General features: G+C 41.0%; 109 protein-coding genes, 1 tRNA gene, 1 other RNA gene and 2 pseudogenes (2 of these 113 only partly in view). 19 read left to right on the top strand and 94 right to left on the bottom strand.

What is annotated here, in order from left to right; genetic code table 11:
* Nucleotides 1-1,245, top strand: the 3' portion of a protein-coding gene (locus ABFG93_RS15195; RefSeq protein WP_347548866.1) for a hemolysin family protein. It extends 45 nt beyond the left edge of the window; the window shows 1,245 of its 1,290 coding nt (coding positions 46-1,290); the start codon falls outside the window, past its left edge; it ends in the stop codon at nt 1,243-1,245.
* Nucleotides 1,246-1,459: 214 nt separating this feature from the next.
* On the opposite strand, the pseudogene ABFG93_RS15190 reads toward ABFG93_RS15195, so the two are convergent.
* Nucleotides 1,460-1,762, bottom strand: a pseudogene (locus ABFG93_RS15190) (TSUP family transporter); the annotation flags it as partial.
* Between the two features lie 928 nt (nt 1,763-2,690).
* Between ABFG93_RS15190 and ABFG93_RS15185 the strand changes: the two are divergent.
* The gene (locus ABFG93_RS15185; protein WP_347548865.1) at nt 2,691-3,065 is read left to right on the top strand and encodes a winged helix-turn-helix transcriptional regulator; all 375 of its coding nucleotides are present in this window, start codon (nt 2,691-2,693) and stop codon (nt 3,063-3,065) included.
* Nucleotides 3,066-3,132: 67 nt separating this feature from the next.
* Here the strand turns inward: ABFG93_RS15185 and ABFG93_RS15180 are convergent, their stop codons facing one another.
* The gene (locus ABFG93_RS15180; RefSeq protein WP_347548864.1) at nt 3,133-4,110 is read right to left on the bottom strand and encodes an acyltransferase family protein; all 978 of its coding nucleotides are present in this window, start codon (nt 4,108-4,110) and stop codon (nt 3,133-3,135) included.
* Between the two features lie 340 nt (nt 4,111-4,450).
* Between ABFG93_RS15180 and ABFG93_RS15175 the strand changes: the two genes are divergently transcribed.
* On the top strand, nt 4,451-5,893 hold the full coding sequence (locus ABFG93_RS15175) for a carbon starvation CstA family protein (protein WP_347548863.1): 1,443 nt from the start codon (nt 4,451-4,453) through the stop codon (nt 5,891-5,893).
* Nucleotides 5,894-5,940: 47 nt separating this feature from the next.
* Here the strand turns inward: ABFG93_RS15175 and ABFG93_RS15170 are convergent, their stop codons facing one another.
* The 5 genes from ABFG93_RS15170 to hpaB all read right to left on the bottom strand — a co-directional run bounded on the left by ABFG93_RS15170 (nt 5,941) and on the right by hpaB (nt 11,573).
* Entirely contained in the window at nt 5,941-6,534 is a 594-nt protein-coding gene (locus ABFG93_RS15170) for a nitroreductase family protein (RefSeq protein ID WP_347548862.1), read from the bottom strand.
* 140 nt (nt 6,535-6,674) lie between these two features.
* Nucleotides 6,675-7,667, bottom strand: coding sequence for a Gfo/Idh/MocA family protein (locus ABFG93_RS15165; protein ID WP_347548861.1), 993 nt, complete (start codon nt 7,665-7,667; stop codon nt 6,675-6,677).
* Nucleotides 7,668-7,685: 18 nt separating this feature from the next.
* The gene (locus tag ABFG93_RS15160; protein ID WP_347548860.1) at nt 7,686-8,339 is read right to left on the bottom strand and encodes a GTP pyrophosphokinase; all 654 of its coding nucleotides are present in this window, start codon (nt 8,337-8,339) and stop codon (nt 7,686-7,688) included.
* Nucleotides 8,340-8,692: 353 nt separating this feature from the next.
* A complete protein-coding gene (locus tag ABFG93_RS15155) occupies nt 8,693-10,018 on the bottom strand; it encodes a short-chain fatty acid transporter (RefSeq protein ID WP_347548859.1) in 1,326 nt (441 codons plus the stop codon).
* Between the two features lie 118 nt (nt 10,019-10,136).
* A complete protein-coding gene (gene hpaB / locus ABFG93_RS15150) occupies nt 10,137-11,573 on the bottom strand; it encodes a 4-hydroxyphenylacetate 3-monooxygenase, oxygenase component (RefSeq protein WP_347548858.1) in 1,437 nt (478 codons plus the stop codon).
* 170 nt (nt 11,574-11,743) lie between these two features.
* On the opposite strand from hpaB, the gene ABFG93_RS15145 reads away from it, so the two are divergent.
* On the top strand, nt 11,744-12,490 hold the full coding sequence (locus tag ABFG93_RS15145; RefSeq protein ID WP_347548857.1) for a SurA N-terminal domain-containing protein: 747 nt from the start codon (nt 11,744-11,746) through the stop codon (nt 12,488-12,490).
* A 21-nt stretch (nt 12,491-12,511) separates the two neighbouring features.
* Here ABFG93_RS15145 and ABFG93_RS15140 read toward each other — a convergent pair whose 3' ends face one another.
* From ABFG93_RS15140 to ABFG93_RS15130, 3 genes and pseudogenes are all read right to left on the bottom strand, one after another.
* A complete protein-coding gene (locus ABFG93_RS15140) occupies nt 12,512-12,925 on the bottom strand; it encodes an acyl-CoA thioesterase (protein WP_347548856.1) in 414 nt (137 codons plus the stop codon).
* A gap of 168 nt (nt 12,926-13,093) precedes the next feature.
* Nucleotides 13,094-13,375, bottom strand: a complete 282-nt coding sequence (locus ABFG93_RS15135; RefSeq protein ID WP_347548855.1) for a catalase-related domain-containing protein — start codon at nt 13,373-13,375, stop codon at nt 13,094-13,096.
* A 13-nt stretch (nt 13,376-13,388) separates the two neighbouring features.
* Nucleotides 13,389-13,769 (bottom strand): annotated as a pseudogene (locus ABFG93_RS15130) (catalase); the annotation flags it as partial.
* Nucleotides 13,770-13,870: 101 nt separating this feature from the next.
* On the opposite strand from ABFG93_RS15130, the gene ABFG93_RS15125 reads away from it, so the two are divergent.
* Nucleotides 13,871-14,290, top strand: coding sequence for a VOC family protein (locus ABFG93_RS15125; RefSeq protein WP_347548854.1), 420 nt, complete (start codon nt 13,871-13,873; stop codon nt 14,288-14,290).
* A 217-nt stretch (nt 14,291-14,507) separates the two neighbouring features.
* Here ABFG93_RS15125 and ilvD read toward each other — a convergent pair whose 3' ends face one another.
* Nucleotides 14,508-16,202, bottom strand: coding sequence for a dihydroxy-acid dehydratase (ilvD, locus tag ABFG93_RS15120; RefSeq protein ID WP_347548853.1), 1,695 nt, complete (start codon nt 16,200-16,202; stop codon nt 14,508-14,510).
* 233 nt (nt 16,203-16,435) lie between these two features.
* On the opposite strand from ilvD, the gene ABFG93_RS15115 reads away from it, so the two are divergent.
* The gene (locus ABFG93_RS15115) at nt 16,436-17,239 is read left to right on the top strand and encodes a helix-turn-helix domain-containing protein (RefSeq protein WP_347548852.1); all 804 of its coding nucleotides are present in this window, start codon (nt 16,436-16,438) and stop codon (nt 17,237-17,239) included.
* Complete coding sequence (locus ABFG93_RS15110; protein WP_347548851.1) at nt 17,236-17,673, top strand: SRPBCC family protein; 438 nt, start codon at nt 17,236-17,238, stop codon at nt 17,671-17,673. The genes ABFG93_RS15115 and ABFG93_RS15110 overlap by 4 nt, the downstream gene beginning before the upstream one ends.
* Nucleotides 17,674-17,814: 141 nt before the next feature.
* On the opposite strand, the gene ABFG93_RS15105 is transcribed toward ABFG93_RS15110, so the two are convergent.
* Entirely contained in the window at nt 17,815-17,973 is a 159-nt protein-coding gene (locus ABFG93_RS15105) for a DUF1540 domain-containing protein (protein WP_347548850.1), read from the bottom strand.
* Nucleotides 17,974-18,135: 162 nt separating this feature from the next.
* On the opposite strand from ABFG93_RS15105, the gene ABFG93_RS15100 reads away from it, so the two are divergent.
* Both ABFG93_RS15100 and ABFG93_RS15095 read left to right on the top strand, forming a co-directional pair.
* Complete coding sequence (locus ABFG93_RS15100; protein ID WP_347548849.1) at nt 18,136-19,335, top strand: MFS transporter; 1,200 nt, start codon at nt 18,136-18,138, stop codon at nt 19,333-19,335.
* An 89-nt stretch (nt 19,336-19,424) separates the two neighbouring features.
* Nucleotides 19,425-19,961 carry a DUF6944 family repetitive protein gene (locus ABFG93_RS15095; RefSeq protein ID WP_347548848.1) on the top strand — a complete coding sequence of 179 codons (537 nt, stop codon included), beginning with the start codon at nt 19,425-19,427 and terminating at the stop codon, nt 19,959-19,961.
* Nucleotides 19,962-19,999: 38 nt separating this feature from the next.
* On the opposite strand, the gene ABFG93_RS15090 is transcribed toward ABFG93_RS15095, so the two are convergent.
* Nucleotides 20,000-20,551, bottom strand: coding sequence for a DJ-1/PfpI family protein (locus ABFG93_RS15090; protein WP_347548847.1), 552 nt, complete (start codon nt 20,549-20,551; stop codon nt 20,000-20,002).
* 182 nt (nt 20,552-20,733) lie between these two features.
* Between ABFG93_RS15090 and ABFG93_RS15085 the strand changes: the two genes are divergently transcribed.
* Both ABFG93_RS15085 and ABFG93_RS15080 read left to right on the top strand, forming a co-directional pair.
* Nucleotides 20,734-21,615 carry a LysR substrate-binding domain-containing protein gene (locus ABFG93_RS15085; RefSeq protein ID WP_347548846.1) on the top strand — a complete coding sequence of 294 codons (882 nt, stop codon included), beginning with the start codon at nt 20,734-20,736 and terminating at the stop codon, nt 21,613-21,615.
* Between the two features lie 127 nt (nt 21,616-21,742).
* Nucleotides 21,743-21,988: a monooxygenase family protein gene (locus ABFG93_RS15080; RefSeq protein ID WP_347548845.1), complete on the top strand. Its 246-nt coding sequence runs from the start codon at nt 21,743-21,745 to the stop codon at nt 21,986-21,988.
* A 148-nt stretch (nt 21,989-22,136) separates the two neighbouring features.
* Here the strand turns inward: ABFG93_RS15080 and ssrA are convergent.
* The 13 genes from ssrA to rpoN form a co-directional block, all read right to left on the bottom strand.
* Nucleotides 22,137-22,495: a transfer-messenger RNA gene (gene ssrA / locus ABFG93_RS15075) on the bottom strand.
* Nucleotides 22,496-22,595: 100 nt separating this feature from the next.
* On the bottom strand, nt 22,596-23,063 hold the full coding sequence (smpB, locus tag ABFG93_RS15070) for an SsrA-binding protein SmpB (protein ID WP_347548844.1): 468 nt from the start codon (nt 23,061-23,063) through the stop codon (nt 22,596-22,598).
* 94 nt (nt 23,064-23,157) lie between these two features.
* Entirely contained in the window at nt 23,158-25,485 is a 2,328-nt protein-coding gene (rnr, locus tag ABFG93_RS15065; protein WP_347548843.1) for a ribonuclease R, read from the bottom strand.
* 33 nt (nt 25,486-25,518) lie between these two features.
* A complete protein-coding gene (locus ABFG93_RS15060) occupies nt 25,519-26,265 on the bottom strand; it encodes an alpha/beta hydrolase (protein ID WP_347548842.1) in 747 nt (248 codons plus the stop codon).
* Nucleotides 26,266-26,547: 282 nt separating this feature from the next.
* Nucleotides 26,548-26,778 carry a preprotein translocase subunit SecG gene (gene secG, locus ABFG93_RS15055; RefSeq protein WP_098445013.1) on the bottom strand — a complete coding sequence of 77 codons (231 nt, stop codon included), beginning with the start codon at nt 26,776-26,778 and terminating at the stop codon, nt 26,548-26,550.
* A 160-nt stretch (nt 26,779-26,938) separates the two neighbouring features.
* The gene (gene eno / locus ABFG93_RS15050) at nt 26,939-28,228 is read right to left on the bottom strand and encodes a phosphopyruvate hydratase (RefSeq protein ID WP_347548841.1); all 1,290 of its coding nucleotides are present in this window, start codon (nt 28,226-28,228) and stop codon (nt 26,939-26,941) included.
* 26 nt (nt 28,229-28,254) lie between these two features.
* Complete coding sequence (gene gpmI / locus ABFG93_RS15045) at nt 28,255-29,787, bottom strand: 2,3-bisphosphoglycerate-independent phosphoglycerate mutase (protein ID WP_347548840.1); 1,533 nt, start codon at nt 29,785-29,787, stop codon at nt 28,255-28,257.
* Entirely contained in the window at nt 29,780-30,541 is a 762-nt protein-coding gene (gene tpiA, locus ABFG93_RS15040; protein ID WP_347548839.1) for a triose-phosphate isomerase, read from the bottom strand. The genes gpmI and tpiA overlap by 8 nt, the downstream gene beginning before the upstream one ends.
* 39 nt (nt 30,542-30,580) lie before the next feature.
* Nucleotides 30,581-31,765 (bottom strand): phosphoglycerate kinase, encoded by a 1,185-nt coding sequence (locus ABFG93_RS15035; RefSeq protein WP_347548838.1) that lies wholly within the window; start codon nt 31,763-31,765, stop codon nt 30,581-30,583.
* Between the two features lie 131 nt (nt 31,766-31,896).
* Nucleotides 31,897-32,907 carry a type I glyceraldehyde-3-phosphate dehydrogenase gene (gene gap / locus ABFG93_RS15030; protein ID WP_347548837.1) on the bottom strand — a complete coding sequence of 337 codons (1,011 nt, stop codon included), beginning with the start codon at nt 32,905-32,907 and terminating at the stop codon, nt 31,897-31,899.
* A 47-nt stretch (nt 32,908-32,954) separates the two neighbouring features.
* Nucleotides 32,955-33,986 carry a sugar-binding transcriptional regulator gene (locus ABFG93_RS15025; RefSeq protein ID WP_347552860.1) on the bottom strand — a complete coding sequence of 344 codons (1,032 nt, stop codon included), beginning with the start codon at nt 33,984-33,986 and terminating at the stop codon, nt 32,955-32,957.
* 150 nt (nt 33,987-34,136) lie between these two features.
* Nucleotides 34,137-34,373 (bottom strand): glutaredoxin family protein, encoded by a 237-nt coding sequence (locus ABFG93_RS15020; protein WP_347548836.1) that lies wholly within the window; start codon nt 34,371-34,373, stop codon nt 34,137-34,139.
* A gap of 85 nt (nt 34,374-34,458) precedes the next feature.
* A complete protein-coding gene (gene rpoN, locus ABFG93_RS15015; protein ID WP_347548835.1) occupies nt 34,459-35,751 on the bottom strand; it encodes an RNA polymerase factor sigma-54 in 1,293 nt (430 codons plus the stop codon).
* Between the two features lie 189 nt (nt 35,752-35,940).
* On the opposite strand from rpoN, the gene ABFG93_RS15010 reads away from it, so the two are divergent.
* Nucleotides 35,941-36,222: a hypothetical protein gene (locus ABFG93_RS15010; RefSeq protein WP_347548834.1), complete on the top strand. Its 282-nt coding sequence runs from the start codon at nt 35,941-35,943 to the stop codon at nt 36,220-36,222.
* Between the two features lie 146 nt (nt 36,223-36,368).
* Here the strand turns inward: ABFG93_RS15010 and ABFG93_RS15005 are convergent.
* Nucleotides 36,369-36,447, bottom strand: a tRNA-Arg gene (locus ABFG93_RS15005).
* 198 nt (nt 36,448-36,645) lie between these two features.
* Here ABFG93_RS15005 and ABFG93_RS15000 point away from each other — a divergent pair.
* Nucleotides 36,646-37,032 (top strand): hypothetical protein, encoded by a 387-nt coding sequence (locus ABFG93_RS15000; protein WP_347548833.1) that lies wholly within the window; start codon nt 36,646-36,648, stop codon nt 37,030-37,032.
* Between the two features lie 164 nt (nt 37,033-37,196).
* Nucleotides 37,197-37,781: an ATP-dependent Clp endopeptidase proteolytic subunit ClpP gene (clpP, locus tag ABFG93_RS14995; RefSeq protein WP_347548832.1), complete on the top strand. Its 585-nt coding sequence runs from the start codon at nt 37,197-37,199 to the stop codon at nt 37,779-37,781.
* 41 nt (nt 37,782-37,822) lie between these two features.
* On the opposite strand, the gene ABFG93_RS14990 is transcribed toward clpP, so the two are convergent.
* The 16 genes from ABFG93_RS14990 to ABFG93_RS14915 all read right to left on the bottom strand — a co-directional run bounded on the left by ABFG93_RS14990 (nt 37,823) and on the right by ABFG93_RS14915 (nt 51,599).
* On the bottom strand, nt 37,823-38,077 hold the full coding sequence (locus ABFG93_RS14990) for an HPr family phosphocarrier protein (protein ID WP_347548831.1): 255 nt from the start codon (nt 38,075-38,077) through the stop codon (nt 37,823-37,825).
* A 331-nt stretch (nt 38,078-38,408) separates the two neighbouring features.
* A complete protein-coding gene (gene whiA, locus ABFG93_RS14985; protein ID WP_347548830.1) occupies nt 38,409-39,350 on the bottom strand; it encodes a DNA-binding protein WhiA in 942 nt (313 codons plus the stop codon).
* Between the two features lie 46 nt (nt 39,351-39,396).
* Complete coding sequence (locus ABFG93_RS14980; RefSeq protein WP_347548829.1) at nt 39,397-40,362, bottom strand: gluconeogenesis factor YvcK family protein; 966 nt, start codon at nt 40,360-40,362, stop codon at nt 39,397-39,399.
* 4 nt (nt 40,363-40,366) lie between these two features.
* Complete coding sequence (gene rapZ / locus ABFG93_RS14975; RefSeq protein WP_347548828.1) at nt 40,367-41,254, bottom strand: RNase adapter RapZ; 888 nt, start codon at nt 41,252-41,254, stop codon at nt 40,367-40,369.
* Nucleotides 41,255-41,297: 43 nt separating this feature from the next.
* The gene (locus ABFG93_RS14970; RefSeq protein WP_347548827.1) at nt 41,298-41,762 is read right to left on the bottom strand and encodes an 8-oxo-dGTP diphosphatase; all 465 of its coding nucleotides are present in this window, start codon (nt 41,760-41,762) and stop codon (nt 41,298-41,300) included.
* Between the two features lie 395 nt (nt 41,763-42,157).
* Nucleotides 42,158-43,108, bottom strand: coding sequence for a thioredoxin-disulfide reductase (trxB, locus tag ABFG93_RS14965; RefSeq protein WP_347548826.1), 951 nt, complete (start codon nt 43,106-43,108; stop codon nt 42,158-42,160).
* Between the two features lie 109 nt (nt 43,109-43,217).
* Nucleotides 43,218-44,816: a tetratricopeptide repeat protein gene (locus tag ABFG93_RS14960; RefSeq protein WP_347548825.1), complete on the bottom strand. Its 1,599-nt coding sequence runs from the start codon at nt 44,814-44,816 to the stop codon at nt 43,218-43,220.
* 164 nt (nt 44,817-44,980) lie between these two features.
* Nucleotides 44,981-45,124: a hypothetical protein gene (locus tag ABFG93_RS14955; RefSeq protein WP_347548824.1), complete on the bottom strand. Its 144-nt coding sequence runs from the start codon at nt 45,122-45,124 to the stop codon at nt 44,981-44,983.
* A gap of 57 nt (nt 45,125-45,181) precedes the next feature.
* Nucleotides 45,182-45,814: a bifunctional phosphoribosyl-AMP cyclohydrolase/phosphoribosyl-ATP diphosphatase HisIE gene (gene hisIE, locus ABFG93_RS14950; protein ID WP_347548823.1), complete on the bottom strand. Its 633-nt coding sequence runs from the start codon at nt 45,812-45,814 to the stop codon at nt 45,182-45,184.
* Entirely contained in the window at nt 45,811-46,569 is a 759-nt protein-coding gene (gene hisF, locus ABFG93_RS14945) for an imidazole glycerol phosphate synthase subunit HisF (RefSeq protein WP_347548822.1), read from the bottom strand. The genes hisIE and hisF overlap by 4 nt, the downstream gene beginning before the upstream one ends.
* A 2-nt stretch (nt 46,570-46,571) precedes the next feature.
* Entirely contained in the window at nt 46,572-47,291 is a 720-nt protein-coding gene (gene hisA, locus ABFG93_RS14940) for a 1-(5-phosphoribosyl)-5-[(5-phosphoribosylamino)methylideneamino]imidazole-4-carboxamide isomerase (RefSeq protein WP_347548821.1), read from the bottom strand.
* Nucleotide 47,292: 1 nt separating this feature from the next.
* On the bottom strand, nt 47,293-47,925 hold the full coding sequence (hisH, locus tag ABFG93_RS14935) for an imidazole glycerol phosphate synthase subunit HisH (RefSeq protein ID WP_347548819.1): 633 nt from the start codon (nt 47,923-47,925) through the stop codon (nt 47,293-47,295).
* Complete coding sequence (hisB, locus tag ABFG93_RS14930) at nt 47,926-48,519, bottom strand: imidazoleglycerol-phosphate dehydratase HisB (protein ID WP_347548818.1); 594 nt, start codon at nt 48,517-48,519, stop codon at nt 47,926-47,928. It lies immediately after the preceding gene.
* Nucleotides 48,516-49,790: a histidinol dehydrogenase gene (gene hisD / locus ABFG93_RS14925; RefSeq protein WP_347548817.1), complete on the bottom strand. Its 1,275-nt coding sequence runs from the start codon at nt 49,788-49,790 to the stop codon at nt 48,516-48,518. Before hisD ends, hisB begins: the two co-directional genes overlap by 4 nt.
* On the bottom strand, nt 49,777-50,418 hold the full coding sequence (gene hisG, locus ABFG93_RS14920) for an ATP phosphoribosyltransferase (RefSeq protein WP_347548816.1): 642 nt from the start codon (nt 50,416-50,418) through the stop codon (nt 49,777-49,779). Before hisG ends, hisD begins: the two co-directional genes overlap by 14 nt.
* Nucleotides 50,418-51,599: an ATP phosphoribosyltransferase regulatory subunit gene (locus ABFG93_RS14915; protein ID WP_347548815.1), complete on the bottom strand. Its 1,182-nt coding sequence runs from the start codon at nt 51,597-51,599 to the stop codon at nt 50,418-50,420. The genes hisG and ABFG93_RS14915 overlap by 1 nt, the downstream gene beginning before the upstream one ends.
* 278 nt (nt 51,600-51,877) lie before the next feature.
* Between ABFG93_RS14915 and cax the strand changes: the two genes are divergently transcribed.
* Entirely contained in the window at nt 51,878-52,948 is a 1,071-nt protein-coding gene (gene cax / locus ABFG93_RS14910; RefSeq protein ID WP_347548814.1) for a calcium/proton exchanger, read from the top strand.
* Nucleotides 52,949-53,124: 176 nt separating this feature from the next.
* Nucleotides 53,125-53,880: a type I methionyl aminopeptidase gene (gene map / locus ABFG93_RS14905; protein ID WP_347548813.1), complete on the top strand. Its 756-nt coding sequence runs from the start codon at nt 53,125-53,127 to the stop codon at nt 53,878-53,880.
* A gap of 33 nt (nt 53,881-53,913) precedes the next feature.
* On the opposite strand, the gene ABFG93_RS14900 is transcribed toward map, so the two are convergent.
* The 32 genes from ABFG93_RS14900 to ABFG93_RS14745 all read right to left on the bottom strand — a co-directional run bounded on the left by ABFG93_RS14900 (nt 53,914) and on the right by ABFG93_RS14745 (nt 88,042).
* Nucleotides 53,914-54,420 (bottom strand): acyltransferase, encoded by a 507-nt coding sequence (locus tag ABFG93_RS14900; RefSeq protein WP_347548812.1) that lies wholly within the window; start codon nt 54,418-54,420, stop codon nt 53,914-53,916.
* Nucleotides 54,417-55,070, bottom strand: a complete 654-nt coding sequence (gene ppaX / locus ABFG93_RS14895) for a pyrophosphatase PpaX (RefSeq protein ID WP_347548811.1) — start codon at nt 55,068-55,070, stop codon at nt 54,417-54,419. Before ppaX ends, ABFG93_RS14900 begins: the two co-directional genes overlap by 4 nt.
* Complete coding sequence (locus tag ABFG93_RS14890) at nt 55,060-56,007, bottom strand: nucleoside recognition domain-containing protein (protein WP_347548810.1); 948 nt, start codon at nt 56,005-56,007, stop codon at nt 55,060-55,062. The genes ppaX and ABFG93_RS14890 overlap by 11 nt, the downstream gene beginning before the upstream one ends.
* Before the next feature lie 14 nt (nt 56,008-56,021).
* Nucleotides 56,022-56,834, bottom strand: a complete 813-nt coding sequence (lgt, locus tag ABFG93_RS14885; protein WP_347548809.1) for a prolipoprotein diacylglyceryl transferase — start codon at nt 56,832-56,834, stop codon at nt 56,022-56,024.
* Nucleotides 56,835-56,870: 36 nt separating this feature from the next.
* Nucleotides 56,871-57,809, bottom strand: a complete 939-nt coding sequence (hprK, locus tag ABFG93_RS14880) for an HPr(Ser) kinase/phosphatase (protein WP_347548808.1) — start codon at nt 57,807-57,809, stop codon at nt 56,871-56,873.
* Between the two features lie 146 nt (nt 57,810-57,955).
* A complete protein-coding gene (locus tag ABFG93_RS14875; protein ID WP_347552859.1) occupies nt 57,956-59,629 on the bottom strand; it encodes a glycerol-3-phosphate dehydrogenase/oxidase in 1,674 nt (557 codons plus the stop codon).
* A gap of 273 nt (nt 59,630-59,902) precedes the next feature.
* A complete protein-coding gene (gene glpK, locus ABFG93_RS14870; protein ID WP_347548807.1) occupies nt 59,903-61,399 on the bottom strand; it encodes a glycerol kinase GlpK in 1,497 nt (498 codons plus the stop codon).
* Between the two features lie 31 nt (nt 61,400-61,430).
* On the bottom strand, nt 61,431-62,258 hold the full coding sequence (locus tag ABFG93_RS14865) for an MIP/aquaporin family protein (RefSeq protein ID WP_347548806.1): 828 nt from the start codon (nt 62,256-62,258) through the stop codon (nt 61,431-61,433).
* 192 nt (nt 62,259-62,450) lie between these two features.
* The gene (locus tag ABFG93_RS14860; RefSeq protein ID WP_347548805.1) at nt 62,451-63,017 is read right to left on the bottom strand and encodes a glycerol-3-phosphate responsive antiterminator; all 567 of its coding nucleotides are present in this window, start codon (nt 63,015-63,017) and stop codon (nt 62,451-62,453) included.
* Nucleotides 63,018-63,095: 78 nt separating this feature from the next.
* Nucleotides 63,096-63,458 carry a phage holin family protein gene (locus tag ABFG93_RS14855; RefSeq protein ID WP_347548804.1) on the bottom strand — a complete coding sequence of 121 codons (363 nt, stop codon included), beginning with the start codon at nt 63,456-63,458 and terminating at the stop codon, nt 63,096-63,098.
* Nucleotides 63,459-63,506: 48 nt separating this feature from the next.
* Nucleotides 63,507-64,559 carry a DUF4097 family beta strand repeat-containing protein gene (locus tag ABFG93_RS14850; RefSeq protein WP_347548803.1) on the bottom strand — a complete coding sequence of 351 codons (1,053 nt, stop codon included), beginning with the start codon at nt 64,557-64,559 and terminating at the stop codon, nt 63,507-63,509.
* 51 nt (nt 64,560-64,610) lie between these two features.
* Nucleotides 64,611-64,904: a DUF4870 domain-containing protein gene (locus tag ABFG93_RS14845; protein ID WP_347548802.1), complete on the bottom strand. Its 294-nt coding sequence runs from the start codon at nt 64,902-64,904 to the stop codon at nt 64,611-64,613.
* A 172-nt stretch (nt 64,905-65,076) separates the two neighbouring features.
* Nucleotides 65,077-67,944, bottom strand: coding sequence for an excinuclease ABC subunit UvrA (gene uvrA, locus ABFG93_RS14840; RefSeq protein WP_347548801.1), 2,868 nt, complete (start codon nt 67,942-67,944; stop codon nt 65,077-65,079).
* 7 nt (nt 67,945-67,951) lie between these two features.
* The gene (uvrB, locus tag ABFG93_RS14835) at nt 67,952-69,928 is read right to left on the bottom strand and encodes an excinuclease ABC subunit UvrB (RefSeq protein ID WP_347552858.1); all 1,977 of its coding nucleotides are present in this window, start codon (nt 69,926-69,928) and stop codon (nt 67,952-67,954) included.
* A 311-nt stretch (nt 69,929-70,239) separates the two neighbouring features.
* Nucleotides 70,240-70,470 (bottom strand): DUF2198 family protein, encoded by a 231-nt coding sequence (locus ABFG93_RS14830; protein ID WP_347548800.1) that lies wholly within the window; start codon nt 70,468-70,470, stop codon nt 70,240-70,242.
* Nucleotides 70,471-70,560: 90 nt separating this feature from the next.
* Nucleotides 70,561-71,133 carry an acyl-CoA thioesterase gene (locus tag ABFG93_RS14825; RefSeq protein WP_347548799.1) on the bottom strand — a complete coding sequence of 191 codons (573 nt, stop codon included), beginning with the start codon at nt 71,131-71,133 and terminating at the stop codon, nt 70,561-70,563.
* Nucleotides 71,134-71,346: 213 nt separating this feature from the next.
* On the bottom strand, nt 71,347-71,688 hold the full coding sequence (locus ABFG93_RS14820) for a hypothetical protein (RefSeq protein WP_347548798.1): 342 nt from the start codon (nt 71,686-71,688) through the stop codon (nt 71,347-71,349).
* 274 nt (nt 71,689-71,962) lie between these two features.
* A complete protein-coding gene (locus ABFG93_RS14815; RefSeq protein WP_347548797.1) occupies nt 71,963-73,156 on the bottom strand; it encodes a PDZ domain-containing protein in 1,194 nt (397 codons plus the stop codon).
* A gap of 134 nt (nt 73,157-73,290) precedes the next feature.
* Nucleotides 73,291-74,730 carry a S41 family peptidase gene (locus ABFG93_RS14810; protein WP_347552857.1) on the bottom strand — a complete coding sequence of 480 codons (1,440 nt, stop codon included), beginning with the start codon at nt 74,728-74,730 and terminating at the stop codon, nt 73,291-73,293.
* 147 nt (nt 74,731-74,877) lie between these two features.
* Entirely contained in the window at nt 74,878-76,212 is a 1,335-nt protein-coding gene (locus ABFG93_RS14805) for a murein hydrolase activator EnvC family protein (RefSeq protein WP_347548796.1), read from the bottom strand.
* 52 nt (nt 76,213-76,264) lie between these two features.
* Nucleotides 76,265-77,158: a permease-like cell division protein FtsX gene (gene ftsX, locus ABFG93_RS14800; RefSeq protein ID WP_347548795.1), complete on the bottom strand. Its 894-nt coding sequence runs from the start codon at nt 77,156-77,158 to the stop codon at nt 76,265-76,267.
* Nucleotides 77,148-77,834 (bottom strand): cell division ATP-binding protein FtsE, encoded by a 687-nt coding sequence (gene ftsE / locus ABFG93_RS14795; protein WP_347548794.1) that lies wholly within the window; start codon nt 77,832-77,834, stop codon nt 77,148-77,150. Before ftsE ends, ftsX begins: the two co-directional genes overlap by 11 nt.
* Before the next feature lie 348 nt (nt 77,835-78,182).
* Nucleotides 78,183-78,548 carry a c-type cytochrome gene (locus tag ABFG93_RS14790; protein ID WP_347548793.1) on the bottom strand — a complete coding sequence of 122 codons (366 nt, stop codon included), beginning with the start codon at nt 78,546-78,548 and terminating at the stop codon, nt 78,183-78,185.
* Nucleotides 78,549-78,594: 46 nt separating this feature from the next.
* Entirely contained in the window at nt 78,595-79,467 is an 873-nt protein-coding gene (locus tag ABFG93_RS14785; protein WP_347548792.1) for a YitT family protein, read from the bottom strand.
* Between the two features lie 276 nt (nt 79,468-79,743).
* A protein-coding gene (gene prfB / locus ABFG93_RS14780; protein WP_347548791.1) for a peptide chain release factor 2 occupies nt 79,744-80,857 on the bottom strand; the annotation gives its coding sequence in 2 pieces (ribosomal slippage) (nt 79,744-80,784 and nt 80,786-80,857; 1,113 coding nt in all).
* A 69-nt stretch (nt 80,858-80,926) separates the two neighbouring features.
* Nucleotides 80,927-83,440, bottom strand: a complete 2,514-nt coding sequence (secA, locus tag ABFG93_RS14775; RefSeq protein ID WP_347548789.1) for a preprotein translocase subunit SecA — start codon at nt 83,438-83,440, stop codon at nt 80,927-80,929.
* A gap of 351 nt (nt 83,441-83,791) precedes the next feature.
* Nucleotides 83,792-84,352 carry a ribosome hibernation-promoting factor, HPF/YfiA family gene (hpf, locus tag ABFG93_RS14770; protein ID WP_347552856.1) on the bottom strand — a complete coding sequence of 187 codons (561 nt, stop codon included), beginning with the start codon at nt 84,350-84,352 and terminating at the stop codon, nt 83,792-83,794.
* Nucleotides 84,353-84,622: 270 nt separating this feature from the next.
* Nucleotides 84,623-84,823: a cold shock domain-containing protein gene (locus tag ABFG93_RS14765; RefSeq protein ID WP_194218747.1), complete on the bottom strand. Its 201-nt coding sequence runs from the start codon at nt 84,821-84,823 to the stop codon at nt 84,623-84,625.
* A 141-nt stretch (nt 84,824-84,964) separates the two neighbouring features.
* Nucleotides 84,965-85,120, bottom strand: a complete 156-nt coding sequence (locus tag ABFG93_RS14760) for a ComF family protein (protein WP_347548788.1) — start codon at nt 85,118-85,120, stop codon at nt 84,965-84,967.
* A gap of 42 nt (nt 85,121-85,162) precedes the next feature.
* Nucleotides 85,163-85,558 carry a ComF family protein gene (locus ABFG93_RS14755; RefSeq protein WP_347552855.1) on the bottom strand — a complete coding sequence of 132 codons (396 nt, stop codon included), beginning with the start codon at nt 85,556-85,558 and terminating at the stop codon, nt 85,163-85,165.
* Between the two features lie 110 nt (nt 85,559-85,668).
* Nucleotides 85,669-87,168 carry a DEAD/DEAH box helicase gene (locus tag ABFG93_RS14750; protein WP_347548787.1) on the bottom strand — a complete coding sequence of 500 codons (1,500 nt, stop codon included), beginning with the start codon at nt 87,166-87,168 and terminating at the stop codon, nt 85,669-85,671.
* A gap of 25 nt (nt 87,169-87,193) precedes the next feature.
* Nucleotides 87,194-88,042, bottom strand: coding sequence for a DegV family protein (locus ABFG93_RS14745; RefSeq protein WP_347548786.1), 849 nt, complete (start codon nt 88,040-88,042; stop codon nt 87,194-87,196).
* 300 nt (nt 88,043-88,342) lie between these two features.
* Here ABFG93_RS14745 and ABFG93_RS14740 point away from each other — a divergent pair, with 300 nt between their 5' ends.
* Complete coding sequence (locus ABFG93_RS14740; RefSeq protein WP_347548785.1) at nt 88,343-89,272, top strand: peptidoglycan-binding protein; 930 nt, start codon at nt 88,343-88,345, stop codon at nt 89,270-89,272.
* Nucleotides 89,273-89,351: 79 nt separating this feature from the next.
* Here the strand turns inward: ABFG93_RS14740 and ABFG93_RS14735 are convergent, their stop codons facing one another.
* The gene (locus tag ABFG93_RS14735) at nt 89,352-90,056 is read right to left on the bottom strand and encodes a response regulator transcription factor (RefSeq protein WP_347548784.1); all 705 of its coding nucleotides are present in this window, start codon (nt 90,054-90,056) and stop codon (nt 89,352-89,354) included.
* Between the two features lie 3 nt (nt 90,057-90,059).
* Nucleotides 90,060-91,211 carry a sensor histidine kinase gene (locus ABFG93_RS14730; protein ID WP_347548783.1) on the bottom strand — a complete coding sequence of 384 codons (1,152 nt, stop codon included), beginning with the start codon at nt 91,209-91,211 and terminating at the stop codon, nt 90,060-90,062.
* Between the two features lie 265 nt (nt 91,212-91,476).
* Between ABFG93_RS14730 and ABFG93_RS14725 the strand changes: the two genes are divergently transcribed.
* Complete coding sequence (locus ABFG93_RS14725; protein WP_347548782.1) at nt 91,477-92,109, top strand: YigZ family protein; 633 nt, start codon at nt 91,477-91,479, stop codon at nt 92,107-92,109.
* A 201-nt stretch (nt 92,110-92,310) separates the two neighbouring features.
* Entirely contained in the window at nt 92,311-93,396 is a 1,086-nt protein-coding gene (locus tag ABFG93_RS14720) for a glycosyltransferase family 4 protein (protein ID WP_347548781.1), read from the top strand.
* Between the two features lie 82 nt (nt 93,397-93,478).
* Here ABFG93_RS14720 and ABFG93_RS14715 read toward each other — a convergent pair whose 3' ends face one another.
* From ABFG93_RS14715 to ABFG93_RS14635, 17 genes are all read right to left on the bottom strand, one after another.
* Nucleotides 93,479-94,453 (bottom strand): LCP family protein, encoded by a 975-nt coding sequence (locus tag ABFG93_RS14715; protein ID WP_347548780.1) that lies wholly within the window; start codon nt 94,451-94,453, stop codon nt 93,479-93,481.
* Between the two features lie 34 nt (nt 94,454-94,487).
* Nucleotides 94,488-95,606 carry a glycosyltransferase family 4 protein gene (locus ABFG93_RS14710; protein WP_347548779.1) on the bottom strand — a complete coding sequence of 373 codons (1,119 nt, stop codon included), beginning with the start codon at nt 95,604-95,606 and terminating at the stop codon, nt 94,488-94,490.
* Nucleotides 95,606-96,829, bottom strand: a complete 1,224-nt coding sequence (locus ABFG93_RS14705; RefSeq protein WP_347548778.1) for a glycosyltransferase family 4 protein — start codon at nt 96,827-96,829, stop codon at nt 95,606-95,608. Before ABFG93_RS14705 ends, ABFG93_RS14710 begins: the two co-directional genes overlap by 1 nt.
* 192 nt (nt 96,830-97,021) lie before the next feature.
* A complete protein-coding gene (locus tag ABFG93_RS14700; protein ID WP_347548777.1) occupies nt 97,022-98,068 on the bottom strand; it encodes a glycosyltransferase family 4 protein in 1,047 nt (348 codons plus the stop codon).
* On the bottom strand, nt 98,065-99,765 hold the full coding sequence (locus ABFG93_RS14695; protein WP_347548776.1) for a class I SAM-dependent methyltransferase: 1,701 nt from the start codon (nt 99,763-99,765) through the stop codon (nt 98,065-98,067). Before ABFG93_RS14695 ends, ABFG93_RS14700 begins: the two co-directional genes overlap by 4 nt.
* Before the next feature lie 201 nt (nt 99,766-99,966).
* Nucleotides 99,967-100,671 (bottom strand): glycosyltransferase, encoded by a 705-nt coding sequence (locus ABFG93_RS14690; protein ID WP_347548775.1) that lies wholly within the window; start codon nt 100,669-100,671, stop codon nt 99,967-99,969.
* 19 nt (nt 100,672-100,690) lie between these two features.
* Nucleotides 100,691-102,814, bottom strand: coding sequence for a glycosyltransferase (locus ABFG93_RS14685; protein ID WP_347548774.1), 2,124 nt, complete (start codon nt 102,812-102,814; stop codon nt 100,691-100,693).
* Between the two features lie 22 nt (nt 102,815-102,836).
* Nucleotides 102,837-104,207, bottom strand: coding sequence for a nucleotide sugar dehydrogenase (locus tag ABFG93_RS14680; protein ID WP_347548773.1), 1,371 nt, complete (start codon nt 104,205-104,207; stop codon nt 102,837-102,839).
* 12 nt (nt 104,208-104,219) lie between these two features.
* Complete coding sequence (locus ABFG93_RS14675) at nt 104,220-105,503, bottom strand: nucleotide sugar dehydrogenase (RefSeq protein WP_347548772.1); 1,284 nt, start codon at nt 105,501-105,503, stop codon at nt 104,220-104,222.
* A 98-nt stretch (nt 105,504-105,601) separates the two neighbouring features.
* A complete protein-coding gene (locus ABFG93_RS14670) occupies nt 105,602-106,810 on the bottom strand; it encodes a glycosyltransferase (RefSeq protein WP_347548771.1) in 1,209 nt (402 codons plus the stop codon).
* Nucleotides 106,807-107,532: an ABC transporter ATP-binding protein gene (locus ABFG93_RS14665; RefSeq protein WP_347548770.1), complete on the bottom strand. Its 726-nt coding sequence runs from the start codon at nt 107,530-107,532 to the stop codon at nt 106,807-106,809. Before ABFG93_RS14665 ends, ABFG93_RS14670 begins: the two co-directional genes overlap by 4 nt.
* Nucleotides 107,533-108,312, bottom strand: coding sequence for an ABC transporter permease (locus ABFG93_RS14660; RefSeq protein ID WP_347548769.1), 780 nt, complete (start codon nt 108,310-108,312; stop codon nt 107,533-107,535).
* Nucleotides 108,313-108,641: 329 nt separating this feature from the next.
* Nucleotides 108,642-109,277 carry a hypothetical protein gene (locus ABFG93_RS14655; RefSeq protein ID WP_347548768.1) on the bottom strand — a complete coding sequence of 212 codons (636 nt, stop codon included), beginning with the start codon at nt 109,275-109,277 and terminating at the stop codon, nt 108,642-108,644.
* Between the two features lie 33 nt (nt 109,278-109,310).
* Nucleotides 109,311-111,392, bottom strand: a complete 2,082-nt coding sequence (locus ABFG93_RS14650) for a cell wall-binding repeat-containing protein (protein ID WP_347548767.1) — start codon at nt 111,390-111,392, stop codon at nt 109,311-109,313.
* A 192-nt stretch (nt 111,393-111,584) separates the two neighbouring features.
* Nucleotides 111,585-112,730 carry a non-hydrolyzing UDP-N-acetylglucosamine 2-epimerase gene (gene wecB / locus ABFG93_RS14645; RefSeq protein ID WP_347548765.1) on the bottom strand — a complete coding sequence of 382 codons (1,146 nt, stop codon included), beginning with the start codon at nt 112,728-112,730 and terminating at the stop codon, nt 111,585-111,587.
* Between the two features lie 104 nt (nt 112,731-112,834).
* Nucleotides 112,835-113,620, bottom strand: a complete 786-nt coding sequence (locus ABFG93_RS14640; RefSeq protein WP_347548764.1) for an SGNH/GDSL hydrolase family protein — start codon at nt 113,618-113,620, stop codon at nt 112,835-112,837.
* Between the two features lie 118 nt (nt 113,621-113,738).
* Nucleotides 113,739-115,343 carry the 3' end of a cell wall-binding repeat-containing protein gene (locus ABFG93_RS14635; protein WP_347548763.1) on the bottom strand. It continues 2,541 nt past the right edge of the window, so only the last 1,605 of its 4,146 coding nucleotides appear in the window; its start codon lies beyond the right edge, outside the window; it ends in the stop codon at nt 113,739-113,741.

Below are 115,343 nucleotides of genomic sequence, written 5' to 3'. Positions count from 1 at the left end.
ACTGCGTTTTTTGTCGCTTCAGAATTTGCTATTGTAAAAATTCGAAGAACAAGGATCGACGCTCTTGCACGAGAGGGAAATAAAAAAGCAAAATCCGTCCAGAAAGTGCTGGGAAACCTGGATGGGTATCTTTCTGCCTGTCAGCTGGGAATTACCATTACAGCTCTTGCTCTCGGTTGGCTCGGTGAAGAAACAGTCGAGCACCTTCTCCATCCACTGTTTGAACTGATTAACCTTCCTGAGACAATCGCCTCGACTGTAACCATTGCGTTAGCTTTTGCGATTATTACCTTTCTGCATGTGGTACTTGGTGAGCTCGCGCCCAAAACGTTTGCCATTCAAAAGGCAGAAAGCGTCAGTTTATTATTAGCAGGACCTCTGATCTGGTTCTACCGCATAATGTACCCTTTTATATGGGCGTTAAATGGTTCTGCTCGCGGTGTTGTTAGGCTGTTCGGTCTTAAATCTGCGAATGAACATGAACAGGCTCACTCAGAGGAAGAACTTCGTCTTATTTTATCCGAAAGTTATAAAAGTGGAGAAATTAATAAATCCGAAATGGAATTTGTTAATAATATTTTTGAATTCGATGACCGAATGGCCCGTGAAATCATGATCCCTAGAACTGAAATGACCTGCTTATTTCTGAATAACACTACTGAAGAAAACCTTGAAATTATGAAAACTGGGAAATACACACGCTATCCAGTTGCTGATGGAGACAAGGATAAAATCGTCGGCGTCGTTAACATTAAAGAGATTCTAACTCAATATAGATGGGGTGAAGAGCTCATTCTGAAAGAGTACATCCATCCGATTAACCATGTTATCGAAACGGAGGCCATTAAAACACTGCTCGCAAAAATGCAAAAGAGTCATAATCATATCGCAATTGTCGTTGATGAATACGGAGGTACGGCAGGATTGGTTACTGTTGAGGATATTCTTGAAGAAATTGTTGGTGAAATACAGGATGAGTTTGACATCGATGAAAAGCTCCCAATAAGTAAGGACGGCAATGGGAATACCATTGTTGATGGCAAAGCGCTCATCAGTGATATCAATGACCTTCTAGGAACGTCAATTGACCGTACCGATGTTGATACAATAGGCGGCTGGATCCTAACGAATGATATCGAGCCCAAGCAGGGAACAACATTTTCAGTTGATGGATACGAATTTACAGTACGTGATGTTGATGGACACCAGATTAAAGAGCTTGAAATTAAACAAGCGACTGACTAAAGATAAAGTGAAACTTCCATCAGAGGGGTTTTGCTTCATCCCCCTCTGATGGTTAGTTGAACCAATCGGACCTTTAGGGGCAGTTGACCCCCACCTAAACCTCTCGATTGATTTACATCCCCTGAGGTGGGGGTTTTACTGCCCCTTAAGGCTGGGTTAAAATAAAGGCTATCTTCCTAAACCGCATAACGGTTTTAGGAAGATAGCCTTTTGTTTAAGACAGAAGGTCAATCCATATTTTAATGGACGTACCAAGGATAAGGGCTGCAAGTACCCATTGAAGTACTTTTGTGTTTATTTTCTTACCAGCATTTGCACCAAGAGGTGATGCAATTAAGCTCGCTACAATCATAATAGCTGCTGGAATGAACAGCACCTAGCCCGTCGCTACTTTACCGACTGTTGAGCCGATTGAGGAAATGAACGTGATTGCAAGAGAAGATGCAATCGTCATACGCGTTGGAATTTTCAACACGACAAGCATGATTGGTACAAGAAGAAACGCACCAGAAACACCCGCCGGCAAAAGTTGCTACGGCTTCGTTTTCTTGTACAGCCTGCGCAGGTTCACTTCCGTAGGAGCGCTTAAAGAGGACATCATATATTTTAGGTACAGCGAAAATCAGGATCACTGTCATTCCGATTAAAAGAATCCCTCTCGATGCTTTCATTACTTATTCCTCCTTCTTTAGTGGAAGCGTAAACCAGAACTCACTTCCTTTTCATACTTCACTTTTGACGCCAATTTCACCGCCATGCAGCTCAATGAGTTGCATGGATATAGCGAGGCCGAGCCCCAATCCTCCGTACATACTGTTTCAGGACTTTCCAACACGATAGAAACGATCAAAGATGCGATCTAGCTCTTCTAATGGAATTCCACTGCCCTCATCACTTATAAGGAAAAGTGCGACCGTATCCACCTTTTTAATGTTTAAGCCATCTAGGGCTATGAATTTGATGGAGATGGAGATGGAAACACATACAGGTTGTCGCTTTGTTCTACGTAATATATTCGAACTCTCAAAACTAACTCTCTTGGCTAAACGGTTTTGTCATATAATCATTTGCGCCTACCGTAAGTCACCTCTAATAGGAGCCAGTTCAGCAAAACTAAAATCAACTTGAAGAAGGTTTACACCAGAAGAAAAGCGACTATACAAGCCACCAGTAAGCGCCAACAACTATACTGACGAGCGTGGCCTTTCTTTTCTCCCCCTTTTCCTTCTCTTATAAGATATCTTCATCTTACGAAAGGTTAGTGTTTCCTGAACAAAGAATTACGATTTGATTAACTATGATAAGTGCAACGTATATTAAACAAAACGTATCATTTTGATCGGCTAAAACCAAAATATCCAGGCGTGTCACCATTATTCTGGTTAAAATAGTTAAGTGGTGTTAGGATAAATGTAGAAAAGTTCATTTATAAAGGAGTATTCGCGATGAAAAAATACAATATCCCTGTTGAAGCGGCCCTCGAAGTGATTGGAGGAAAGTGGAAAGTCGTTATACTCTGTCACTTAATAGATGGTACCAAACGAACCGGTGGATTAAAGAAATTAATGCCTGGTATTACGCAAAAAATGCTAACCCAGCAATTACGTGAATTAGAAGACGACGGTGTAATTCTTCGTAAAGTATATAATCAGATTCCCCCCAAAGTTGAATATTCTCTCACAGAATATGGCTGGTCATTGAAAGGAATCCTTGATTCTCTTTGCTCATGGGGCGAGCAGCATATTGAGAAGTCGTATCCGTGTAAAGAAGACGTTCTTCTTCAACCTGAAGAGCGGGAACAAGACTCAATAAAAGCGTAACACCTAACAATACAGTGAATTGAAGATGAAAAAGCGGTACGCCGATTTCAGAGGCGTACCGCTTTTTCTATCTTCTTGCAGAAGTTAATTTATCAGGCGAAGGAAGCCATCGATCGAAAGCAAGTAATTTCGAGAAGAATGGCATGCTCAATAGCGTTGAAATAAATAATGTAAACACCACGATAAATGGGATACCCCATATCGAAGTAATGACTTCAGAAGATTGCTGTTCAAGGAACCATTTGATAATAAATCCATGGAACAAATAGATCGCAAATGTTCGTGATCCAAGCGGTGTAAATACAATAGGTCCCTCTGGAATCATGGAAAAGAACAGAAACATCACAGCTACGGTTCCTACATAATAAACAACTCTGATTAGCAGATCGGAGCTCGACTCATAGACATATGTGCCATATAAGATATCTGCAAGTCCTTCAATTTTGTACATATAGAATACCAGGAAAAAACCAGCGAGTACGACAGGCGCCACCCACTTCATAAATGGAAATCGAATAGGCTGCTTCTTACGGCCCATCACCATTCCTAGAACGAAAAATGGGAGAAAAACAAATAGACGATCAAGAGACAAGAATCTTTCAACTTCAAAGTAACCAACCATTAAACCTGCTCCAACACTTAACGGAAGCAATAGGCTTGTCTTCATTTTTAGCAAAAATGGTGAAATTAATTTGTAGGCTGCAATACACAGAAGAAACCACATTGCCCACCTTGGCGTAAAGATTTCAATCGCAAATGACTTTTGATACAGATTTGTGTAATAGATTGAATAAACAACTTGAAAGATCATATAGGGCAAAAGAAACGTAGTGAAAATTTTCCAAAAGTATTTTGTACCTGATGCCTTTCTAGTGAAGTATCCTGCCAGAAAAATAAATGCAGGCATATGGAAAATAAAGATAACGTGATAGAGACTATAAAGGAAACGTGATTCTTCAATAAAAGGAGTAAGCAAATGCCCTCCCACTACAAGCAATATTAGTATAGCTTTACTGTTATCGAAATAGGCAATCCGGTTTGACACTTGAACAACCTCCTAAAGCGGAATAAGAGACGATTGTCAAAATATCGTCTTCATCTATATACCCGCTATTTTGTAATTTCATCCTATTCCTTTGTAAGTTATTCGTATAATGCCCCCTTCATTCTGTCACCTAAACAAAAAGAGAGAATATTCCTATCATTTCTGGTTTTAAAACACGTCAAATTCACTAGACAAATGTAGTAAATCTTGACCATTTTTATAAGAAAACGCTTAAGTTAATAGAAAAATATATTTTTTCTGAATAATCTATTGTTTTTTTATAAAGAGGTCAGTAGAATGAATGTTATATTTTCAAACATAGAAAAAGGAGGCGGGAGACATGATCACATTTGTCGGAGCTATTGCGTTATTAATTTTCGGGTATTACGTATATTCAAAGGTGGTTGAACGAATTTTCGGCATCGACGATGATCGTGAGACGCCTGCATATACAAAAGAAGATGGTATGGACTATATGCCAATGAGCTGGTGGAAAGGTAGCTTGATCCAGCTTTTAAACATCGCTGGTTTGGGGCCTATTTTCGGAGCGGTTCTTGGCGCTTTATACGGACCTGTTGCTTTCATCTGGATCGTAATCGGGTCTATATTTGCAGGAGCAGTACATGATTATTTCTCTGGAATGATGTCCCTTAGGCACAATGGTGAACAATATCCGTCTCTTGTTGGCAGGTATCTCGGCCGAGGCGCCAAAGGCACTATCAACTTGATCTCAATTGTATTAATGATTCTTGTAGCTGCAGCATTTACTGCTGGGCCTGCACAACTTATGGCCCAGGTGACACCACTTAGTTTTACGATGAGTTTGCTATTGATTTTCGCTTATTTTGTACTGGCAGCTGTTCTTCCAGTTAACAAAATCATCGGCAGAATTTATCCAATATTCGGCATTATCCTCATCGTTATGGCTGTATCCATTGCGATCGGCTTATTCTTTATAGATAACCCGATTCCGAACTTAACACTGTCCAATCTTCATCCAGATAATTTGCCACTTTGGCCGTTATTAATGATTACTGTGTCATGTGGCGCAATTTCCGGGTTCCATTCCACACAGAGCCCAATCATTGCTAGAACGATGAAAAAAGAGAGTGATGGCAAAAAAGTTTTCTATGGCGCTATGATCGCTGAAGGCGTCATCGCACTAATTTGGGCAGCAGCAGGAATGACCTTTTTCGGAAGCACTGGTGGTCTTCAGGCGGCTCTAGCAGCAGGCGGCCCATCAGGAGTAGTTAATGAAATCAGCTCTTCCCTGCTTGGTACCTTTGGGGGCGTACTTGCCATTGTTGGGGTTATCATTCTTCCAATTACAACTGGTGACACGTCACTTCGGTCTTCTAGAATGATGCTTGCTGATTTATTTACAAAAAAGGAAAAACAGGGCAAAGTAAATGGAACCAGTAAAACACTTTTACTAACAGCTGTGGTAGCTACACCAACTTTCTTATTAACGCAAATTGATTACACGTTCTTATGGCGCTACGTTGGGTTTACGAACCAGCTTGTTGCAACGGTTATGCTATGGACTGGCGCTATGTATCTTGTAAAGAAGCAGAAGTTTCACTGGATTTGCAGTTTACCGGCTCTGTTTATGACAATGACCGTTTCCACATATCTTTTCCTTGCACCCGAAGGCTTTCACCTTCCTTATGATGTGTCCATGCTCATCGGTGGAGTAATCACACTTCTGACAGCCGCTTGGTTTGGCTTTCAATTATGGAAAGAACACAAAAAGAATTCACTACCTTTGGAGCAAGTCGCTTAATCAAACTAAAAGCAGCTATCCTCTTCCTCAAGAGAATAGCTGCTTTTTTATTCATGTGTATTATAAATCGTGAGTTTATGCTTAACCGATGTCCGTTCCTTCGGCTCAGGTATAACCGCTGGTTTACCTAAATGGAGCATTCCCAGGATGACATCATCTTTATTAAGACCTAGGTCTACCTTGAATTGAGGATCAAAAATAAACTCATTCGTTTTCCATACCGTTCCAAGCCCCATTGACCAGGCAAGTAGCTGCACATTTTGCATGAACGCACAGGTAGCTGCAAAATCCTCATGCCATGCTTTTTGCGTTGGTCCTGGCTTCATATAAATTAGAAGGTGAATAGGAATGTCCGTTACGAATTGCTGAAACTTCTTTCTCTTCTTAAGAATAATGTCGTTGGAAGATTCGTTCTTTAACCCGATACGAGACAGACTATCTCCCACTCTTTCTACAAGAGTATCGCGACCTTCTCCTTTAAAAAGGATGATTTCCCAAGGTTCTCTAATCTTATGATTTGGTGCCCATTTCGCATCTTCTAAAATGCTCACCACGACGTGTAAGGGAATATCATCAGGTAAGAATTTACGGATTGTTCTTCTTGATAATATCGTATCCTCAATTGTCTTATTTGTAATCATATGTTCGCTCCTTCTATCTACTTAACAAACCATGAGATCATCCTCGCAAATTCTCATAATAGATGGTTATCAATTGACGAACGTACTCTACCTTTATATTAATGATAATGATTCTCATTTTCAAATAAAAAAGAAGCCTTCTAGAGACTCCCTTCAATCTGGTAATAGGATGCGACGAGCATATCCATCACTCGGCTTGTACGAAGCGCTGATTCTCCCGTACTTGGAGATTCCCCTGCCCCGTTTAACTCGTTGACAATTGATTGAATCAATGGCTGTTGAACATGCTCCGGATATGTCATGCTAATATCCTGCTCACCTTCCACATTTTTAAGAATCATTGGTCGTTCCTGCAAAGTTGAAAATAGTAAGGATCCCTTATCTCCAACTATTTCATTCAAGTCTTCATTCTTATAAGAATTAAAGCACCATTGACCTGTCCCATGAACACCTGACTCAAATACATAAGAGCCAGACACAATGTCCTCTGCCTTATAAAGCCCTTCCTGATTACTAGCAAACCCGTTCACATGCTCAATTGGACCTAACAGGAAATCCAAGTAATCAAGGGTATGGCTTGCCAGATCAAAAAAGTGACCGCCCCCGGCGATTTCAGGTTGAACACGCCATGGTAAGTCGCCATTTTTCTCCTGGTCTGAGGCCTGCTTATGATGAACAGTGTTGACAAACCGCACGTTACCAATAGCTCCACTATCAATTAATTCCTTTATTTTAAGAAAAGCCGGCATCGCTCGACGATAGAAGGCGACGAATAACGGCACACCGTGATTACTACAGCCTTCAATCATTTCTCTGCACTCAATACTATTCAAAGCCATCGGTTTCTCAACATAAACTGGCTTTCCCGCTTTTGCAGCACGCAACGTATACTCTTTGTGGCTCGAAGGAGGTGTTGCGATATAAATCGCATCAACTGCATTATCTTCGATCAGGTCTTTAGCACTTGTATACCATTTTGAAACTCCGTGCCTCCTTGCATAGTCTTCTGCAAGTTCACCGTTTCGTCGCATAACAGCGACTAATTCTGAGTTGTCGGCTTTTTGAAAACCAGGACCACTCTTTTTTTCTGTTACATTACCGCACCCAATGATGCCCCAGCGAATCTTTCGCATTTCTCCACCCCAGTTCAATTAAAGTAAATTTGAAGGCTCCTTCTCAAGTTCCTTAAACTCATTCACCTCGTCCTTAATGCGAATCATTTTCGCATCGAGATAATGGACGATATCAGCAGCTTCCTTTAGTTCATTGCTTAACTTCTCGGGAATCTCACCTTCAAATTTATAGTAGATTTTGTGCTCTAAACTTGCCCAGAAATCCATTGCGATCGTTCGAATCTGAATTTCAACTCTCATATATTCAGGGCCCTTTGATAGAAACACAGGAATTTCAACGATTAGATGAAGACTTTTGTAGCCGTTCGGTTTTGGATTCTCAACATAATCCTTTACATCAATTAACCGAATATCATCCTGGCTTTTTATCATCTCATATATTTTATAAATATCTGTTGTAAAAGAGCAGGTGACCCTAACTCCAGCAATATCATTGATATGATCCTTCACATTCTCCGTCGTGACTTCAAGACCTTTTCTCTGCAGTTTATCCATAATACTTTCAGGTGATTTAATGCGTGACTTGACATGTTCGATCGGATTATGGTGATGAACAAATTGAAACTCATCATTTAATATCGTTAATTTTGTATTGATTTCATCTAATGCAAATTTATAAATAAACAGGAAATTTTTCCACTCTTCGATTCTTGCATGAAAATCGTTCGTCATGTCAGTATCATCCTTTCAACACATACAGTATCATACTTTTATAAACGAATTATGAATAAACTTTGACGAACTACTAAACAAATTGAATGATTGGCAATTGAAGGAATTGCGTAAAATAATATACAATAGGAGGTAAATACTGGCTAAAGTTAAGACTCGCTCTTTCATTCACTAAGGTTAGTGTTCAGCGCAATTGGAATGGGAAAGTTTGCTTTGGATTAATACAGAGATCGAAACACTGGTTATACGATTACCTTCGCCGCTTTATGTATTTTCTTCATTACCTTTACAGCTTACAGTCTAATTAGAAACCGTAAAATTGATAATAATTAAAACTGCACTTTTTTATTTCATCAGGAAATGAAAACAAGTCCTAATGAAATGAACACTCCACTTACGAGAAGAACGATAAAACAATACCCCATGATATCTTTAGCCTTCAATCCCGCGATTGCTAGTGCAGGAAGCGCCCAGAAAGGTTGTATCATGTTTGTCCATGCATCGCCCCAGGCGACTGCCATGGCTGTTTTTGGCACCGAAACCCCAAGCTCTTTCGCTGCATCAAGCATGATCGGCGCCTGAACAGCCCACTGTCCTCCTCCTGACGGAACAAAGAAGTTCACAATACCAGCACTAAGAAATGCAAAGAATGGAAAAGTAAACTCATTAGAAATTGATACAAATCCCTCTGAAAGCTGTGCAGCAAGACCTGATGCGACCATCATTCCCATGATCCCTGCGTAGAATGGGAACTGAATGATAATACCGCTAGCGCCTTTTACTGCATCTGTCACAGATTCAAGAAATCGTCTCGGCGTACCATGAAATAGGATGCCAAGAAACAGAAAACCAAAATTAACTATATTTAGGTTAAGCTCAAATCCACTATTTACAAAATAGTAAGTGAGATATGAAAGACCAACTAACCCAATTAAACCTGATACAACTTTACTGTTCTCCAAACGTTCAGCCGGCGTCATTTCCGCATCAAGGGCTGTTGCATGAAGGCTTCTCTCTTCTAATAATGAAGGATCGACTTGCACACGCTCATCCTCCGATGGTGACATAAAATAATTAACGATTGGTAGAAAAACAAATAATGAGGCAACGATCACTAAATTAAAAGCTGAAAAAATCGTTTCATTTGTTGAAATTAATCCAATCGCTTCTTCAGTAAAATGTCCTGGCGTCGCAATCGTTAGTGGGATTGATCCCGCTAGCCCTCCATGCCAGACGAGGAAGCCGCTATATGCACTCGCAATAAGCAAACGGTAATCTACCTTTTCTACTTTTCTCGCAAGCTCTTTTGCATAGAGGGCACCGATCACAAGACCAAACCCCCAATTGATCCAACTGGCCATAAGCGAAACAATTGTCACATATACGATCGCCTGTCCAGGCGTTTTCGCAAATGCTGCTAGAGAACCAAGTCCCTTTTTAAATAATGGGCTGCTTGCCAGTACATAACCAGTTACAAGAACAAGTACCATTTGCATCGAAAAAGCGAGCAAACTCCAAAATCCTTCTCCAAAATACTGCACCATTTGAACTGGCGAACTTCCTGTAAAAACCAACCCAAATCCAAAAACAACAAACGTTAGTAAAATAACGAATAAAAATGGGTCTGGCAAGTAGCGTTGCATGATTCGATTTGATACGGCAATTGATGCTTTTAACATTCCTACAACTCCTTTTATATGATCCCATTTCACTCCTTTCGGTAAACTATTTATATTTCCTTCCGCTTAAAGAAAACGCTTCCAAAAATAAGCATAAAGCCGCACGTAGGCGACTTCTTTAATCTGCTTTTCTATTAAGAAAATCCTTAACAAGATTGACATACGGCTGTGTTAAATAACTATTATAATGAACCGTTGCAAGTCGAACTGGATCACCGAAGAAGAAACGCTCGAATTGAGTTTGCCGTGAACCAAATGCACTCATTCCCAGGTCCCATGCCAGTCGGAACAACCTTACTCTTTCCTTCGCATCAATGTTCGCACCTTGAAGGTACTTCGATAGATCGTCCTTTATATCTGAATTGAAATCTTTCTCAGATGGAATGGAGATCAGTCCACTTGCACCAAGAAACTGAATGATCTCGATTAATCTCGGATAAACACCGGGAAAATATTGAATGGCTGCTCGTAGTGGTCCACTATTCGGCACATACGTTCCATAGCGATTTGGCTTGCTCGTTACTTCTGAAGACAGTAAGAGAGCTTTCATTATTTCAAGAGTGGTAATAATTTCGCTCATCTTCATTTTCACATGTTCATATTCCTGGATTTGAATGGCGTCGGAAAGCGTCTCGCAGAGTCCAAGAATATACTCTAGCTTCACAACCTGCCGTGCAACAGATTGAAACTGCAAAAAGGTATACATACCAGTTTCAGCTTCAAGGCTTACTACAGGCTGCAAGCTTTTATAAATAAAAACAAACTCCCATGGCACTAGCACCCGATCAAAAACAACTATCGAATCTATCTCTTCAAATTGCGATGCTAGCGGATGATCAAATACAGAATTACCATAGCTAAAAGATTCTCTACAAAGAAATTTCAATCCGGATGTATTCGAGGGAATCATAAACCCAAATACATACGAATCATCAGAATGACCAGCAGGAAGCACAAGCAACTCGTCAGTTAATCCCCCCTGGGTCGCGAGAAGGCGTGCCCCCTGAATAACAATTCCTTCTTCTTTTTCCTCAACCACTCTAGCTGCAGAATCATTAGAATCTTCAAAGTAGCTTTCACTTGATCGATTTACTTGAGGATTAATAAACGTATGTGTTATTGATAGATCCTGATCCCGCGCCTTTTCATATAACCTTCTAATGTTATCTCCAAATTCTTTACGCGCTTGAGAAAAATGGGGTGCAGCAGATCCTAAAGCCATTAGTAATGTATTCATATAATCGGGCGATCGTCCCATTAAGCCAGCATTCATTCTCGCCCATTCTTGAGTGGCTTTACGTCTATTCGTTAAATCCTCAATGGACTGAGGCTGGTGGTATGAAAAACCGTATTCCCCCACGCCATCTGTTAAAGAATAGCGAAAAAGTTTATGATTAGCTGGGTCACACTGATAATCATAAAGTGAAGCCTTGTTTTTCAAAATCCCTTTAAAAGGAGCCAGGCTCGACAATTTCTCTACACATTTTTCGCCATCGATCCACACTTCATTTTGGAGAGCATCAATTCGATCTATATACTCCTTACCATCAATCACGCAGTCCCCCCTTTCCAACTACTTTTTATTACAATATGCAATGAAAAAGTAGAAGGTAGTGCTTCTGTCCTCATTGCACCTGAATTGTAATAAGAATGTGGTTTTTCTCCCATACTTATTGAAGGGGGTTTTCAACTCAGGTGTTTTGTGGAAGAATAGGAGACAGCCTTTTGAAAGGAGCATGTGAATTGCATAAATTAACTTACTTACTCATAACAGGTTTATTGCTAGTTGTACTGGCTGCCTGTGGAGGAAACGAAGAAAGCAGCAATGACAAGACAAAAGAAGATACAAAGACAGAGGAAAAATCCGGGGAACAAAAACAGCCGGAAGTTGATAAAGTTGATGCAGATAAAGTCGTAGCTACAGTAAACGACAAAGAAATTAAAGGGGAAGATTTCAATGCCCTTTATAGCCAGAGCCAGATGCAATACGTTCAAACGGGACAGGAAGTTCCTAAAGAACAGCTTAAGCAATTAAAAACGCAGGTAGCTGAAAGCATGGTTGGCCAGGAACTGATCCTTCAAGACGCAAAGGATAAAGGATACGAAGCTTCTGACGAACAAGTTAAGAAAGAACTAGCAAGCTTGAAAGAAGGCTATGAAAGCGAAGAAAAGTTCGAAGCAGCGCTTAAAAAAAGCGACATGAGCGAAGAAGATCTTAAAAAAGAAATTGCAAAAAACATTCAATACACAACGTATATTGATAAAGAAATTAAAGTTGATGAAGTAACCGAAGAAGAAATGAAGAAATATTATGAGCAGGCAAAAGAGCAAGGTAAATCAAAAGAAATGCCAGCTTACGAAGATGTTAAGCCTCAGATCAAAAAAGGTCTAGAAGGTGAACAGAAGCAGAAGAAAACGCAAGAATTAATTGAAAAACTTAAAAAAGATGCAGATGTAAAAATTAATATTTAATGAACAAAAACCGTCAGAGAATTATTCACTGGCGGTTTTATTACTCATGTATAAATGTTTCTCTAACTCCTCCCGAATCTCATCTGGAATAACTTCACTCTGCTGAAGAACAAAATCGTAGTTCACATAGGTAGCACGCCCCTTTGCACATACCGTGTTACTTTGAGAAATCTCCTCATACACTTCAAAACTCTTATTTCCAATTCGATTGATCCATGTCTGCACATTAACAGATGTGCCATAAAATAATTGGGAAGTAAATTCCACATCCATTTTCAAGAGAACACAGCGCCAATTTTGAAATGCTAAGTCCGGCGTAAACATTCGAAAGATATCATCTCTTCCTGATTCAAACCAGACCGGGATCACCGTGTTATTTATATGTCCTGCTCCATCTGTTTCTGAAACACGCGGCTCAATTACTTTTTTAAACATAACATCACTCCTCTTCTTGAAAGTATTCGATTAAATGCTGCCCGCTCCCTCTCAAATGTTAGAAATATTTCTAATTGTAGTAAGTTATTCTTGTAATGGAGAAGAGCATAATTAATAGCACTAAAAAAGCTTCCAGATCGTTAAGACCTGAAAGCTTCTGATATTTTATTACTGATATTGTTCTTTGTTAATAAACTGTTTAAATTCAACGTTCGCTATCTTAGCGAGCGTATTACCTAACTCTTCGTCAGCTTGATAGAAGTTTGCGATCGCTCTTCCAGCAATGCTCTTATCCTCGATGCTATCAAAATCGTTAATAATGTTCTTCACAAGCGTATCCTTCGTATGCTGATCCCAGCTGCGATAAATACGTCCAGCCTGATCAGCAGGAGCACCGTTAGCACTATTCGGCTCATAATTCACATGACCTTTATGCTTATCATTATTCATGCTACCTTATTACTGGATCAGGCTTAAGGAAATGAATCACGTCCGGGAATTTAATGGCATCACGAATAAAGAAGATTGGCAAGGTATTTCCTACGAAATCATAGTTATCTTCTTCTGTATAGAACTTTACAGAAAATCCACGAGGGTCACGTGCTGTTTCCGGTGAGTGCTTACCATGAATAACAGTTGAGAAACGAGTGAAAACTTCTGTTTCCTTCCATTCTTCTTGTAGAAATGCTGCTTTTGTATATTTTTTCATGCTATTTTTCGTGACGAATACACCATGAGCACCTGCTCCTCGTGCATGTACAACGCGCTCAGGAATACGTTCTCTATCAAAATGAGCAATCTTTTCAAGTAACTGGTAATCTTCTAAAAGAGTTGGGACTGACCTAACTCTTTTTTCGAACTAATGTTCTTGTTTGTTATTCGAGTTACTTGTATACTATAATCTGTATGAGAAAGCATCTTACTTACCTTAAGGAGAGTGAAGAAATGAAGCACCAGGCGATTCCTTATTTCACGTTTGAAGGTACAGCAAGAGAAGCACTGAATTACTATAAAGATATATTTGAGGGTGAAATCACTAATGTTCAAACATTCGGTGATGCGAATTACGAAACCCCTCCAGAGCTTGATGATCACATCATGCATGCACGCTTCGAGAAAGGTGATCTCTACTTTATGGTTTCTGACGTATTCTTGAATCAAACAGTAACGGTAGGGAACAATATCTCACTAGCACTTGAACTTGATAGTGAAGAAGAAATTCAAACTTTGTATTCTCGTTTAAAAGAAAAAGGAACGGTGTATATGGAGCTTCAGGATACATTCTGGGGAGCAACATTCGCGAAAGTAAAAGATGCATACGGTGTGATCTGGGACTTAAACTACGAAAAAGAACAGGTAAAGTAAGTTAGAAGGTCGTCACGTTGGTGACAGGCTTTTTTGTTGAATTCTTGGGGGTGTGGTTTCGTGTGAAGCGGGGATCACGATTTTAGCCAATCAATTCATTAATTACTCCTTTTCTACTTATCTCTTACTCTTTCTCTCCCCACCACTCAATTCCCTTATTGAAAAAAGCATCCAAACCAAAAAAACCAGCTTCCCCTAAAGGAAGCTGGTTTAACCTTTATTCTAAATCGAGATCCGTTACAGCACCTTTCGCTGATGAAGAAACAAGTCGAGCGTACTTGCCAAGAATACCTGTCTTATATCTTAGCTCTGGTCTTACCCATTCTGCACGGCGTCTCTTGAGTTCCTCATCAGAAACATCGAAATTGATCTGCTGCGTCTCACTATCAATCGTGATTGTGTCGCCTTCTTTTAATAATCCAATTGGACCACCTACGAAAGCTTCTGGTGAAACGTGACCGATGACAAATCCGTGTGAGCCACCAGAGAAGCGGCCGTCAGTCATCAAGGCAACTTTACCCCCAAGTCCCTTACCGACAATCATAGCGGTAATGGAGAGCATCTCAGGCATGCCTGGCCCACCTTTTGGACCAACGTTACGGATAACAAGGACATCGCCCTCTTTAATAATGTTTGCTTCAATTGCTTCCGTTGCTTCTGCTTCACTATCATAAACACGTGCTGGTCCTTCAAAACGACTAATCTTTTGTCCAGACATTTTCGCAACTGAACCTTCTGGCGCAAGATTCCCACGAAGTACGACAAGTGGACCGCTCGCTTTAATTGGATCGTTCAAGGAACGGATCACTTCCTGGCCTTCCTTTAGAGATGGCGCTTCTTTTAGGTTTTCAGCAAGCGTCTTACCTGTAACCGTCAAGCAATCACCATGAAGCAAGCCATGCTCATGAAGTAACTTCATGACAGCAGGTACGCCGCCGATTGCATAAAGATCCTGCATCACGTATTTACCACTCGGCTTCATGTCAGCAATATGTGGAACTCGTTCGCGTACGCGTTCAAAGTCATCAAGAGATAAATCAACACCCGCGGAATGCGCCATTGCAGTTAGATGCAAGAAAGCATTTGTTGAACCACCAAGAGCCATCACAACCGTTATCGCATTCTCAAATGCCTCTTTCGTCATAATATCGCGCGGATAAATGTCTTTTTCAAGAAGTTCGACTACTAATTCACCAGCCTGGCGACATTCTTTTTCTTTATAATCATTAACAGCTGGGGTCGACGATGAACCCGGGATACTCATGCCCAGCGCTTCTACTGCAGATGCCATCGTGTTTGCCGTATACATACCACCACATGCGCCAGCACCCGGACAGGCATGGCATTCCACTTTATGAAGCTCTTCGTCATTGATGGTCCCTGCTTGATATTGACCTACAGCTTCAAAGGAGGAAACAATATCGATATCATTACCATTCAATTTTCCTGGCTGAATCGTTCCTCCGTATACATAAACAGAAGGAATGTTCATTCGGCCAATTGCGATTAAACAGCCCGGTGTCGTTTTATCACAACCACCAATAGCTACAACTCCATCAAGGCGCTCTGCATTCGTAACCGTTTCAATAGAATCCGCTATGATTTCGCGACTTGGGAGGGAATAGAACATCCCTTCATGCCCCATCGCAATTCCATCTGATACGGTAATTGTATTGAAAATCATAGGCGCTCCACCGTTATCTGCAGCTCCACCTTTCGCCTCGCGTGCAAGGCGATCAATATGTACATTACAAGGGGTAACCTCACTCCATGTACTCGCTATGCCGATCATTGGTTTCTTAAAATCTTCATCCGTAAATCCAACTGCTCTTAGCATCGAGCGGTTAGGGACACGGTTCACCCCTTCACTAATGACTTTACTTCTGATTCGTAAGTCTTTCTTGCCTTCCATCCTGATCACCCTTCCAAATCACTTGTATAATTAGACAATTATCTCAATTCAAAATTTATATTCTTTGATGATACTAGTTTTCATGCTTTAACGCAAATAATTATCAGAAATTTTACAGAACAATTTTTTTTGACTCATATATATACCATTCATTTCCAGGAGAAATGCATTGTTTACATGCACAATCACATGTTAAAAGGTTACGATATGGTCACGTATATGAGGTGATGAGATTGAACAAAGAAGACGACTTAACCCTAACCTTTAAAGCATTACCACACCCGATTAGGAGAAGAATTCTGGATTTGCTGAAAAGCGGACCTAGAACGACTACTGATCTAAATGATCAGTTTGAAGATGTAACTCGCTATGCGGTGATGAAGCATCTATCTCTCCTTGAAGAGGCGAATTTAGTTCTTGTGAGACGGGAAGGCAGGATGCGCCTAAATCACTTAAATGCTATCGCGCTCCAGCAAATTGTTGAACGCTGGGTAAGTACATACCAATCCAGCATTGCTTCATCATTATTATCATTAAAATCTAACCTTGAAAGGGGTACTCACGATATGGAAAACCAACAGAATTATAAGCACGATTCATTTCAAATTGAGCAGGAGCTTCGCATTCAAGCTCCAATCTCCGATGTCTTTTCATCGCTAACAGAAGGAATTAATTCCTGGTGGGCTTATCGTTTATGCGGGGAGAATTCGACTCTTTCGATTGAACCAGAGGTTGGAGGACGTTTTCTTGAAAAAGGGGAAAATAACCTCGGTGCACTCTGGGGCACTATAACGTATATAAATGCTCCCTATGAAATTCGACTGAATGGTGGCATGACAGGTGCTGTAAACAGTGCCTATAGCTATCAATTACGAGAAGAAAAGGGTGAAACCATTCTTTCCCTTTCTCACCATGCGTCTGGGTTGCTTGATCCTAATTGGCATTCAGCACATGATGAAGGCTGGAAGGAACTGCTCGGAACATTCCTTAAAAATTATGTAGAAAAAGGCAAAACATATACTGAGATGCAGAAATGATTCAAGTCAGGGTTAGCATTTCGATCGAACGACCTCCTGAAGAAGTCTTTAGGTATCTGTCTAATTTCGAAAACAACCCCAAATGGCAGAGCGGTATGATTGATGCAACATTCACTTCGCGTGGCGATCTTCGAGAAGGTTCGACTTATGATCAAGTTGCTACATTTCTAGGAAAAGAAATTAGAACAACGTTTGTAGTAACTCTCTATAAGCCCTATGATAGAATTCAGATAAAAAGTGTAAAAAGCACCTTCCCTATTACTGTTACGAGAGAAGTCGACCTTACTGATAATGGATCACTGGTTACTGCTATCGTCGAAGGAGAGCCCGGGGGATTGTTTAACATTTTAAAGCCGCTTCTCCAAAAAATGGTGCAGCGGTCAGTAACGAAGGATTATGAAAACTTGAAACAAATACTAGAACAGAAATCCTAAAAAGCCGGTCCAACAGACCGGCTTTTTTGTAAGGATTAGAATAAAGTAAAACTTCCATCAGAGGAAGCAGGGACAATTGCCCCTATCTCCACGTCTAACCTACTTTTTGAGGTGTGGTTTTACTGCTGCTTAAAGATGGGATTAAAGGGTCCCAGGCTCAAACGTTTTGCAATCCGTTTCTTCACTATTGCTCGCTTTATTTCCTTTGTGACTCACAACAAATATCTCGTCTGCGCCACATTTTTTTCCTTTGCGGTTATACACACAGTTAGCAACCTCACACATGACATCCATCGCCATTCCCCTCACCTCCTTATATATAGCTTGAACATAACAGAAGTGCACCATACCGGTTTTATTTAGCTGAATTTCCTTCTTTCTTCATAAAACGAAAAGATTCTCTTCTGATACATAAGTTAGTGATATGATTGTAAGAAAACAGGTGAAAATTGAGGTATTGTAATGTGGCAAAATAAAAATGTGTGGATTTTATTAATCGGTGAGTTCGTTGCTGGTCTTGGATTATGGCTCGGAATTATTGGAAATCTCGAATTTATGCAAGTAAAGGTTCCTTCGGATTTCTTGAAAGCAGTCATCTTAGCGATTGGTCTACTCGCAGGCGTTGCGATCGGTCCTTTAGCAGGAAGGGTAACTGACCAGATGAAGAAGAAAAAAGTTATGCTGATCTCTGGTCTTGCCCGCTCCATTAGTGTAATCTTTATGCTTATTGCAATTCAGACGGGCTCGGTGCTCTGGATGATTGTTTTCCTAATTATGATTCAAACAGCAGCATCCTTCTATTTTCCAGCCCTACAGGCAGCAATCCCTCTTGTAGTAAAAGAAAAAGAATTACTGCAAATGAATGGGATCCACATGAACGTAGCAACAATGTCGCGAGTGCTCGGAACAGCTATTGCTGGTATTTTCCTTGTGATTATGAGCTTATCCATGCTTTACCTCATATCATTAGCTGCTTATCTTTTTCTATTTATTTTAACCCTCTTTATTACGATTGATGAGGAAGATTCAGTGAGAAAGCGCTCAAAAACGGATAGTGGATTTAAGAACTTGTTTCCGATCATCAAGCAGCTTCCTATCGTAACGATGACGCTTATTCTGACAATGGTGCCCCTCTTATTTATAGGCGGATTTAATTTACTCGTTATCAGTATTAGCGAGCTGCAAGACAATTCGTTGATTAAAAGCTGGATTTATACAGCGGAAGGTATTGCCTTTATGCTTGGTGCGCTTTCTGTAAAGCGCCTTTCACTTAAACACTCACCATATACCATTTTATTCTTCTTTTCCATGATTATCGGCTTTTCACAGCTTCTCATTTATTTCGCAGAAAGCCCGGTGATAGCGGTAACCGCATTTGCCTTATTCGGCTTTTCAGTTGGCTGCTTCTTCCCAACCGCAGCAACCATTTTTCAAACACGTGTGCCGAAGGAGTTTCATGGGAGATTCTTTTCATTTCGGAATATGTTAGACCGGATCATTTTCCAGGTTGTGCTTCTCTTAACAGGATTGATGCTTGATCTCATTGGCCTACAATTGATGTCTTTAGTTTTTGGAATGATTTCAATCACAATTACGGCAGCATTCTTCATAAAATATCGTCAGAGTCCATCATCGGAAAATTTCAAGATGAAAGTAAGCTAAAGTATCTTCCCTTAAAAGGAGATGCAGAATTTTAACATTCTGTGTCTCTTTTGTATAGAATAGTGAAGGACGACTTTAGGAGTAACGCTATGGACAATGAAGAAAAGGCGATATTTGGTTCATGGATACAGGCAATTGGAACTGTGTTAGCCGCTATCGGCAGCACCCCTATTAAAGAGCTTAGTTCTGATCTTCTTGATAGTCTTAACTTAATTGGAAATGTGATGCAGGGCACGGGGAATGCCCTTATTTCCGATACGATTGATCCCCCATCCCTGGATAAATTAGGAAATCAAATCCAGGCGATTGGAAACTCAACTGAAGTAGCTGGCATTCTCATCGATTTTGACGAAAAAGTGAAGCAAATACTGGAGATTGATGGAAACTGGTTACAGGCACTTGGAGGAAGTGTCGCCCTCGCAGATGCCCTCGGTGGGGAACGATCCATTGAAGCACTATACAGTATTTACGGAAACCTTCTTCAAACAATTGGTAACTCACTCCAGGCCATATCCGGTATAAAGGAACTATTCAATCAAGATGGCCAGAGTCTTAACGTAGTTGGGAGCTGGATACAAGCTGTTGGTTCTGTCATTTCTGCCATTGGCCAAACAAAATACCCTTAGAAAAGCCCCCCGAAATGCACCGGGGGGGCTCCTTTAGATTATCTCAATAGCCCTATAAATTCTTTCATAAATCCAGGCAAGTCAGGCCAGGCCTGTCCTGACACAAGGTTACCGCTTGTATGAAGCTTCTCATCAATGTATGTAGCACCACAGGCCGTTACATCGGGCTTACAAGCAGGATATGCTGTATATTCCCGATCCTTCATAATCTCAGGAATTACATTTAAGACCTGAGCTGCATGGCAGATGGCACCAACAGGTTTATTTTCCTCAAAGAAATGCTTCAAGATACCAGGAACATTCTCATCCATACGAATGTATTCAGGGGCTCTTCCACCAGGAATAATAAGTCCATCGAACTGAGATGGATCAACATCAGCAAATGACGTATGAGACTCAATCCCATAGGCGGGCTTTTCCACGAACGTTTCCATTTCATCAGTAAAATCATGGCAAACCGTTTGAAGTTTTTTTACTTTCGGTGAGGCAATCGTAACTTCAAATCCTTCTTCTAAACAGCGGTAGTATGGATAATAGATCTCAAGTGCCTCAACAGCGTCACCAGATAAAATCAATACATTTTTACTCAAGAGGAGCACCTCCATTAGAATATTTATTGCATTATTTCAATACCCGCTTTTTCAGATATCTAACAGATTAATTAAAAAATAAGTCTCGCATGTCCACCACTGTTGAATTTACTTACGATTTACGACTACAATGAACCATAATAGACCTTTCACATTAAAGAGGAATAGACAGGAGCTTTCAAATGGACATTAAACAACTTGCCTACTTTGTTGAAGTTGCGAAACAAAAAAGCTTTACTAAAGCCTCCCAATCGCTCTACATCTCACAGCCTACATTGAGTAAAATGGTAAAAAGTCTAGAATCGGAGCTGGAGGTGGAATTACTCGATCGTTCGGCAAGGTCGAGTGAACTCACAGATGCTGGAAAAATCGTATTTCTACAGGGAGAAAAAATATTGAACATGGTTGACGACCTGTCTTCTCATTTGTACGACATGATGAACCTTAAAAAAGGACATATCAAGGTAGGTCTTCCTCCACTTATTGGAGCGCTCTATTTTCCAACGATTATTAAGGGATTTCAGGAAAGTTATCCTGAAATCACGATCGAACTGGTGGAGCACGGAGCCAATATCGCCCAGCAAAAAATACTAGAAGGCGAACTGGACTTTGCTGTAGGACTACTACCCGTGAATGAAACCAAATTTGAGACACTTCCCTTTACTTCAGAGGAATTGATGCTGTTCGTTCATACCTCACACCCCCTAGCCGAACAAAGCTTTGTCACTATACGCGATTTACGAAATGAAAGGATCATTCTTTTCAGTGAGGACTTCATGCTCCACGATCAAATGATTGAACAATGCCGAAATGCAGGGTTTGAACCACAAATTTCTTATGAGAGTTCACAATGGGACTTCATTAGTGATATGGTAAGTCACAATCTCGGCGTCACCTTTTTCCCGAAGTCCATTTTACGAAAAATTAATCAGGAGCACATTACACCCATTCCAATTAAAGAACCATCCATCCCATGGGACCTGGGTATTATCCTCCGAAAAGAAAAATATATTTCTTATGCGTCACGTGCTTTTATTAATTACATATCATCTAAAACAATTTAGAATTGAGCAACAACTTAAGTCCTCCAATCGCCGACTATTAGGCGGTTTTTTATTCAAAAAAACTTCTCTTTATATCTGTCATTGTGTATACTATTCAGGCCGATATACGGTGGATGAAGGGCAGGAAGTGGTGGTATTTCTGATTGGTATGCGTGTTAATCAGTGGTGGGCAATCCATAAATGGTTTCCTGTGTTTCTAGCCATGCCTGCCATGATTCGTGAGCTTAGTATGAACAGGGATTTAGGGTGTCTATCGATGGAGAACTTCTTTAGCCTACGAACGACACTACCCGTCCAATACTGGCGTTCACCGGACGACTTGCACGCTTATGCTCATGGCCCAGCTCACTTAACCGCCAACTTCTCACGCTAACTCCTTTAAAAAACGACTTCACAGCACTAGTTCTGAGAAAGCTTAATAACGAAAAACAGCCAGGGCGTATGAACATCCACTTACGCTCTAGCTGTCTTTTATCTAAACATGATTATTTCTCCAAATAAAAAACCACCAAATATATATTTGGTGGAGACGGTGGGAGTCGAACCCACGTCCAGAAGTATCGGCACTTAAGCTTCTACGAGTGTAGTCGATATATTAGTATTTCACTACAATTCTGCCTAACGACAGGCGTCTTTGCAGCTAGTCTGGTTAATCTCTTCCAACTTTCCTCAGACGGTGGATTGTTGGCGTATCCCACTTAAGTTGAGTCCCTTACCCTACCACATGGGCGATGGAGGGAGGAACCGCAAAACAGCTTACGCTGCTAGTGCGAAGTTGTTGTTTTCTTTGCCAGTTATAGGCATGGCGTTTTTAACGAAGCTCGCCAACTCGACTCGCGACTTAAGCTCGACCTACCCCTGTCGAATCCGTAACGTCCCCATATTAGAAATGAGAACCGAAAACGGGTAAGCAGTTAAGCTTAGTTGTGTTGTTTCGGTAATTTAATTATAACATATAAAGACTTCCAATCAAATGGAAACTATATCCGCTGACGCTCTTTCAACGCTTTATCAACTTCACGCTTCATCGTCTTATCTTTCAAATCCTGACGCTTGTCGTACTTCTTCTTACCTTTTGCAAGACCAAGAAGAACTTTCGCGTAGCCATTCTTAATATAGACTTTAAGAGGAATAATCGTATACCCCTGTTCCTTTGTAAGGCCAATCAGCTTGTCAATCTCTTTGCGCTTCATCAATAGTTTACGAGTACGGGTTGGATCGTGATTAAAACGGTTCCCCTGCTCATATTCATTGATGTGCATATTCAAAAGAAAAATCTCGCCTTTACGAATAATGGCGTGAGAGTCTTTCAGGTTTACGCGTCTTGCCCTGATGGATTTGATCTCTGTTCCCTGTAGAACCAATCCAGCTTCATAGGTTTCAATAACTGAATAATCATGTCTGGCTTTTTTATTTTGTGCAATTAGTCCACCATCACCTTTTGGCATGACCGTCCCCCCTCTCAAACGTCGAACTCCAGTATATCAATTTGGTCAGAATAAGTCAAGATGACTTACTCCGACCATCATGATTGGATTCATTCTATTTAACGTTGTTATTTTTACGCTTTTTCTTTTTGTTTTTCGGCTTCTTTTTCGATCCCTGACCATCTTTCGGTGGGGAGAATTTGCGTTTCTTAGCACCAGCATCCGTGGTCTTCTTCGAATTGCCGCGCTTTTTACGTTTTCCGCCTTCAATGACTTTAGGACTCTCTCTTCTTCGACGTTCTTTCGGTGGCTTCATGCCAACAATTTCGAAGTCGATCGCACGCTCATCAATGTTTACATTCAGCACGCGAATGGCAATTTCATCACCAATCCGATACACATTACCAGTTCGTTCACCAATCATCGCATAAGAACCTTCATCGTAATGGTAATAGTCGTCTGTTAAGTAACTCACGTGAACGAGGCCTTCAATCGTATTTGGAAGTTCAACGAACAAACCAAAGTTCGTTACGCCACTAATGACACCTTCGAACTCTTCCCCAATTTTATCTTGCATAAACTGCGCTTTTTTCAAATCGTCTGTTTCACGTTCAGCATCCACTGCACGACGCTCCATCGCTGATGCATGCTGAGCAATTTCACCAAGCGACTCGTTCCATTTTGAGATCGTACTGTTATCAAGCTTTTTCTCAAACAGGTAGGTACGAATCAAACGATGCACGATCAAATCTGGATAACGGCGAATTGGTGATGTGAAATGTGTATAGAAATCAGTTGATAATCCGAAGTGACCAAGACTTTCAGGGAAATATTTAGCCTGCTGCATGGAACGGAGCATCACTTTACTGATAACCGCTTCTTCTGGTTCACCCTTCACTTCTTCTAAAAGCTTCTGCAGGGCACGCGGGTGAACCGTGTTTGCATTCCCTCTCATTACGTAACCAAAGTTCGTAATAAACTCAAAGAACGTGTTCAGCTTGTCGGCATCAGGGTCTTCATGGATACGGTACATGAACGGCACATCCATGAAGTGGAAGTGCTGTGCGACGGTTTCGTTCGCTACGAGCATGAATTCTTCAATCAGACGTTCCGCAACAGAACGTTCACGCTGAACAATTTCCTGAGGTGTTCCTTCTTCGTCGACAAGTACTTTCGCTTCAGCAAAGTCAAAGTCAATTGCTCCGCGCTCAAAGCGGCCTTTTCTTAAGATTTCTGCAAGCTCGCCCATCCCATCAAAGAAAGGCACGAGGGATTTGTAACGCTCAAGCACTTCATCATCTTCACGCTCGAGAATTTTACGAACGTCTGTATAAGTCATTCGCTCATTCGTTCGAATCACACTAGGGAAAATTTCATGATTCACAACTTCACCTTGAGGAGAAATTTCCATTTCGCATGAAATCGTTAGACGATCTACCTGAGGATTTAAACTACATATTCCATTTGATAGACGGTGAGGGATCATCGGAATTACGCGGTCAACAAGATACACACTTGTACCACGCTCAAGCGCTTCCTGATCAATTGGAGAGTTCTCCGTTACATAGTAGGTCACGTCCGCAATGTGAACACCTAGCTTGTAATTACCGTTTGGTTGCTTAACAACGTTAACAGCATCATCAAGGTCTTTCGCATCTGCACCATCAATTGTAACAATAGTTTCTTCACGCAAGTCACGTCTTCCTTTGATTTCCTTCTCATCGATTTGATCAGGGGTATCATTTGCCTGCTGCATCGTTGCATCAGGGAACTCACCTGGGAGTTCATGTTTATAAATGATAGAGAGGATATCAACGCCTGGATCATTTTTATGACCGAGGATCTCTGTAATTCGTCCTTCAGCACTCATGCGGCCTTCGGGATATTTAGTGATTTCCACAACAACTTTGTGACCGTCAACCGCACCGTTTGTCAAACCTTTGGGGATAAAGATATCATGCGGGATTCGTTTATCGTCGGCAATCACGAAACCAAAATGTTTGCTATCAGAATACGTACCGACCGTGCGTTTTACGCCACGCTCAATAATACGGATGACTGTTCCCTCAGGACGCGTCCCCGACGATTTTTGATGTAAACGGGCAATAACACGGTCCCCATTCATCGCTCCTTCTAAATCTCCCTGATTAATGTATACATCTTTTTCACCGGTATTATCATCAGCAATGAGAAAGGCAAATCCTTTTGCATGTACCTGAAGCTTCCCGCGAACCAAGTTCATTTTTTCTGGAATACCATAGCGGTTGCTGCGTGTTCTGACGATTAATCCTTCATCTTCCATTCCATTAAGTGTTTGTACAAATTCCTTAAATTCGCTGGAATCTTTAAGACCAAATACTTCTTCAAGTTCTTGTACGGTAAGAGGCTTGTATGCCTCGTCCTTCATGAAGCTCAATATCTTTTGATAATGTTCTTCTGCCATTGTCTTCCACCTTCTTTCTTTAAAAATACCTTGTTATTCTGACCAATCCAAACCATTTAGAAAAGATAGAACATCTTTATGTAACTCGTCCTTCTCTTTACCAAGCGTAATAACATGTGTCGAGTTCTCATACCATTTAAGGCTTCTCTCATCTGCTTCAATATTGTCATGAATAACGTTAGCGCTTTCTGTGTTAATCATTTCATCGTGCCTTGCCTGGACCACAAATGTTGGTGTGTAAATCATGTCAATGTTATCGCGCACATCGTAAATAAGATCTCGAAGTGCACCGAGTGTGTTCATTGGCGTTTCTTTAAAAGCTTCCATTTCTTCTTCAATTTGCTTAGGATCTTTTCGTTCAAACTTCTTATACTCTCTCGCATAAGAAAGAACACCTTGATACATTGTTTCTTCATCTTTCATATCCATCGGAGCGCACATGGGCACGATTCCCTTTACAGGAACAGTATAACCGAGCTTTAAAGAAAATACGCCTCCAAGAGACAACCCGACAACAGCAATCTCATCATACCCCATGTTTTTGAGCTTTTCATATCCCTCAGTTACGTTCTTCCACCAGTCTTCAGGGCCAGTATGTACTAATTCCTCCGGCGGGACACCATGTCCCTCATACTGAGGAGCATGACATGTATAACCTTCTTCCTGCAAATAACGTCCCATCATCCGGACGTCTGCAGAATTTCCTGTGAAGCCATGTAACATCAAGACCGCTCGATTGCCTCCTTCGAATGTAAATGGCTTTGGTGCAACTACTTTCATGATGTATCCTCCTTCAACTACTCAAAGTCCACTCATTAGTTTTGCCTTCAAAAAGTTTACTTATTCCACCTCTACCTCAAGTCAATCATGGGCTTCTCGCTGGTTTTATTGACCTTTATATTTGATGGTTCACTTTATGAACCTAGCTGTATTTTACCTTTTTCAATTGGAAGACAAAAGAAATTAGTCCCTTCTGTCTTTCCCTCTCTCATTCGACAAAAAACCATATATTCAAATGAAAAAAGCAGCAGGTGAATCACACCTGCTGCTTCCTCAGTCACGTTACACGAGATACGCAACGAGAATTGAAAGAACAAAAAACAATACGGCTAATACGACCGTTACTTTATTTAAAACCGCTTCAAATCCGCGGGCCTTTTGTTTTCCGAATAACTGTTCAGCTCCACCTGTAATCGCTCCAGATAAACCGGCGCTTTTACCAGATTGAAGCAATACGACAGTGATTAATAAGATCGAAACGATTACTAACGCAATGGTTGCTGCAAGATGCATGATTCCACCTCCCGGACTATAACCTTTCCAATACTATAAATTTACCATAATAAATTCAATAAAAGCAATATGTTTCAGGAATACTCGAAATTCCAATCAACAGCTTTTTAGAATAGCTTACAAAAAAAACCCGCGTTTTCACGCGGGGATTGTTACTAAATTACTTCTTATCAAGGTTGTAGAAGCTAGAACGACCACCGTAGATTGCAAGGTGCTCAAGTTCATCTTCGATACGAAGAAGCTGGTTGTATTTTGCAACGCGGTCCGTACGAGACGGTGCGCCTGTCTTAATTTGTCCAGCATTTGTTGCAACAGCGATGTCAGCGATTGTTGTATCTTCTGTTTCACCAGAACGGTGAGAGATAACAGCTGTGTAACCAGCACGCTTCGCCATTTCAATAGCATCAAATGTTTCAGTAAGTGTACCAATCTGGTTCACTTTGATAAGGATCGAGTTACCTACGCTACGCTCAATACCTTCAGAAAGTTTGTTTGTGTTTGTAACGAAGAGATCGTCACCAACAAGCTGAACTTTCTCCCCAAGCGCTTGAGTAAGCTTCTCCCAACCTTCCCAGTCGTTTTCATCAAGACCATCTTCGATTGAGATGATTGGATACTTTTCAACTAGCTGGCTGTAGAATTCGATCATCTCATCAGAAGTCTTCACTACACCTTCACCAGCAAGGTTGTATTTACCGTCGCTGTAGATTTCAGAAGATGCTACGTCAAGAGCAATCATAACTTCTTCGCCAGGCTTGTAGCCCGCTTTTTCGATTGCTTCAATGATCGTTTGGATTGCTTCTTCGTTTGAACCAAGGTTTGGAGCGAACCCACCTTCGTCACCAACAGAAGTGTTAAGACCTTTTTCTTTAAGAACACCTTTCAAGCTGTGGAAAATTTCCGCACCTGTGCGAAGTGCTTCTTTGAAAGAAGGTGCGCCAATAGGCATAACCATGAATTCCTGAATGTCTACGTTATTATCAGCGTGCTCTCCACCGTTAAGGATGTTCATCATTGGTGTTGGAAGAGTTTTTGCATTGAATCCACCAAGGTAAACATAAAGCGGTAGTTCAAGCTCTTCAGCAGCAGCACGAGCAACAGCCATAGAAACGCCAAGAATAGCGTTAGCGCCTAGCTTACCTTTGTTATCAGTACCATCAAGGTCGATCATCATGTGGTCGATACCAAGCTGGTCATAAACGCTCATACCTACTAGCTCTGGTGCGATTGTTTCGTTAATGTTGGATACGGCTTTTTCGACACCTTTTCCAAGGTAACGGCCTTTGTCGCCATCACGAAGTTCAACTGCTTCGTATTCTCCAGTGGATGCACCGGATGGTACCATTGCGCGTGCTTTTACGCCTGCGTCTGTAAATACTTCAACTTCAACTGTTGGGTTGCCGCGGGAGTCAAGGACTTCGCGTGCATATACGTCAGTAATGATTGGCATAACGTGTCATCTCCTTTAAATATATGTTATTTAATTAATGATTTTCCTGTCATGTCTTTCGGTTGCTTGCCGCCAAGCAACTCGAGAAGCGTAGGTGAAAGGTCCGCAAGAATACCATCTGTGCGAAGCTCAGCACCTTTTTTCGTTACAATAACAGGTACAGGATTCGTAGTATGAGCGGTCATAGCATCGCCCTCAAGCGTCGTGACCTCATCAGAGTTGCCGTGGTCAGCAGTAATGATGGCATGCCCGCCTTTTTCTGTGATCTTATCAACGATCTTACCAAGACATTCGTCAACAGCTTCAATCGCTTTAACTGTTGGTTCAAGCATTCCGGAATGCCCGACCATGTCAGGGTTAGCAAAATTCAAGATAATCGCATCATGCTTATCGGCATCGAGTTCTTTCAGTAACGCGTCCGTCACTTCGTAGGCACTCATCTCCGGCTTCAAGTCATAGGTTGCAACCTTCGGAGAGTCGATAAGAATACGCTCTTCCCCAGGAAACTCTTCTTCGCGACCACCGCTAAAGAAGAAAGTAACGTGAGGGTATTTCTCAGTCTCAGCAATGCGCAGCTGCGTGTAGTCCTGCTGAGCTAATACTTCACCAAGTGTATTATCAAGGTTTGTTGGTTTGAAAGCTACGTCGCCTCCAACTGTTTCACTAAAACGAGTCAGTGACACAAAGTGGAGATTCTTCGGACGTTCTTCTCCTCGATCAAATCCGCGGAAATCATCATTCGTGAAGACTTGGGAAATCTGGATTGCACGGTCAGGACGGAAGTTAAAGAAAATAACTGCATCATCATCGTTCACCGTTGCAATCGGTGATCCGTCTTCTTCTGTCATGACAGAAGGGAGAACGAACTCATCGTAAATTTCGTTGTTGTAGTTGTCATCAACTAACTCGTAAGGGTTTGTATAAGAAGGACCTTCACCGTATGCCAGGGCACGGTAAGACTTCTCAACACGATCCCAACGCTTGTCGCGGTCCATGGAATAATATCGGCCAGAAACCGTCGCTAGACGACCAACGCCAACTTCTTCCATTTTCTCCTCAAGCTGCTTAATGTAGGTTTTAGCAGATTGTTGACCAACATCACGGCCATCGAGGAAACCATGTACATACACCTTTTCAACTCCCTGCTTAGCAGCAAGCTCTAGTAGCGCAAAAAGGTGTTTAATGTGACTATGAATACCACCGTCAGAAAGAAGTCCGAACAAGTGTAGGCTTGTCCCTTTCTTCTTCACATGGTCCATTGCTTCAAGAAACGTTTCATTCTCAAAGAAGTCGCCTTCTTCGATTGAAAGGTTTACTCTTGTTAAGCTTTGATAGACAATACGACCAGCGCCAATATTCAAGTGACCCACTTCTGAGTTACCCATTTGTCCGTCAGGAAGTCCTACTGCTTTGCCACTCGCTTGTAGGGTTGCGTGTGGGTACTGACTCCAATAACGGTCAAAATTAGGCTTGTTTGCATGTGCTACGGCATTTCCTTTTTCCTCATCCCTTAGGCCAAAACCATCAAGGATGATTAAAGCTTCTGGCTTTTTAGGCATTCTGACCAGCCTCCAACAGCTGAAGGAAAGATTTTGCATCAAGACTTGCGCCGCCAACTAAAGCTCCATCAATGTCGGATTTACCCATAAGCTCGTCAATGTTACCAGGTTTCACACTGCCGCCATATTGGATACGGACCGCATTAGCTGTTTCGTCAGAAGTTTCGTCTTTAAGGACGCCGCGGATAAACGAACATACATCATTCGCTTGATCGCTTGTCGCTGTTTTGCCGGTACCAATTGCCCAGATTGGCTCATATGCGATAACGGATTGAGCTACCTGTTCATTTGTTAATCCAGCAATTGCTTTTTGAACTTGTGCTTTTACAATATCCTCAGTAACGTCGCTTTCACGCTGTTCAAGCGTTTCACCGACACAGATAATTGGTGTTAAGTTATGTTTGAACGCTGCATGAGTCTTCTGGTTAACAACTTCGTCTGTTTCACCAAATAGCTCACGACGTTCAGAGTGACCAAGAATGACATAGCCGACTCCAAGATCGTTAAGTGCCACAGGGCTAATTTCGCCTGTAAACGCGCCGTTTTCTTCAAAGTGCATATTTTGAGCACCTACTTGAAGTGATGTTCCTTTTAGCTCATCCGTTAAATAATCAAGGAAAAGAGCGGGAGCACAGACGACGGAATCTACGCGATCGCCATCAGGAATAAGTCCTTTCACTTCGTCAACAAAGCTTTTTGTTTCAGTAAGTGTTTTGTTCATCTTCCAGTTACCTGCGATGATTGGTTTGCGCATGTTCACTCACCATCCTTTATTAGATTAAACATAAGTATATTATTTGTCGTTAAGTGCTACGACGCCAGGAAGTTCTTTACCTTCCATGAATTCAAGAGATGCACCGCCGCCAGTAGAGATATGACTCATTTGATCCGCATAGCCGAATTTCTCAACAGCTGCTGCAGAATCTCCTCCACCGATAACAGAATACGTGTCATTAGCATTCGCTAGAGCTTCAGCTACGGCTTTCGTACCGTTAGCGTATACTTCTAGTTCGAACACACCCATAGGGCCGTTCCAAATAACGAGCTTTGACTCCGCAATGACTTTGCTATACGTTTCTCTTGTTTTCGGTCCGATATCTAGCGCTTCCCAGTCAGAAGGAATTTCCTCAATGCTTACCACTTTCGTGTTAGCATCGTTTGAGAAATCGTCACCAATAATGACATCTTGTGGCATATAGAAATTAACGCCTTTTTCTTTCGCTTTATCCATGAACGATTTTGCTAGATCAATCTTATCTTCTTCAAGAAGAGATAGACCAACTTCATGTCCAAGTGCTTTAAGGAATGTATAAGCAAGACCGCCACCAATGATCAAATTGTCTACTTTATCAAGCAGGTGATCAATGACACCGATTTTATCCTTAACTTTCGCTCCGCCGATAATAGCAGTAAACGGGCGAGAAGGATCAGAAAGCGCGTTTCCAAGAACCTCAAGTTCTTTTTCCATAAGGAAACCAGCTACAGCAGGGATATGATGAGCAATGCCTTCTGTAGAAGCGTGAGCACGGTGTGCAGCGCCAAAAGCATCATTTACGTAAAGATCTGCCATTGCAGCAAATTTCTTCGCAAGCTCTTCATCATTCTTCTCTTCTCCAGCTTCAAAACGTACGTTCTCAATAAGAAGAAGTTCACCATCTTGAAGATCAGCAATAGCACGGTCTACTTCTTCACCGTACACAGCATCAGTTTTTGTAACTGTTTTACCAATAAGATTACTCAAGCGGTCTGCAACAGGATCCAGTCGAAGCTCATCAACAGCTTCACCTTTAGGGCGCCCAAGATGGCTCGCAAGAATCACCTTTGCTCCTTGATCAGATAAGTGCTGAATTGTCGGAAGTGCTGCTCTGATCCGCGTTTCATCCGTTACCTTACCATTCTCCATAGGTACATTAAAATCAACGCGGCAAAAAACCTTTTTGCCTTTTAAATCAACATCACGAATTGACTTTTTGTTCATCACGATGTCCTCCTCTGCACAAAGTTTTAAAAGGTTGAAAACCTAACCCTTTAAATAAAGCTATATCTTTAAAAATACAATGGAAAAGGAGGAAGGCTCAAGACTTCCTCCTCCTCTATTAACAATTCTTATTATAGCCCTTTTGCAGCAATGTAGTCGACAAGATCTACTACGCGGCTAGAATAGCCCCACTCATTGTCGTACCAAGAGATAACTTTAACAAGATTACCTTCGATGTTCATTGTAGATAGACCGTCTACAATAGAAGAGTTCGGGTTACCGTTATAGTCTTTTGATACAAGTGGCTCATCGCTAAAGCCAAGGTATCCTTTAAGATCGCCTTCAGCAGCTTCTTTAAGTGCAGCATTTACTTCATCAACAGATACGTCTGCATCCAGTTCAGCTACAAGGTCAACGATAGATACGTTAGGAGTTGGAACACGCATAGCCATACCGTTTAACTTACCATCAAGCTCAGGAAGTACTAGAGATACTGCTTTTGCAGCGCCTGTAGATGTTGGGATGATGTTTTCCGCTGCTGCACGAGCACGACGGTAGTCTTTATGTGGAAGATCAAGAATTTGCTGATCGTTTGTATAAGAGTGAACAGTTGTCATTAGACCACGCTTGATACCGAACTTATCGTTCAATACTTTAGCAACTGGTGCTAGACAGTTTGTCGTACAAGATGCGTTCGAGATAACGTGGTGGTTAGCTGCATCGTACTTATCTTCGTTAACACCAAGAACTACTGTGATGTCTTCGTCTTTAGCTGGTGCAGAGATAACAACTTTCTTTGCTCCTGCTTCAAGGTGCTTAGCAGCGTCTTCACGGTTTGTGAAACGTCCAGTAGATTCAACAACCACTTCAACACCAAGATCGCCCCATCCAAGTTGTGCAGGATCGCGCTCTGAAAGAACTTTGATTTCAGTTCCGTTAACTACGAGGTTCTCGCCATTAACTTCAACTTCTACATTAAGCTCTCCATGAATAGTGTCATATTTAAGAAGGTGTGCAAGCATGTTTGCATCTGTGAGGTCGTTTACTGCCACGACTTCAACACCAGGATTGTTTAGTGCTGCACGGAATACGTTACGTCCAATACGTCCAAAACCGTTAATACCTACTTTTGTTGTTGCCATTGTGTAGTTCCTCCTTGAATTTCCTCGTTTCCCGAGGTGTGTTTTATTTAATAAAGGGAATTTCCCTCTAGTAACGCTTTGGCGGCGCCTTCGTCAGTAACAAGGATACTTTGAATCCCTGTCTTAAGATAGGCTTCGATTGCTTTTGCTTTTGAACGGCCGCCGGCTACCGCAATGACTAATTCGCTTCGTTCCAAATCCTCGAGCTGTAGTCCGATCGTCTTCACTTTGTGAACAACTTCCCCAGACTGGTCGAAGTAATAACCGAACGCTTCAGCGACTGCGTGCTCCTGCTCGATTTTGTCGATCACATCAAGTGTGGATTTGCGCCTTTCCGCCATTGTTCTAGCTTCTCCAATCCCATGAACCACAATACCGGCGGACTTGATAATTTCAAGGATATCTTTGACGCCAGGTTCTTCAATTAAAGATTGATAGGCTTCTTCACTCAATTGATCTGGAACATGTAGTAAGCGATAGTCGGTATGGGCTTTTCGCGCCATCTTCGCGCAAATCGTATTAGCCTGATTTTCCACCTGTTCCCCGAGACCTCCACGGGCCGGTACAAACAGGGTGCCCTTCATATCTGAAGAAGGGATCATCATATCGGCTACACCCGCGAGTGTGGTACCGCCTGTTACAGCAATGACTCTATCGTTGAGCTGAAAACTTTTCAAGCGTCCCACAGCGGCTCTACCCATTTCTTTCTTCACCCAGGGAGTAACATCACTATCACCAGGTACAATAAATACTTCTGGAATGCCAAGCTTTTCTTTCAAGCGTTCCTCAAGATTATCGAGACCCGATACTTCATTCATAACAGGTTCAAGCTCCATCAAAAGCTGTTCACCTTCCTCTGTCAGGTGCATGCCCTGTACAGACATTTCAAGTAAACCCTGGTCTTTTAAGAAGGTCACTTCGCTACGAAGCACTCTCTCTGTAATCTCAAGACTGTTCGCTAGACTTCGGCGCCCAATCGGCTGCATTAGCCGGAGCTGTCTAAGAACTCGGTAACGCTTAATCATGACTTCCAGCATATCTGGTAATAGTTTTTGTTGAAGTGACAATAATGAGCGCATAATTCGTCTCCCCTGTGGTTCTTCCTTTTCCACGAGACGCATAATGTCCCGCTTAGACATTTTCAGTCCCACCTGGATCAAAAAGAACTTCTTACAATTTTCATTGTAGCAGTTGCCAAATGCATGGGCAACTGTGTTATACTGAAAATTTTAAAGTAAGCGTTTTCTTATGGATTTTTTTGATATTCGACCATATTCCACTATTTCTGCATCTATTTCAACCACTGGAATCATGAGCATATATTTCTCAAGAAACTGATCATCCTGATAAATATCAACAATGTTTAAAGAAAATGGAATTTCTCTTTGAAGATCCTCTAGAAGATGGTGGGCTTTTTCACAAAGTGGACAGGCCTCTTTCGTATATAAGATAACCGATTTACTCAACCGTTAACCCCCCCTTTCCATATCTATTTCAGTTTAACGGTAGCAAGATTATTGTGCAAAAAAACAGCTGCAATTAATGCAGCTGTTACACGAATCGCTTTCGTTTAGAGGAACTTACTATGTTTAACTCATCTCTATATTTAGCGATTGTTCGTCTCGAAACTTTCACACCTTTTTGAATATGAAGTGCTTCTACGATTTTTTGATCCGAAAGAGGCTTTAATTTATCCTCCTTCTCAACAAGTTCTTTAATCAGTAATTTTACACTCGAAGAAGAAGTCCCTTCGATTGATTCTCCTGCAAGCTTTGAAGTAAATAAGTCTTTTAAAGCATAAAGACCATGAGGTGTCTGAACATATTTGCTTTTAATAGCTCGGCTGACTGTAGATTCGTGTACATCTGCCTCTATCGCCACTTCCTTTAGAGTCATTGGCGTAAGTTCACTTATTCCGTCCCTTAAGAAACCCTGCTGGTGGGCAATAAATACACCCATGATTGACCTGAGTGTCTGCTTTCTTTGTTCAATACTCTTTAGAAGCCAGGTAACCTGCTGATATTTATCTCTTAAATAGTGAGCAGCTTCATTGGTCTCGAAGGAGCGGTAAGCATTGCTTACCTTCAAAGCAGGCAATTCATCATCTAATAGCGTAACGACATAACTTCCCTCTTTCATTTGAATCATAACATCAGGCACTACAAAAGAAGCCTTTTCAAAAAACCATTTTGAACCCGGACGAGGATCAAGTGTTGCAATCAGATCAGCAGCTCGCTGTATGTCTTCAATCGATACACGATACTGTTTAGAAAGTTCTTTGTATTTCTTACTTGCTAACGCTTTCAAATTTTCACTCACTAAATTTCTAGCCAGTTCATGCATAGTTCCAGTTTCATTTAATTGTAAATAAAGACATTCCGACAACGAACGGGCTCCTATGCCAACAGGGTCGAGCAATTGAACATGCCGAACCGCTTCTTCTAATTCACTATCACGCACCTTAAGGATCTGCATCACTTCAAAGTCATTTATTCTTAGATAACCTGTCTCATCAATATTATCGATTAAATAATGGACAATTCCTGCTATCTTTTTGGATAACTTTAAACATCTTGCCTGTTCATGAAGCTCATCATGCAAACTTCTTCTTGTTTCGGCATATTCAATTGGATCCTGTTTTACTCCGCTATAAGAGCGCCTGGAAGATCTGACTCCCCTATCCCACGACGGGGTTTGTAATTCGATGAGAGGATTTTCAAGCGCCTGTTCTTTTACATACTCCATTAATTCTGCAGTAGAATACTGCAAAATGGAAATCGCTTGTTGCAACTGGGTTGTCATGACAAGTTTCGTTGTCTGCTTTTGTATCAATCCTAATTCCATCGCAATCCCTCCACTTTCATCATACTATAATGCTTCAGCTTATGGTATGGAAAAAGAGATAATGACCAGAATTTTCAGTTATTTACCCGTTCCATTCGACACTATTTTCTATCATTTTGATGAATATGCCCTTCACATTGTCACATTTCTACATAAACTGTTCTATAGAGAGAAAAGGAGGCAAAAACCATGGATTTAACTGTTTATGGAATTGCTTTGCTTCCAGTCATTATCGGAGTTGTACACCTCTTCAAGATGTTTGGTTTTCCGGCAAGGTTCCTCCCATTGCTTTCAATTGGGATCGGAATTGTAATGAGCTATATTTATGTGGAACCGGAAAATTTGAAGAAAGCCTTTTTAATAGGGTTATGGCTTGGACTATGCGCTACTGGAATGCACTCGGGCTTCAAACACACGATGAATGGAGCAAATAGCAAAGGACAAAACAGTGAAGAAGACAAGCCAAGTTAGGAAGCCATTGAACATTAGAGTGGACGAGTTCTACTCTTCTTTTTTTTGCAAGAATCGCGTGCAACCGATGGCTTTAGAAGCAAACCAAAGCATATACTATAGAAAAATCCCCACCGCATCAGCGATAGGGATTGGAAATATGTATATGGTGCGCCCGGAGGGATTCGAACCCCCGACTGACGCGGTACCGGAAACCACCGCTCTATCCTACTGAGCTACGGGCGCGCATCTTAAGCGCAAGGATAATTATACGTGATCATTTTTTATTTTGCAAGATGCTTTTTCGCTTCTATCCTGCCTTTCACCTGCAAAACAAGTCAAAGAGTCCCGCTTCTACTTTTTACCTTCCCTTATGTTCTTGACGTCTCAATTGTCTCATAGTAAGGTTACACCAAACACACGTTCTTATAGGCGGTGACTTTCATGTTCCAATTAAGTAAAGAAGAGTCAGAGGCAATACGGAATTATTTGTTGCTTCCATACTTAAAAAGAGTGCTGGAGCTCGATACGAAATGGATTCAGCATTCAAAAATGAAGCTTCCACGCCCTTACCTGGAACTGATTCGTTATGCCTTTTCACTTGCTTCTTCTGATCTAAAGCATGCGAAATCCATTCTTCATGACAGGGGAATTCGTGTTTCGGTAGAAGATACTAAAGAGGATATTGTCATTTGCAAGGTATACTGCCGCGGCTATAATCAAACGTACCGATACACCTCCGTTCAAATTAGAAACCAGGTTGAAAGAAGAATAACAGCTTACTTTTTAGCGGACAGCCGCTTTAAAAAAAGGAACACTCCCTCCGTTTAAAATACAGGGATGCGGGGAAAATGGATGTAGGTGGACAGGGGTATTTAGCTCCCTTTAAAACTTTATGAAAATTGAACAGCACATCATTTGACCTATATTGACCTTTTAGGTATGATGAACGTACAGCAACTACATATCCAACGAATATAAGGGAGGAATTTAGAATGGTTTTAATTCCAACGGTAATTGAACAAACAAACCGCGGTGAAAGAGCGTACGACATTTATTCTCGTCTTCTTAAGGACCGTATCATTATGCTCGGAACAGCGATTGACGACAACGTTTCAAACGCAGTAGTAGCTCAGCTCTTGTTTCTTGCAGCTGAAGACCCTGATAAAGACATCTCTCTTTACATCAACAGCCCGGGTGGCTCAATTACAGCCGGTATGGCGATCTATGATACAATGCAGTTTATTAAACCAAAAGTTTCAACCATCTGTATTGGTATGGCAGCTTCAATGGGCGCATTCCTACTAGCCTCAGGTGAACCAGGAAAGCGTTATGCACTTCCTAACAGTGAAGTTATGATTCACCAACCGCTTGGTGGTACACAGGGTCAAGCGTCTGATATTGAAATCCATGCGAAGCGCATCATTCAAATGCGTGAAAAGCTTAACAAGATTCTTTCTGACCGCACTGGTCAACCGATTGAACAAATTGATCGTGACACAGACCGTGACCGTTTCATGGAAGCAACCGAAGCGAAAGAGTATGGTTTGATTGATGAAGTAATGGAGAAAAAAGCATAAGCAGCTTAAAAACGCCTTTCCCAATTGGGAAAGGCGTTTTTTTAGTCTTTTTGAACAAAATCAATCAGTGATGAAATAGCGTCTTCTTCATCGTTACCTTTAACTGTAAGTACCACTGAAGCTCCAGTACCAACAGCAAGACTCATAATCCCCATAATGCTCTTTGCATTTACTTTCTTTCCATCTTTTTCAAGAAAAATGTCTGAGTTGAATCGATTGGCTTCCTGCACGAAAAGCGCCGCAGGTCGTGCTTGTAATCCTGTATCCAATGTAACGACCACTTCTTTTTGAACCACTTGTCCATTCCTCCTCTTATTTCAAACAGCTGATAAGAAAAGCGCAAGTGCCCTTTTAGGTCCAACAAGCGCTAGAACCTTTCGATTTGAACATGTGTTCAGAGCGAAAGGTCAAGCGACTCGGAAAACCTGGGCCCTGGAGCTCGACATCACTGAATTCTATACTTTCTTATCTTTTAAAATAAGTAAGCGCTATCTTAACCTCAGAAAAATTTAGAAAAACGTGTTTCCACAAAATGATCGTGGAAGTCGTTTTTCTTATCCCGATATGGATTAGAAAACCTGGCTATCCACCATAAGGTGGAAGCCTTCATTTTCTTATTTATGGTGGTTATGAGATTGGTTTCCCAGAACGAAGTTTGTCAGCAATCTGGTCAATTTTCCTAAGCCGATGATTAATACCAGATTTACTAATCGCTCCCCCAGTTACCATTTCACCAAGCTCTTTCAGAGTAACATCCTGATGTTTCACACGAAGTTCAGCAATCTCTCTTAATTTGTCTGGAAGTATTTCAAGCCCGACTTCCCTCTGGATAAAACGAATATTCTCAACCTGGCGGAAAGCTGCGCCAACTGTTTTATTCAGGTTGGCCGTTTCACAGTTCACAATCCGGTTAACGGAATTACGCATGTCCTTCATAATTCGAACATCCTCAAAATACAACAACGCCCGATGAGCGCCAACTACACTGAGGAATTCTGTGATTTTCTCGCCTTCTTTAATATAAACAATGTACCCTTTTTTCCGTTCAAGCATTTTGGCGTTTAACCCGAAATCATTCATCAATTCACAAAGCGATTCAGTATGTTCTTCATACATTGAGAAAATCTCTAGATGGTAAGAAGTTTCAGGATGGTTAATAGATCCACCTGCTAGAAAAGCCCCTCTTAAATAAGAGCGTTTGCAGCAGGATTTTTTCGTAAAATCTTTCGGAATCGTTCTTGTGAAGGTAAAAGCGTTATCCATAATACCAAGATCCTCAAGGAGTTCTCTCGCTTTTGCTGACACGCGAACAATATAAACATTGTTCTTCTTTAGACGCATTTTTTTACGGACAAGTAATTCTACATCATAATGATAGATCCGCTTTATTAGTGTATAAATCCTTCTTGCAATGGCAGCATGTTCCGTTGGAATGTTTAAAATCAATTGTCTGTTTCCAAACGATATTGATCCATTCATTCGAATTAATGCTGCAAGCTCTGATCTCGCACAACAGGGCTTACTTTCTAATTGAGTTAACTCTTTCTTTGTATCAGCAGCAAACGACATTACCATCCCCCCTTTTCCATGCAGGGGCCCCACTGACCCTTCATCATCACTTTTTATCGTTTAATAAAGATAAAAGAATCGACGATATCTTTTTCGCATCGTGGCGTATATATTGCTCATCGTATTGGATAATTTTATCACTGATTACATGAAAACCAAAGCTCTTTAGACGATTTTCGTCATATTGCACAACCTCTGCACGTTCTTCAGCATAGCGTTTTGCATAAAAAGCTGGAATCATTTGTTCATTTACAATAATGGTATCCATAAGTTTATAGCCGATGTGATCAATGAGCGCCTTCACATGGTCACTCGCTGTATAATTCTCCGTCTCACCAAGCTGCGTCATAACATTACACACGTATACTTTCCTCGCTTTAGCATGTTGAATTTCATGCGCAATTCCAGGTACAAGTAAGTTTGGCAGTATGCTTGTATAAAGGCTTCCGGGACCTAGTACAATCAGGTCTGCTTCACGAATTGCCTGTAGAGATTCTGGAAGGGCTTTAATACCCGGAGGTGAGAGAAAGACCTTCTTAATTTTTTTGTTCGTTTTTGGAATTTGAGATTCGCCTTTGACAAATGTTCCATCACGCATTTCAGCATGTAGAACAACACTTTGATTCGAAGCAGGTAGTACTTTACCGCGCACGTTAAGTACCCGGCACATTTCTCTTACACCCTGAACAAAGTCACCCGTAATGTCTGTCATTGCAGCAAGCATCAAATTACCTAGCGAATGGCCTGAAAGACCATTCCCATTCTTAAAACGATGTTGCATCAGTCCCTCAAGAAGAGGTTCAACTTCTGATAAAGCAGTAATAACGTTTCGCACATCACCAGGAGGAGGAATATCAAACTCGTCACGCAATCGTCCTGAACTTCCCCCATCATCTGCGACTGTGACAATCGCTGTAATGTCGACAGGGAATTTTTTGAGTCCACGAAGTAGCACCGACAATCCTGTTCCACCGCCAATGACAACGACTTTTGGCAGATTCGTGTCATCCATATATTTAATGACCCTTTCCTTTTTCAACATCCCTATGCGTAATATTGGTACGGTACTCCGGTTCGAAATGATGGCCGATATATTCGGCAAATGCAACCGATCGGTGCTTGCCACCCGTACAACCAATTCCAATCACGAGCTGACTTTTCCCTTCTCTTTTATATTGGGGAAGCATATAGGCCAGCATATCAATCAATTTATCAAGAAATGTCTGTGTTTCTTTCCACTTAAATACATAGTTCGCGACTTCTTCGTCTACTCCTGTTTTTGGACGTAAATGCTCCACATAATGAGGATTGGGTAGAAAACGAATATCAAAGACAAGATCAGCATCAATCGGAATTCCATATTTAAATCCGAAAGACATGACGTTAACTCCGAAATTTTCTTTTTCGTTATTAGAGAAGCGATCCATAATTTTCTCGCGGAGCTGAACCGGTTTAATATCACTCGTATCAATAATTTGTTGGGACCGTCCCTTAAGTTCTTCAAGCATACCTCTTTCTCGCTTGATTCCTTCGAGTGGGAGTCCTTCTGGTGCAAGGGGATGAGATCTTCTCGTTTCTTTATAGCGTTGAACAAGAGTAGAATCCTTTGAATCAAGGAATAGAATTTCCGCATCGAGCTTATCATGAACACCGAGGTGATCGACAGCTTCTACAAGATGCTCGAAGAAAGCACCACCGCGCAGGTCCATCACAAGTGCTACCTTGTTCAACTTCCCGTCTGATCCATCAACCATTTCAACAAATTTCGGTAAAAGTGTTGGCGGCAAATTATCGATACAGAAATAACCAATATCCTCAAAACATTGCATCGCTACCGTTTTTCCGGCGCCACTCATTCCCGTAATAATGACCATATGGATACGCTTATCTTTAGATTCGGTCATTTTCCCCACTCCATTTCTCAGTTTCTCTTAGTATCACCCTACTTTAAGACGGGTCAAGTCTATAAGAAAGCAGCTTGAAATCTGGCGTATACGTGAAAGTTCCATAAATAATGCCGTGACCTTTCATCATATAATCAAGGATATGATAATCACCTGGAGCCATTGGAAGTTCACTCACTTCGTCTGTCTTTATCCAGGAAACTATGCCTTCTTCCGACTTTTCAACCGGCTCTCCATCATATTCTGTCGCAAGGAAAGTAAACATCATCCATTCAGATTTCGTTACGTCATTTTCTTTAATAATGAACGTGAAAATACCTTTAAGTTTTGGGTTTTTTAAATACACACCTGTTTCTTCTCGAAACTCTCGAATCACCGAATCACGAATCGATTCTTCCGATTCCATTTTCCCACCTGGTGCAACCCACCATCCACGTCTTGGTTTTTTCAATAAGAGTACTCGATCATGGGCTTCGTCGTTTAAAATACAGTTTGTTACGCGTTGCACAATTGTCACCTCAATTCGGCAATCCGATTTTTTATACGAGAGTCCGTGTATATACAGACTTCAAGATTTTCTATTCATAGTATACTATGATTGCTTATCATGAACAATGAGAGCGGGTTGAAGAAGAAAAATCAGCGGCTACTATAAGAAGGATAAATCGCTGCAAAAAAAGAGCACGGAGCAAATGCCCGTGCAAAATGTAAATTATTTTAAAGGGGGGGTCAAATCTATATATAGTATATCCCATTATTGTTTCACTGCTGTTACAACAAAATTAAAACCGAATTACGGGTGTCTGTCAAAGTGACAGGCACTACCAGAAATCACCCGAAACATGTCGAAAAAGCAGAGAATCCTGAGATTCTCTGCTTTTGTATTTCTGTTCAGCCTCGTTATTAAACAAACGCTTTTTTACCGGCGTCTTCGAGTGACTCGATGTAATGCTGAACAGACTGTGCAGCATTACTACCGTCTCCTGTTGCTGTTACAATCTGGCGAAGCATTTTGTCGCGGATATCTCCCGCTGCATAAATACCTGGCACTTTTGTTGCCATGTTTTCGTCAGTTACAATGTAACCTTCTTCATTCGTAATATCAAGACCGCTAACAGCTTGATTTAGTGGAAGCATACCGATGTAAATAAAGACACCATCTGCGCTAAATTCACGTTCTTCCCCAGTTACCGTGTTCACAAGAAGTGTTTTCGTCACTTTACCATTTTCACCAAGGATTTCTTTCACGGTATGGTTCCAGATGAAATCGATTTTCTCATTATCAAACGCACGTTGTTGAAGAATTTTCTGTGCGCGAAGCTGATCACGTCTATGAACAATTGTTACTTTAGAAGCGAAGCGTGTTAAATAAACGCCCTCTTCAACAGCAGAGTCTCCCCCGCCAACAACCACAAGCTCTTTGTTCTTAAAGAATGCACCATCACACACAGCGCAGTAAGAAACCCCGCGGCCACTATATTCAGCTTCTCCTGGTACACCAATTTTCTTGTATTCAGCACCACTTGTGACGATAATCGCTTTTGCATGAAATTCCTGATTACCAGAAACAACCGTTTTATAGTCCCCATTGTCACGAATTTCTTTCACATCGCCATATTGGTACTGTGCGCCGAATTTCTTAGCGTGTTCGAACATTTTCGTTGAAAGATCCGGTCCAAGAATACTGTCAAACCCTGGATAGTTTTCTACATCTTCTGTATTCGCCATTTGTCCGCCCGGAATCCCGCGTTCGATCATTAGAACATCGAGATTAGCACGAGAAGTGTATACAGCTGCAGTCATACCTGCAGGTCCGGCACCGACAATAATGACATCATAAATTTTTTCACTCATCTGCTTCACTTCCTTCACGATCATAGAAATTAATTATATTTATTATTAAAGAAGAATGTTTCTTATTCAAAATCATATCTGATCATCATTAAAAAGTCTATCAGATTGCTCACAGCACTTCAGGCTCGAGTAAACGGGTTAGCTTTTTACGATACGTAGAAACGGTTGAACTAGAAATACCAAATGCTTTTGCAATCTCAAGCTGAGATACGTTCGTCTCATTCACCTTTTCCCACATATAAAGCATGGCAGCTGCTGTTCCTTTCGCATTCTGGAAACCATCACCGCTATATGAAAGTTTAACATAGCAGGGCAGCCAGATCCTTGCAATTAGCTCATGCAAATCTGTGTCAGTTATGTCTGCTTGTTCAAGCTCTGCAATCACTCTCATACCTGCCAAAACGTATTCAGGAAAATCAGTCAGCCGTTGCGCCGTATAGCTGCCACCATCCTCCACCACATGAACCGGCTCGCCGGAAATTGACAAAGCGATATAGGCAGAGAGTTCCTTAATTAGAAGCGGCTCATCCTTTCGCTTACAATACGATTGAAGAATCGAAGCACCTTCTGGATCACGTCTTGTATAAAGAAGCATGAGATGGGTCATACGTGCATGATACTCATGCTTTTCCTCCTGCTTCAATTCTACATGAGGCGTTTGAGAGCGATAGCTTACACGTTCTTTCTCAAGAGTGCCGCTTTCTAATTCAGAGAGATGAACTTCTGCGATACTGCTTGAAGGATCAAGTTGCAGAATCTTTTCCCAGTAACGTTTTGCAAGATCTAATCGGTCAAGCTGAAAAGCAGAAACGGCAATCCAATGATAGAACGGAATATCCCACACACCACGCGTGATTTCTACTTTACGGAGCCAGTGTAAGGCTAGCTTATGCTCACCAAGAAAACCGAACGTGCTGCCAAGCTTATACGAATGATCTGGATGAATGGGATAGACATTCTTTAACCGCTCAACCATCAGATCACGCTTCACATGTTGTCCAAGGAAATCATAAAACAATGCAAGATTACATACCGCATTTAAATTCCCCTCATTTTTAGTCAGCACAACATCGAGTACTTCGATCGCTTCTTCATATTGTTCATTATAGAAATAAGCAAGCGCAAGATTATTGTAAGCTGGCCAGAATTCAGGATAGCCATTCGTCATGTGCTCTAGCAATTCAATCGCTTCAGCAAAACGACCTGTTTCAATTGCCTTCCGAGCTTCTTCATGCTCTTGAATTAGCTTTTCCTCTTCGTCAATCTCTTCAGGCATATCCTCGGATTTCTCAAACAGAATAAGGTCAACCAGTTCTTCCGCATCTTCTATAAACTCACCATCTGGTTCTTTTTCAAGATAGGCTCTTGCATATTCTTCTGTCTGCTTAAATAGACCCATATGCGCATAGTTGTTTGCTAGATAGAAATAGCATTCGTAAAAGTCAGGATCCAGATCGTCAAGAACAAATGTCAGCCACTCGTTTGATGCTTCGTATTCACCTAATTCCGCCAGTACCGCTGCTAGTTGACATATATAATCGACTTCTTCGGGAGCAAGCTTAACAGCACGTTCAAGGTGCTGTCTTGCTTTATCAAGGTTCCGTTGCTGATAGGCTCTCATTGCCTTTTTAAAAAAATAATCTCCGTTCTGAACGAACGGAATCAGCCGACCTTTCATTTCCGAAGAAGCATGAAGTTCTTTCCTCATGTTTTCCCCCACTATTTCTTAAAAATATTTCCAAAACCAGTCACATCCGTTCAAAATTATAACATACATCGGCTTCATTTCATAAATGAAAGTGTATAGAAAAAACTGGCTATTAGACTTATCTTATCTTTTTCCATAATAAAAACGAGCCAGTAAGCTCGTTTTTATTTCCACATCTTATCTTTCCGTTTCTTAATTTCATCAGCAATAAACCCTACGCCCATTCCAAGCAGTACACCCGGACCAGGTTCACCAAGAAACAATCCAATAGCGAGACCAACAAACATAAACCCTACAAACATTGCCATTCGCCCCATTTCACCTATTCGAATTTAATTGTTCTACGAATAGGTTGGGTAAAAGTTTCAGTCTTTAGATGCGTGTCGCTTCTCAAGAACAGAAAGCACATCATCTAGGGAGCATTTTTGTTCTCTTAATAGCACCATAAGATGGAAAAGTAAATCCGCGGATTCCCAGGTTAACTCCTCAAGATCACGATTTTTAGCCGCAATGATAACTTCAGAAGCTTCTTCGCCAACTTTTTTCAGAATCTTATCAACACCTTCTGTAAAGAGATATGTTGTATAAGCTCCATCAGGACGTTCCACTTCACGCTTTGCAATGACTGCTTCAAGCTTATTTAGAATTGCGAAACGATCTTCGGAAGCCTTCACTTCGCTCTCCATTAACGAATTGGAAAAGCAGGAGTAGTCCCCTTTATGACAGGCAGGTCCTGCTGGATTAACAAAAACGAGTACCGCGTCTTGATCGCAGTCATAGTGAATATCTGTTACGGTCTGAGTGTTTCCTGACGTTTCGCCTTTGTGCCATAGCTCATCGCGTGAACGACTATAAAACCACGTTTCTTTTGTTTCAATTGTTTTCGTAAGCGATTCTTTATTCATATAAGCAAGTGTCAGGACTTCTTTACTTGTTGCATCCTGCACAATTGCAGGAACTAATCCTTTTTCATCAAATTGAATCATATCGGTATTCATCGAATCGCCACCCCGTTTTGTTTTAAGTAATCTTTCACATGCGCTAGTGAGGTTTCTTTATAGTGAAAAATAGAAGCAGCCAGCGCAGCATCTGCTGAAGCCTCATCAAAAACCTCTAAAAAGTCTTCAGAAGATCCAGCGCCTCCAGAAGCAATAACTGGAATGGATACAGCTTCGCCAATTACTTTTGTTAAGGGAATATCAAAACCATTTTTACTACCATCTGCATCCATACTCGTCAGCAGAATCTCACCTGCTCCCATTTCCTGAGCTTTGATCGCCCATTCAACAGCGTCCCACTCTGTGGCAGTTCTTCCACCGTGAGTATACACGCGCCAGGATTTTGAATCCGCCTCCCACTTCGCATCGATCGCAACAACCATGCACTGTGTTCCAAAATAGTCTGCGCCTTCCCCAATCAGTTCAGGACGAAGAACTGCAGCCGTGTTCATCGACACTTTATCCGCTCCAGCGCGAAGAACACGCTTCATATCCTCCAGTTTATTGATTCCGCCACCAACGGTAAACGGAATCGCAAGCTCAGCCGCTACCTGGCGAACGACGTCAACCATCGTCTCTCTTTCTTCATGTGAAGCAGAAATATCGAGAAAGACGAGCTCATCAGCCCCTTCTTTGTCATACGCTCTTGCAAGCTCGACTGGGTCACCGGCATCTCGAAGGCCGACAAACTGGATCCCTTTTACAACGCGGCCATCTTTCACATCAAGACACGGAATAATACGCTTTGTTAGCATCCCTATACCTCCAGTGCCTGTTTCAATGTAAATTGGTTCGTGTAGAGGGCTTTTCCGATAATTGCACCGCTGATTGAATCACTTCTTTTCCGAAGACTGATTACGTCATCAAGCTTGCTAATGCCACCTGACGCAATTACTTCCTTACCTGTTGCTTCACCAAGCTCAGCAATTGCCTCCACATTAGGACCAGACAGCGTGCCATCCTTTGAGATATCAGTAAAAATAAACACTTCTGCTCCGTGTTCAGCAAGCTCGATCCCAAGATCAACCGCTTTGATTTCAGAAGTCTTCAGCCATCCTTCGACCGCCACATAGCCATCTCTCGCATCAATGCCAATCGCAATTTTCTCTTTATAACGAGCGAGCATTCTTTTCACGAAATCAGGATCTGAAATTGCGCTGCTTCCAAGGATAATGCGATCCACACCATTTTCTAAATAATAGGCAACGTCTTCCTCTGTACGAATACCGCCCCCTATTTGTACTCGCGCCTGTAGCTTATTAGCCACTTCAAGCACATGATGGTCGTTCACACGCTTCCCTTCTCTCGCTCCGTCAAGATCGACCATGTGAATCCACTCTGCTCCATCATCTGCGAATTTTTTCGCCATATCATAAGGGGAGTCACCGTAAACTGTTTCCTTACTGTAATCACCTTGAAGAAGACGAACACACTTGCCGCCCCTCATATCGATTGCTGGGTAGATGGTAATTGGCATATTAAGCTTCATTCCTTTCAACATATTGTGCATAGTTTTTAAGAATAGTTAGCCCTGCATGGCTGCTTTTCTCAGGGTGGAACTGTGTGCCAAACACCTTTCCTTTTCCAACAACGGCAGGCACTTCTTCAACATAATCGGCTGATGCAATCAACACATCACGATCGTCTGTATCCACATAATAAGAGTGAACAAAATACACGTGCTCATCTCCTACTTCGTTCATAAGAAAGGAGTCTTTCTGATGAACTAGCCTGTTCCATCCCATATGCGGAACTTTGTAGGTCAGACCTGAAGCATCTTTTCCAGGAAACTTCTTCACTTTACCCGGTAAGAATGAAAAACCTTCTGCATGACCGTTTTCATGACTTTCTTCGAATAAGAGCTGCATGCCGAGACAGATACCAAGCAGTGGCTTACCCGCTTCTACCTCTTTTTCGATAAACGTCCTTAAGCCGGTTTCAGTTAAGATCGACATCGCATCACGGAATGATCCTACTCCAGGAAGAATCAGTCCAGTTGCTTTCGCAAGGTCTTCCTCTACTTCCGATACAAAATAATCATAGCCAAGTCGTTCTAGTGCCTTACTCACGCTATATAAATTGCCCATTCCATAATCAATAATCCCGATCATTTACAGCATTCCCTTCGTTGATGGAACGCCTTTAACACGTGGATCAATCAACGTTGCTTCATCAAGTGCACGTCCAAGCGCTTTAAAAATCGCTTCAATAATATGGTGTGTATTGTGACCGTACGGAACGATGACATGCAAGTTCATTCTCGCTTCGATCGCAAGCTTCCAGAGAAATTCGTGTACTAGTTCCGTATCAAACGTTCCCACTTGATTGGACGGCAGCTCTACGCGATATTCAAGGTGTGGACGATTACTCAGATCAACGACTACCTGAGCAAGCGCATCATCCATCGGTACAAACGCATTTCCATACCGCTTGATGCCTTCCTTCGATCCAAGCGCCTGTCTTAGTGCCTCACCAAGGCAGATTCCGATATCTTCTGTGGTATGGTGATCATCAACTTCGGTATCTCCATTTGCTTGAATGGATAAATCAAACTTTCCATGCTTTGTAAACAGATCAAGCATATGGGTTAAAAAAGGAACTCCAGTTTGAAGTTCGGAGTTCCCTTCTCCATCAACGCCAAATGTCAGGTTAATCGATGTTTCCGATGTTTCTCTTGAAATGGAACTTGTTCTCTCTTCACTCATCTCAAATCCTCCAATCGAAGTTCAACAGCTCTTGCGTGGGCATCTAGACCTTCAAGCTTCGCAAGTGCTGCAATGCTGCTTCCATTCTTTTTCATCGCTTCTTTACTGTACGAAATAACACTTGATTTTTTAATGAAATCATCTACGGAAAGCGGACTTGAAAAACGCGCTGTTCCGTTCGTCGGAAGTACATGGTTCGGTCCTGCGAAATAATCGCCAACAGGCTCAGAGCTATATGGTCCAAGAAATATAGCACCGGCATGACGTATTTTACCAAGTAATGTCATTGGTTCATTGACCATGATTTCAAGGTGCTCAGGTGCTAGATTATTAACTGCCTCCACGCCAGCAGCCATGTGGTCTACTACATAAATGGCACCATAGTCATCAATGGATTTTGACGCTATTTCAGCACGTGGAAGCTCTTCAAGCTGCCTTTTCACCTCATTCTGGACACGTTCAGCAAGCGATTCAGACGTTGTAACAAGAACGGCACTTGCGCGCTCATCGTGTTCTGCCTGTGATAAAAGGTCAGCCGCGACATAGGCAGGGTTCGCTGTACCATCAGCGAGCACGACAATCTCACTCGGTCCAGCTATCATATCAATATCAACGATTCCAAACACTTCTCGTTTTGCGAGCGCTACATATATATTGCCAGGACCTACGATTTTATCAACCTGCTCAATCGTTTCAGTTCCATATGCGAGCGCCGCAACAGCCTGCGCTCCCCCAATCTTGAAAATTTCCGTCACACCGACTTCATTCGCTGCAACAAGAACACCGGCTGGTACTACTCCATTGGCATCAGGTGGAGTAACCATCGCAATTCTTGAAACTCCGGCGGCCTTTGCTGGAATCACATTCATAAGCACGGATGATGGGTATGCTGCTTTACCACCGGGGACGTAAACACCTACAGAATCAAGAGGTGTTACCTTCTGACCAAGCAACGTACCATCCTCTGACGTTGTAAACCATGATTCACGGCGCTGGCGATCGTGGAATGTTTTGATATTCGCTGCCGCATCTCTAATTGTTGACACAAGCATGTCTGATAACTCGCTATACGCCTGCTTAATCTCATGTTCAGTAATACGGAGACTATCTAAAGCGGCGCCGTCAAACTTTTTTGTGAACGTTCTTACCGCTTCATCGCCGTTTGCTTTGACCTCTTCAAGAATCGTTAGAACAGCCTCGCGCTGGTCCTCTGTTCCTTCTTCAATGGAACGCTTAATGGAAATCCCATCATTCATCTTAATGATCTTCATCTTCACTGCCTCCTTCTACAACGGCAGAAAGGCGTTCGACCATATCATCAATGATAGCGTCTTTTGTTCGATAGCTTACAGGGTTCACGATAAAACGCGAGGTAATCGGCTCAATAAAAGCCGTTTCCATTAGTCCGTTTTCAGTTAAAGTTCTACCTGTTGAAACGATATCGACGATACGATCAGCAAGACCGATTAAAGGCGCAAGCTCAATCGATCCATTCAACTTAATAATCTCAACCTGCTCTCCCTGCTCACGAAAATAATTCGAGGCAACGTTCGGGTATTTCGTAGCGATTTTAGGCGCAATCCCTTTTATTGGCGCATCGGAAAGACCTGCAACAGCAAGGTAGCAACCGCTGATTTTAAGATCAAGCACTTCATAGACGTTTCGTTCCTCTTCAAGCATGACATCTTTACCTGCGATACCAACATCTGCTACACCGTGTTCTACATATGTAGGGACATCCATCGGCTTTGCGAGAATAAAGCGGATGTTTTCTTCTTCAATCTCTAGAATTAATTTACGAGAATCATCAAACTCCAGAGGCAGTTTATAACCAGCTTTGCGAAGCAATTCAACTGCTTCTTCAAAAATCCGCCCCTTTGGCATGGCCATCGTCAGCATTACAATGTCCCCTTTCCGTTCTTACCAATCATATAAACGACGTCTTCGAACCTTTCTGAGTAAGTATCAAGATCTGAGACTCCGCTTAACTCCTGCATAACAACTTTTTCACCCTGCGCTCTTCTTTTAGAAGCCTGTTGAATGGCTTCTTTTCGGCGTTCTGGACTAAAAATAATTGCATTCGGTAATCTTTCATCACCAGTAACACCTAGCGCTTCAGCAAGATGGTCGAGGCGAATTCCAAACCCAGTTGCCTGAGCGGGCCGATCAAAGTGGGAGAGTAGTTCATCGTAGCGTCCACCGTTACTTAAAGGCACGCCAAGATCATTTGCATATCCTTCGAATACGACTCCAGTGTAATAGCTCATATGGCTGACGAGAGTGAAGTCAAACTTCACCTGATCGGCTACTCCATAGGTTTCAAGCGTATTCAAGAGTGTCCGAAGTTCATTCAATACGTGTTCGCCAGCTTCCGTAGGAAGAAGTTCAATCGCATCATTTAATTTAGAGCCATCTCCTCTAAGCGTTAGGAGGCCTATCAATCTTTTTTGATCAATGGTTGAAAGCGGCATTTCACGTACATGCTGACGATAGCCAACATAGTTTTTTTCATATAAGTAGCGTCGAAGAACCGCAGCACGATCCTCATTACCTACAATCGACAGAAAGAGCTCTTGAATAAAGCCAACGTGCCCAATGGCAATCTGGAAATCTTTAAGACCTGCTTCTTTTAATACAGCAGCCATTAGAGCGATAACCTCCGCATCAGCACTTGTGGTTCGATCACCGATTAGTTCCACACCGATTTGTTCAAATTCAGCCGGTTTTCCACCTTCGTCTTCCTGCGCGCGAAACACGTTTGAATCGTATGCAAGACGTAATGGAAATGGCTCTTTCTTCAAACTAGATGCTGCAACTCGAGCGATTGGAGCTGTCATGTCGGGTCTAAGCACAAGAGTGTTGCCGCGCTGATCAAGTAGCTTGAAAAGCTGTTGATCAAGGATAGCTGAAGCTTCCCCAACTGTTTCATAATACTCAAGTGCAGGTGTATTCATAAAACGGTAACCCCACGTTTCCGTTACATGCTGGATCTTTTCACGGATTGATGCTTTAAATTTGTATAATAATGGTAGCGTATCCCGCATACCAAGTGGCTTTTCAAATACAAAAGGTCTTGTCATTGATCTGCACCTCTCATTCACTTTAGTTCGCTAACATACTAACAAGATGAAGTTATTTGTAGTGTACACGCCTATAAAATTTTCGTCAACCAGTATGAGCGCATTATTCCCTTTACCCTTTTTCTGTACTCGTACGGTATTCCCCTTCAATTCTTTAGATCCTGACGTGAAATCAACTTTCCTTTCCAATAAATGAAAACTATAATAGAAACAGGTTAACCTATTCATAACAGACCATTTCAACCCAAGCACTTTTAAGAGGGATTAAAATTGAGAGGATGTGTCACGTGGTAAATAAAATTTTCTTTTTCTTAGTCATCATTGGTGTTCCCCTGTCAGTCGCAGGCAGTCTCTTACACTGGTCGCAAACCCTGATGTTTGTTGTGTATTGTTTAACAATCGTTTCACTTGCTGCATATATGGGCAGGGCGACAGAAAGTCTTGCCATCATTTCAGGACCAAGGATCGGTGGATTATTGAACGCAACTTTTGGGAATGCAGTTGAACTTATCATTTCCATTTTTGCATTAAAGGAAGGATTAATTGAAATTGTGCTCGCTTCCTTAACAGGTTCGGTGCTCGGAAACCTGCTTCTCGTTGCCGGTTTGTCATTCTTTGTTGGTGGCGTGAAATTTAAACGCCAGAAATTTAACGTTTATGACGCAAGACATAATTCCGGGCTATTAATGTTCGGAGTCATTGTAGCGTTTGTTATTCCTGAAGTATTTGCGATGGGGATGAATGATGCCGAAGCAATCAACTTAAGCATAGGAATTTCGGTCATATTAATCGTTCTTTATATTGCTGCTCTTTTGTTCAAGCTTGTTACCCATCGAGGTGTTTACCAGCATGTAAGTGAACATGAGGGTGAGCATCATAAGGAGGAACCTGAATGGAGTAAAAAGAAAGCGATGTTCGTTTTAGCGCTTTCTACAGCAGCCGTAGCATATGTATCAGAAAGTCTCGTTCATACATTTGAAACCGTTGGCGAAACATTTGGATGGAGTGAACTTTTCATAGGGGTTATTATTGTTGCGATTGTTGGTAATGCAGCGGAACACGCCTCTGCGATCATTATGGCTTATAAAAACAAAATGGACATAGCGGTTGAAATCGCGATTGGATCAACCCTTCAGATTGCGATGTTTGTGGCACCAATCCTTGTTCTTATATCCCTCTTCTTCCCGGTGCAGATGCCGCTCGTCTTCACCCTTCCAGAGTTAGTTACAATGGTAACAGCCGTTCTTCTCACAATTGTTATCAGTAATGATGGAGAAACAAACTGGTTCGAAGGTGCTACTCTGCTTGCCGCATACCTGATCATGGGAATCGGATTTTATTTACTTTAATCACAAAGCCTGCAATTTGCGGGCTTTTTTGTTACAGTAACTGAGGGAAGTTATACAGCATACCGTATAAAAAATCCGGATTAAGATTAAATTCCGTGTTTCCCCTAAACCATTTAATCATTTATTTCACTTTAACTTTATAAGCATTAAACAATCCCTAGAAAGTAGGCGAAAACATGATTCACCGTAAAACAAAGCGAGAGATTCAATTAATGAAAGAAGCCGGACAGATTCTTGCAGACTGTCATAAAGAACTTCGCAACATCATCAAACCAGGCGTTACCACGAAGCAGATTGATGATTTTGTCGAGTACTTTCTTGAAGAACACGGTGCGACCCCTGAACAAAAAGGATACATGGACTATCCTTATGCAACGTGTGCGTCTGTAAATGATGTCATCTGCCACGGGTTCCCCGGGAGCCGGAAGCTAAAAGAGGGAGATATTGTCACGATTGATATGGTTGTGAACTTGAATGGCGCTCTTGCAGATTCTGCATGGACCTATGCGGTAGGCTCCATTTCAGATGAAAAACAGCATCTACTTGAAGCAACAAAAAAATCACTTTATCTTGGCATTGAGAAGGCAGTGATTGGTAATCGCATCGGAGATATCGGCCACGCCATTCAGAAATATGCTGAAGCAGAAGGATTTGGCGTTGTGCGCGATTTCACAGGGCATGGCATCGGACCGACCCTTCACGAAGAACCAATGATTCCTCATTTCGGCGAACCTGGTACAGGAACACGTCTAAAAGAAGGAATGGTTATCACCATTGAACCAATGCTTAACATTGGCGGACCATTCAGCACGATTGACGAAGACGGTTGGACGGCCCGCACAGTGGATGGCTCCACTTCAGCACAATACGAGCATACACTTGCTATTACAAAAGATGGCCCCGTTATTCTAACAGATCAGGGAGATCAATAACACGAAACCCGCAGCCGATACTGGCTACGGGTTTTATAGTTCATGCTTTGCACGTTCTTCATTCGTGTAAATCAACTGCATTGGATTGCCACCAACAAAAGCTCCAGCGGGAACACTTTTATGCACAAGAGTCCCTGCTGAAACAATCGCCCCATCACCGATCGTAATGCCAGGGAGCAACGTACTGTTTGCGCCAATCATGACCCTATCCCCGATCACCACATCTCCAAGCCGATACTCATCAATTAAATATTCATGAGCAAGAATGGTTGTGTTGTAGCCAATTATCGAATTTTTACCGACAGAAATCTTTTCTGGAAACATGATGTCAAGCATTACCATTAATGCAAAAGCAGTCTGATCCCCAATTTTCACGCCAAGAAACGTTTGATATAACCAGTTCTTAACGGGAATGAATGGCGTATAACGAGCAACCTGAATAATGATAAAATTTTTAACCACCTTCCAGAAAGGAACGGTTTTGTAAATTTGCCAGAGCGCATTACTTCCAGTTACAGGATACCGCTCCGTCTTTCTCACTGGTTTACTCCAGCAATGGAAAGAAGCTCAGCCATATGATCAATCATATAATCAGGCTTATAGGATGATAGAAAATCACGGCCTTTAATTGTCCAGGATACGCCAACTGTCGCTACCCCGGCATTTTGACCGCCAAGAATGTCATACTGACTGTCACCTACCATAAGGGTTTCACTCTGCACCGCGCTTAGCTTCTTCATCGCGGTTTCAAGCTGTTCAGGATGTGGTTTCGGATTCTCTACTTCATCTACTGTGATCACAACCGGGAAGAACTGATCAAGCTGTGTTAGTTTTAATCCCATTTCCACTGTGTTTCTCATTTTAGACGTTACAATAGCCATCTTATAGCCATTTTCCGATAACGTTTTTACTGTTTCAAAAACCCCATCAAACTCGGTTACAAGTTTGTCATGGTTTTCAATGTTGTGTTTACGATAAAAGGCTACCATCTCTTCTGCAAGGTTTTCATCGTGCTTTTCAAATGTATGGTAGAGCGGTTCTCCAATAAAACCAACTAATTCTTCATCACTATATCGTCCAGGATAATAGTGTTCGAACGTGTGTTTAAACGAAGCCATAATGAGATCATTGGTATTGATTAGTGTGCCGTCTAAATCAAATAGAATAGTATTAATATTATTAATGTTCATACGATGGTTCCTTTCTGTTTGAAGCGCTAATTTCACGTCGTTTCCAGACGATAGAGACGACGATCGTGAGAATGATGGCCGTCACTAGTCGAACAAGAAGCAGCCAGATAACAGGAATGCCAAGTGGAATAAAGATAAGCGTATCTTCAATAACAGCATGACAGGCTACAAGGAAAATAAACGCTAAATAAAGATCTTTTTTCTCAACGCCATCTTCTTTAACAGCTTGAATCATGACACCAGCCCCATATGCTAGACCAAAAACAAGACCTGCTGCAAGTGTTGTTGATGTATTCTCTTTCATCCCAAGACTTCTTGTGACCGGTGCCATCCACCGAGAAAACGTTTGAAGCCAGGAAAAGTCTTTCATAATTTGAATAAAGATCATGAGCGGTATAACGATGAGTGCAAGCTGCAGGACACCAAACGATGCCTTCTCAAGACCCTGGAGAATGATAGCTCCCCAGCCGCTAACTTCCTCACTTGTTTTTGAAACAAGCCCATAAACAGCCTGCTCACTTCCGCCGTGCCAGACGAGATTAATCACAAATGCGGATAGAAACGCAAGGCCAATCCTGACAGTTAGAATAACCCAGAGCTTAACCCCAACTTTAGCTGCCACTCCTGATTCAATCAGCAAATTATGTGAGAACGATAGCATAACGGCTAGAATAAAAACTTCTTTTACTGAAAGATCAAGTGTGAGGATCGCACCTATACCAGCATACAGGTTAAGAAAGTTCCCGATAACAAGTGGAATGGCTGCCTCACCTGACAGTCCCAGCCACTTCATCACAGGTTCGATGATACCAATAATCCATTCAAGGACAGGAGTATAGCGAAGGATGGTAACTGCAAGCGTAATCGGAAAAATAATTTTCCCAAGCTCCCATGTTGTTTGAAAACCCGCTTTCAAACCCCGTCGTAACGTGCCCATTCAATCGCCTCCTTTTATCCTTTTTCGTTATAAGGCTTTGGTTTAACTTTTATGCGTCGATAGACAATGAGTGTAATCGCTAATATTACAAGCACAACAGAAATTACCTGAGCTACTCGAAGGGTTTCCGTAAGCATCAGGCTATCGGTCCGAAGCCCTTCAATAAAGAATCGGCCGACAGAATACCAGATCACGTAGGAAAGGAAGATCTCTCCCCGTTTAAGAGACGTTCTTTGTAAAAGAATTAACAAGATAACCCCTGCTATATTCCAGAGTGACTCGTACAAAAATGTTGGGTGGTAATAGGTTCCCTCTATATACATCTGATTGACAATAAAGTCCGGTAACATCAAATTTTCAAGAAACTCTCTTGTAACAGGACCACCATGGGCTTCCTGATTCATGAAATTCCCCCAGCGGCCAATTGCCTGACCAAGAAGAATGCTAGGTGCAGCAATATCAGCTATTTTCCAGAAAGAAATGCCTCGCTTTCTAGTAAACACAATGCCTGTTATAACAGAACCAATTAGCGCCCCATGGATCGCGATGCCGCCTTCCCAAATGGCAAAAATATCACCAGGATTGTCTTTGTAATAGCTCCACTGAAAAATTACATAATAGATACGAGCTGAAATGATAGCAATCGGGACAGCCCAAAGGATTAAATCAACAAACGTTTCTTTCGGAAGCCCCTGTCGCTGCGTTTCTCTCACTGCAAGAAGCAATCCGAGATAGGCGCCGAATGCAATAATAATGCCGTACCAGTAAATCGAGATCGGTCCAAGCTCAAGGGCGACTCGATCAAGCGGCTGTATCGAAGCTAGCATGTAGTTGTCTCTCCTTTATCCATTAACAAATTAAGATTAGATACTATCGTGTTCATCCCCATCTTCTATTTCTCTTGTTAGTCTTTCAGAGAATTGTTTTGCTGCATTCATTCCCATATTCTTCAACCGGAAATTCATGGCTGCCACTTCAATGATAATGGCAAGGTTACGTCCAGGGCGAACCGGTACCACAAGTCTTGGAATGTTTGAGTCAATAATTTTCATATATTCTTCCTCAAGTCCAAGTCGATCATAGACTTTGGTGGAATCCCATAATTCAAGATTCATCACGAGGGAGATTTTTTTGTAATTTCGAATCGCTCCTGCACCAAAGAGGGTCATAACGTTGATGATGCCCAATCCACGTATTTCAAGAAGGTGCTGAATTAATTCAGGTGCACTACCAACAAGGGTATTTTCAGCTTCTTGACGAATTTCAACGGAATCATCCGCTACTAGACGATGACCTCGTTTGACGAGCTCGAGCGCCGTCTCACTTTTACCAACACCACTTGAACCTGTAATGAGAACACCTACACCGTAAATATCAACTAATACACCATGAATTGCCGTATTTGGAGCAAGCTGGCTTTCAAGGTAGTTTGTTAAACGGCTGCTTAATCGAGTCGTTGTCATATTTGAACGTAAAATAGGAACATCATTGCCTTTTGAAGAGTTAACTAGTTCTTCAGGAACATCCATTTCTCGTGAAATAATGATACCTGGCGTTTCTTCTGTACAGAGCTTCTCCATCCGCTCCTTCTTCTGCTCATCAGTTAGGCCGTTAAAGAATGACATCTCTGTTTTTCCAAGTAATTGCAGTCGACCAGCCGGATAATAAGTGAAAAAACCCGCCATTTCAAGACCTGGGCGTGAAATGTCGCTCGTCGTGATCGGACGATGGATCCCTTCCTCACCACTCACGAGCTCAAGACCAAACTTCTCAATAATATCCTTCATGCGAACTTTAACCATTCGTGAACCTCCTATGTAAGAACCGCAAACCACAGTTCAATTTCAACTATTTCCTATTGTACCATTTTGAATGGGGGTCAGACACGTGTCTGACCCCATTAAAAAAAAGAAGCCGCTTCAGCGGCTTCTCCCAATTTGCTTCTCTTTTACACTTTCAACGGAACGACTGCATCATGAATTTGCTGATCAAGATCTTGAAGATGAGCTTCTTTCACTTCATTTGACCAGTTTAGTCGTTTCGCCATGTATTCGACCACAGGCTCTTTCCAGCGACGCACCCAATCAATGTCGAAGTAAAGCGCACTCGTTCTTCGATTGAAGTAATCAAGAGGTGTAGCAACCATCTCTTCTTCAATGCCATAGATAAGCGTTGAGAATACTTCAAGACTTAAATGGTGGAAACTTGCTTCTGTCCCTATCGTTTCAATGATCTGGTAAATCCGCTCAATGTTTGATCCATAGCGATGAACAAGAGTTTCAGCTTCATTGACGGTTAACCCAAGTGTTGTCCCACGACGCACCTGTTCCTTAGCATATGCTTTAAATCCTTTACTACCTCCAACATTTCCTCCAGAAAGAATCATGTTTTTCGTAGAAGATGCCGGAAACTTCCCGTGCTTCTCTTCTTTAAATTGATCAGCGATAAGATCAATCACTTTTTCAGCCATTTTACGATAGCCTGTTAATTTTCCACCTGCAATTGTAATTAACCCTGAATCAGATAGGAAAACTTCATCTCTACGAGAAATTTCAGATGGATCTTTCCCTTCCTCGTGTATCAATGGGCGTACACCTGACCAGCTGGATTCCACATCATCTTTGGTAAGGTTAATGCCAGGAAACATATAATTAGCAGCATCCACAATATAATCACGGTCTTCAACAGTCATTTGCGGGTGCACTGGATTCTTAGAATATTTAGTATCCGTCGTACCAATATACGTTTTACCAGCACGAGGAATAGCGAACATCATTCTTCCATCCTCGAATGGTGTATCAAAGTAGACTGCCTGCTGTAGTGGAAATTTAGACTGATCAAACACAAGGTGAACACCTTTTGTTAAGAAAAGATGCTTTCCTTTTTTTGACTGATCTAGCTCACGGATCTCATCTACCCATGGACCAGCGGCATTGACTACTTTTTTAGCGCGAATTTCACGAGTTTCTCCTGTAATCACGTCTTTAGCACGGACACCGACTACTTTGCCATTTTCATATAAAAGCTGCTCCGCTTTCACATAGTTAACTGCTTTTCCTCCACGATGAACAGCTTCTTTCATGATTTCAAGTGTAAGGCGAGCATCATCTGTGCGGTACTCAACGTAATATCCTCCGCCTTTAACATCACTCTTACGAAGGAGCGGTTCTTTGTTTAATGTTTCTTTCTTGGAGAGCATACTTCTTCTTTCTTTTCGTTTAACTCCTGCTAATCGATCATAGAGAGCAAGACCCGCTCCGGTAGAAAATTTCCCAAAGGTACCACCTCTTATAATTGGGAGAAGCATCCACTCAGGTGTTGTAACGTGCGGTGCATTCTCATAGACAATCGCACGCTCTTTCCCTACTTCAGCAACAAGGCCAATCTCTAAATTCTTCAGATAACGAAGTCCTCCGTGGACGAGCTTTGTAGACCTGCTTGACGTACCAGCCGCGAAATCCTGCATTTCAATTACCGCTGCATTCATTCCTCGTGATGCAGAATCAAGCAAAATACCTGCTCCTGTTATCCCACCACCGACAACAAGTACATCCAGTTCCTCCGATACGATTTGATCAAGTACAACGCCTCTTTGTAATCCTGAAAATGGTTTAACCAAGATGATCACACTCCCTTAGATTGTATGGAAAATTGCAAAATTAACGTTTCGTTTTGAAATTAACTCTCTTCTTTACTTTACCCCTTAATCACGGTTCACTAAGCATATAGTTGCCGGACATAAAAAACCGAACAGAGTACAAAAAAAGACCACAACACACCAAGACATGACTTTCCCATGCTTGAGCGCTGTGGTCTTCTCCTATTCTCCGACCAAATTACTATTAACTTAACCCTATTGTAGCACAATCTCTATAAGAATGCCTACACTTAAAGATTATTTAAACGCCATTGTGGCATGCACTGCCTTTTTCCAACCATCATACAATTCTTCTTTTTGTTCTGCTTCCATTTCTGGCTCGAATGAACGATCCAATTTCCACTGTTGCTCAATTTCCTCTCGACTCTCCCAGTATCCCGTAGCAAGTCCCGCTAAATAAGCAGCACCGAGAGCAGTCGTTTCGCTTATTATCGGACGTTCCACTGGCACTCCGATCATATCGCTCTGGAATTGCATTAGGAAGTTATTGTTTACAACCCCTCCGTCAACGCGTAGTGTTTTTAAATCAATGCCTGCATCAGCCGTCATCGCATCTAGGACGTCTCTCGTCTGGTAAGCAAGCGATTCAAGAGTGGCACGAACAAAGTGTTCCTTACTTGTTCCACGTGTTAAGCCGAATACTGCGCCTTTGACATCGCTATCCCAGTACGGCGTTCCAAGCCCAACAAATGCAGGCACCATATAAACCCCATCTGTTGATTCAACTCGCTCTGCATATCGTTCACTTTCAGGGGATTCATTGAACATACGAAGACCGTCACGTAACCACTGAATAGCCGAACCGGCAACGAAAATACTGCCCTCAAGAGCGTATTCCACTTTACCATCAACGCCCCACGCAATGGTAGTTAATAATCCATTCTCAGACTTCACCGCTTTTTCACCTGTATTCATCAGCATGAAGCAACCGGTACCGTAAGTGTTTTTGGCCATTCCTTTTTCGTAGCAGGCCTGTCCAAATAATGCTGCTTGCTGGTCACCAGCAACCCCTGCGATTGGAACATTTTGACCGAAGAAATGATAATCAACTGTGTTAGCATACACTTCAGATGATGGACGAACTTCTGGAAGCATAGATTTTGGCACCGTTAACATTTCAAGAAGCTCATCATCCCATTTCAAATCATAAATGTTATACATCATTGTCCGTGATGCATTCGTGTAGTCAGTAACGTGGGCTTCTCCACCAGACAGCTTCCAGATTAGCCATGTATCAATTGTACCGAATAGCAGATCGCCATTTTCCGCTTTCTCACGAGCACCATCAACATTATCAAGAATCCATTTCACTTTCGTTCCTGAGAAATAAGCATCAATCAATAGGCCCGTTTTATCTTGCACCATATCACTGTGCCCCTGTGCTTTCAGCTCATTGACGATCCCTGCTGTTTGACGAGACTGCCAGACGATTGCGTTATAAACAGGCTTTCCAGTATTTTTATCCCACACAACAGTTGTTTCACGCTGATTTGTAATCCCGATTGCTTCTATGTCCTTTGCAGACAAACCGGAATTTGAAGAGAGCACCTGTGCCATTACGGAGAGAATCGAGCTCCAGATTTCCTGTGCATCATGTTCAACCCAACCTGATTTCGGAAAATGCTGCTTGAATTCTTTTTGGGCAACGTTTACAATTTCCCCTTTCTTATTAAAAAGGATGGCACGAGAGCTTGTTGTTCCTTGATCGAGTGATAGAATAAACTTCTTTGACATAGTAATTCCTCCCTATAAATTAGTAAACGCTTTAATTTTGAACTTCTGGACCAGACTGAATGCTGTCTGGTAATTTTTCTCCCATTTGATAGAGTCCTATGAATAGAACAGCCACAATAAGTGAAGAAATCCAGAAAACCATGTTGTAGTTTGCCTCAGTTACAGCTTTGAATAAAATAGCACCATACATCCCACCTGCTGCGGGGGCTACTACTGGAATCCAGGCATACCGCCAGTTCGAATCACCCTTTCCAGGTATTGGTAAGAAATAGTGAGCAAGTCTAGGTCCAAGATCCCTGGCAGGATTAATCGCATATCCTGTTGTACCTCCTAAAGAAAGACCGATTGCTACAATTAAAAATCCGACAATGAAAGGATTAAGTCCTTCCGTGAATTCATTCGAACCGATGGCAAGTAAACCAATCAATAGCATCGCTGTCCCAATAAATTCACTTAAAAAATTACTGAAGGTGTGTGGGATCGCAGGATCAGTTGAAAACACTGCCAGTTTAAGCGCTTTATCTTCTTCCTTACGAAAGTGAGGAAGAAAATGAAAGAACACAATACATCCACCGAGAAATGCACCAATCATCTGAGCTGTTATGTACCTTGGTACATCACTCCAGGGAAAATCACCAACTGCTGCTAATCCAAGCGTTACTGCTGGATTAAGATGGGCTCCACTAACTTGACCGGCTGCATAAACCCCCATCGATACACCAAGTCCCCAACCGAGTGCAACCACGATCCAGCCGCCCCCCTGTGCCTTTGAATCCTGTAGGTTGACGTTGGCGACAACACCACCGCCAAAAATGATCAAGATCATTGTCCCAAGTATTTCGCCAATAAAAGGAGACATTGTCTCACCTTCCTTATGAGTTTTTTAATAAACCCTTCCTGGAACCATTCCCTCTTTTCGTAATCTTAAAAGGGAAAATAAAAAGACCACACTAATTTTCCCTATCAGTTGATAGGGTTCTAGTGTGGTCTCCTCATCTCAGGCACGAGCTATTAACCTGTCTATTATTTAAACAGATAAATGTAAGCGGTGTCAAGTATTTTTAGGCTCGTAATGTTTCCACAGATCTTTTTTAGAAGTTGTGACAGCAGCTGCCCCTCCACTCAACGCGGCTTCCACGTCCTCTACTGAGCGAATAAATCCACCTGCAAAAATGGGAACCTTTATTTCTTCGTGAAGTTCTTCAAACACTTGAGGGATAATCCCTGGCAGCACCTCCACACAATCTGGCTGCGTGTTTCTTACCATACTGTAGCTTGTATCAAGGGCCATGGAATCAAGCATAAATAACCGCTGAACCGAAAGTATCCCTCTTCTTTTCGCAACAGAGAGCACATTTGACCTTGTCGATATTAATCCAGCAGGCTTCACTTCCTGACAAAGAAACTCAGCACCGTGCTCATCATTTCTTAAACCCTGAACAAGATCAGCATGTAACAATATTTTCTTTCCTGCTCGCGTTCCTTCCTTCACTACGGACTTCAATTGACCGAGATGGGTATCTAAAAGCACAATATACGTGTAGTTGCTATTCAATAACGTTTCAAAATCGCGCATCTTTCGAACAGCGGGCAATATACTTTGATTATGAAATGACATGAGGCTTCTCCCCTTTACTCCCTTCATCTTACCAAAAAAGCTGATAGATAGAAAAAGCACGCCGGGATGGCGTGCTATCTAGTCTTTATTTCGTATCGGATCGATGACAATCTTCTCGGTCAATAGGTTCAAGAGACCTATGATGAGTGACGCAATCAGCGCCATCCAAAAACCATCAATGGTAAATGCATCTCCCATTAAATAGGCCGTAATCATCAGGGTAAAGGCATTAATCACGATTAGAAAAAGACCAAGTGTTATGATCGTAACGGGAAGCGTAAGCAGAATTAGAATTGGTTTGATAAAGACATTCACCAGTGCAAGAATTACACTTGCAAGGATGGCGGCCCCTACACCTTTTAGAAAGAACCCTTCAAAGTACCCTGCAACAACCATTAAAACCACACTGTTTACCAACAAACTCAAAATCCATTGCCGCATCCGCTTCCCTCCTTTATCAATACAATAGCTAATTAAGCAAACCAGAAGTTACAAGTAAGAAACAGAAATGGATCCAGCAGTTGAGTTAGCTTCAATGCGATAGCTATGCTCTGATTCTTCTTCTGTTCTAAACTTTTTCAATCGCTGAGAGATTTCCTTTTTCTCACGTAAAATACTCATATGATCGAGATCTGTCGTAATCGCACCAATAGTCGATTTCAAATCTCCTTTTATATTCATCCCTTTTGGAACAACAACGTGGATTGTACCGTTTACTGTTTTAAAATCAGCACTGCCATTGACCGGATTTTGAAGAGTATGACGAATCGTTCCATTCATAGATTGAGCTTCTGTTTCCACAAAGGTGCCGTCAATTGTAATCGGACCATTGGCTGTCTCAAGTTCACAAATTTCTCCAGATGATCCTTCGACAACAATCGCTCCATTTCCCGTTTCAGCCTCGAGAACTTTAACGGATGATTTACGAACACCTATTTTACCGTTGGCTGTTTTCAGCTTTGCTTTCGCAGACGTCATATTTTCACCTGTCACATCTCCATTGAACGTTGTCACCCAGATTCCCTCATAGTCGGAAGAAGGAACATAAATCACAAGACTAACTTTCACATCTGCGCGTTCTGATTTAAACGTCATCCTGCCATTCTCTACAGAGAAGTACGTATCACGGAGAAGTTTATCTCTGGCATCTTGCTGATTGGATACACGATAGATATTTGCACGACAATCTATTTTTACATCATTCCGATCCCATGTTTGCAATGTGATTTCACCGTTTCTGATGTGAACATCCAGCGTCTTTGGATCAACGTCTGATTGCTCAAAGACATGGGACACTTCCTCAGAAGAACCAAAATTAAAATCGAGGTCCATATCTTTTACTTTTTGGATAAGCGATTCAACGAATTGTCCTACTTTATAGCCTGAGGCTGTTGTTCGATCTGCGTGGTCAGACGTCTTTTCCCTTTTATGCTCACCAGCTTCTTCATTGCTTCCAAGCGCTTTTAATAGCTTTGTACCTTCATCAGCTGAAATTTTGCCATCCTCAATCATTTTTAAAATCATTCTGCGTTCTTCGTTCATGTAAAACATCTCCTTTTTTTGATCGATTCTTGTGAACTTTCACGTGAACAATTACCAGCGGAGAACCTGAATCCCTTTTACAATGTTCCAGATGAACACAATGACATTTAATAAGCCAAACACAAAGATGCCTAGAATAATAACTGTTCCCACATCTAATACAAACAGTGTAATGAAGGCAAGAATTAAACTAACAAACGGAAACAAATGAGATAGAATTGCTCGCTTTGCGTGGTAAGAAACCTCTTCGTCTCTCATTACAAGAAAAACAATGATTGGAAAGAGAAACGGTGCAAAAAACACACTGAAATAACAAAGAGAGGACATTACTTTTTCAACAGACATGTTTTGTTTCCCCTTTCAACATTCTCTCCCTACTCTATACGATTCGTCAAAAATAAAGTTTCAAAAAGCAAAAAAAGAATCATTAAAAAGCGTAGAATATTCTATTTTTCTGAACATCACATCAGTTTTCACTGATATGAAAAAAAGGCAGCTAGAAGCTACCTTTTTCACATTAAACAGATTGCGTTTGTTCCATCCTTTTCTTCATGCGATTTTTATCCCGCTCAAGGATCGGTGCTAGATAGCGTCCTGTGTAAGAGCGCTCTTCCTTTGCAATCTTTTCAGGTGTACCGGTTACGATAACTTCTCCACCACCGTCTCCGCCTTCTGGTCCAAGGTCAACGAGGTGGTCAGCTGTTTTAATCACATCAAGATTATGTTCGATAATCAATACTGAATCACCGTTTTCCACGAGACGCTGCAGCACTTCAAGAAGACGCGAGATATCGTCTACATGAAGACCAGTTGTCGGTTCATCAAGAATATAGAGCGTTTTACCAGTTGATCGTTTGTAAAGCTGTGATGCCAGCTTTACACGCTGGGCTTCACCACCAGAAACCGTTGTCGCAGGCTGTCCAAGCTTTATATAGCTTAAGCCTACATCATAAAGGGTTTGAAGTTTACGGTTTATCTTCGGAATGTTCTTAAAGAATTCAAGACCATCCTCAACCGTCATCGCTAAAATATCAGCTATGTTCTTGCCTTTATATTCAATCTCAAGCGTCTCCCGGTTGTATCGTTTCCCATGACACACTTCACATGGGACATAGACATCAGGAAGGAAGTGCATTTCAATTTTAATAATTCCATCACCACGGCAGGCTTCACAACGCCCACCTTTCACATTAAAGCTAAAGCGACCCTTTTTATATCCTCGCACTTTTGCTTCATTAGTCTGTGCAAATACATCGCGAATAGCATCAAATACTCCTGTATACGTTGCAGGATTGGAACGCGGCGTACGGCCAATTGGCGACTGGTCAATATCAATGACTTTATCAACGTGTTCAAGACCGTTGATTTTCTTGTGCTCACCTGGCTTGTCTTTTGCCTTATGAAGCTTCTGAGCCAGAGCTTTATACAGAATTTCATTAATAAGCGTACTTTTCCCTGAGCCTGAAACCCCTGTTACACAGGTAAGCAATCCAATTGGTATCTTAGCTTTCGTATTTTTAAGGTTATTTTCCTTTGCTCCAACTATTTCAATGAAGCGGCCATCAGGTTTTCTACGTTCAGGTGGTACGGGAATAAACTTCTTCCCTGAAAGATATTCACCAGTCAGTGATTCGGGATCATCCATAATTTCAGCAGGGGTCCCTTCTGACGTAATGTAACCACCATGAGCACCAGCGCCCGGGCCAATATCAATAATGTGATCTGCCGCGAGCATCGTATCTTCATCATGCTCAACAACTATAAGTGTGTTTCCAAGATCTCTCATATTCTCAAGCGTTGAAATTAAGCGATCGTTATCACGCTGATGAAGCCCAATTGAGGGTTCATCTAGAATATATAAAACACCCATTAATCTTGAACCAACCTGAGTAGCAAGCCGAATACGCTGCGCTTCTCCACCTGATAATGTTCCGGCTGAACGGTTTAACGTTAAGTAATCAAGCCCTACATTGACGAGGAAACCTAAACGATCCTGTATCTCACGCAGGATCATTTTCCCAATAGTTGCTTCTTTTGCTGTGAGCTCAAGCTGATCGAAAAAACCTGCCGCATCTTTAATGGCGTATTCAGTCGCTTCCCCGATATGCTTGCCGTTTATTAAAACGGAACGCGCTTCTTTCTTTAAACGGTAGCCTTTACATGTCGGACATGGTTTTTGCGCCATATAGGCTTCCATTTGCTCGCGAATATAATCAGAACTTGTTTCACGATAACGACGTTCCACATTTGGAATAACACCTTCAAAAATAATGTTATTTTCACGAACCTGACCGAAGTCATTTTCATATCTGAAATAAACTTTCTCTCCATCGCTTCCGTAAAGAACCTTATCAAGTTGCGCTCGAGGAATCTTATTAACAGGCGTGTCCATGTCGATGCCAAAATGATTGCATACACTTTCAAGAAGCTGTGGATAATAGTTTGAGCTCACCGGCTCCCACGGAGCAAGCGCATGCTCGCGAAGTGATTTATCCCAATCTGGTATGACAAGATCAAGGTCTACCTCAAGCTTTAAACCAAGTCCATCACAAGAAGGACAGGCACCGAACGGGCTGTTGAAAGAAAACAACCTTGGCTCCAGATCACCAATTGAGAATCCACAGTAAGGACAGGCATGGTGCTGGTTGAACAGCAATTCTTCCTGACCCATCACATCTACGATCACCTGACCACTACCAAGATTTAGAGCGGTTTCCAGAGAATCTGCCAGTCGTGATTGAACCCCATCTTTTACGACGATACGATCAATGACCACTTCGATGGAGTGCTTTTTGTTTTTCTCAAGAGAAATATCGTCCGCAACTTCCAACATTTCACCGTCAACTCGAACGCGCACATAACCTTGCTTTTTAATATCTTCTAATGCTTTGACGTGCTCGCCCTTTCGTCCTGATACGACCGGGGCGAGAATCTGTAATTTCGTTCTCTCTTCATAAGTTAGAATTCGATCGACCATCTGCTCAATCGTCTGCGAAGTAATTTCCACACCGTGCCTTGGACAGACCGGTCGACCGATTCTTGCAAATAATAAACGCAGGTAATCGTAGATTTCTGTTACTGTACCTACGGTAGAACGCGGATTACGACTTGTCGTTTTCTGGTCAATCGAAATGGCGGGCGAAAGGCCCTCTATCGCATCCACATCGGGTTTATCCATCTGACCAAGGAATTGTCTGGCATAAGCAGACAGGGACTCAACGTAGCGTCTCTGTCCTTCTGCATAGATAGTATCAAAGGCAAGAGAAGACTTACCAGATCCGGATAAACCGGTCACAACGACCAGCTTATCTCTTGGAATTGACACATCAATATTTTTTAAATTGTGGGCTCTTGCCCCTTTGACGACGATCTCCTCGTTTGCCATCTATTCGTCATCCTTCCGCTTTAAGCTCTAATAATAAATCACGTAATTCAGCAGCACGCTCGAAATTCAGTTCTCGTGCAGATTCCTTCATTTCTTTTTCGACATTTTCAATCACTTTTGCTCGTTCCTGTTTCGTCATTTTACCTTGTTTAGGAACAGTGTACTCCTCGCCATCTTCAGCAGCGACTGTAGCGCGAATACCTTCGCGAACTTTTTTCTGGATGGTCTTAGGAGTAATGCCATATTTTTCATTGTAATCCATTTGTATTTCGCGGCGTCTATTAGTTTCATTAATCGCTATATCCATCGATTTCGTCACTTTATCAGCGTACAGGATTACATGTCCACCTGAGTTACGAGCAGCGCGCCCGATTGTTTGTATTAACGACCGTTCTGATCTCAGGAAGCCTTCCTTATCAGCATCCAATATGGTCACGAGTGACACTTCAGGAATATCAAGTCCTTCTCTAAGTAAATTAATGCCTACTAGAACGTCAAATACACCCAACCGTAAATCACGAATGATTTCAATTCGTTCAAGAGTCTTAATTTCAGAGTGCAGGTAACGTACCTTTACCCCCATTTCGAGTAAGTAATCTGTTAAGTCCTCAGACATCTTTTTAGTCAGGGTTGTGACAAGAACCCGTTCATTCCGCTCTGATCTTTTATTAATTTCATCAAGAAGGTCGTCAATCTGCCCTTCAATCGGACGAATTTCAATCGTCGGATCAAGAAGACCTGTTGGACGGATAATTTGTTCAACGACTCTTGTAGAATGTTCTTCTTCATAAGGACCTGGTGTTGCAGAAACATACACAAACTGATGCGCTTTTTCCTCAAACTCTTCAAAACGCAGCGGTCGATTATCTTTTGCAGAAGGGAGTCTAAAACCATGGTCTACAAGTACACCTTTCCTTGCCTGGTCACCATTGTACATCCCTCTTACCTGCGGAAGTGTAACATGTGACTCATCGACCATGATTAGAAAGTCTTCTGGAAAATAATCCATCAATGTATATGGAGTTGCCCCCGCATCCCGTAATGTCAAATGCCTGGAGTAGTTTTCAATGCCTGAACAGAATCCCATTTCAGCCATCATTTCAACATCATACCTTGTTCGCTGCTCAAGGCGCTGTGCTTCAAGCAACTTGCCTTCATTGTTTAACACTTTAAGACGTTCTTCTAGTTCAGCCTCGATTCGTTGAATCGCAAGTTTTAGCTTCTCTTCACGGGTTACGAAGTGGGAAGCCGGGAAGATTGCGACATGTTCACGCTCACCTAGAATTTCACCTGTCAGCGAATTCACTTCTGTAATGCGATCAATTTCATCACCGAAAAACTCGACCCGAATACAGTGTTCATCACGAGAAGCTGGGAAAATTTCAACAACATCACCCCGTACTCGAAATGTACCGCGCGTGAAATTAATATCATTCCTGGCATACTGAACGTCGACCATGTCACGGAGCAATTGGTCTCGATCTTTTTCCATCCCTTTTCGAAGAGAAACAACCAGACTTTTGTACTCTTCAGGATTACCGAGACCGTATATGCATGAAACACTTGCTACAATAATGACATCGTTACGTTCAAATAAACTCGATGTAGCGGAGTGGCGAAGCTTATCAATCTCGTCATTGATACTTGCATCTTTCTCAATGAACGTATCTGAATGTGGAATGTACGCTTCAGGCTGATAATAATCGTAATAGCTAACGAAGTATTCAACTGCGTTATTCGGAAAGTACTCTTTAAATTCACTGTATAGTTGTCCAGCAAGTGTCTTGTTATGTGCGATAATGAGCGTTGGTTTATTAACTTCCTGAATGACGTTTGACATTGTGAAGGTTTTACCCGTCCCTGTTGCTCCAAGCAGCGTCTGGTGGCGCTCCTTGCTTCGAACACCTTCAACAAGTTTTTTTATCGCCTCAGGTTGATCTCCCTCTGGCTCATAATCCGATACCAATTCAAACTTTCTTTCCACCATCTTCGCCTCCGTTCCTTTAATCTCTAACATTTATTATAGCATAGATAAAGGTCAAATCTTCAAATAAAGCGAACTGATATTCCCATATTTTTTGCTATTCTCATCTCACATACAAGAAAAAATAACTGATTCACATGTACTAACTATGTAAGCTTCCAGACGATCCTAATTGATCAAATAGAATACCATTATTGCCATTTCCCTACTTCATCCATTCTTAATCTGTTCAGCTGGTAGCACAGATTAATCTTCTATCTCATTTACCAGTATAGAACGAAAAAGAAGCGCCTATTCTTTTCAGAACAGCGCTACTTCATCTTTTTCTTATTTTGTTTTTGCGTTTTCTTAGAAAAATAGAATCCAATAAGGGAAGATACAATGGTTAAAATAATTAAATATATCGGGTGATCAATTCCACCGAATACAGCCCACATAAACAGAAGCGTTAACCCAAAGCTTACATAAGTATTATATGTAACACGTGTAAACACGACCATAATAATCGCAGGTATCAACAAAGCTGCTAAAATTTCTTGCATAATAATGAAGTTCCCCTCTCTAAGCACTCTCCCTCCATCTTACAACAAAGAGGGAGAAGAATGCTATGATGACCAAGTAAAACACATTAATTACTTATCATAATCATAAGAGGGGAAATTCTTTGTATTTGTATCCCACGGTTTAGGCGTACCAAATTCTCGTGCTAGCTTTCTACTCTCGCCTTTTCTGCCTTTACGAAGCTCTTTTCGTTCTTCAGCCGTTTCATTCAAAAATTGTTCCTCTTCTGTTTCAGGGTAAACACCTGGTACTTCTACCGGATTCCCTTCTTCGTCAAGAGCTACAAATGTGAGAAGAGCTGTTGCACATACATGGCGCTCACCTGTGAACATTTTCTCAGCAATAGCTTTCACAAATACTTCCATAGACGTTTTATGAGTCCAGGTTACCATTGACTCAAGACACACAATGTCTCCCTGATGAATCGGGTGAAGAAAATCAACCGAATCTGTGGAAGCTGTTACACAGGGTCTTCTTGAATGACGTGTGGCTGAAATTAACGCCACATCATCAATAAACGCCATTAGTTGGCCACCAAATAATGTTCCATGAATATTCGTATGAGTTGGATTGACGACTGTTGCTTTCGCCGTTCGAGAATCATTAGTTGATTTCAACGTTCCATTCTCTAAAACTTGCTCCATTATAATCACCTTTTCTTTCTTTTTCAAAAACTAAATTACTATGAGTATAAAGTGAAACTTCCATCAGAGGGGGATTTGCTTCATCCCCCTCTGATGGTTAGTTGAACCAATCGGACCTTTAGGGGCAGTTGACCCCCACCTAAACGTCTCGATTGATTTACATTTTGAGGTGGGGGTTTTACTGCCCCTTAAGGCTGGGATAAAACAGGCGATTTAGCTTGATACGCTATATTTAAATCCTCGTTCACTGATTCTTGTAATTGGATAGTTACTGGATCCGGCAAGCATCATGAGAACATCGTATAAAGAAGATGTTGAGATCGTTATTCCATAATGCTTTTCAAGCTGATCAGATAAATAAAGTGGCCCCATTCCAACCTGAGAACGTTCAAGAATTTCAATAACTTCTTTAGCAGGCGCTTCTTTCAAAACTGTGCTTCCAGATTGCATTTGACCCATAATCGTTTCCCGCTCTATTTCGAATTTCTGAAGCAACTTCAATTCTCTTTCATTTAAATCTATTAATTGCTGCTGCAGCTGCTTTTCTCCAGTCATTTCGACATGCTCCTTTGCGATATGATTGATGAAAGTGTAGCAAGAAGCACAAGTAGAGACAAGACTGCCTAAAACACTGAAAACGCAACCATGAAGACTGTAAAACACCTTTTAAAATTCCATATTTTTCTTGAATACAACCTATAACAAATTGGCATAGATATTCTTTAGGAAAGTAGTTTAATATTTAATCGATTATAAATTCATTACGATACATTAACAGAGTCAAAAAAGAAGAAGGCAATGAATATCGCCTTCTTCTTTTTCCTATAAGCTACTGAGCTTCCACTACTTCACTAAAACGATGATCCTTCACAAACAGCAACCCTAACTCATGATGAGTATTATTGTAGAGCGCTTTTTGTTCAAATCTCACTTCACCATTAAAATCAAGAACCTCCATTTTACAAAATGCTGCATTTTGCTGAAGAGCAGTATATAAATCCATTCCTCGTCCTAAAGAAACGCCATTCACTTTCGAAATAACTTCACCCACACGTAAATTCATTTGATCAGCTGGAGACTCAGGGAGGATCCCAAGAATAACAAGTCCCTCATTTCGCTCATTGAAATAGGCAGCTTTATTTTTACCACGATGAAGAAGTAAGATGGCGGCACGACCTACAGCCATCAAAATTAGTGTTAGAAGAGCCAACCATTCTATAGTTAGAAAGTAACTGACAAACCCAATTAAAACGCCAATCCCACCTAATAACGCCACCTGCCTGCCGTTATTTTTCATTTCAGGCAAAGGTAGTGCGTGGTGAATGAGCTTTCGAAATCCGATAGGAAATGGCAGGATGAAGAAAGAATATGCCTGATCGCCGAATTGAAGAAGTGGCCACCATGAAAGGGCTTCTACGTTTCCCGCTGGAATAAAAAGAAATAACGGAAGGAGCCATAGTTTCTGAACTTCATGGGCGCCTACAAGCTTTCCACGTTTACTTTCAACTAATCGCGGAGATGTTTGTTTCCCAGCATTTCGAGAAATCAGAATTCCTTCGATCAATACTAAAAAACCAACCAGTAATGCAGGAGTGATCATTGAGACAGAGTCAATACCATTCTGTATAGAGTTTAAACGCTCAATACCTAAATCGATTGGTGTATAAAATTCAACTAGTAGTACAGGTAAAATAAATACGAAAGCCGGTGATAAAAAGCGAATTTGGCCCGTAATCAATAGGAAGAAGCCAGCGATACTTAAAGCGACTGTAATACTAAGCGGTAAGGTGATGCCAAGAAACAAATTGACGATCATAAAAATTGCACCCATAATGAATCCCGGAACAATTGCAAAAACCAGATCGTCCAGTACATCGTGAACACGAGTATGAAAATCTCTGCGATCTCGTTTCACTCGCGAAAGACCAAGGATAAATGCTCCCAGTAGCGTGATATACGTTAGAGGGTGCATTAAAAAACTAAGCAACCCCTTAAGTATGGAAAGACCAATAGTATCCATCATCAAATTCTCCTCCATGTTTCTTTGCAGTCCTGTTGGAAAAAACCATCTTACTTTCGATAACCACATCAGAAAAAAATTCCGCAGGGTTTCCTGCGGAATAGCTTCGACATCAACTGCCTGTTTCCTTCTTGAATTTACTTTGTAAGAAGTTCCACAGCAGTTTCAAGCTGCACATCATTTTCAGGATTACGAATAGAATCGACGATATTCTCTTGCAGTTTTTGTGCCGTTTTTTCATCAATTTTTCCAGATACAGTTAGATCATTCGAACGCTGAAATGCTTTTACTGCGGTTGTCGTTTTATCGCTATAGTAGCCATCTGTTCGACCAGGTTCGAATCCAAGTCCTTTCAGCATTACCTGAGCAGATTCAACCTGTTCATTATTCTGATCATATTCAAGTGTCTTTTCGGCTGAAAGTGGATTCACATAAAAGTAAGCAGGCTGCTCAGCTTTCACTGTCGGTTCAATTCCTTCTTTATGAATCCAGTTCCCGTCAGGTGTTAACCATTTGTACATAGTAAGCTTGATGTTACTTCCATCACCAAGATCAACTGTCGTTTGAACAGTTCCTTTACCGAAAGAGGTTTCACCAACAAGATCATATCCGCCAGCTTCCTTAAGTGCACCTGCCAAAATTTCAGCAGCGGAAGCACTGCCTCGGTCAATTAGGCCTACGATCGGGTAGTCTTTTTTCTCCTCAAGAGATGAAACAGAGCTCTGCTTCTCACCCTGACGATCTTCGATTTGAACATACGGTTTGTCATTCGGAATCAGTTCTTCTGACATGTCAGAAACCACATTCAAAAGGCCACCAGGGTTATTTCGAACATCAAGAACCAATCCATCTATTCCTTGATCTTCAAGTTTCTTAAGTTCTTTCGAAAAGCTTTCGGCTGTATTCTCTGAAAACGATGTTACCTGTAACACACCGATTGTTTTCCCGTTTTCTTCAATTGTCTTAGCGTAAACCGTTTCAATTGGTATTTCATCTCGGGTTACTTTCACTTCCATTACTTCTGAAACACCAGGACGCAGAACACCTAGATTTACAACCGTCCCCTTTTCACCACGAATTTTTAGAACGGCATCATACAAATCCAATCCTTCTGTACTCTCGCCATCAATTGTCATGATTTTATCGTTTGGACGAAGCCCCGCCTTTTCAGCTGGTGAATCTTTATAAGGTGAGACAATAGTTACTCTTCCATCCTCCATACTGACCTCTGCACCAATACCCTCGAATGATGACCCGAGGGACTGGCTAAATTGCTCGGCTGTTTCCGGATCCATATAAACGGAATAAGGATCTTCAAGCGTATCAATCATACCCTTTATTGCGCCATCCAAAAGGTCCTTTTGATTTACATCGCTTACGTAGCGATCTGTAATCAATTCATAGGTTTTATTGATTTTCTGGAGTTCTTCTGAGGCAATATCACTACCGGAATTTTGTTTGAGAGATTGCTCACTGCTGCTCGGCTCGTCCTGAAATAGTGCAAATGCCGCATATGTACCACCTGAACCTATGAGTAAGGCGATCACAACAAGTAACGCGGCAACTTTCCCCTGTATTTTCAATGTACTCACCTCTTCTAATTTGAAAGAAAAGGCATCCCATCATAACGATGCGATGCCTTTTCATCTTATTGTACTATATGATTCAGTTGTTTTCATTATGTTTCCATGTCCCACAATAAGTAGATGAATCCGATAGTACTTTTAGAAAAAGTTACGAGGATTTATAGCATTTGACTTACTTGCATTCCATGAACCTTTATGGATTTCAAAATGCAAATGCTGTCCCTTAGAAGCTCCGGTGTTACCCATTGTTCCAAGGTAAGTACCTGCACTTACGGATTGGCCAGTGGAAACAGCGCGATTCTTCAGGTGTGCATAAACTGTTGTGTACATTTGCCCATTAATGCTATGCGTAAGGAAAACAACATTTCCATAAGTTGATGATTCATAAGATTTTAATACAGTTCCATCAGCTGCTGCTGTTACAGGCGGGTCGCCGGCCTGTGCAATATCAACTCCAGCGTGGAAAGATCCCCAGCGCTGACCCATTCCTGAAGTGAAAGCACCAGGTGCTGGTTTTTGGAAGCTAGCACTGCTTGAAGCTGATGGGGCTGGAGCAGGTTCTGGAGCTGGAGCAGGTTCTGGCTCAGGCTCCGGAGCAGACTTCGAGCTACTTGATGCAGCTTTTGCTTCAGCCGCTGCCTTTGCTTCTGCCTCTGCTTTAGCTCTAGCTTTACGCTCCGCTTCAGCCTTGCGTGCAGCTTCTTCAGCACGTTTGATTTCCTGTTGAACTGCTTTTTCTTGAGCTTCTAAAAGATCTGCAGTTTCATTCAAGTCCATCATATGATTATGAAGCTCGCCTTCTTCTAATTCAAGAGACTTCATTAGTTTATCCTTTTCAGCTTTCTTAGCGTCAAGTTCTTTCTTAAGACTTACAAGTTCAGCCTTCTTCTCTTCAAGTGAAGCGAGCTTGTCTTCTACTTCAGCTTTCTTTTCTTCTACAGCAAGCATGTCCGCCTTATGCTCCTCAAGAATCTTTTTATCCTGATCAGCAATGGTATTTAGAGCAAGTACACGTTCTACAAAATCTCCAAAAGTTGTTGCTCCAAGCAGGACTTCCATATAATCAACAGTCCCACCGCCATTTTGTTGCATAGAGCGCACACGATCTTTTAGAAGCTTATCCCGTTCTGCAATTCTTTCTTCAAGAACTGCAATTTCTTCTTTAAGTTGAGTGATCTGTGCGTTTGTTTCATTAATTTCGCTTTCTTTTGTTGAGATCTTTTCGTCTGTATCTGCAACTTCTTTGTCCAAACGTTCAATCTCTGCATGTACCTGGTCCTGTTCTTCTTTTACCTCAGCAAGTTCAGATTCCTTTTCTTTCAGTTCTTGTTGATTCGTTGACTTCTCTTCTTTAACCTTGTCTAATTTCTCGTCAAGAGATGCTGCATGAGTCGTTTGTGGAATTGCTGCAGTTGTTAGTCCGCTTAATCCTAAAGTCAATGTTAAAGCTGTTGCTATCACTTTACGCTTCAATCTTTGTTCCTCCCCCAAATAGATCATTCTATTTATCTGGTATTCTCTAAAGTTATACTTTCAAAAACTTACGCATTGATGTAAGACTTCCCCATAATCCGATAATGACCCCGAGGACAACGAGAAGTCCTGAAAGTTGATAGATAAACGGTGTTACTGGAAGTAAGTCAATGATAAATGTAGGAAAACGATTATTTATTAATTCAATCAAATAATAGTAGCCGTACATGAGAATACCAATTGGAATGAGTGATCCTAAGATTCCAATCAACAATCCTTCAATCAAGAACGGCCAGCGAATGAACCAATTTGTCGCACCTACGAGTTTCATAATTTCAATTTCATGGCTCCTGGCAACAATTGTTAGTTTAATTGTATTTGAAATGAGGAACATGGCTGTAAATAGTAATCCTACAACAAGTGCCAGTCCAACGTTCCGAGCAATTTCAAGAACTTTAAATAATCGATTTACCGTATCTTCGGCAAACTCTACATCCTGCACATTTTCTAGCTGCTTAATTTCTTCAGCAACTTTATTGACATCCTGTGGATCAGTTGTTTTGATAAGAAATGCATCGCTTAAAGGGTTCTCATCCCTCAGAGATTCAAAAACTTCTCCATCATCACCGAGGTTATCAATCAAATTATCGAGTCCTTCTTCTTTTGACTGAAAGGTAGCCGATTCAACTTCAGGAATATTTTCGATTTTGCTTTTCAGTTCGTCTTGCTGCTCTTGCTCAGCTGTTATATCAATGAACGCACTAATTTCAACATCGCTTTCAATCTGGTCACCAAATGCATTTAGATTAAGAAGTAAAGCAAGACAAACGCCGACTAGTAGCAACGTAACGGTTACTGCCGATATAGAAGCGAAAGTCATCCAGCCGTTCCGGCCGAGATTTTTAAAACCTTCTTTTCCATGACGGCCCAATGTTCTAATTTTCATACCCGTACTCACCTCTTGCTTCATCACGGGTAACCAAACCGCCATCAATTGCAATTACACGTTTTCTAAAGGTATTCACAATATCTTTATTATGAGTTGCCATTAATACCGTTGTTCCGCGATTATTGATTTGATCAAGTAAATCCATTATGCCCCATGCTGTTTCAGGATCAAGATTACCTGTCGGCTCATCTGTGAGCAGAATGTTAGGGCTATTGACGATCGCTCTTGCTATTGAAACCCTCTGCTGTTCCCCTCCAGAAAGCTCATCCGGTAGGAACCTGGCTTTGTTTTTCAAATTTACGAGACTCAGCACATCCATTACTCGTTTGCGCGTAGCTGCTTTGCTTTCTTCGATGACTTCAAGAGCAAAAGCGACGTTTTCATATACGGTTAGCCTCGGAAGAAGCTTGAAGTCCTGAAAAACAACGCCGATTTCGCGACGTAGCTTCGGAACATGCCTATTCTTCATTTTGCCAACGTCTTTTCCATTGATGATGATTGTTCCACTTGTTGGCTTCTCTTCCCGGTACATCATTCGCATAAAGGTTGATTTACCGGCACCACTTGGACCTACTATGTAGACAAATTCGCCTTTGTTAATCTTGATGTCAATGCCATTAATAGCTTTAACCCCATTGTTGTATGTTTTCCAAACATCTTTCATTTCGATCAAAATGTACCACTTCCTACTTGCTTAAATTCTCGATGCAAATTCTTAGAAGATAGGTTTTTCATATGATTAGTTTGTTACTGTATTGTCCTTTACATCTGAAGACATTATAACAAACAAATTCGCTAATTTAAGACAAATTTTTATTACATTTTTGTTTCAGTAGCGTGTTTATATGACATCTTTTGCAATAACTCTTTAATATTCCAGTGATTTTCCCAGAGTTAAGCTGTTTTGCTTTCCCACATTCTTTCATTATTCGCAATATACGAACTCAATCTTTGTCCTGTTTAGTAGATATTATTTAACTAAATGAGAAAACACTCGCCTTCGCGAGTGTTTTAGCCGTCATTATTTCATATCTGCAAGCCAGTTGGCTACATTTTCGGCTTCTTTCCCTTCAAGTAGGTTGCCTGGCATTTGACCTTTACCGTTTTTTATTGTTGATAGAATGGCATCTTTAGGCAGGCGAGCACCAATATCTGATATATTAGGGCCAACCTTTCCCTCAAGATTCTCACCGTGGCAGCTCAAGCATTGCGATTCGTATGAAGCCCTTGCAGCCTCAGCATCATAATCTCCGGCCGAATCGCCGTTTTCTTCTGAAGCTTTCTCATCAGTTCCTTGATTGTCTGTCCCCTCATTGCCGCCAGTACCACAGGCGGCGAGTCCAATAATTAGAAACAGGGTAAGTACAACCGTTATCCATTTTTTCAATACGATCACCTCAATTTTCAAGTTAATTAAGGTTACTATAACCAGATTACTCTTTCTTAAAACCTTCTCCGAGCACTTCTGTTGCATTCGAAACAATTACAAAAGCGGAAGGGTCAACACCTTTCACGAGTTCCTTCAATTTTGTCACTTCATTTTGGGCAACAACAACCATTAAAATAGGGCGCTTATCGTTTGTGTAGCCCCCCTGTCCAGAGATCTTTGTCACTCCTCGATCGACGACCGTTAAAATCCCTTCCCTGAGCTCTTCTTCTTTATCAGAAATGATAAGAGCCATCTTAGAATAGCCGAGTCCAAGCTGAACAACGTCAATGGTTTTACCAGTTAAATACATTGCAATTAGGGCATATAGAGCTTCTTCAAGACTGAATACGAATGCCGATGCTACTACAATCAGTCCATCAATCATAAAGACACATGTTCCTAGTGATATGCCGCTATATTTGTTGACAATTTGAGCAGCTAGATCCGTTCCACCTGTAGAAGCTTTTCCTCTAAATACGATTCCAAGACCAAGACCAACGCCAAGACCACCAAACAGTGCGCCAAGAAGGGGATCAGTTGTAGCAGGCTCCACGTTCTCTGTCAATTTAACCACAAATGGGAGAAATAACGTCCCTACAAGCGTTTTAGGTCCATATTTTTTCCCAAGAAAAATAAGTCCGCTAATAAAAAGTGGAATGTTAAACGCCCATTGCACGTAGGCTGGCTTCCAGTCGAATACACCTTTTGTAATGGTACTTATCCCACTTACCCCTCCAGAAGCAATGCTATTTGGAAGAAGAAAGAGGTTAAAAGCAATAGCCACAAAGGCAGATCCAATAATAACGCTTATGTATTCCAGAACTTTGTGTGATGGTGATACTTTTCTTGCTGTAAACTTCGCTACAGTTGCTATCATAATATCATTCACTCACTTCTATGAAATTCATCGTTGCCGAATATTCAGCAAAATTCTCCAGTAGTATATCACTGGGCATATAGAGTGTAAACCGCATTGTAGCAGCGCGTTATCATACTGAAGTGTTCAGAATCCAAAGTTACTACAACTATAATTCGATAAGGATAACGGGTGCTTTTGTGATCTTCATAGCTTTTCCTGTAGCGTCCAATTTATTAACCCTCTTGACCTTAACCAACCACAAAAAACCTCCTGCTTTAGCAGGAGGGATACGGATTATTCATTATGATCATTTAAACGCGAACGTAGAAAAGCATCAATAAATGGATCAAGGTCACCATCCATGACAGATTGGGTATTCCCAACCTCCATATTCGTACGATGGTCTTTTACCATACTATATGGATGGAACACGTACGAGCGAATCTGGCTTCCCCAGCCAATTTCCTTCTGTTCACCGCGAATTTCAGCAAGCTCTGCTTCCTGTTCTTCAATTCGGCGCTGATAAAGTTTAGCCTTCAACATTTTCATCGCATGATCACGGTTTTTAATTTGAGAGCGCTCTGACTGACAGCTAACAACTACCTTTGTTGGCAGGTGAGTAATACGTACTGCTGAATCGGTAGTGTTGACGTGCTGACCACCCGCACCACTTGCACGATACGTATCAATTTTCAGGTCTTCAGTTCGAATTTCGATCTCAATCTCATCATTGAATTCTGGCATGACTTCGCAAGAAACAAATGACGTATGACGACGACCACTTGAATCGAATGGCGAGATACGTACAAGGCGATGCACACCTTTTTCAGCCTTCAGGTATCCGTAAGCATTATGACCTTTTATATTCAGTGTTACGCTCTTAACACCAGCTTCGTCACCGGGTAGGTAATCAAGTGTTTCAACTTTAAAACCTTTTTTCTCACCGTAGCGCGTATACATCCGAAGCAGCATGGAAGCCCAGTCCTGGGATTCCGTGCCTCCTGCACCTGGATGTAATTCTAAAATCGCGTTGTTTTTATCATGCTCTTCACTTAATAACAGCGTTAATTCAAAGTTATTAAGTGACTTTTTTAACTCTTTAATTTCACTTTCAAGATCTTCAAAAAGCTCTTGATCGTTTTCTTCTTTGACAAGTTCATAAGAAACTTCGAGATTTTCGTAGCTGTCTTTAAGTGAGTCATATTCATTAACCATTTCTTTCAGACTGTTTGATTCATTAATAACAGTCTGGGCTGCATTCTGATCGTTCCAAAAATCAGGATCGGTCATCAGGATGTCGAGTTCATCTATTCGAGCTTTCTTGTTTTCGAGGTCAAAGAGACCCCCTAAAATCATTTAATCGTGTTTCAATCGTATTTAATTCCGTCCGAATTTCATGCATTTCCATTGCATACACCTCAACTTCATTAGTTTACATAGAACAGGCAGGTGTCCATAGATGAACACCTGCCCGGCATTATTGAACTTTGCCGTGACAATTTTTATATTTTAAGCCGCTTCCACATGGACACGGATCATTCCGACCAACATCCATTTTCTTTTTAACCGGTTTTGGCTTTGAGCTTGCTTCTTCTTTAGGGTTTACTGCTTTACCTTCAGCAACCTTCTCACGCTTCAGATTGCTTTCAATTTGAGCTTTCATAATGTATGTGGCCACTTCTTCTTCAATTTCTGCGACCATATCTTCAAACATTTCGTACCCTTCAAATTGATATTCACGGAGAGGATCATTTTGTCCATATGCACGAAGGTGAATACCCTGTCGAAGCTGGTCCATTGCATCGATGTGATCCATCCATTTACGGTCCACGCTTCGAAGGAGAATTACTTTCTCAAACTCACGCATGCGCTCAGGTTCGAAAGAAGCTTCTTTCTCATCGTAATTCACTTTCATTTTCTCAATGAGAAGCACAACAATTTCTTCTTTATCGAGACCTTTGATGTCTTTAACCGTCAATTGACCTTCTTGTAAGAAGATGCCCTTCGCATGATCAATAATCGCTTGATGATCCCATTCTTCCTGGATGTCTTCGTCCCCCGTATGGGCATCGACAATTCTATTGATGACTGACTTCAGCATCGATTCAACAATTTCACGCAGGTTATCTGATTCAAGCACTTCAGCACGCTGTGCATAGATGATTTCACGTTGTTGTCTCATGACATCATCATATTGTAAAAGCTGCTTACGAGCATCATAGTTATTGCCTTCTACTCGTTTTTGCGCAGACTCAACTGCTCTTGAAACTAACTTCGATTCAATCGGCTGATCTTCTTCCATACCAAGGCGGTTCATCATGTTCATCATGTTGTCTGAACCGAATCTTCTCATCAGTTCATCTTCCATAGAGATATAGAATCTCGACTCACCCGGATCACCCTGACGACCAGAACGACCACGCAACTGATTATCAATTCGTCTACTTTCATGGCGTTCAGTACCTAGAATAAAGAGTCCGCCACTTTCAACAACACCATCGCCAAGTTTAATATCTGTACCACGACCGGCCATGTTTGTTGCGATTGTAACCGCTCCTTTTTGACCAGCTGATTCAATAATCTCAGCTTCTCGCGCATGGTTCTTCGCATTTAGAATATTATGCGGAATGCCACGTTTCTTCAAAAATTGAGAGATCAGTTCAGAGGTTTCTACCGCAACTGTACCTACAAGTATGGGTTGTCCCTTTTTATGACGCTCTTCAATTTCTCTAGCCAACGCCTGGAACTTACCACTTGTTGATTTATAAACAAGATCCGGATAATCCGTACGAGCAATCGGTCTGTTTGTAGGAATAGCAATAACGTTCATATTATAAATGTTACGGAATTCCTCTTCTTCCGTTTTAGCCGTACCGGTCATACCCGATAGCTTTTCGTACATTCTAAAATAGTTCTGGAACGTAATTGTTGCAAGCGTCATACTTTCACGCTGAATAACAAGACCTTCCTTTGCTTCAATCGCCTGGTGAAGACCATCGCTATAGCGGCGACCCGCCATTAAACGCCCTGTAAATGAGTCAACGATGACCACTTCATCTTCTTGCACTACATAATCCATATCAAGTTGCATAATGAAATTCGCTTTCATTGCCTGATTAATATGGTGGTTAAGCTGAACGTTCTTGTAGTCAAATAAATTTTCAATAGCGAAGAAGCGTTCCGCCTTCGTAATTCCGTCTTCAGTCATCTGAACATTCTTCGTCTTAATGTCGACGTTATAATCCTCTTCTTCCTTCAGGGTTCGAACAAACTGGTTGGCCTGAATGTAAAGGTTTGTAGACTTTTCAGCACTTCCAGAAATGATAAGTGGCGTTCTGGCTTCATCAATCAAAACAGAATCGACTTCATCTATAATCGAATAATGAAGAGGTCGTTGTACCATTTCTTCCTTATAAAGCACCATATTGTCTCGTAAATAATCGAAACCAAATTCATTGTTTGTTCCGTACGTAATATCTGCTGCATATGCCTCCGTTTTTTCTTCTTTCGAAAGCCCGCTAATGTTCAAACCAACTGTTAAACCAAGAAATTGGTAGAGCTCGCCCATTTCTTCTGCGTCACGACGTGCGAGATATTCGTTTACGGTGATGACGTGAACTCCTTTGCCAGTTAGAGCATTAAGGTATACAGGCATGGTTGCACTTAATGTTTTACCTTCACCGGTCTTCATTTCTGCGATGTTACCTTCGTGAAGAGCAATTGCTCCCATAATTTGCACCGGGAACGGACGCATACCGAGGACACGTTCTGATGCCTCACGAGCTGTTGCGTAAACTTCCGGAAGTAACTTATCCAGCTTCTCTCCTTTTTCAATACGTTCTTTATATTCAGTAGATTTGTTTTGTAGCTCTTCATCGGATAACTTCTTCATTGTATCTGAGTAAGCCTCAACCTGGTCTGCCATTTTCTGCAAACGGCTTACTTGACGCTCATTGCCATTCGGAATTATTTTACGTAATAAACCTTTCATAGAAACGCTCCTCTTTTGTTGTCAGTAGAGTGCTATCATATTTCAACATATACTTATTCATTTTATCCCACCCTTAAGGCTGAGTAAAATCCCACCTTAAAAATCAAGGTAGTCCACGTTTTGCAGTGGGATTAACTGCCCTAAAGGTTTGATTAATTCAAACTAACTATACTATGTAGTCATTTTAACAATTACTAGCTAGAGGCACAAGAAAGTTAGAAAACTTAACAGATAGCGTGCACTTTAGAAGTGAAAGTCTTCTCGCTCGTTTATTCCCCATTATTAAAGGGCATTTCTAGCATATTAAAAGGGGCAAGGGATGTCCCCCCTGCCCCATATCACATTAATTTATTAATCCTGTTCAATCAATCCGTATTTACCATCTTTTCGACGATAAACAACGCCTGTGTTTCCAGATACGGAATTCGAGAAAACGAAAAAGCTGTGGCCAAGCATGTCCATTTGAAGAATAGCTTCTTCTACGTCCATCGGCTTGAAAGTAAAGCGTTTTGTCTTTACAACCTGTAACTCGTCTTCATCAACTTCAGCTTCAGCAACGCTTGTGGTTGTTGGACTAAGTTCATCGCGGAACATATATTTAACGCTACCTTCCTGACGGAATTTGCGGTTCACTTTCGTTTTATGCTTTCGAATTTGTCGTTCTAGCTTTTCAACAACTAAATCAATTGCTGCATACATATCTTGATGCTCTTCTTCAGCTCTTAATAGAAGGTTTGGCATTGGAATTGTTACTTCGATCATTTGCTGATCGTTGTATACCTTCATATTTACATGAACATCAGAATTAGGTGGAGTATCGAAATACCTTTCAAGTTTACTTACCTTCTTCTCAGTATATTCTCGCATTGCAGGTGTAACTTTAATGTTTTCACCACGGATGTTGAAATTCATCATGTGGCACTCCTCCTTCCATGCTATAACTATATTATTCTTTATACCCTTCCCGTTACCCTCTATAAACTTTAAAAAATCATAATTTATTTTACGTTTAATTCACAAATCACCTTCTTTTACGACAAAAAAATACATTTTTTATAGGTATTACCTTTTATTGAACGATTGTAATAATTAAAGTGCAGTTTTTGGTGGCGATTCAAACTAAAAGATCCTGACTCAAAATAAAAAGCCCCCATAAATGGGAGCTTCAGAGTTGGATTTAAATTAGGATACTTTTTCTACGTTAGCGGCCTGTGGTCCGCGCGCGCCATCAACAATTTCAAATTCAACAGTCTGGCCTTCTTCTAGAGACTTGAATCCTTCACCGCTGATTGCAGAAAAGTGAACGAATACGTCGTCCCCATCTTCTCTCTCAATAAATCCGAAACCTTTTTCATTGTTAAACCATTTTACTTTTCCCTGCATCTTGTTCAACATTCCCTTCGAAAATCTTCATGGCATTGCCATGTCATTACTATAAAACGGTTTCAAGGGACTGTCAAAGGGATATTTTTGTTGATTTAACTCGAATGAAGGCGTTTTCCTAAAAAGTTTTCGACACGGTGTTTAACCACGACAAAGAGTTAACGAATAAACTTCTGCAGCACCAGCATTCTTTAAGGCTAACGCAGCGTAATATAAAGTCGTTCCAGTCGTATACAAATCATCGATTAGGAGAATTTTTTGATTACTAATAAACGTCTTGGAACTTACATAGAACATGTCTTCATCACGGTTAATGCGCTCTTCTCTAGACTTTTTGCTTTATTTTTCTTCATGTTTAATCCTATGAAAGTCCCCCTGCTCATACCCAAAACCCTCAATCCAGACGGAGCATTGATTAAACCCTCTCTCGTAAAGCCGCTCCTCGCTTAGTGGTATCGGAATCACACGGTCTACATGGTGATATGATCGTGCAATTTCTTTGTTAAACATATGTGAAAATACTCTTCCAGCCTCTACATCTCCCCGAAATTTATAAAGCGCAAATACCCCTTTCATAAAAGCATTAAATTCATAGAAAGAGCGATTCTGAATAAGGACGGCTCCCTTCCCTTTTTTTATCCATCGTAAGCAGTCGGAACAATGACGATCTTCAATATAGTTTTCATCCAACTTCTCTAACGGACGATCGCACTTCAAGCAGATTGGACCTGAAATTAGAGTAAGCTTTTCCCGACATGGATTACATGCTGTATGACTTTTTTCTATTTGAAGTATATTCCTCCATTAAGTCGTTCGCCCTAACTCTCCCCTACACCAAACACAGATTAGACTTTGAGCCATTCACGTTCACCTGCCTCGTCATTCATACGCTCAATTTGTCGAACAGCCGCTACCATTGCATTGGTTTTTCCATAATGAAAGAACGTGACATCTCCATCCGGAAATTCAGCACTTCTTCCCGCCCTCCCTGCAATTTGTACTAAAGCATTTTCTGTATATACATGATCTTCAGCTCCTACTACTCCGACAGAAACGTTCTCAATCGGAACCCCTCTTTCCAATATCGTTGTAGTAAGAAGAATGGGTATCTCTTTTCTTCTAAAACGAAGAACCTTATCAGCACGATCTGGATCCTCAGAATGAACCGCCTCGCATTGGATATCTACTGCCTCCAACAAAGCTTTCGCGCTTTCTAACGTAGTGATCGAAGGCATAAAAAGCAGCACTGGCTTTTCTGCAGATATTTGCTTATTTATCCATTCAACAATGGGTTTGGCCATTTGTCTTTTATTCATTTTCTTTCTCCAGTTTCCAATCCATGTGAATGAAGGCATAGGAAGTGGAAAACCATTAAATCTAGCTGGAATTCTGACTACACTAAGGCTCTGCTGATCGATACGTTTCAGGAAAAATTGGGAAGGAGTTGCGGTTAGATAGATGAGAGAACTCGCTCGTTTTCTCGATTTATTCACAGCATATTGAAGCGCAGGATCGAAGGTATAAGGAAAAGCATCTACTTCATCGATAATCATCACGTCAAAGTATTGTTTGTAGCGTAATAATTGATGGGTTGTAGAAACTATAAACCTGGAAGAAGACGAGGTACTTCCGGAATAAAGGGCGGATATGGGAGTTACCGGAAAAACTTTTTCCAAACGGGGAACAAGTTCACGAACTACATCTGTACGTGGTGTGGCAATGCAGATCGTTTGATTACAGGAAAGAGCTTCTTCCAATCCACGAAACAGCACTTCTGTTTTCCCGCTTCCACATACAGCCCAAACTAACAGTTCGTTATTCTGTTTGATGGTAGTAGCAACTGCATTTGATGCTTCTATTTGTCCTGCTGACAAAGTTCCGTTCCACTCTAGAAGTGGAGAGGAGTTAACTGGATGAAATGAAGTTGGAGCATGATAAAGGGCTGAACACGAACTAACGCGTCCCATCATAATACAGTGCCTGCAGTAGTGACAGTTATATTCACCGCACCGCGAACAAGAATAGCTTGAAAACAAATGATTATTCCCACATCTCCTGCAGGTTAGATTGCCATCCATGTTCTGGATCCCCGCTTCAAGTTGAATATGCCCATTCAAGTAGTGATCGTGAAGAGTTTGCAGTGAAAATGGAATTTCCTCTAATAGAAGATGTCTACCAATAAGGTGGTTAATAAGAGTGGAGGTTGGTTGGAAAGAGGTATTAACCACTTGCGCTGGAATCGAAGAGAAATGACTGATTGGATAATAGCGTAACGTATTAGGTTCAGAGAGTGATTCAGGAACAAGTACATGCTGACCATTTATTAAACAGGAAGCAAACCTCATCGATCTGCTTCCAATTCAACGTTACTCATGGGCGATACCAGCCAAGTCCAAGGGCACCCTCACCAAGATGAGTTGCAATCACTGGACCAAAATAACTTAAAATAACTTCAACATTGGGATACTTTTTCTCCAGATCTTCCTTTAAAGCTTCAGCTTCTTCTTTATTGGTAGCATAAATGACCGTTGCTTTAATAGGAACGTCATGCTTTGCTGCCTCATCAAATAATGAAAGAATTTTAGTCAGTGCCTTTTTTCTTGTTCTAATCTTTTCATAAGGTACGATTTTCTTGTCCTCAAATGTTAAAACCGGTTTGATTTGAAGAAGGTTTCCTACCACGAGCTGTGCGGCATTTATACGTCCTCCCCTGTGAAGGTTACTTAAATCATTAACAAGGAAATAAGCATTTGTTCCCTGGCTTTTAATATCATGAAGTCTTTCTAGTATTCGCTCTCCGCTGTAACCTTCAAGTGCCATACGGGCAGCCTCAATGACATAAAAGCCCTGCATCATACAACTAATTTCAGAATCAAATACATGGACATTTGCTTCTTCTACCATCGATCCTGCGGAATAAGCCGATTGATACGTCCCACTAACGCCACTTGATAACGTAATTGTGATGATCTCATCGTGCGATTTCGATAGCTTCTCAAAAGCCTCAATAAAACTTCCAATTGAAGGCTGCGATGTTTTTGGCAGTTCATCCTCCTGCTTAATTTTCTCAAAAAAGTCATCTGCTTTTATTTCTTTTTCTTCCAGGTACGTTTCATTTCCAAAAATGACGCTAAGGGGAATCATGGTAATGTCATATTCATTCAGCATTTCTTCAGGTATATACGCGGTACTATCTGTTACAATAGCAACTGTTTTCATTTAAACGCCTCTTTTCAATCTATTAAATGCCGATTTTTATCTTCATAGCTTAATTTAATGATAGAGCATTTTAATGATTGTGCCAACTGAAGCTTATATTATTTTTCACAAATTTTGTCAACTACTTTCCCCATATTTTTTAATATAAATGTCGTAATATAAAGCTTTTAGTAATTTAGACAGGTAATCTGTTACATGATTGTAATGTTATATTCATCCCATTGTTATCTCAATCATGTAAACTAGCAATCGTGATAGAGAAATAAATGTTTAAACTTATAAATCAGGGGGAATTATATTATGTTTAAGAAAGTCGTGATCACTACTACACTCGCAGGTACTCTTTTACTAGCACCAAACGTCAGTGAAGCAGCACTAGGTGACCGTACGCTTTACAATGGCATGAGTCACTCTGACGTAACTGAACTTCAAAACACACTCGACAACAAAGGATATTTTGACTACCATACAGCAACAGGATATTTTGGCAACATTACTGAAGACGGAGTTCGTGATTTTCAACGCAGCGCAGGACTAAGCGTTGATGGCGTTGTAGGACCTAAAACAGTTGGCGCACTTAAAGGGGCTGCCGTTTCAAAATCAAGCAGTAATACAAGTACATACAGCGGAACACTTCGTTATGGTGACCGCGGACAAAGTGTTTCTAATCTTCAAAGTCAACTTAAATCAAAAGGATACTATAGCTACTCTGTTGATGGCATTTACGGCTCAATTACAAAACAGGCAGTTCGTAACTTCCAGAGTGCAAACGGTTTGAGTGTTGATGGTATTGCTGGATCAAATACATTTGCAGCACTATCTGGTGCATCTGTAAACACTTCTTCATCTTCTTCACAGGTGAAAAGTGCATCTACATCTAACTCATCTGTTGTTTCTATTGCGAAGCAATATATCGGAGTTCCATATGTTTGGGCAGGAACAACACCATCTGGATTTGACTGCAGCGGCTATCTACAATACGTATTCAACAAAGCAGGCGTTTCAATCCCGCGTACTGTAGCTAGCATCTGGAATGCAACAGATAGCGTATCTTCACCATCTGTTGGCGATCTTGTTTTCTTTGAAACATACAAGTCTGGTCCTTCACACGCCGGTATCTATCTTGGTAACGGGAAGTTCATTCACACTTCTTCTTCTTACGGAGTTACAATCAGTGATATGGATAACTCTTACTGGGCACCTCGTTACCTTGGTGCTAAGCGCGCATAATGATCCAAAAAGAACCTCCAACCAGGAGGTTCTTTTTTTTGCCCTTTTGTTTCGAGCTCAAAAAAAATAAAGGTGCGTATCAGCGCACCTTTACCCAACCTTTTTTAATGGCTTCAACCACCGCCTGGGTTCTGTCATTCACATTCATTTTCTGAAGAATATTCGATACGTGGTTTTTAACTGTCTTTTCACTAATAAACAGATCTTCACCGATTGAACGGTTACTCTTTCCATCTGTAAGGAGCTGAAGAACTTCACATTCCCGTCGCGTTAAAATATGAAGGGGCTTGCGATATTCAACCTCTTTGTACCCGATCTGCGCAGTAGGTCTCTTGCCTTCAGTAGCAAGTCTACGGTATTCATTAACAAGGTTGTGTGTGACCTTCGGATGAATATAAGCGCCACCTGAAGCCACAACTTTTACCGCCTCGACAAGCGAGTTAGCATCCATTTCTTTAAGGAGATAACCAGCAGCACCAGTTTTGACTGCGTGAGTAACATAAGTCTCATCATCATGAATCGATAAAATAATAACCTTTGTTTCAGGAATCTGCTCTATGAGTTGTCTTGTTGCTTCAACCCCATTCACGTGTGGCATGTTGATGTCCATTAAGACAACATCCGGCTTGTGATCTTCTACAAGACGAAGTGCTTCGTCTCCATCATCACCTTCAGCAATCACTTCGAAATCATCTTCCATATCTAAAATTCGTTTTACCCCTTCGCGAAACAAGCGATGGTCATCTATTATAATAATTTTAGTTTGGGTTTTTGCAGCATACATCGTTTACACGCCCTCCTGTTCAAGTATCGGGATTCTAATTAATATATATGTACCCTTGTTCGGCGTAGATTGAACATCAATCGTACCATTTAATAAGCCTACTCGTTCTTTCATTCCGATTAAGCCAAATGACTGATCTTTTCGTACGTTAACGTCAAAACCGATTCCATTATCTTGAATGACTACCACAATCTTATCACCATCTAGATTCAGGTCAACATTTATTTCACTTGCTTCTGAATGCTTCAATGCATTTTGGATAGCTTCCTGCACTAAACGGAAAATGGCTGCTTCTAAGCGAACATGTAGTCTTCCGATTCCTTCGTAATAATCGAAGTAAATATCTGCATCTGATCGATCATCAACTTTGTTTAAATATTTCATTAAGGTTGGGATTAATCCGAGATCATCAAGTGCCATAGGCCGCAGATCATAAATTAGTCTCCTTACTTCTTTCAGCGCATCTTCAATTAACGCTCGCATATCCTTTATTTCTTTAAACGCTTCGTCTTTTCCCTTTTTCTCATAAATTCGTTCAATTAGCTGTGACCTTAAAAGAACATTTGCAAGAACCTGGGCTGGCCCGTCGTGAATTTCCCGCGAAAGTCGTTTTCTTTCTTCTTCCTGTGCTTCTATAATTCGAAGTCCATACTCTTGTTTTCTTTTAGCATCTTCAATGACCTCACCATATAGCCTTAGCTCTCCGCCAAGATAGCTAAGAACAGTGGAAATTTGACTCATAAATGCCTCTGCTTTCTCTGACGTATTTTGAAGAGAGAACAGTCGCTGCTCTAGATGGGAAATCTCATCTTTTAACCGGGATTCTTTCTCCATACTAACAGAAAGCCTTATTTGAGCATCTGCGGCCTTTTCATATGCTTTTCTGATTACTGGCTCACCATAGTTATGAAAGTTCTTACTGATCTTCACTAGCTCTGCACGAGCTACCCGATCATCGAGTATGTGATCCTGTCTTAGATTCTGAAGAGATTCTAGCTCTTCTTTCAATATTTGAAGGTGCTGATTAATCTCCTGGCATTCTTCATGAGAATGCTCACCAATTTCGAACAATTTTGATTTACTCGTATTAATACTCTCCATTGTTCTGTCTAGAATGACATCTAATTCTTTTGGATCCAGCTTCTTAAAATCCAAGCTAACTCCTCCATTCCTTCAAGGGACGGACGACAGGAAAAGATAGTCCAAAAGTACTTCTTTTACAAAATTCGTATCTGACCGTCTGTTTATGTCTTGAGGATTTATATTTGATGGATTATTTTAAGACACTTATAATTAAGAAGGAAACAAAACGCCTTACTACACTCTTTTAATAAAAAACCTGTAATTATGTATTATTCGATAATAAGAAACAAATCCCTTTCATTCTTAGCAATGTTAGAGGAATCGATGGAGGTAAACGATGCTTACTTCGTATTATACGGTCAAAGGTGACGGAAAAAATGAAATAGTCATACAAAGATCACGTTTTATAGCTCATGTAAAAAGAACAACAACAGAAGAAGAAGCTCAGGAATTCATCCAATCGATCAAAATAGCGAACCATAGTGCTACACATAATTGTTCAGCCTACTTAATTGGAGAGCAAGACCTGATCCAAAAAGCAAATGATGATGGCGAGCCTTCTGGTACAGCAGGGGTACCAATGCTTGAAGTATTAAAGAAACGTCGCTTAAAGGATACTACCGTCGTAGTTACCCGTTATTTTGGAGGGATTAAACTTGGTGCAGGTGGCTTAATACGCGCTTATGGCCAATCCGTATCTGAAGGTCTCACCGCCACAGGCATTGTTGAACGTAGGCTAATGACCAAAATAAGCACGAAAATTGATTATACTTTGTTAGGTAAAGTCGAAAATGAAATTCGGTCGTCGAATTATATATTGGATCATATCGAATATATAGATCAAGTGCTTATTGTAACGATGGTGGAAACTGGACTTGAAGAACAATTCATTGATTGGATGACCAACCTCACCAGTGGACAGGCAACCATTCACCAGGAGGAACAATTGTATAAAGAATACGATGTCTAAAATGATTATATGTTGTCAAAAGCGGGTACTGGTAATTAAATTCACTTGGTTTTTCAACATGAAAGCGCACGAATCGGGAAACCTAGAATGGACAGAAGAAATTTCAGTTAAATCATCATAAGAAACTTCTTGCAATAGCCTTCTATTTTGATATGATATGAAAGGAATGAACTACTATTCCTCAGTTAGAGGGGGATTTCATTGTATTCGTTAACGTTAACTGAATATATTATAGCGTTTATGATCTCCATAAGCGTGGCAATAATCGCTACACCAATTGTTAAATTCCTATCGCTTAAATTCAAAATTGCTGATAAACCGAACCAGCGTAAGGTTCACAAAGGCCTTATGCCTTCAGCAGGCGGTCTTGCTATTTTTGCAGGTACTGTTGCAGGTTTTTTATACCTTACACCATACTCACCGTACATGACAGAAATTATTATTGCCGGACTTCTTATTATCATTCTTGGCGTGTTTGATGATAAATATGCTGTTTCGCCTAAAGTAAAGCTACTCGGGCAAATTGCTGCAGCGATTATCGTTGCTTCTTCAGGTCTCCAGGTAGAATTTGTATCTTTTCCTTTTGTCGGAAGAATTGAATTTGGCTTTATGAGTTTTATCATCACAGTCCTCTGGATTGTTGGAGTAACGAATTCCATCAATTTAATTGATGGACTTGATGGACTTGCAGCTGGCGTTTCAACAATCGCTCTTGGTTCTATTCTAACGATGGCTGTGCTTGATCATCAGCTTGTTGTTATATCACTTGCTGTCATACTCATTGGTAGTACCCTTGGGTTTTTAATTTTCAACTTCCATCCGGCCAGCATTTTTATGGGTGACACAGGAGCACTTTTTTTAGGATTTGCCATATCAGTCATTTCAATGCTGGGACTATTTAAAAGTGTAACGGTATTCAGTCTTATTATTCCAGTGATCATTCTTGCAGTTCCTATATTTGATACTTTCTTTGCCATTATAAGAAGACTTATGAGGAAGCAAAAAATATCCACACCCGATAAATTTCATATTCATCATTGTCTACTAGCGATTGGTTTTACACATCAATCTACGGTGATTATCATTTATCTACTGAGCTTTTTCTTTGGAATAACAGCCATTCTTTTCTCAGCTTCTACTCTCTGGGGATCGTTATTCTTACTCATACTGCTTCTCATTGTGATACAATTTACTGCAGAACTCATAGGACTAATTGGAAATCAACGAAAGCCACTTATTAATACACTCAAAAAGATCCTGGTCTTCACCAGTACTATGAAACGATAAAGTGAAACTTCCATCAGAGATTGAACTACTCTGATCTTAATAAAAAAGCATCCGCTGCTGCGGATGCTTTTTTGTATCTTATCTATTCTCCTGATTGGTCAGTGAGAATGGAACTTAATTTCTGACTTAGATTTGAAACACTTTCTTCATTTGGAATGAAATAATACACACCGTCAATGGTCTGGTCTACTCCATTAAGTGAGAGACTCTCAAGCTTAGAGGAACTAACATCAGAATACTTTTTCTGAAGAGCGAATAATTCGGTTGGCTTCAGGTTGGTTTCAATGTTATTGCCTATATGCTGAGCAATGTCATCCAGCTTCATTAACCCTTTAGCACTGGATACTTCATCCATTGCGGCTTTAATAACTTGCTTCTGACGATCACTTCTACCGAAGTCGCCACGTGGGTCACTTTTACGCATTCTAGCGTATGCAAGGGCTTCTGTCCCATCAAGCCTCATCTCACCTTCTGTAAACTCTGCTCTTCCTCCAGGTACGTCTGTGTGAGCAGTGAAATCAAACGGTACATCAACCGTGATGCCGCCAATCTCATCTATAACATCTTTAAAACCATCAAAGTTAACTTTCACATAATAATCAATCGGTATGTTCAAAAAGTTTTCTACTGTATCAATGGTCATGTCTGTACCGCCATATGCATGAGCATGAGTAATCTTATCTTTAAAACCTTTTCCAATGATGTCAACTCGAGAATCCCTCGGTATACTGAGTAACTTTATTTCCTTTGTATCTGGATCTACAGTAGCTACCATTAATGTATCCGTACGACCATTTTCGCCACCGGTCGAATAGTCTTCGACACCCATGATTAAGATGGAAATCGGATCTTTTGTAACTGCCACTTCCGCATCCCTTAATTCTGATTTATCTCCTCTGGACAGCTCTTGATATGACCCTGATGCTGCGTCATAAGCATTATACGCAAGATAGGCTCCATATCCGACCAGGATCAGAACAATTAAGAGGATAAAAGTGAAAAATCTACGAAAAAAACTCTTCTTTCGCCTTCTTTTAATTCTTGATTGCTTTTTCATTTTCTTCCCCGCTTCTTTCAAGCTTCTTATTTATTTACCGTTGTAGCAAGCTACGGTAAAATCCAAGCAGTTTTTTTTCTTCACATGACCAATTATACTTGTTTTCAAAGGCTTTTCTAGCGTTCTTACCAAGTTCCCTTGTTTCTTCAGGAATACTTAATAGTTGTGTAATTTTTGCGGCAATGTCTTTGGGGTCTTCCGGATTAATAACCATTCCACCATTGCTATCAGTAATAACTCTTGCGTAATGTGGAAAATCAGAGGCAATAATAGCATTGTTAGCTGCCATGTATTCAAATAACTTATTGGGCAAAGCCACAAGATGATTAGGATAAGGTAAATAAGGCAATATGCCAATGGCTGATTGATCTACATAAGAGGAGATTTGTTCGTAGGGTACCCTGCTTATAAAGGATACATTCTCTCCAATTCCTTTTTGAGCGATCTGATTGTGTACTTCTTGCTCAAAAGCCTCGGACTCAAAGCTTCCAAGAAAAAGAAGTCTTGCGTTTGGCTTTTCCTTCAGTGCTAGACTGAAGCCTTCAACAAGCTCAAGTACACCTCTGATTTTTGTTATTCCACCTAAATAAATAAGTTGATTGGGGTCTTTTTCCCTTTTTCTTGCGGGAAACATTTCCTTAAGTGGATAGTTTTCAATTTTACAACCATTGTAGCGTCCATAACGCTTTCCAATTTCATCAGTTGTATAAATAACACCACTTATTTTCAGGAGTGCCAATTTTTCCACGCAAATGTATGCCATTTTCATTGGAATTTTAATGGCGGATGGAATATAGTCTCTTCCCATAATCGTATTAGGATAATGTTCATGAATGTCGTAAATAACAGGTTTTTTCAGAAACGTTTCGATCATAAAGCCAACGATCATTAACTCTGGATCATGGAAATGGTAAATATCGGCGTTCGTTTTTTTGGCTAAATTATACATACGATAAATCACCATAATTCGTTGCTTAATACTAGTAGGCCGCTTAAAAGTAATAAGAGGAATATCATTTGACTCCATCACTTCAGGCTCTGGAGCGATTAATACAACATCATAGCCTGCTCGTTTTAAGCTTTTGCACTGCTTATGATAAATACGTCCATCAAATGGAGAGTGAATTGATGTGATAACACACACTTTTTTCATTATGACCAACCTTTTGAGCTATGAAGAGTAGCTCGTAATCGTTTCGCTAAGTTTTTGGATAGTTCTTGCCTGTTATACGATAATAGCATCTTACTTCTTACATCTTTTTCGAGCTCATTCATAATCGCAGGATTAGAAGCTGCCTCTACTACGACCTCAGCTAGCGATTCAGGATCCTCTGGTTCGAAGAATAGACCTGCGTTTAAGCTCTTTACAATTTCCTTTGACTCTCCACCAATACCAAGCAGTACTGGTTTATTCATCGCAAGACAATCAAATAACTTTGAAGGAATCGTGATTTCAAATAACGGATGGTTTTTAAGGACAACCAGGCAAAGATCTGCAGCAGCATAGAAGCCATGAAGCTCCTGCTTTGCTCTACTATCAAGTATTAAGACATTCGTCAGTTTTTTTTCTTCTCTGTACGCCTGAAGTCGTACTTTCTCAGCACCTTCACCAATTAAAACAAACGTAATGGACGGATGTTCCAGTAAGTTCTCAGCTGCTTCTAAAACCGTCTTTAAACCCTGAGCAATCCCCATGTTACCCGCATATAAAATAATAAATTGGTTCTCTAATCCATACTGTTCTCGAATCATACTTCCTTCCTCAGGTACGAGAACTCCAGTCTCGTGAGGGTTAACACCATTGGTAATGACATCAATTTTATCTTCTGGAATCCCCTTTTCAATCAGGTACCGTTTATAACCTTGTGTAACGACAATAATATGATCAGCCTTTTTAAACAGAAACCACTCAAGCTTACGAGCAAGCTTTAAAACACGTTTATTATTAATTTGATTCAATACTTCAGCAAAATCCACCCATAAGTCTCTTACTTCAATGACAAATTTCGCGCGTTTTAGTTTACTTACTATATATCCGGATAGCCCCGCAAATAGCTGGGGGGTTGTGGCAAACACAACATCCGGCTTCTTTACGGTTAATCCTGCTATAATAGAAGTCATCATAAATGATAAATAATTCAACATCCGCCTGCGCGAACTTTTCTTTGTATCCTGAACGACAAACGTACGGATCACATTTAAACCAAGATGCTTACTGGTTTGCATGAGTTTTTTGGATGGCACATGATTAGGAAAAGCAGTGGCGACTGTGACATCGCAACCCTCTTCTACTAAATTCATTGACATATCATAGGCACGCGCCTGTGCGGCACCTATTTCCGGGGGGAAATGTTGTGTGATATACAAAACCTTCATAGTGAATCCTTTCCCTAACTAGCAGAATACGACATAAAGTGAAACTTCCATCAGAGGGGGGATTGCTTCATCCCCCTCTGATGGGTGGGATAAAAATACTTCTTTCATTATACTTCCTTACGAATCGATTGAAAAGTGATTACACAAAGCATGTAACTTGTAAAAAATGACATAACTTCACTTGTAGTGCGCTCATTTTGCTAATTCACTAAGAAGGCGATAATATTGAGACACCACACGCTCGATCGTAAATTCACTCACCTTGTGCATACCTTTTCGAATTAGTTCGCTTCGTTCATCAGAATCGTCAAGCACCGTATCGACAATAGCTGCGCATGTATCTAAATCATGAAGCTTGTACAATAAGCGCTCCAGTGCACCTGAATAAATTTCTGGAATTGCTCCGACAGATGGGGCTACTGCAGGACATCCGCACGCCATCGCCTCGATTAAGCTCATTCCAAAAGATTCTCCCCTGGATGTGCTCACCGTACATCCTCCGCTCTGTGCAACCATCGAATAGAGCGTTGGCATTTGTTCATATTCCATCCGATCAATCCAGGTGACATTTATCCCTCGATTTGCAGCTTCATTAAAGAAATGCTTTGTTGCCTTCACAGAGGCTGTTTCTCCACCTATCATCCAGAACACACAATCCTGTCGTTTTGCATTAATTTTCTGAGCAAGATCTAAAAAACCAATCCAGTTTTTATGATCGTTTAATTTCCCTACCCAACAAATAATCTTCTTGTTTGTAATTGGGACAGGATCTTTAGGCGAAAATAAAGACGTATCCAGACAATTAGGAATCACAAATGTTTTATTTTCTGGAGCGTGATAGTCCTCAATAATTCGATTCCTACTATAAGTAGAGGGAACGATATAGCCACTGAATTTAGTCGAATCTGTTTCAACCAAATAACTTAGCTTGTATGAAATGCCATGCACTTCCTGAATAATTGGGATCTCACATTCCTTTTCAATAAGATAATCTGTTACTTCCTTCGTATCAATCGCGATGATAAGATCGATCTTTTGTTTTTCAATATAGTGGAGAATAGCCTCTGGCTGATCCATAACCGTTAACTTCTCATAATCACCGAAGGCAGAACGACCCCCGTGATCTGACAGAAAGATAAAATGTGGATCACTAACAGTTTGTAAAAATCCACGCCTGTTTGCGAGCTGAGTCGTCACCCCGCCTAGCAATAAGTATCGATAGATGTATAGGATTTTCATGTAAGGCCTCCGGTTGGATTGGAAAGAATCTCATCTAACACCTCTGTCCAATTCCTTGGATTTTCAGATGGGATCAACAAACTGGGATCAAGTGGTGCACTCCAGTCTTCTATCTTCAGTAGAGGCATCCCGGTAGTTTGCATTAAATTGATGGGAGCCTTATCCTCTGGATGCTTCACAGGTAATATTCCACCAGTCCATTTCTGGATTCTTTTTGCAACTTCTTCGCGATGAGTATATTCTCTCATAATTAATCGATTCGTTCGAAAAGGTTTTTCTTCTGGTAGATGATGCCCAATTAATTCAACCGTTAAAGCTTCATTAGCTCTTAAAAGCTCTTTAATAGCTTGATAATGAATAGCTTTCGTACTTAAGTCCCCAATAAAACCTAAAATTAGTTTGGTTGACTCAGAAGATTTTGTATACGTCGGAACGCGCTCTTTAACCACCGCAGAAATAGGGAACTTACTACCAGCACCAGCTAGAAAGTTTTCTTTTTTAAGAAGATTTGCTAGAAAGGAATGAACGTCTTCATTCTGTTCGATAACCGCTTCCGGTAAATAGTACACGCTCCATCTATTCCACAGAAATCGACCAATTCGTTTTGCAATCTGGAGGTCCGTCGAAGTGATAAATAAAGCTGGTTGGTTAAATAAGTCAGCAATTTCTCCAAAATCCTTACGATTGATTTGCAATAATTGTGTGGATTCATTTTTAATAGGATGGATCGTTTTATCAACATTATTCGTTACATAGATAACCCTGTAGCCTTTACGTAACAATGCCTCTGTTAAATGGTGTGAAAAGTTAAGGCTATACTTTCTGTAATAGTCGCCATCCCCCATCACAATCGCAATGTCACGTTCTTGAAAAGATTGGAGTATAAGCTCTTTCAGTTCGATTTTTTGGGTGTGTAGCACGGTATCCTGTTTAAGCGGTGTAAGTTCACTCTTCTCTTTTTCAGTTAACTGAATCGTTTCAATCTGCGTGAGATATTTATTGCGAAAATATGGGACAGTCATTTTAAGCTTTTTATCTTTTTCTAGCTGCTCTAATATGCTATCCTTTTTCTGCTTTAGAACCTGTTGCTTTTTCTCTTCTACGAATATTTTTTTCTCCTCTAACCTTTCACTAATCTCTACTACTAGATGCTCGACAATATCTTCTGTCTCTGTTAAATCCACTCCAGAGTTCCTGCCTACCCAGCTAACACAATCATTGTCGAGACGTTTATCAAGCTCCTCAAAATGTGAAAGAAGAGGGATCCAATAGTCTTTCCTTGTTAAAGATTTAGTCAATTCTTGAGTGATAATCAACTTTCCGTTCGGTTTTACCACTCTTCTAAACTCATCAATAGCTTCCTGTGCTGTTAGTTCAAGAAGCTCATCAATTATCACCGTATCAAAATAGTTTGTAGGATATGGGATCGCACCTGATAAATCCCCCGTCCAGAATACAGAACAACAGCTCTCTACAGCAGGATGGTCAATGGTTGTGTACTGTTGGTTTGAGGGAAAGACATTAACCATATCTAGTTCAGGATCTTCATTGATTAAAGCCAGAATAGAAGGCGTTTGACTAACTTGAAGAAGATGAAATCCTGAAGCTCTAGAACCACACCATTTCAATCGAGACACTTGTGTTTGTGGTAGACGAATCGTTCCATTTTCTAAGTGCTTTAACTGATTTTTTAGCATGCCATTCTCCTGTTTGAGCTACACATACAGCTCTATAATTTGATACCATTTATTTCCTATTATGGAATATTCACCTTTATTTGAATTATATATGATGTTGTATATTCTAAAAAGGATATACAGCTAATTTCATAAATAAATCGACTATGCCCTAAATTTAGTAAAAAAAGCTGTCGGATCTTCCGACAGCTTCTATCCTTATTAACCCCAGAAATTCTGAAGGATCTGGTTTTTCTCATTTTCATCTTCGATCAGCCCATCAATATATCTATTTTCGAACGATGTAGACATATTGTTGGAATGAATAACCTGAACGTAGTTTCTCGGCTCTAACAGCTCATGATTTAAACTATGAACGGAAAGATGTCCTTTAACAGGATGACGCTTGCCTTCTAAATATTCAGCCACATTATAGATTAATGTGTAGAATGGAGGCGATTGAATCTTAGCAGTCGCTACTTTATCTGAATATTCATCATAGAAGTACCCGTACTGATTGATAAGCGCTTCAGTACCTTCAGCTGGCTGATGATTCTTCAGAAATTCAAAGTAACCTTTATGATACATATCATCTGAATCAATTCGTGCAAAATACACTTCATCATAGTCCTGGATTTCGCGCTCCAGCGTTTTGTTGTAAGCATTTTTCGGCACAAATTTAATATTCTCTGGAAGCGGATCGTGTTGTTTTAGAGCGTTCAAAACGTGTTCTTCTGAACGTTGGTCGTATTGAAGAATTGTCGTGAAATCTTGATTCGTTTGTGCTTTAAGACTCTTACACGTATATTTCATAAAAATACCCATGCGATGGTCAATCCATTCCTTCGTCAAACGGTTGTCATTTACATCTGTTAACGCCCAGTTATTGAAGGCAATTGGCACTAAAATCTTACGTTTCAACATCATCACTCTCCCAGACAGTTTTCTAATTTTCTACTACTACGTTTTGAACAATCATTTCAGCCATTTGCTGAGCTCCGTTCTCTTTCACAAGAGATAAAGCATTTTTTCTCATGTTACGGTTGTTCTCTTCATCAAGAGCTTCTTCAATCGCTTTTTCAAAATCGCTAGCTCCAGGATCTCTCAATACGATTGCAGCACCTGCGTTCCCTGCAATCATCCCTCTTGCTACTTGATCGTCTGTCTTCGTGTTCTCATTTGGTATTAAGATGGATGGCACACCGAAGTACATGACCTCGTGGAACGTATTATACCCGGTAGCAGTTACAATCAAATCGAATGCATTAAAGTAAATCGAGTTAGGATAATCCCTTAAGGTAAGCACTCGATCCATTTTTAAATCCATGCGGTTACCGATAATCGACTCACCAATAACAACGAAAACGTCTTCTCTTTTAAGAAGTTCATTTAACAAAATGGAAATTGTAGAATGAATGTCGTTGATTTTACCTGCACCAAGCTGTACGTAAACCATTTTCATACCTTCTGGGATATTCCATTGACGACGAACGCTTTCACGATCTTTTAGCTCTTCTCGATCAAGATAAAGCACTGGTTCACAGTATGTTTTAATACCTTCTTTTCTCATGCTGTTCTCACCACCGGCTTCACCTGGTACGTAAACCTCGTCAAACTCATTTTCCTTCGTTTCAACGAGTTCAGCTTTTCCTTCTTTATGCTGACCACGCTTCACCCAGATTTTTCTTAAGCCATCCTTTTTACGCATAGAGGCAACAAGGCCGGCATATGGGAATGCACCATCGAAAACAATCGTTTCAGGTTGGTGAATACTGATCACCGTTTCTAGGTGATCACGCAACATTGCGTTCCATTGCTTGGCACTCATTTCTTTAGGGAAAAGCATTTTCGATGGTAAATGATACCCAAGGAAACCTTCTTGAAGAATCAAATGCATCGCCGAGCTCGTTGTATGGAAAATAATCTTCTTAGAAGGATCAATTCGCTTTACACGTCGTGCAATCGCAAGAAGACGGGTTAAGTGACCAAGTCCTGCTCCATTTGTTGGAACAAATAGAATCGCATTACCGTTATCAATTGGCTCAATGTCGAACGAACCAGAACCGTTCTTAATACGACCTAGCTTCCCACTCTTTGCATCACGATAAATCTTAAGAAGACGCTTTGGAAGACGAATGGCGCGACCAAATGTTCTTGCTCCCATAACAGCATCACCAATCAAATACCTTGCAGATGCATTCGAATCCATGTGATTAACAATGTGCTGTGCACGATTGTATCTCTGAGTAACTCGAGCAAGCTGCTTATCCTTTTTTCGTACATCAATTGATAACTTTTTGACCTGCTCGTTTAGCTCATTGATTTTAAATTGATGCTGAATAGCTTGGTCGAGGCGTTGATTGGCAACAGCTTTAGCGATTGCTTCTTCATCAAACTCAGGTTCGGTCTTCTTTACTGAGACTTCGCTCACACCTAATTTTGGAATTGCTTTTTCGAGCTTAAGAACAGCTGCAAGCAAATCACTCGTGACTTCTTGCTTAATACGCTCTTCAGGAAGTATAGTCCGCGGTTCACCCAGGAAATAGAAGTAGTTATCTTCAAACCCCATTGACTTGGCAATGAAGAATTGATTCAAACATAATACGACTTCAGAAATATCTTCTGTCACTTCAGCATCCATTGGTAACTTAACTGCAAGCGTACCATTCAGCTCATCTGAAAGATTCGCATGAATGGTGTGCAGAAAAGCTTCTTCAAAGAATCGCGTTGTGAAAGAGCCCTCAAGTACAACCATTTCAGATTTATAAGGAGAAAGTTCTTCCGAGTTATAGAAGTTTGCTTTTTGAAGAGTTAACTTCTCCTGTAGCTCTCGCGGAAGCGAACGATACATGTTACTTTTTCCTTGCAGCTCTTCATCAAATCGAACAAGCTCGACGACGTGCTTGTCGAGGCTTGCAAGTTTCAACGAAGATTGTGTGTCCCCATTTCCAGAAAGAACAAGAAGAGAATTCGCTTTTTTTCCATGTGAGATCAGTTTGTTATTCAAGCTTCCCTCATTAATAGAAACCTCAATATTTTCTGTATAAAATGGGCTAACATCAAATTTCATCAGGATTCTCCTTTTACATCAATTACTTTGGACTAACACTTGAGTTTTCTTCAACATTCGTAGGTAAATCAAAGTTCTGTTGTCCGCCTAATAGCGTTACTTTACCTTCCGAATCTTTGTAGTTCTTCGTCACGTTACGAGTGTCATAAATGAGCTTCGAACGGTTAATTACATAATCATAATCAACAGTTGTGTGATTCGTTGCGATAACAACTAAATCCGCATCATCTAGATTCTGATCGTTCAATTCAACGGAGTAAACTACTTCATCACCATTCTTAAAGCTTGAAACAAACGGATCATGGTAGTACACATGAGCTCCTTTATCTTCAAGAAGGCGGTAAATTTCAAGTGCAGGAGATTCACGAAGATCATCAATGTCTTTCTTATAAGCCATACCAAGGATAAAGATTTTTGATCCTTTAATTGATTTTTCATTATCATTTAGGATATCAGCAGCCTGGTTAAGTGCGTAGCGTGGCATGTTACCATTCACATCACTTGCCAGTTCAATAAATCGGTTGTAGAAGTTAAACATTTTAGCTTTCCATGAAAGATAAGCTGGATCAAGTGGAATACAATGTCCGCCAATTCCTGGTCCAGGGTAGAAAGGCATGTAACCAAACGGCTTCGTAGCAGCAGCATCAATCACTTCCCATGCATTAATGCCCATGCGATCACACATCATAGTTAGCTCATTCACTAGTCCGATGTTTACACTACGGAACGTGTTTTCAAGAAGCTTAACCATTTCTGCAACGCTTGTTGAGCTAACTGGAACGATATTCTCAAGGAACGAGCTGTAAAGAGCAACACCAAGTTCAAGACATGGTTTTGTTGAACCACCAAGTACTTTTGGTGTGTTTTTCGTATTAAATTGCTTGTTACCCGGATCGACACGCTCAGGTGAGAAGCATAGGAAGAAATCTTCACCCGCACGGAAAGAAGTCTGTTCTTCAATAACAGCTTTAATTAACTCCTCTGTGGTACCAGGGTAGGTTGTACTTTCTAGAATAACAAGTGTTCCTTCAGTCATATACTCAACTAACTGTTCAACCACAGCATTGATATATGAAACATCTGGCTCTTTCGTTTTAGCAAGTGGTGTCGGAACACAAATACTCACAGCATCTAGCTTCGAGAGTACTGAGAAGTCGTCTCCAGGGAAAAAGTTCTTTCCGATGATGGCTTCCACCTGCTCATCAGAGATGTCCATGACATAACTCTTCCCCTTATTTAGAATGTCCATTTTTTCTGTAGATACGTCGATTCCATATACTTCAAAACCTTTTTGTGCCATTTCCACAGCAAGCGGAAGGCCTACATATCCTAGTCCAATTACTCCAACACGTGCATTACCTGACTCAAACTTATTTAACAAAGATTCCTTCATCTCATTCATCCTTTATAAATGTAATAAATTCGTGTTGATCTGGGATTTACCCACTTTTTCATATTGAAAGCCAGCATCTTCTGCCTGCTTTTTATTTATCATGTTCTTTGTATCATACATCATAGCATGACGCATGAGAGGGACGAGTTTCTCTAAATCTAAATCCTTGTATTCATTATGATCTGTCAGCACAAGAAGACAATCTGCATCTTTCACGGTCTCTTCAACCGTCTCGAACTGATGATCAATCCGTTTATCTATGACATATGGATCATGCACGGAACAGGAAATACCCATGTCCTTAAGATGTTGCAGAATCGTAAGAGATGGACTCTCACGTGCATCACCAATATTTCCTTTATATGCAAGGCCAAGAACGGCTACCTTTGGTTTCTCAATTCCTTCAAGCTGCTGTTTAACTTGATTCGCAATAATTTCGGGTACACCGTCATTGATAGACCGTGCCGTTTTGATAAGTGTAGCATCTTCAGGACTTGCTTCAACAAGAAACCACGGATCGACTGCAATACAATGCCCACCTACTCCTGGACCTGGAGAATGGATATTAACCCTCGGATGGCAATTGGCAAGCTCAACAGCTTTCCAGATATCGCATCCGACATTCTCTGCAATCCTTGCTAGCTCATTTGAAAGAGCAATATTTACGTCCCTGTACGTGTTTTCCATTAATTTTACCATTTCAGCAGTGGTTGCATCAGTCTGGTGAATAATACCTTTTACAAAGATTTTGTAAACCTTCTCTGTCATGATACTTGATTGTTCGTTCACTCCGCCTACGATTCTGTTGTTATTAACCAATTCTTCAAGGAGCTTCCCAGGTAAAACGCGCTCTGGAGAATAAGCAACAAGTAAATCTTCTCCTACTTTTAGTCCGGTTGACTCAAGTATTGGCGCCATTACCTTTAAAGTAGTTCCGGGAGGGCTTGTCGACTCAAGTACGACAAGGTTCCCTTTTTCAAGAAATGGATTAATCATCTCTGTAGCAGAACGAACGTAATTTAAATTCGCGCTTTTATCAGGATTGACAGGTGTAGGCACGGCAATAATAAAACCGTCTGCTGAAACAGGTTTTGTTCCAAACGTTAAGTTACCTGATTCGATCGCTTCTACTAGCATTTCACCCAGTCCGGGCTCTTCGATGTGAAGCGATTTATTTTGTAGCGTTTCAACAACTTGCTCATTGACATCGACGCCATGTACTTGAACGCCATGCTTTGCGAACATAACCGCGGTTGGCAAGCCTATATATCCGAGACCCATTACGACAAGTTTCATTTTTTTACAACTCCTCACATGCAATGCTCAAACACTTCATGGTTAAGCGGTGAAGCTTAATACCTGATGGTAACGACTGCCTTCAAAGAGGCATTTCCCTAAGAAAGCAGCTCTTCATATAACGCAATCAGCTTCCTTGATTCATTCGGCCAATTTAGTATTTCGCTTGCTTCACGGCACTTCTGAACATAGTAATCACGTCTTTGATCGATTGATGTAATTGCTCTAACGATGTCATCTTCATTTTCATCGACCGCTAATCCAAAATCGTACTCCTCTAGTAAATATGATTTCCCCGGATGGTTAGAAGATACAACCGGAAGCCCCATGAGCATATATTCGAATATTTTGTTTGGAGTAGAAAAATAATTGTTCTCACTCACGTTCTCATACATGACAAGCCCAATGTCCGCTTCTTTTGTAAGGGCTAGGATTTCAGAAGGCGGAACTTTAGGATGAAAATAGACCCGTGATTGCAGACCCTCTTCAGTAACCAGCTGCTCAAGCTCTCCTTTAATGTCGCCATCTCCCAGTAAAACAAGTCGATAGTGATCATCAAGCTGCTTCATAGCCTTCACACAGAGCTCAATACCTCGATTTTTGGAAAATCCCCCCTGATATAAGAGAACGGTTTTATCCGTAGTAAAGCCGTAAAGGTGGTGAAAATAGTGCGCGTTTTTCCGCTCTTTTTCCTCACGAAGCATGGGGATGTTTTGCAAGTAAATAGAAGGCTGTTTACTTCCATAACGGTTCTTAAACTTATCAACGAGAAAAGGATTAACTGTGATGAGCCTGTCAACATCTTCAAGTAATTTCCCTTCCATGTAGTATCCGTAACGCCTGTCCAGGGCATTTCTACCCGTCATTTCATTAAAAAGCTCATGTGAATCATAAACGAGCTTACACTTGAAATCATTCGCTAACTTTTTACTAATAGAAAGGGTATTTAAATCATGGCTGTGAACAGCGTCCACTTTCTCTGAAGATACATAATGCTTTATTTTTTTATAAAATTCATAAGCTGCATATTGATCTTTAGCAAGTTTAACGAGCGGGCTCCTAATTACTCGGGTGGCAAGAGATGGTTTCCCCTTCTTATCCCCTGATAGACCCTTCTTAGCTTGCTTGGTCGAAATTGTAAACTTTTGAATCATAATCAATTCATGAAGGAAAGGGGGATCCGTATCATACTCATTTAAGCAGCAGATCATTACTCTGTACCCACTCTCAGCTAGTGCCATGGCTTCTCGCTGAACCCTTGCATCGTAATCAATATCTTTAAAAAGAATCATTAAGATGTGCTTCATTTTTGTTTACTCTTCATAAAAGCATCGTACTCTTCGACAATTCCCTTTGTTTCACCGACTGCTTTCTGTTCGCCACGGTGAATCCAAACAACCCGATCGCAAATTTGCTTCACAAGGTTTGAGGAATGGGTAACTAGAATAACGGTTCGATCCTGCTTAATTTTCTCAAGGATTGCCTCTTTACACTTCTTCTGGAAAGCAGAATCGCCTACGCCCAGAACTTCATCAATTAGTAAAATTTCAGGATCAAGCATGATCGCTGTTGAGAAAGCAAGTCTTGCCTTCATTCCTGAAGAATAGGTTCTCACTGGCTTATAAATAAAGTCGTCTAACTCAGAGAATTCAATGATTGCCTCAAGGTTGTCATCAATTTTCTTCTTGCGGTTTCCTAACAGAAGCGCATTTAGATAAATATTCTCGATGCCTGACAATTCAGGTTGAAAGCCCGCACCGAGGGAAAGCAGCATTGGGCGCTTTCCTTCGACATGATAATTCCCTTTATCTGGCTCAATCAATCCACTCATCAGCTTCAATAAAGTACTTTTACCTGAACCATTTCGCCCAATAATCCCAAGCACTTCACCCTTTTTAACCGTGAAGTCAAGACCTTTCAAGGCCCAGAATTGTTTCTTATCCTTGCTGATCAGTCGCTTAAATGGATTCTCAGAGTCCTCAGGATACGAAACCCATATATCATTAAGTTCAATAATGTCCTTTTTCAATTAAATCACCTTAGCATATTGTTTGTCGTATTTGTTCAGGATGCGAATCCCAATGAACAACAGTACTAATGAGAATCCTAATATGATGAAAAGATTGTCCCAAAGTGGCTGTCCCTTGTATAGAAAGATATTTCGGTAAGAAACAAGAAAATTCGTAAATGGATTCAAGTAAAGAAGCTCTCGAATTCTTTCAGGCGCATCCTCCATGCGGAAAAGCACCGGTGATAAATAAAGCAGTGTACGTGAAATATATTGCATCATGTTTTTGATGTCCTTCAGGTACACACCGATATGGGCCATTAGGATCATTATCCCGAGTAATAACACTAAATTAAATAGCACAACGATAAAGAAATTCAACGCATTTACCGTTAGGTCTACTCCGCTGAAATAAAGGAATAATACCATCATAATGGAACTTACGAGAAACTTAAATGTATTCACTCCGAGTCTAACGAGGATGAATGTCAGCTTAGGCACATATACCTGTTGTAAAATCCTTGCCTTTGAAGAAATGGCGGTTGTGGCATCGACCATACATGCAGTCGCCCACTTTAAAGGTATTAAGCCTGTAAAGAGGTAAACGGCATAGTCCTCTCCACCTCTACCTAAAATAACTCCTACAAGTAAATAGTAAATCGCCATGTAAAGAATAGGATCGATAATCCACCACAATGTTCCAAGATATGTTCTAGCTGTATTAGATTTTAATTCAGATACTGTCAGATGGTAAAGCAAGTCTTTGTTGTTTCGCCAATCATTGAGTAATTTTTTAAACATTCGTCTTTTAACTCCCAATCTAACTACATTTATATTTGCAAACATCTTTATACATTTTATATAATTCCGCCTCTGACGTCTACTAAAAACAGAAGGACGATGTAAATTTAAGAGAGATTATAAATATAAAACGACACATCTCAACACTATTTCGTCAATCCACCTCCTTATTCAACCGTAACTAACAAAATCTTATTGTTGCTCTCTAAAAGCAATCATCTACTAATTGTTTCACAATTAAACGCGAATTGCCATCTTTTGACGTTTCTATTTATATGATTTTCTTTAATAGTAAAAAGCAACCCTATAAAGGCTGCTTTTCCCTATTTCTATTTAATTGAAGCGAGTTCAACGATTTCTTTTTGTGGTTGATCTCCACCAATCTCATAAACCTGCTTGATTAACCCAGTATTTGGCGCGTAATAAGTCGTGACGACCATATTTTCCTCTCCAATGCTGCGCTTCATCTCAATAACATCTTCAAATGTCCCATATGGTACTTCCACACTTTCCAATAAGGTTACTGTTCTATTCGATTCATCGGATAACGTTAAAAGTGTATCGACTTCTTCTACCGCTTCAAACCCATCTAACTTACTTTGTATCTGCTCCGGATTACTTTCTTCTTCCACGATCGAAACGTCTTCTTCAGTCCATTTTAGAATTTGGAGCGTCTTCATACTTCCAAGGGTAATCACACGTTGCACATAGGTTTTATTTTGATCAATAATTTCCTCATTAAAATGAGGTTGACCATTGGACGTAAAAGATTTAACCACGCCCTCTTCAGCTCGATAGTTCGTAAGGTTAACACCTTTTTCCTCAAGCGCTCCGTTACTATCTGTTTGTTCATTTGTTTGATTTGCTGACTCACCAACAGCGTCCGAGCTCTCAGATGTTGCTGTTCCACAGGCAGTAGTAAATAAGAGAAATGCCGTTACAATTAAGCCGATCCTGATCTTCATGTATGCCTCCTTTATATCATTCGTCACCATCAATTAATATAAACGGTTTTTCACTTGCTTTACTGCATCTTCTTCTACGCGACCACCGATCCTCGTCAAGGTAGTAACACGATTTTCAAGTCCGTAATCCCATAGCACATCCTGTACGTTTGCATCCAAATCATCATGTACAAGGATTAAAGGGGCATTAGTTTCAACTGAAAGAGTAGAAGCAACGAGGGCATCTGGGAAATCCTGTCCAATAGAGAGAAGAACAGTATCAGACGCCATCTCACCACTAAACTCCTTTAGAATCGCGGCAAGCGTCTCGTATCGATTGTCTCCTGATAATCGTTCAACTGAGCTTGAACCATTCATGCTCTCAAGCTGCTGTTCAATGGTTTCGGACATAACGGTTTCCCCGCCAAGAATTTTCGTCTCTTTATTGTCCATATACTCCAAAGCGTCTTCGGTTAACTTACTTCTGTCAGACAGAACAATTGACCAACCTGATGAAGCAGCAATAGGGGCGCTTGCAAGAGCATCCGCGAACGTCAAGCCATTCGCTACGAAAGCTCCTTTAACATTGCTTAACCTTTTATTGATCAATAGATTTGTTTCATACCGGTTAGCGCCACCTATTCGTTCCACTTCAACGCCCAAATCTTTAACCTGATTTTCTACGTTATTAAATAACGCAGCTGGACCACCGATGAGAATCACTTTTTCAGCATCAAGACGTGAAATTTCCTTTTTACTAAACGAATCAAGCGATGCTTCTCTCGACAGTAATATTGGTGCATTGCCTAACTCCGCTGCCAGAGGTCCAACTGAAAGGGCGTCTGCATACCCCAGCCCATTTGTAAGGATAACCGTTTTATGTTCGTTCGTATTATCAAAACCGTCAGGATATAATTCCTGTGAAATCTTAACCGCTGTTTCAAAACGATCGATTCCAGATAATTCTTTTGTCTTGACTGACTTAGTTATCTCTTCTCCAGTAATGCTCGTCCATAAAACATCTTCAGATGATCGTTTGACCACTTTGGCCTTCGCAAACGTGTCTGCAGCATCAATCGCCTGATCTAATTCGTAATAATTTCCCAAAGATCCATTTTGGTCACGTACCTGATAAGGGCGATACAAATAATTGGACCATTCAACACTGCCCTCTTTCGTATCAATCACTTTTGAATCACTCTGGTTTCTTGCAAATTCAATCGCATCAGAAAGTGTTACAAATTTCGTCGCCTCACTCATCTTAGATGCATAAACTTCATATCTAGCATTAATAGAATCATAGATTGTTTCCTGTTTGTCTTTATCAAACACTATTACATTCTTAAGCGTCTTTGCATAGTTAATCGCCTCAGTTCGAGAAGTGAACTGTTTTATTTCATTCCCGTTACTATCGATCACTTCAAAAACTTTAAAGAAGTTCTTTGCTGCTTGCGCCAGTGCTTCTGCGGCATTTTGTTGAAACTGATCCGTTTTTATCAAACTTTCTTCAGAAGGATTTGACATGTACCCTAACTCGACTAGAACAGAAGGCATCTGCGTATTGCGGATCACAAAAAACGCCTGATCGTTATGTATTCTTTTGTCTGATAATCCTGTTTCATTCAGCACAAGTGGGTGAACGTTATTTGCGAGACGCCGACTGTCTAGTTCATAAGAAACTTGAATCGGATCTGGCGGGTATTCCTCGTCCCAGGCAGCTGCTTTACTATAGTAGTAGGTTTCATATCCACGGACAAGCGTACTGAAAGGATACGCATTATGGTGGATAGACATGAAAATAGAATTATCATTGTTACCCTTTGCATAATTATTTGCTACCTTCGTACGTGCTATTAAATCTTCCTTCGAATCATTAGCAAAATCTTTATCAATTTCACGAGTCATAAAGACTTTAATATCAGTGTCTTTAAGCTCCTCTCTAAGCTTTAATCCAATCTCAAGTGTTCCGACCTTTTCATAGAATCCTGTTTGATTTCCCGAATAACCTGATGTACCTGTAAACCTACCACCGTGACCAGGATCGATTATTAAATATTTTTCTGCAAATGTAAAGGTAGGTGCGCCAAAAAGCGTAATTAACAAAACAAAGCTACTCACAATAAAGCTTTTCTTCATATTCCACTCCCCTATCAACGTAATCCTATACATTTTATACCAGCATCACCATAACTTCCATTCTAGTTTCATAATTAATGCAAATTAAGAAGATCTTCCTACGTTGTTGATATTCGGCTCATAAATGTAAAAAAAGAAACCGACTAAATTAGATCGGCTTCTTTCATAATAATAGTCATAATTGTTAATCGCTTATGATTCAATAAATGACTCCGGCTTTTCTTTTGTTAATTCAAAATGATACAAAATCGCATCGACGATCCGTTTGGATGCTTCTCCATCTCCATAAGGATTTGAAGCCCTGGACATCTTTTCGTATTCGTCTTGATTTGCTAATAACTCGGAAGCGGTTGAATAAATTTTGTCTTCATCAGTACCGACAAGTTTAAGCGTTCCAGCCGAAACACCTTCTGGACGTTCAGTATTTTCGCGCAAAACAAGAACAGGACTTCCAAGAGACGGTGCTTCTTCCTGAACCCCACCCGAATCGGTAAGAATAAGCGTTGCCCGTGAAGCAAAGTTGTGGAAGTCAATAACATCTAATGGCGATGTTAAGTGAACGCGATTATTTCCACCCAGCACTTCATCCGCAAGCTCGCGAATCATCGGATTTAAATGAACTGGAAAAACAACATGCACGTCTTCATGTTCCTTTACAATTCGATTGACTGCGCGAAAAATATCCCTCATTGGTTGTCCATGATTCTCCCGTCGGTGTGAGGTAAGCAGGACCATACGCTTTCCGTTCAATTCTTCTAACAGGGGATGGGAATAATCATTTCGAACTGTGCTTTTTAGCGCATCGATTGCTGTATTACCCGTTACAAAAATACTACTTTCTGACTTTCCTTCATTCAATAAATTATCATACGCTCTCATCGTTGGAGCAAAATTCAGATCTGCGAGTACCCCAGTGAGCATTCTGTTCATTTCTTCAGGATAGGGTGACATTTTGTTATACGAACGCAGTCCCGCCTCCACATGTCCAACTGACACCTGGTTGTAAAACGCTGCAAGGCTCGCTGCAAATGTTGTCGTTGTGTCTCCGTGCACAAGCACAAGATCAGGGTTTTCCTTTTTCATTATTTCGTCAAGCCCGTTCATCGCTCGTGTTGTAATATCTGCCAGGGTTTGCTTGCTTTTCATGATATTCAAATCATAATCAGGCTCAATATCAAAAATAGCTAAGACTTGATCTAGCATTTCACGATGCTGTGCTGTTACAGCAACAAGAGGCGTAATGAATTGTGGGTACTTCTTTAACTCATTAACCAGTGGCGCCATTTTGATCGCTTCAGGTCTGGTACCAAAAACACTTATTACTTTGATAGGTGCCATGTTGACTCTCCTTTTATCCGAATAAAATTCGTGTTCATTAACATCATATTAAAACAGTCACCAAAAAGCAAAAGCCTTCCCTCTATTATAAGGAAGGCTTTTGTTCACTTACCACTCATATAATTTACGATAAAGTCTCCCCAAACGTTGAAGCCTTTTTCGTTTGGCTTGGAATCACTTAAGTATTTCTTTATAACCTCATCGTTAACATCTGGCCACGCTTCCCAGTGATCGAGATAAATGAAGTCTTTGTTTTCAGCATAATCTCCAAGTTTATTAATCTGAAGAGAATAATAGTCTGGATCAGAAATTGGATTAGAAGGCATGACCATAACGCTAATTCCCGGGATGGCTTCCTTTAATTCAGTAATGATGGTAGATAAATTCTGATGGCTTTCTTCGATCACAACGTTACCATTGTCATTAAGCGTAAATGTCTCCATTAAAACAACATCAGGTTTTTGTTGAATAACCTCTTTATATAATTCTTCTTGAACGACTGTGCTGGTGGTTGCCTCTTCAAAGGTAATTTGCTCCACCTTAAAAGCACCTTTCCAGTAGGCTTCTTCAAGACCTTCTTCTACAATTGACTCCAGCCCAGCTTCTTTCGTTCCAATCATTTCTGAGCCCATAATTACAAGGGAAACTGGTTCGTTTGAACTCATCATTTTTTCGTGAAGCTGTTCAGGGAAATTCGCAACTAATTTCTTCAACTTTTCATCACTAATTGGTTTTTCCTTTACACTATTCTCCTCGGCCAATGAACCAGATTCAACTTCAGCACTAACAGCCAGACCGGACTGCTCATTTTTATCGTCCCAATGAAACTTACCAGCAATCACCAACGCAAAGCAACCAATGAAAGCTAGTAGAAAAATGATATTCTTCATAACTCCCCCTAAAAATCTGTCGAATAATGGTATCTATTAGTATTATTGTAATAAAGGGAAAATGATTGCAAGTGCAAATTGAAAAGCCGCTCGAAAATGAGCGGCTTTTTTTAACAAATTACTTATTTAACCATTTGTTAAACTGATCTCTCACATCTTCATTAACTGCGTTATCTCCACCAAGCACAGTAGCACCTGATACATCAGTTGTTGTAAAGTACTTAACTAGATAAGCTTCAATCTCTTTCGGAATCTCATCGCCCTTCACAAGGAACATGCTACCTTGTTCTTTTACAACAAGCGGAGCGGCTGCAAGTGCATCAGGGAAGTTCATTCCGTTTGCTACAAACAGTTGATCTGAATTAGAGCCAAGCTCCTTATGAATCTCAACAAGCGTACCAAATCGGTTCGCACCAGCAAGGCGTTTCGTGGATAGTGAAATTTTATCAGTCATTTCAACGACATCTTCTGTAATAACAGCATCTCCACCAAGTACATAAACCATCTTACCTTCCATTACCTTCTTCGCTTCTTCAGTAAGTGACTTACCATCCGTTAATACGATTGGCATATCGTTAGCACCAGCAATGGATGCAGCACTTAATGCATCTGCGAAGTTCGTACCAGTTGCAAGGAAAACAGCTTCACTTTCAACACCTTTTTCAGCCAGCTTATTGATAATTTGAACGTTCGTATCATAACGTGTATCCCCGCTTAGACGTTCAATATCAGCTGTACTTACACCGATATTAGCAAGTTGAGTAATTACTTTCTTAGAAATGGCATTTTCTCCGCCAAGAATCATAACATTTTTCGCTTTCAAGCGAGAAATTTCATTTAATACTTCATCTGAGAGCAATCCATCTTTACCTGCTAATAGAACAGGTGCATCATAAGCACTAGCAAGTGGTCCTGCTGATAGTGCATCTGGGAAGTTAAACCCTGTTGCGATAAACACTGTATCTGCAGTTGTTCCTTCAGGATACATCTCTTTTGAAATTTCAATAGCAGTATCAAAGCGAGTGTCACCAGCAATGACGTCTACCATTTCTCCATCTGTTTCAACAGGAATAATGGAAAGAACTTCACCAGTTGCTTTGTCTTTCAAGAACACACCAGCAGTGTACTTGCCACTATCCTCAGGAGTTGTGATTTTCACATCAGTCGTCGCTTTTTTACCAACGCCTAAATCAAAGCTCGACTCACCAGTCACTTCGATACTACCAGCACCGTCAGCTCCAGGTTCGAGTACTTTTGCTTCAGTAATAGAAAAGTCGAAATCAGTAGTATCGGCAACAGTTGAATACCCGTCAACTCTCACAATATATTCACCATCAGGAAGGTTTTTAAGAGAAATTGACTCTTCAGAGTCTCCATCTGCATCGATCGCTATATAATCTCCAACAACCTTACCATCTACTGAGCGGTAAAGGTACAAATCAAGGTCATCCCCAGCATCGCTTGTGTTTCCAATTGACACATCAAGAGAAATATTATTCTTTAATGTAAGTTTCTTGTCATATACACCGCCGTCAGCTACCGTTTCTCGCGATTTAGTTGTCTCTGGCTTACTAAATTCTCCGCCTACCACTTCTACCGAACGTTTCGTAGATAAGTAGTTTTCAAATGTCACAGATTTAGATACTTCAGCCCCAGGCATGCTACCAAGTTCAATTTTTCCTGGACTTGAAACAACATCCTGAACAAACGCCTCAAGCTTAAA

This window comes from Pseudalkalibacillus hwajinpoensis (assembly GCF_039851965.1).
Classification (GTDB): domain Bacteria; phylum Bacillota; class Bacilli; order Bacillales; family Guptibacillaceae; genus Guptibacillus; species Guptibacillus hwajinpoensis_E.
Note: the sequence above shows the minus strand (reverse complement) of the source record. Positions and strands in the feature narration are given on the sequence as shown.

Bases quoted from the DNA above. Each gene is read 5' to 3' on its own strand.
- ABFG93_RS15010 (WP_347548834.1), top strand. From the start codon at position 35,941: ATGGATTTAACTGTTTATGGAATTGCTTTGCTTCCAGTCATTATCGGA.
- cax (WP_347548814.1), top strand. From the start codon at position 51,878: ATGTGTCACGTGGTAAATAAAATTTTCTTTTTCTTAGTCATCATTGGT.
- hisB (WP_347548818.1), bottom strand. From the start codon at position 48,519: ATGAGTGAAGAGAGAACAAGTTCCATTTCAAGAGAAACATCGGAAACA.
- ABFG93_RS15125 (WP_347548854.1), top strand. From the start codon at position 13,871: ATGAAGCACCAGGCGATTCCTTATTTCACGTTTGAAGGTACAGCAAGA.
- ABFG93_RS14815 (WP_347548797.1), bottom strand. From the start codon at position 73,156: ATGATGGATACTATTGGTCTTTCCATACTTAAGGGGTTGCTTAGTTTT.
- ABFG93_RS15085 (WP_347548846.1), top strand. From the start codon at position 20,734: ATGGACATTAAACAACTTGCCTACTTTGTTGAAGTTGCGAAACAAAAA.
- ABFG93_RS14825 (WP_347548799.1), bottom strand. From the start codon at position 71,133: ATGGAGCAAGTTTTAGAGAATGGAACGTTGAAATCAACTAATGATTCT.
- ABFG93_RS14695 (WP_347548776.1), bottom strand. From the start codon at position 99,765: ATGCTAAAAAATCAGTTAAAGCACTTAGAAAATGGAACGATTCGTCTA.
- ABFG93_RS15025 (WP_347552860.1), bottom strand. From the start codon at position 33,986: ATGCGCTCATTATTGTCACTTCAACAAAAACTATTACCAGATATGCTG.
- ABFG93_RS14670 (WP_347548771.1), bottom strand. From the start codon at position 106,810: ATGAAGCACATCTTAATGATTCTTTTTAAAGATATTGATTACGATGCA.
- whiA (WP_347548830.1), bottom strand. From the start codon at position 39,350: ATGTCGTTTGCTGCTGATACAAAGAAAGAGTTAACTCAATTAGAAAGT.
- ABFG93_RS14690 (WP_347548775.1), bottom strand. From the start codon at position 100,671: ATGATGTTGAAACGTAAGATTTTAGTGCCAATTGCCTTCAATAACTGG.
- ABFG93_RS15135 (WP_347548855.1), bottom strand. From the start codon at position 13,375: ATGAATAATGATAAGCATAAAGGTCATGTGAATTATGAGCCGAATAGT.
- ABFG93_RS14860 (WP_347548805.1), bottom strand. From the start codon at position 63,017: ATGTCATTTCATAATCAAAGTATATTGCCCGCTGTTCGAAAGATGCGC.
- ABFG93_RS14745 (WP_347548786.1), bottom strand. From the start codon at position 88,042: ATGAAAACAGTTGCTATTGTAACAGATAGTACCGCGTATATACCTGAA.
- ABFG93_RS14845 (WP_347548802.1), bottom strand. From the start codon at position 64,904: ATGTCTGTTGAAAAAGTAATGTCCTCTCTTTGTTATTTCAGTGTGTTT.
- ABFG93_RS14830 (WP_347548800.1), bottom strand. From the start codon at position 70,470: ATGCAAGAAATTTTAGCAGCTTTGTTGATACCTGCGATTATTATGGTC.
- ABFG93_RS15100 (WP_347548849.1), top strand. From the start codon at position 18,136: ATGTGGCAAAATAAAAATGTGTGGATTTTATTAATCGGTGAGTTCGTT.
- map (WP_347548813.1), top strand. From the start codon at position 53,125: ATGATTCACCGTAAAACAAAGCGAGAGATTCAATTAATGAAAGAAGCC.
- ABFG93_RS14850 (WP_347548803.1), bottom strand. From the start codon at position 64,559: ATGAACGAAGAACGCAGAATGATTTTAAAAATGATTGAGGATGGCAAA.
- hprK (WP_347548808.1), bottom strand. From the start codon at position 57,809: ATGGTTAAAGTTCGCATGAAGGATATTATTGAGAAGTTTGGTCTTGAG.
- ABFG93_RS14750 (WP_347548787.1), bottom strand. From the start codon at position 87,168: ATGAGGTTTGCTTCCTGTTTAATAAATGGTCAGCATGTACTTGTTCCT.
- secA (WP_347548789.1), bottom strand. From the start codon at position 83,440: ATGAAAGGTTTATTACGTAAAATAATTCCGAATGGCAATGAGCGTCAA.
- hisF (WP_347548822.1), bottom strand. From the start codon at position 46,569: ATGCTAACAAAGCGTATTATTCCGTGTCTTGATGTGAAAGATGGCCGC.
- ABFG93_RS14685 (WP_347548774.1), bottom strand. From the start codon at position 102,814: ATGAAATTTGATGTTAGCCCATTTTATACAGAAAATATTGAGGTTTCT.
- ABFG93_RS14785 (WP_347548792.1), bottom strand. From the start codon at position 79,467: ATGATAGCAACTGTAGCGAAGTTTACAGCAAGAAAAGTATCACCATCA.
- ABFG93_RS15175 (WP_347548863.1), top strand. From the start codon at position 4,451: ATGATCACATTTGTCGGAGCTATTGCGTTATTAATTTTCGGGTATTAC.
- ABFG93_RS14890 (WP_347548810.1), bottom strand. From the start codon at position 56,007: ATGGGCACGTTACGACGGGGTTTGAAAGCGGGTTTTCAAACAACATGG.
- hisG (WP_347548816.1), bottom strand. From the start codon at position 50,418: ATGCTGACGATGGCCATGCCAAAGGGGCGGATTTTTGAAGAAGCAGTT.
- hisD (WP_347548817.1), bottom strand. From the start codon at position 49,790: ATGAAGATCATTAAGATGAATGATGGGATTTCCATTAAGCGTTCCATT.
- gpmI (WP_347548840.1), bottom strand. From the start codon at position 29,787: ATGCCTAAAAAGCCAGAAGCTTTAATCATCCTTGATGGTTTTGGCCTA.
- eno (WP_347548841.1), bottom strand. From the start codon at position 28,228: ATGCCAATCATTACTGACGTATATGCACGCGAAGTCCTTGACTCCCGC.
- ABFG93_RS14710 (WP_347548779.1), bottom strand. From the start codon at position 95,606: ATGAAAAAAGTGTGTGTTATCACATCAATTCACTCTCCATTTGATGGA.
- rapZ (WP_347548828.1), bottom strand. From the start codon at position 41,254: ATGACCGAATCTAAAGATAAGCGTATCCATATGGTCATTATTACGGGA.
- ABFG93_RS15060 (WP_347548842.1), bottom strand. From the start codon at position 26,265: ATGAAAGTAGTTGCACCAAAGCCATTTACATTCGAAGGAGGCAATCGA.
- smpB (WP_347548844.1), bottom strand. From the start codon at position 23,063: ATGCCAAAAGGTGATGGTGGACTAATTGCACAAAATAAAAAAGCCAGA.
- ABFG93_RS14655 (WP_347548768.1), bottom strand. From the start codon at position 109,277: ATGAAGATCAGGATCGGCTTAATTGTAACGGCATTTCTCTTATTTACT.
- ABFG93_RS14715 (WP_347548780.1), bottom strand. From the start codon at position 94,453: ATGAAAAAGCAATCAAGAATTAAAAGAAGGCGAAAGAAGAGTTTTTTT.
- ABFG93_RS15095 (WP_347548848.1), top strand. From the start codon at position 19,425: ATGGACAATGAAGAAAAGGCGATATTTGGTTCATGGATACAGGCAATT.
- ABFG93_RS15155 (WP_347548859.1), bottom strand. From the start codon at position 10,018: ATGTTAAAAGCATCAATTGCCGTATCAAATCGAATCATGCAACGCTAC.
- ABFG93_RS14660 (WP_347548769.1), bottom strand. From the start codon at position 108,312: ATGTTTAAAAAATTACTCAATGATTGGCGAAACAACAAAGACTTGCTT.
- ABFG93_RS14705 (WP_347548778.1), bottom strand. From the start codon at position 96,829: ATGAAGGTTTTGTATATCACACAACATTTCCCCCCGGAAATAGGTGCC.
- ABFG93_RS15105 (WP_347548850.1), bottom strand. From the start codon at position 17,973: ATGGCGATGGATGTCATGTGTGAGGTTGCTAACTGTGTGTATAACCGC.
- ABFG93_RS15000 (WP_347548833.1), top strand. From the start codon at position 36,646: ATGTTCCAATTAAGTAAAGAAGAGTCAGAGGCAATACGGAATTATTTG.
- uvrA (WP_347548801.1), bottom strand. From the start codon at position 67,944: ATGGCAAACGAGGAGATCGTCGTCAAAGGGGCAAGAGCCCACAATTTA.
- glpK (WP_347548807.1), bottom strand. From the start codon at position 61,399: ATGTCAAAGAAGTTTATTCTATCACTCGATCAAGGAACAACAAGCTCT.
- ftsX (WP_347548795.1), bottom strand. From the start codon at position 77,158: ATGAAAATTAGAACATTGGGCCGTCATGGAAAAGAAGGTTTTAAAAAT.
- ABFG93_RS14955 (WP_347548824.1), bottom strand. From the start codon at position 45,124: ATGGCAATGTTTGTAGGGTTTATGTTTGTTGGTCTCGCTATTGGATTG.
- ABFG93_RS14680 (WP_347548773.1), bottom strand. From the start codon at position 104,207: ATGAAGGAATCTTTGTTAAATAAGTTTGAGTCAGGTAATGCACGTGTT.
- secG (WP_098445013.1), bottom strand. From the start codon at position 26,778: ATGCATCTTGCAGCAACCATTGCGTTAGTAATCGTTTCGATCTTATTA.
- ABFG93_RS14960 (WP_347548825.1), bottom strand. From the start codon at position 44,816: ATGAGGAAAGAACTTCATGCTTCTTCGGAAATGAAAGGTCGGCTGATT.
- ABFG93_RS14980 (WP_347548829.1), bottom strand. From the start codon at position 40,362: ATGGATGACACGAATCTGCCAAAAGTCGTTGTCATTGGCGGTGGAACA.
- clpP (WP_347548832.1), top strand. From the start codon at position 37,197: ATGGTTTTAATTCCAACGGTAATTGAACAAACAAACCGCGGTGAAAGA.
- ilvD (WP_347548853.1), bottom strand. From the start codon at position 16,202: ATGGAAGGCAAGAAAGACTTACGAATCAGAAGTAAAGTCATTAGTGAA.
- hisA (WP_347548821.1), bottom strand. From the start codon at position 47,291: ATGCCAATTACCATCTACCCAGCAATCGATATGAGGGGCGGCAAGTGT.
- ABFG93_RS15140 (WP_347548856.1), bottom strand. From the start codon at position 12,925: ATGTTTAAAAAAGTAATTGAGCCGCGTGTTTCAGAAACAGATGGAGCA.
- ABFG93_RS15170 (WP_347548862.1), bottom strand. From the start codon at position 6,534: ATGATTACAAATAAGACAATTGAGGATACGATATTATCAAGAAGAACA.
- ABFG93_RS15165 (WP_347548861.1), bottom strand. From the start codon at position 7,667: ATGCGAAAGATTCGCTGGGGCATCATTGGGTGCGGTAATGTAACAGAA.
- ABFG93_RS14820 (WP_347548798.1), bottom strand. From the start codon at position 71,688: ATGACTGGAGAAAAGCAGCTGCAGCAGCAATTAATAGATTTAAATGAA.
- hisIE (WP_347548823.1), bottom strand. From the start codon at position 45,814: ATGAATACCGATATGATTCAATTTGATGAAAAAGGATTAGTTCCTGCA.
- wecB (WP_347548765.1), bottom strand. From the start codon at position 112,730: ATGGCACCTATCAAAGTAATAAGTGTTTTTGGTACCAGACCTGAAGCG.
- ABFG93_RS14760 (WP_347548788.1), bottom strand. From the start codon at position 85,120: ATGTTCTATGTAAGTTCCAAGACGTTTATTAGTAATCAAAAAATTCTC.
- rnr (WP_347548843.1), bottom strand. From the start codon at position 25,485: ATGGCAGAAGAACATTATCAAAAGATATTGAGCTTCATGAAGGACGAG.
- tpiA (WP_347548839.1), bottom strand. From the start codon at position 30,541: ATGCGCAAACCAATCATCGCAGGTAACTGGAAGATGAACAAAACACTT.
- lgt (WP_347548809.1), bottom strand. From the start codon at position 56,834: ATGCTAGCTTCGATACAGCCGCTTGATCGAGTCGCCCTTGAGCTTGGA.
- ABFG93_RS14725 (WP_347548782.1), top strand. From the start codon at position 91,477: ATGCTTACTTCGTATTATACGGTCAAAGGTGACGGAAAAAATGAAATA.
- trxB (WP_347548826.1), bottom strand. From the start codon at position 43,108: ATGAGTGAAAAAATTTATGATGTCATTATTGTCGGTGCCGGACCTGCA.
- ABFG93_RS14650 (WP_347548767.1), bottom strand. From the start codon at position 111,392: ATGAAGAAAAGCTTTATTGTGAGTAGCTTTGTTTTGTTAATTACGCTT.
- hpf (WP_347552856.1), bottom strand. From the start codon at position 84,352: ATGAATTTCAACATCCGTGGTGAAAACATTAAAGTTACACCTGCAATG.
- ABFG93_RS14675 (WP_347548772.1), bottom strand. From the start codon at position 105,503: ATGAAACTTGTCGTAATGGGTCTCGGATATATAGGCTTGCCAACCGCG.
- ABFG93_RS14735 (WP_347548784.1), bottom strand. From the start codon at position 90,056: ATGTATGCTGCAAAAACCCAAACTAAAATTATTATAATAGATGACCAT.
- ABFG93_RS15160 (WP_347548860.1), bottom strand. From the start codon at position 8,339: ATGACGAACGATTTTCATGCAAGAATCGAAGAGTGGAAAAATTTCCTG.
- hisH (WP_347548819.1), bottom strand. From the start codon at position 47,925: ATGATCGGGATTATTGATTATGGAATGGGCAATTTATATAGCGTGAGT.
- ABFG93_RS15110 (WP_347548851.1), top strand. From the start codon at position 17,236: ATGATTCAAGTCAGGGTTAGCATTTCGATCGAACGACCTCCTGAAGAA.
- rpoN (WP_347548835.1), bottom strand. From the start codon at position 35,751: ATGGAATTAGGATTGATACAAAAGCAGACAACGAAACTTGTCATGACA.
- ABFG93_RS14640 (WP_347548764.1), bottom strand. From the start codon at position 113,620: ATGAAGAATATCATTTTTCTACTAGCTTTCATTGGTTGCTTTGCGTTG.
- ppaX (WP_347548811.1), bottom strand. From the start codon at position 55,070: ATGAACATTAATAATATTAATACTATTCTATTTGATTTAGACGGCACA.
- ABFG93_RS14765 (WP_194218747.1), bottom strand. From the start codon at position 84,823: ATGCAGGGAAAAGTAAAATGGTTTAACAATGAAAAAGGTTTCGGATTT.
- ABFG93_RS14915 (WP_347548815.1), bottom strand. From the start codon at position 51,599: ATGACAAGACCTTTTGTATTTGAAAAGCCACTTGGTATGCGGGATACG.
- ABFG93_RS14740 (WP_347548785.1), top strand. From the start codon at position 88,343: ATGTTTAAGAAAGTCGTGATCACTACTACACTCGCAGGTACTCTTTTA.
- ABFG93_RS14865 (WP_347548806.1), bottom strand. From the start codon at position 62,258: ATGTCTCCTTTTATTGGCGAAATACTTGGGACAATGATCTTGATCATT.
- ABFG93_RS14855 (WP_347548804.1), bottom strand. From the start codon at position 63,458: ATGCGGCAATGGATTTTGAGTTTGTTGGTAAACAGTGTGGTTTTAATG.
- ABFG93_RS15035 (WP_347548838.1), bottom strand. From the start codon at position 31,765: ATGAACAAAAAGTCAATTCGTGATGTTGATTTAAAAGGCAAAAAGGTT.
- ABFG93_RS14700 (WP_347548777.1), bottom strand. From the start codon at position 98,068: ATGAAAATCCTATACATCTATCGATACTTATTGCTAGGCGGGGTGACG.
- gap (WP_347548837.1), bottom strand. From the start codon at position 32,907: ATGGCAACAACAAAAGTAGGTATTAACGGTTTTGGACGTATTGGACGT.
- ABFG93_RS15185 (WP_347548865.1), top strand. From the start codon at position 2,691: ATGAAAAAATACAATATCCCTGTTGAAGCGGCCCTCGAAGTGATTGGA.